Source organism: Tangfeifania diversioriginum (genome assembly GCF_900141875.1).
GTDB classification, from domain to species: Bacteria; Bacteroidota; Bacteroidia; order Bacteroidales; family Prolixibacteraceae; genus Tangfeifania; species Tangfeifania diversioriginum.
The window spans coordinates 1-94,958 of record NZ_FQZE01000020.1 but is presented as its reverse complement, the minus strand read 5'-3'; the positions used below and the strand labels follow the sequence as shown (position 1 = coordinate 94,958).

At 42.1% G+C, this 94,958-nt stretch carries 82 protein-coding genes and 1 tRNA gene; 50 read left to right on the top strand and 33 right to left on the bottom strand.

The window, feature by feature from the left end; translation table 11 throughout:
* Window positions 1–510 precede the first annotated feature (510 nt).
* On the top strand, window positions 511–762 hold the full coding sequence (locus BUC07_RS21655; RefSeq protein WP_073170249.1) for a KilA-N domain-containing protein: 252 nt from the start codon (window positions 511–513) through the stop codon (window positions 760–762).
* A 340-nt stretch (window positions 763–1,102) separates the two neighbouring features.
* Here BUC07_RS21655 and BUC07_RS13260 read toward each other — a convergent pair whose 3' ends face one another.
* The 12 genes from BUC07_RS13260 to BUC07_RS13195 form a co-directional block, all read right to left on the bottom strand.
* Window positions 1,103–2,116: a helix-turn-helix domain-containing protein gene (locus tag BUC07_RS13260; RefSeq protein ID WP_073170247.1), complete on the bottom strand. Its 1,014-nt coding sequence runs from the start codon at window positions 2,114–2,116 to the stop codon at window positions 1,103–1,105.
* A 264-nt stretch (window positions 2,117–2,380) separates the two neighbouring features.
* A complete protein-coding gene (locus BUC07_RS13255) occupies window positions 2,381–5,995 on the bottom strand; it encodes an HsdR family type I site-specific deoxyribonuclease (RefSeq protein ID WP_083578252.1) in 3,615 nt (1,204 codons plus the stop codon).
* A 3-nt stretch (window positions 5,996–5,998) separates the two neighbouring features.
* Entirely contained in the window at window positions 5,999–7,102 is a 1,104-nt protein-coding gene (locus BUC07_RS13240) for a HigA family addiction module antitoxin (RefSeq protein WP_073170245.1), read from the bottom strand.
* Between the two features lie 18 nt (window positions 7,103–7,120).
* Window positions 7,121–7,453 (bottom strand): type II toxin-antitoxin system RelE/ParE family toxin, encoded by a 333-nt coding sequence (locus BUC07_RS13235; RefSeq protein ID WP_073170243.1) that lies wholly within the window; start codon window positions 7,451–7,453, stop codon window positions 7,121–7,123.
* 273 nt (window positions 7,454–7,726) lie between these two features.
* The gene (locus tag BUC07_RS13230) at window positions 7,727–8,239 is read right to left on the bottom strand and encodes a hypothetical protein (RefSeq protein ID WP_073170240.1); all 513 of its coding nucleotides are present in this window, start codon (window positions 8,237–8,239) and stop codon (window positions 7,727–7,729) included.
* Window positions 8,223–8,945, bottom strand: coding sequence for a DUF3800 domain-containing protein (locus tag BUC07_RS13225; RefSeq protein ID WP_073170264.1), 723 nt, complete (start codon window positions 8,943–8,945; stop codon window positions 8,223–8,225). Before BUC07_RS13225 ends, BUC07_RS13230 begins: the two co-directional genes overlap by 17 nt.
* Window positions 8,946–8,951: 6 nt before the next feature.
* Complete coding sequence (locus BUC07_RS13220; RefSeq protein ID WP_073170238.1) at window positions 8,952–10,124, bottom strand: restriction endonuclease subunit S; 1,173 nt, start codon at window positions 10,122–10,124, stop codon at window positions 8,952–8,954.
* Window positions 10,117–11,664 carry a type I restriction-modification system subunit M gene (locus BUC07_RS13215; protein ID WP_073170236.1) on the bottom strand — a complete coding sequence of 516 codons (1,548 nt, stop codon included), beginning with the start codon at window positions 11,662–11,664 and terminating at the stop codon, window positions 10,117–10,119. The genes BUC07_RS13220 and BUC07_RS13215 overlap by 8 nt, the downstream gene beginning before the upstream one ends.
* A gap of 1,156 nt (window positions 11,665–12,820) precedes the next feature.
* Window positions 12,821–13,063, bottom strand: a complete 243-nt coding sequence (locus BUC07_RS13210; RefSeq protein WP_139279583.1) for a hypothetical protein — start codon at window positions 13,061–13,063, stop codon at window positions 12,821–12,823.
* Window positions 13,064–13,116: 53 nt separating this feature from the next.
* Window positions 13,117–13,320, bottom strand: a complete 204-nt coding sequence (locus BUC07_RS13205; protein WP_073170232.1) for a helix-turn-helix domain-containing protein — start codon at window positions 13,318–13,320, stop codon at window positions 13,117–13,119.
* Window positions 13,321–13,461: 141 nt separating this feature from the next.
* The gene (locus BUC07_RS13200; RefSeq protein ID WP_073170230.1) at window positions 13,462–14,733 is read right to left on the bottom strand and encodes a site-specific integrase; all 1,272 of its coding nucleotides are present in this window, start codon (window positions 14,731–14,733) and stop codon (window positions 13,462–13,464) included.
* 254 nt (window positions 14,734–14,987) lie between these two features.
* Window positions 14,988–15,061, bottom strand: a tRNA-Asn gene (locus BUC07_RS13195).
* A 392-nt stretch (window positions 15,062–15,453) separates the two neighbouring features.
* Between BUC07_RS13195 and BUC07_RS13190 the strand changes: the two genes are divergently transcribed.
* The 3 genes from BUC07_RS13190 to BUC07_RS13180 are packed head-to-tail and all read left to right on the top strand — an operon-like array spanning window position 15,454 to window position 17,624.
* A complete protein-coding gene (locus tag BUC07_RS13190; RefSeq protein ID WP_175552533.1) occupies window positions 15,454–16,332 on the top strand; it encodes an FISUMP domain-containing protein in 879 nt (292 codons plus the stop codon).
* 19 nt (window positions 16,333–16,351) lie between these two features.
* On the top strand, window positions 16,352–16,696 hold the full coding sequence (locus tag BUC07_RS13185) for a hypothetical protein (RefSeq protein ID WP_139279581.1): 345 nt from the start codon (window positions 16,352–16,354) through the stop codon (window positions 16,694–16,696).
* Entirely contained in the window at window positions 16,689–17,624 is a 936-nt protein-coding gene (locus BUC07_RS13180; RefSeq protein WP_139279580.1) for a hypothetical protein, read from the top strand. The genes BUC07_RS13185 and BUC07_RS13180 overlap by 8 nt, the downstream gene beginning before the upstream one ends.
* Window positions 17,625–17,632: 8 nt before the next feature.
* Here BUC07_RS13180 and ccsA read toward each other — a convergent pair whose 3' ends face one another.
* The 11 genes from ccsA to hemN form a co-directional block, all read right to left on the bottom strand.
* Complete coding sequence (gene ccsA, locus BUC07_RS13175) at window positions 17,633–20,707, bottom strand: cytochrome c biogenesis protein CcsA (protein WP_073170221.1); 3,075 nt, start codon at window positions 20,705–20,707, stop codon at window positions 17,633–17,635.
* 229 nt (window positions 20,708–20,936) lie between these two features.
* On the bottom strand, window positions 20,937–21,548 hold the full coding sequence (locus BUC07_RS13170; RefSeq protein ID WP_073170219.1) for a cytochrome b/b6 domain-containing protein: 612 nt from the start codon (window positions 21,546–21,548) through the stop codon (window positions 20,937–20,939).
* A gap of 6 nt (window positions 21,549–21,554) precedes the next feature.
* A complete protein-coding gene (locus BUC07_RS13165; RefSeq protein ID WP_073170217.1) occupies window positions 21,555–22,544 on the bottom strand; it encodes a cytochrome c3 family protein in 990 nt (329 codons plus the stop codon).
* Window positions 22,545–22,626: 82 nt separating this feature from the next.
* Window positions 22,627–23,055, bottom strand: coding sequence for a c-type cytochrome (locus BUC07_RS13160; RefSeq protein WP_073170215.1), 429 nt, complete (start codon window positions 23,053–23,055; stop codon window positions 22,627–22,629).
* Window positions 23,056–23,079: 24 nt separating this feature from the next.
* A complete protein-coding gene (locus tag BUC07_RS13155; RefSeq protein ID WP_139279579.1) occupies window positions 23,080–23,988 on the bottom strand; it encodes a DUF5777 family beta-barrel protein in 909 nt (302 codons plus the stop codon).
* A 22-nt stretch (window positions 23,989–24,010) separates the two neighbouring features.
* Window positions 24,011–24,397 carry a c-type cytochrome gene (locus BUC07_RS13150; RefSeq protein ID WP_073170210.1) on the bottom strand — a complete coding sequence of 129 codons (387 nt, stop codon included), beginning with the start codon at window positions 24,395–24,397 and terminating at the stop codon, window positions 24,011–24,013.
* 67 nt (window positions 24,398–24,464) lie between these two features.
* The gene (locus tag BUC07_RS13145; RefSeq protein ID WP_139279578.1) at window positions 24,465–25,520 is read right to left on the bottom strand and encodes a hypothetical protein; all 1,056 of its coding nucleotides are present in this window, start codon (window positions 25,518–25,520) and stop codon (window positions 24,465–24,467) included.
* Between the two features lie 174 nt (window positions 25,521–25,694).
* Entirely contained in the window at window positions 25,695–26,456 is a 762-nt protein-coding gene (locus tag BUC07_RS13140; RefSeq protein ID WP_073170206.1) for a Crp/Fnr family transcriptional regulator, read from the bottom strand.
* 141 nt (window positions 26,457–26,597) lie between these two features.
* Window positions 26,598–27,623: a ferrochelatase gene (hemH, locus tag BUC07_RS13135; protein ID WP_073170204.1), complete on the bottom strand. Its 1,026-nt coding sequence runs from the start codon at window positions 27,621–27,623 to the stop codon at window positions 26,598–26,600.
* Window positions 27,613–28,980 (bottom strand): protoporphyrinogen oxidase, encoded by a 1,368-nt coding sequence (gene hemG, locus BUC07_RS13130; RefSeq protein ID WP_073170202.1) that lies wholly within the window; start codon window positions 28,978–28,980, stop codon window positions 27,613–27,615. The genes hemH and hemG overlap by 11 nt, the downstream gene beginning before the upstream one ends.
* A 3-nt stretch (window positions 28,981–28,983) precedes the next feature.
* Window positions 28,984–30,363 (bottom strand): oxygen-independent coproporphyrinogen III oxidase, encoded by a 1,380-nt coding sequence (gene hemN, locus BUC07_RS13125; RefSeq protein WP_217652699.1) that lies wholly within the window; start codon window positions 30,361–30,363, stop codon window positions 28,984–28,986.
* Window positions 30,364–30,763: 400 nt separating this feature from the next.
* Between hemN and BUC07_RS13120 the strand changes: the two genes are divergently transcribed.
* The 26 genes from BUC07_RS13120 (at window position 30,764) to BUC07_RS12995 (ending at window position 66,996) form a co-directional block, all read left to right on the top strand.
* Window positions 30,764–33,778, top strand: coding sequence for a type I restriction endonuclease subunit R (locus BUC07_RS13120; protein ID WP_073170200.1), 3,015 nt, complete (start codon window positions 30,764–30,766; stop codon window positions 33,776–33,778).
* Window positions 33,779–33,898: 120 nt separating this feature from the next.
* Window positions 33,899–34,285 carry a GxxExxY protein gene (locus BUC07_RS13115; protein ID WP_073170198.1) on the top strand — a complete coding sequence of 129 codons (387 nt, stop codon included), beginning with the start codon at window positions 33,899–33,901 and terminating at the stop codon, window positions 34,283–34,285.
* Window positions 34,286–34,418: 133 nt separating this feature from the next.
* Window positions 34,419–35,246, top strand: coding sequence for a KilA-N domain-containing protein (locus BUC07_RS13110; RefSeq protein ID WP_073170197.1), 828 nt, complete (start codon window positions 34,419–34,421; stop codon window positions 35,244–35,246).
* The gene (locus tag BUC07_RS13105; protein ID WP_245792708.1) at window positions 35,212–35,871 is read left to right on the top strand and encodes an ORF6N domain-containing protein; all 660 of its coding nucleotides are present in this window, start codon (window positions 35,212–35,214) and stop codon (window positions 35,869–35,871) included. Before BUC07_RS13110 ends, BUC07_RS13105 begins: the two co-directional genes overlap by 35 nt.
* 94 nt (window positions 35,872–35,965) lie before the next feature.
* Window positions 35,966–37,174 (top strand): restriction endonuclease subunit S, encoded by a 1,209-nt coding sequence (locus BUC07_RS13100; protein ID WP_083578253.1) that lies wholly within the window; start codon window positions 35,966–35,968, stop codon window positions 37,172–37,174.
* Between the two features lie 23 nt (window positions 37,175–37,197).
* Window positions 37,198–37,638, top strand: a complete 441-nt coding sequence (locus BUC07_RS13095; RefSeq protein ID WP_073170190.1) for a GxxExxY protein — start codon at window positions 37,198–37,200, stop codon at window positions 37,636–37,638.
* On the top strand, window positions 37,635–39,263 hold the full coding sequence (locus BUC07_RS13090; protein ID WP_073170188.1) for a type I restriction-modification system subunit M: 1,629 nt from the start codon (window positions 37,635–37,637) through the stop codon (window positions 39,261–39,263). Before BUC07_RS13095 ends, BUC07_RS13090 begins: the two co-directional genes overlap by 4 nt.
* Window positions 39,264–39,463: 200 nt before the next feature.
* Window positions 39,464–40,882 carry a leucyl aminopeptidase family protein gene (locus BUC07_RS13085; RefSeq protein WP_073170186.1) on the top strand — a complete coding sequence of 473 codons (1,419 nt, stop codon included), beginning with the start codon at window positions 39,464–39,466 and terminating at the stop codon, window positions 40,880–40,882.
* A gap of 59 nt (window positions 40,883–40,941) precedes the next feature.
* On the top strand, window positions 40,942–42,039 hold the full coding sequence (gene pdxA / locus BUC07_RS13080; RefSeq protein WP_073170184.1) for a 4-hydroxythreonine-4-phosphate dehydrogenase PdxA: 1,098 nt from the start codon (window positions 40,942–40,944) through the stop codon (window positions 42,037–42,039).
* Window positions 42,040–42,051: 12 nt separating this feature from the next.
* Window positions 42,052–42,633 (top strand): Holliday junction branch migration protein RuvA, encoded by a 582-nt coding sequence (gene ruvA, locus BUC07_RS13075; RefSeq protein ID WP_073170182.1) that lies wholly within the window; start codon window positions 42,052–42,054, stop codon window positions 42,631–42,633.
* Window positions 42,634–42,640: 7 nt separating this feature from the next.
* Entirely contained in the window at window positions 42,641–50,167 is a 7,527-nt protein-coding gene (gene sov, locus BUC07_RS13070; protein WP_083578250.1) for a T9SS outer membrane translocon Sov/SprA, read from the top strand.
* Between the two features lie 44 nt (window positions 50,168–50,211).
* A complete protein-coding gene (locus BUC07_RS13065; protein WP_073170180.1) occupies window positions 50,212–50,649 on the top strand; it encodes a PaaI family thioesterase in 438 nt (145 codons plus the stop codon).
* A complete protein-coding gene (locus tag BUC07_RS13060) occupies window positions 50,639–51,775 on the top strand; it encodes a chorismate-binding protein (protein WP_073170178.1) in 1,137 nt (378 codons plus the stop codon). Before BUC07_RS13065 ends, BUC07_RS13060 begins: the two co-directional genes overlap by 11 nt.
* Window positions 51,772–53,454 carry a 2-succinyl-5-enolpyruvyl-6-hydroxy-3-cyclohexene-1-carboxylic-acid synthase gene (gene menD / locus BUC07_RS13055; protein ID WP_073170176.1) on the top strand — a complete coding sequence of 561 codons (1,683 nt, stop codon included), beginning with the start codon at window positions 51,772–51,774 and terminating at the stop codon, window positions 53,452–53,454. Before BUC07_RS13060 ends, menD begins: the two co-directional genes overlap by 4 nt.
* A 426-nt stretch (window positions 53,455–53,880) precedes the next feature.
* A complete protein-coding gene (locus tag BUC07_RS13050; RefSeq protein WP_073170174.1) occupies window positions 53,881–54,075 on the top strand; it encodes a hypothetical protein in 195 nt (64 codons plus the stop codon).
* An 82-nt stretch (window positions 54,076–54,157) separates the two neighbouring features.
* Entirely contained in the window at window positions 54,158–54,283 is a 126-nt protein-coding gene (locus BUC07_RS21650; RefSeq protein WP_394333213.1) for a DUF433 domain-containing protein, read from the top strand.
* A gap of 160 nt (window positions 54,284–54,443) precedes the next feature.
* Window positions 54,444–55,268 carry a 1,4-dihydroxy-2-naphthoyl-CoA synthase gene (gene menB / locus BUC07_RS13040; RefSeq protein ID WP_073170173.1) on the top strand — a complete coding sequence of 275 codons (825 nt, stop codon included), beginning with the start codon at window positions 54,444–54,446 and terminating at the stop codon, window positions 55,266–55,268.
* Window positions 55,269–55,486: 218 nt separating this feature from the next.
* A complete protein-coding gene (gene menA, locus BUC07_RS13035; protein WP_073170171.1) occupies window positions 55,487–56,398 on the top strand; it encodes a 1,4-dihydroxy-2-naphthoate octaprenyltransferase in 912 nt (303 codons plus the stop codon).
* Window positions 56,395–57,435: an o-succinylbenzoate synthase gene (locus tag BUC07_RS13030; RefSeq protein ID WP_073170168.1), complete on the top strand. Its 1,041-nt coding sequence runs from the start codon at window positions 56,395–56,397 to the stop codon at window positions 57,433–57,435. The genes menA and BUC07_RS13030 overlap by 4 nt, the downstream gene beginning before the upstream one ends.
* Before the next feature lie 2 nt (window positions 57,436–57,437).
* Entirely contained in the window at window positions 57,438–58,493 is a 1,056-nt protein-coding gene (locus BUC07_RS13025) for an AMP-binding protein (RefSeq protein ID WP_073170166.1), read from the top strand.
* 734 nt (window positions 58,494–59,227) lie between these two features.
* Complete coding sequence (locus tag BUC07_RS13020) at window positions 59,228–60,997, top strand: hypothetical protein (protein WP_139279577.1); 1,770 nt, start codon at window positions 59,228–59,230, stop codon at window positions 60,995–60,997.
* Window positions 60,998–61,021: 24 nt separating this feature from the next.
* Entirely contained in the window at window positions 61,022–61,477 is a 456-nt protein-coding gene (locus BUC07_RS13015; RefSeq protein WP_073170162.1) for a hypothetical protein, read from the top strand.
* 392 nt (window positions 61,478–61,869) lie between these two features.
* Window positions 61,870–62,979, top strand: a complete 1,110-nt coding sequence (locus BUC07_RS13010) for a DUF4848 domain-containing protein (protein WP_073170160.1) — start codon at window positions 61,870–61,872, stop codon at window positions 62,977–62,979.
* Window positions 62,980–63,039: 60 nt separating this feature from the next.
* Window positions 63,040–63,903 (top strand): DUF4249 domain-containing protein, encoded by an 864-nt coding sequence (locus BUC07_RS13005; protein WP_073170158.1) that lies wholly within the window; start codon window positions 63,040–63,042, stop codon window positions 63,901–63,903.
* A 7-nt stretch (window positions 63,904–63,910) separates the two neighbouring features.
* On the top strand, window positions 63,911–66,226 hold the full coding sequence (locus BUC07_RS13000) for a TonB-dependent receptor (RefSeq protein WP_073170156.1): 2,316 nt from the start codon (window positions 63,911–63,913) through the stop codon (window positions 66,224–66,226).
* A 188-nt stretch (window positions 66,227–66,414) separates the two neighbouring features.
* Window positions 66,415–66,996, top strand: coding sequence for an outer membrane beta-barrel protein (locus BUC07_RS12995; protein ID WP_083578248.1), 582 nt, complete (start codon window positions 66,415–66,417; stop codon window positions 66,994–66,996).
* 14 nt (window positions 66,997–67,010) lie between these two features.
* On the opposite strand, the gene BUC07_RS12990 is transcribed toward BUC07_RS12995, so the two are convergent.
* Entirely contained in the window at window positions 67,011–68,213 is a 1,203-nt protein-coding gene (locus tag BUC07_RS12990; protein ID WP_073170152.1) for a hypothetical protein, read from the bottom strand.
* Between the two features lie 278 nt (window positions 68,214–68,491).
* On the opposite strand from BUC07_RS12990, the gene BUC07_RS12985 reads away from it, so the two are divergent.
* The 12 genes from BUC07_RS12985 (at window position 68,492) to BUC07_RS12930 (ending at window position 78,667) form a co-directional block, all read left to right on the top strand.
* A complete protein-coding gene (locus BUC07_RS12985) occupies window positions 68,492–68,818 on the top strand; it encodes a nucleotidyltransferase family protein (RefSeq protein WP_073170150.1) in 327 nt (108 codons plus the stop codon).
* Entirely contained in the window at window positions 68,787–69,116 is a 330-nt protein-coding gene (locus BUC07_RS12980; protein ID WP_073170148.1) for a HepT-like ribonuclease domain-containing protein, read from the top strand. Before BUC07_RS12985 ends, BUC07_RS12980 begins: the two co-directional genes overlap by 32 nt.
* A 272-nt stretch (window positions 69,117–69,388) precedes the next feature.
* Window positions 69,389–70,798: an anthranilate synthase component I family protein gene (locus BUC07_RS12975; protein ID WP_073170146.1), complete on the top strand. Its 1,410-nt coding sequence runs from the start codon at window positions 69,389–69,391 to the stop codon at window positions 70,796–70,798.
* Window positions 70,799–70,912: 114 nt separating this feature from the next.
* On the top strand, window positions 70,913–71,518 hold the full coding sequence (locus BUC07_RS12970; RefSeq protein ID WP_073170259.1) for an anthranilate synthase component II: 606 nt from the start codon (window positions 70,913–70,915) through the stop codon (window positions 71,516–71,518).
* Window positions 71,519–71,637: 119 nt separating this feature from the next.
* Window positions 71,638–72,624, top strand: a complete 987-nt coding sequence (trpD, locus tag BUC07_RS12965) for an anthranilate phosphoribosyltransferase (protein WP_073170144.1) — start codon at window positions 71,638–71,640, stop codon at window positions 72,622–72,624.
* A 160-nt stretch (window positions 72,625–72,784) separates the two neighbouring features.
* Window positions 72,785–73,603, top strand: a complete 819-nt coding sequence (gene trpC, locus BUC07_RS12960; protein WP_073170142.1) for an indole-3-glycerol phosphate synthase TrpC — start codon at window positions 72,785–72,787, stop codon at window positions 73,601–73,603.
* A gap of 255 nt (window positions 73,604–73,858) precedes the next feature.
* Window positions 73,859–74,161 carry a GIY-YIG nuclease family protein gene (locus BUC07_RS12955; RefSeq protein ID WP_073170140.1) on the top strand — a complete coding sequence of 101 codons (303 nt, stop codon included), beginning with the start codon at window positions 73,859–73,861 and terminating at the stop codon, window positions 74,159–74,161.
* A gap of 293 nt (window positions 74,162–74,454) precedes the next feature.
* On the top strand, window positions 74,455–75,048 hold the full coding sequence (locus tag BUC07_RS12950) for a phosphoribosylanthranilate isomerase (RefSeq protein WP_217652698.1): 594 nt from the start codon (window positions 74,455–74,457) through the stop codon (window positions 75,046–75,048).
* Between the two features lie 58 nt (window positions 75,049–75,106).
* Window positions 75,107–76,300, top strand: coding sequence for a tryptophan synthase subunit beta (gene trpB / locus BUC07_RS12945; protein ID WP_449451353.1), 1,194 nt, complete (start codon window positions 75,107–75,109; stop codon window positions 76,298–76,300).
* Between the two features lie 103 nt (window positions 76,301–76,403).
* Window positions 76,404–77,207, top strand: a complete 804-nt coding sequence (trpA, locus tag BUC07_RS12940; RefSeq protein WP_073170253.1) for a tryptophan synthase subunit alpha — start codon at window positions 76,404–76,406, stop codon at window positions 77,205–77,207.
* A gap of 191 nt (window positions 77,208–77,398) precedes the next feature.
* Window positions 77,399–77,590, top strand: coding sequence for a hypothetical protein (locus BUC07_RS12935; RefSeq protein WP_073170138.1), 192 nt, complete (start codon window positions 77,399–77,401; stop codon window positions 77,588–77,590).
* 228 nt (window positions 77,591–77,818) lie between these two features.
* Window positions 77,819–78,667, top strand: a complete 849-nt coding sequence (locus BUC07_RS12930) for a damage-control phosphatase ARMT1 family protein (RefSeq protein WP_073170136.1) — start codon at window positions 77,819–77,821, stop codon at window positions 78,665–78,667.
* A gap of 5 nt (window positions 78,668–78,672) precedes the next feature.
* Here BUC07_RS12930 and BUC07_RS12925 read toward each other — a convergent pair whose 3' ends face one another.
* The 5 genes from BUC07_RS12925 to BUC07_RS12905 all read right to left on the bottom strand — a co-directional run bounded on the left by BUC07_RS12925 (window position 78,673) and on the right by BUC07_RS12905 (window position 86,067).
* Complete coding sequence (locus BUC07_RS12925; protein WP_073170135.1) at window positions 78,673–79,014, bottom strand: HepT-like ribonuclease domain-containing protein; 342 nt, start codon at window positions 79,012–79,014, stop codon at window positions 78,673–78,675.
* Window positions 78,983–79,306: a type VII toxin-antitoxin system MntA family adenylyltransferase antitoxin gene (gene mntA, locus BUC07_RS12920; protein ID WP_073170133.1), complete on the bottom strand. Its 324-nt coding sequence runs from the start codon at window positions 79,304–79,306 to the stop codon at window positions 78,983–78,985. Before mntA ends, BUC07_RS12925 begins: the two co-directional genes overlap by 32 nt.
* Window positions 79,307–79,355: 49 nt before the next feature.
* A complete protein-coding gene (gene porX / locus BUC07_RS12915; RefSeq protein WP_073170131.1) occupies window positions 79,356–80,912 on the bottom strand; it encodes a T9SS response regulator signal transducer PorX in 1,557 nt (518 codons plus the stop codon).
* Between the two features lie 175 nt (window positions 80,913–81,087).
* Window positions 81,088–84,786, bottom strand: a complete 3,699-nt coding sequence (gene porW, locus BUC07_RS12910; RefSeq protein WP_139279576.1) for a type IX secretion system periplasmic lipoprotein PorW/SprE — start codon at window positions 84,784–84,786, stop codon at window positions 81,088–81,090.
* Window positions 84,787–84,951: 165 nt separating this feature from the next.
* Window positions 84,952–86,067 carry an Mrp/NBP35 family ATP-binding protein gene (locus tag BUC07_RS12905; RefSeq protein WP_073170127.1) on the bottom strand — a complete coding sequence of 372 codons (1,116 nt, stop codon included), beginning with the start codon at window positions 86,065–86,067 and terminating at the stop codon, window positions 84,952–84,954.
* Window positions 86,068–86,255: 188 nt separating this feature from the next.
* On the opposite strand from BUC07_RS12905, the gene BUC07_RS12900 reads away from it, so the two are divergent.
* The 6 genes from BUC07_RS12900 (at window position 86,256) to BUC07_RS12875 (ending at window position 90,662) form a co-directional block, all read left to right on the top strand.
* On the top strand, window positions 86,256–87,029 hold the full coding sequence (locus tag BUC07_RS12900; RefSeq protein ID WP_073170125.1) for a CPBP family intramembrane glutamic endopeptidase: 774 nt from the start codon (window positions 86,256–86,258) through the stop codon (window positions 87,027–87,029).
* Window positions 87,013–87,693: a hypothetical protein gene (locus BUC07_RS12895; RefSeq protein ID WP_073170123.1), complete on the top strand. Its 681-nt coding sequence runs from the start codon at window positions 87,013–87,015 to the stop codon at window positions 87,691–87,693. Before BUC07_RS12900 ends, BUC07_RS12895 begins: the two co-directional genes overlap by 17 nt.
* 321 nt (window positions 87,694–88,014) lie before the next feature.
* Window positions 88,015–88,614, top strand: coding sequence for a CPBP family intramembrane glutamic endopeptidase (locus BUC07_RS12890; protein ID WP_175552532.1), 600 nt, complete (start codon window positions 88,015–88,017; stop codon window positions 88,612–88,614).
* A gap of 270 nt (window positions 88,615–88,884) precedes the next feature.
* Window positions 88,885–89,295 (top strand): SRPBCC family protein, encoded by a 411-nt coding sequence (locus BUC07_RS12885; protein WP_073170118.1) that lies wholly within the window; start codon window positions 88,885–88,887, stop codon window positions 89,293–89,295.
* A 75-nt stretch (window positions 89,296–89,370) separates the two neighbouring features.
* A complete protein-coding gene (locus BUC07_RS12880; protein WP_073170116.1) occupies window positions 89,371–89,817 on the top strand; it encodes a VOC family protein in 447 nt (148 codons plus the stop codon).
* Window positions 89,814–90,662: a VOC family protein gene (locus BUC07_RS12875; protein ID WP_073170114.1), complete on the top strand. Its 849-nt coding sequence runs from the start codon at window positions 89,814–89,816 to the stop codon at window positions 90,660–90,662. The genes BUC07_RS12880 and BUC07_RS12875 overlap by 4 nt, the downstream gene beginning before the upstream one ends.
* A gap of 16 nt (window positions 90,663–90,678) precedes the next feature.
* Here the strand turns inward: BUC07_RS12875 and BUC07_RS12870 are convergent, their stop codons facing one another.
* The 4 genes from BUC07_RS12870 to BUC07_RS12855 form a co-directional block, all read right to left on the bottom strand.
* Complete coding sequence (locus tag BUC07_RS12870; protein WP_073170251.1) at window positions 90,679–91,008, bottom strand: MGMT family protein; 330 nt, start codon at window positions 91,006–91,008, stop codon at window positions 90,679–90,681.
* Between the two features lie 144 nt (window positions 91,009–91,152).
* A complete protein-coding gene (gene trmB / locus BUC07_RS12865) occupies window positions 91,153–91,899 on the bottom strand; it encodes a tRNA (guanosine(46)-N7)-methyltransferase TrmB (RefSeq protein ID WP_073170112.1) in 747 nt (248 codons plus the stop codon).
* A 50-nt stretch (window positions 91,900–91,949) separates the two neighbouring features.
* Window positions 91,950–92,423, bottom strand: a complete 474-nt coding sequence (locus BUC07_RS12860; protein WP_073170110.1) for a gliding motility lipoprotein GldH — start codon at window positions 92,421–92,423, stop codon at window positions 91,950–91,952.
* A gap of 16 nt (window positions 92,424–92,439) precedes the next feature.
* On the bottom strand, window positions 92,440–93,585 hold the full coding sequence (locus tag BUC07_RS12855; RefSeq protein WP_073170108.1) for a PSP1 domain-containing protein: 1,146 nt from the start codon (window positions 93,583–93,585) through the stop codon (window positions 92,440–92,442).
* Window positions 93,586–94,149: 564 nt separating this feature from the next.
* Between BUC07_RS12855 and BUC07_RS12850 the strand changes: the two genes are divergently transcribed.
* Window positions 94,150–94,359 (top strand): hypothetical protein, encoded by a 210-nt coding sequence (locus BUC07_RS12850; RefSeq protein ID WP_073170106.1) that lies wholly within the window; start codon window positions 94,150–94,152, stop codon window positions 94,357–94,359.
* Window positions 94,310–94,612, top strand: a complete 303-nt coding sequence (locus BUC07_RS12845) for a hypothetical protein (RefSeq protein ID WP_139279575.1) — start codon at window positions 94,310–94,312, stop codon at window positions 94,610–94,612. The genes BUC07_RS12850 and BUC07_RS12845 overlap by 50 nt, the downstream gene beginning before the upstream one ends.
* The last annotated feature ends 346 nt before the right edge of the window (window positions 94,613–94,958 follow it).

Below are 94,958 nucleotides of genomic sequence, written 5' to 3'. Positions count from 1 at the left end.
GGTCTTTACAGGTTTAGAATGAAATGACAGGGTTTCAGTCTACGGAAGTAGTAAACAACTCAAAGGAATACAATTTCAAAAATATCCGGCCTCGAATACGTATATATATCAGACCCCCGGGGGTATTTCCCCATTCTGAAAAAAATTTTTGCCGGGTATAGTGTGGTAGTGCGCGGAGAACACACGTAATTTTCAGGAATATCAGGACGCACAAAACAAAAATGTAGAGAAGTCAGGGTAAGTTATCCGGTTTTACGTAGAAAAGTCGGGGCATTTTTTGCTTGCTTGTCAAAAAGTGAGGGTGATTTTTCAGAAAAGATGTATTAAAGTGAGGGTAAGTTAAATCGAAAACAGCAAATACAATATCACCACTTTTAAAACGTAACATTCTGCCCGGCATGCAAATAATTTTAACTACGGAGGGAATGAGATTCCTTTTCATGTCGACGAGAGTGGTGAAGTATTTATGAATGCTACAGTGATGGCTAAACCTTTTTCTGAAAAAAAAATGTGCATAACTTTTTACGTGGTAAAGAGTTATTAGCCTATATTAACGCTTTACACGAGTCTAAATTGATTCCTCAAATTCGAGGAATCAGAGAATCACCTCTTATTCATATAATTAAAGGAAATGTAGAAGATACGGGTACTTGGATGCAGAAAAACATTGCTTTACGTTTTGCCCAGTGGTTAAACCCGAAATTCAGTGTATGGTGTAACCAACGTATCGACGAAATCCTTACCCAAGGGTACTCCGCTTAAACACCGGAAGCAACCGATTATATCGAGGACAATGTTGGGTATGAAGTGAAGGCGATTAGCATTTAATCGTTCCGAAAAAAGGTAGTCCGGACGCAGTTCAGATATTAGCTCAGCGAGCCTGTATTAGCCTTGACCGTACCTCCATGTAAAATATCTTTGCCGGGATTTACTTAGGCGTGCTGTATTATAATGTCAAAAGTTTTCTAAATACCCCTTAATAGAAGAAGGTGCAAAAATGTAAAAGTATTTAATTGATATGGTTGGTCACGTTCTATTGATGAGGAAAAAAATTAATCTAAATGGATGAGATGAATTCCAGTTGAGATTCTCGTATTAAAAGCTATCTATCCCAATCATGGTGGAGATCTTGAAGCAAAAACCCCCATATATCAGAAATATTCACTACTTCTTCTGGTGTGCCCAACCATTCTGCATACGCTTGTATGTCTTCCATAAGTTCATCGTAGGAATTGAAGCTAAGCAACTCATTCACCATTGAAACATCCTTTTTGGAGAAACTCATGTCTGAAATATCAAACCCCCAATAGATATTCCACTCCATAGTGTAAATGAATATACATTGAACTTCGGGTATCTGCTCCTTTATAAAATTATCTTCGATTACTCCAAGTACAGGAAATTTTTTCCCATATTCATAGATGTCCAAAATGTCTGAACCATTCAGAGGAATACTGGGCTTAACACCAGAAGGAACAGAATCCCCCAATGGGGGATTTAAGCGAACCGATAGGTGAGCTTGTGGGGGCGTTGTATTTTCATCTGGTTGCTTCACGTGGTGTGTTACATAGTCTGTTTGTGTATTCCCGGGAACGCATGAGTTAGTTTCGGACATACAGGCACCTGTATCTTCGGGCATGCATTTAGATGTATGTTCGGGCATACATATTTTTTTATCATCCGCAGGATTATCGGAAATGTTCGAAGTGAAATCCTCCTCTTTATCCGGGAAATCATCAACATCACCCTGTTCATCATTTTTATTATCATTAAATATCAATTTATGTGGTACACAGTACATCTGAACCTTCAGGGATTTTGTGGCTGGAGAGTTTTTAGTTTTTATGAACCCAAGCTCTTTTAGAGTTTTGTATGCCTTAACAACGGCATCTCTATTTACGTTTAAAATCTTTGCGAGAGTGGAATGACTTGGCCAACACACACCTTTCTTGTTAGCATATGTAAGTAGTAAAATATAAACCATGCGCGCAGTTACATTTCTTTCCGGGATTCGGAGGCTCAGCTCATGTAAGGTAGCTCGATTAATAATTGCAAATTCTGCATCATTTTTATCAATTTTTCCTTTATACAGATGATTTTTCTTAGTTGTTTTCATTGCAAAAACTATAGGGTAATAGGTTTATGAATCAATCGGAGCGCAAAAATAAAAAGACTATTATATTTCAGAAGGAAAAACATGCTTTTAAAATCAAATATGTGATAGAATAGCTATAAAAGGTAGAACCTACAATGAACGAAGCTTTGCGGAATGGGTTGCCGTTCGGGGGTCAAGCAGCCAAGAGGAAGATTGAGGGCTCGCAGGCATCTGCAGGATTTTGAAGTTTAATTTGCTGACGATTGATGAGGAAAACCATATAAATCACTTCTCTGTCAACTCCCTCGCTATCATCTCTGCCTGCTTCAGCACCGTCTCTGTGGCCAGTTTTTGCATGTCGGGTGGGTAACCATACTGGCGGAGGGTGCGTTTAATGATGACCTTCAGCTTGGCTCTGACACTTTCTTTGATTGTCCAGTCGATGGAGGCGTTTTTCTGCACCCGTTCGAAGAGGATGACAGCCAGTTCCCGGAGTTTGTCCTGCTTCATCAGGAGGCGTGCGCTTTCGTTGTTCGACACTGCAGAATAGAAAGCATATTCATAGTCTGACAGCCCCATCTCTTGGGCCTCGCTGTCCATCTTCACGATTTCCTTACTCAAGTCAATAAGTTCGTCGATAACCTCGGCAGCGGTAAGGATTTTGTTCTGGTACCGTTTTATGGAATACTCCAACATCTCCATCAGTGATTTACTTTTCACCAGGTTCTTCTTCGACCGGGCTTTTATCTCATCGTTCAGCAGCTTCTTCAAAACTTCCATGGCTACATTTTTATGCACCATGTCTTTCAATTCCAGCAGGAACTCCTCCGAGAGAATGGAGATATCCGGCTTCTTAATCCCGGCAGCATCGAATACATCGATTACCTTCTCCGATACCAGCGCCTGGTCTATTACCTGCCTTATGGTTGTTTCTATCTCTTCATCCGATCTTCCGGCCCCGGTAGCGTCAAACTTCACCAGACGGGCTTTAACAGCCTGGAAAAATGAAACCTCGTCTTTCACGTCCATCGCCTGTTCGTGCGGCACAGCAATCGCAAATGCCTTTGAAAGGGCGGTAACTTCGTTAATGAACCGTTTCCGTCCATCCTCAAGCCCCAGAATATGTTCTTCGGCCTCCAGGATCATCGAAAGCTTTCTCGATGTATCGGCTTCGAAATAATCTTCATAAGGAAATCCATGGAACATTCCGCCCACCACTTCAATTTTTTCCAGCATAAGTTCCACTGCCTGTTCCTGCGCGATGGTGGGATCGCCTTTTCCACCGGCATCAGAATAGAAGGACAGGGCTTTTTTCAGGTCGGAAGCAATACCGAGGTAATCTACCACCAACCCACCTGGTTTGTCTTTATACACCCGGTTTACCCGGGCGATGGCCTGCATGAGGTTGTGCCCCCGCATCGGTTTGTCGATGTACATGGTGTGCATGCTGGGTGCATCGAACCCGGTGAGCCACATATCCCGGACAATGACCAGTTTCAATTCATCTTCCGGATCTTTCATCCGGTCGGCCAGCATTTTTCGCTGTGCTTTGGTGGTATGGTGTTTCGCCATGCGTTCGCCATCCGATGAGGCAGCCGTCATAATCACCTTGATAGCTCCCTTTCCCAGATCATCGGAATGCCAGTCGGGGCGAAGCTCAGTAATGGCGTTGTATAAATCTACCGCAATCCTGCGCGACATGGATACAATCATACCTTTCCCTTCAAAAACTTCCTGGCGCATTCCGAAGTGCTCCACGATGTCTTTCGCCACAATCTTAATCCGGTTTTCACTGCCGATTAACGCTTCCAGTTTCGTCCACTTCATTTTGGCTTTCTGGGTGATGGTCAAATCTTCACCGTCGAGTTCATCATCCAGTTCTTCTACCAGCTTTTTTCCTTCTTCACTCAGGTTCACCTTAGCGAGGCGGCTTTCATAATAGATGCGCACAGTAGCTCCGTCATCCACAGCCTGGGCAATGTCGTACACATCCACGTAATTCCCGAAAACTGCCGGGGTGTTTATGTCGGTATTTTCAATAGGAGTGCCGGTAAAGCCTAAATAGGTGGCATTGGGTAAAGCGTCCCGCATATACTTGGCGAAACCGTAAACAATTTTTTTGCCGATAACTGTTCCGCCGCCGTCTTTATCATCAACTGTTTTGGCCTTAAAACCATACTGTGTCCGGTGTGCTTCATCTGCAATTACCACAATGTTTTCCCGATCCGACAATGTTTCATAAACATTGCCTACGTCGGGCTGGAATTTTTGAATGGTGGTAAAAATCACACCGCCCGAAGCTACTTTCAGCTTCTCTTTTAAATCTCCCCGGTTTTGTACCTGTTTGGGTTTCTGGCGGAGAAGCTGGGTCGATGCTGCAAATGTATCGAACAGCTGGTCATCGAGGTCGTTACGGTCGGTTATAACCAATATCGTTGGGTTATCCATTGCAAGTACCAGCTTGCCTGTAAAAAACACCATGGAAAGCGATTTACCGCTTCCCTGCGTGTGCCAGACCACACCGCCTTTCCGGTCGCCTTTGGGCTGCGATTTTACACCGGGCACACCATAGCTTTCCGGGGATTCAAGTGCTACATTATCGGGTGTTTTGTTTTCAAATGAAAAATTAGAAGCCCGTAAAGTGGACTCTACAGCCCTGTTCACCGCATAGTATTGGTGGTAGGCAGCCATTTTCTTTACGGTGCTGATGGTGGTAATTCCGGTTTTCAGGTCTTCCCCGACGCTGCCGGTACGGGATTTCGTAAACTCAACCTTTTTTGACTTCTCAAACACGATGAAATGCCGGATGAGGTCAAGCAGGGTTTCCTTGTTCAGCATTCCGTTGATAAGCGTTTCCAACTGACTGATGTAACCATGGTGCCATGTGGCAGTATCAGATTTTGAATTTGCCCTGATTTCAGTTTCACCATTTGGAAAGAAAGGTTTATTTCTCCCCGCTTCAATCTCTCTTTTTATCCATTTTCTGCCAAAACCAGTTTTTAACTCTTTTTCTCTTGCAACTGCTTCTTCTCTGCCTGGAAAAATTTCATAATGTACGATGCGAATGGGTTTATGGATTTTTGTCCATTTAGCTCCCTGGCCGCTAATATGTTGACCCCATCTTTTTATTAAATCCGATGTTTGTCCTATATAGTAGCTGTCATTTTCACATTCTAAAACATATACATAATATTTATTGTAACGAAAAGTATCACCATCAGCAGAACGTCTGCCTGTGCGTTGCACGCAGACAGGCCACGCCATAAAACGGCTCCAGCCGGATGAAATGGTTCCGGCTTTGGCTTCCAGCCCGTCGGAGATAACCACAAATCCGTTATAGGTAAACAGGCCTGGAATGGTAGCTATATATGTTTCTATCTGTTTAAAAGCTGATTTCATGGTGGCGTTATCCCCAGCAGCGTTTTTCAATTCCATTACTACTAATGGAAGTCCGTTAACAAACAGGATAACGTCCGGGCGTTTGTTTACGTCATTTTCAATGATGGTGTACTGGTTAGCCACAAGAAAATCGTTGTTCTCCGGCGTGTCGAAATCAATAAGCCATACCAAATCGCCACGCTGGTGACCATCTTTCTGGTAAGATACTTTCACACCTTCTGTAAGCATCCTGTGGAAAGCTTCATTGCCCACCAGCAGTTCGGGCGAATGAACGCGCTGCAACTCTTTTAAGGCCTCTTCCTGCGCTTCCGGCGGTACGTTGGGGTTGATTCTCCTGACGGCACCTTTTAACCGCTCTGTAAGCAATACTTCTTCGTAGCTTTGGCGTTCAGGATGAATACCATCGGGAGCGATGTCCGGTGCATGGACGTATTCGAATCCCTGCTGTTGCAAAAGTTCAATGGTGAAATCTTCGATGGTATTTTCGGTTAGTTTAGACACAGTTTAAATGGTTACGTTATCAAAAAAAACTTTTTCTTTTAAGCTGTTTAACTGTACGTTCTTATATAACTGGTTGTATTCTCTCTGAACCTGTGCAACGATAATGCCCGGATGTTTTTTGAATTTTTGCGCCAATTGAAGAACTAACTTTTTATCAAAGGAAGTATGCGAAAAAAGTTCATTTCGTTCTTTTTCAGATAAAAGCATTCTGGCGGCAAAAGCATCGGCTTCATCTTCTTTTGTTTTATCAGGCTGAATGCTTTCCAGTCCATCGATAAAAACTTCTTTTTTACCGTGGTATAAAATATGAGCAAGCTCGTGATACAATGTAAACCAAAATGCATTGTAATCCTTGTGCCTGTCAGTTACCTGAATTAGAGGAATGGTGTTGTTTTTAATCCACCTTGAAGCTCCGTAAATCGGTGCTTTAGCTATACACGGAGTATAAACCAAAGCTGCGCCGCATGAAGAAAAAACTTCCTGAAGCTCGTCTAACCAGTTTGAAGAATGGTTGTATGCAATAGTCTGAATTTGGCTTAAGCTACCTCTCAGAGCCTTCTTATCAAAAGGGGCTGTATTAATATCTCTTGCTTGTAATTCACCTAAGCGCAACCATACCGAAATGGCTTCCGGCTCTGCTGTATATTTAAGTTCTATTTTAAAAGCTAAAGAGCTGCCAACGTATATATCAGCCCATTGCCTGGGAGAAGCAACCCTGAAAAATTTTAACAGGCTATCGGCTATTTCAGCTTTATTGCGCGTATTAGGAACAATACCAATCTTTTTCATGATTGAAAGGGGAAATTTTTCCGTCCACGCTTTGCATTGCTCCAGGTGCTCCATTTTTTCAATTTCCAAAAGCTCATCCTGATATTGACGTTCAAGATTAAGCCAGAAGCTTGCAGGGACTCCTAAAACATATTCCAGTTTGGTAGCTGTTTCCTTGGTGATAGCAGCTTTTCCTTTAATTAACTCATTTAATTTTGTAACAGACCTGCCTAAGCGTTCAGCTAATTCGGCCTGAGACATTCCAATATGGTCAATGTGTTCCTGAATAGTATCACCCGGACACGTAAGCAAGGATTTTTTTAATTCTATATTATTCATGGTGGATTTTTTTAAATTTTAATGTGGGTCTTCAACAGCTTCAATGCTTATTATGGTTATTGCTTTTAAATCAACACCACCGTCTTCCAAAGCAGGAATGGGGTCTTGATTGATTTGAAACAGAATTCTCCAGTTTTCCTGGATGTCAACAGACCAAATTCCCTTTCTGTCCCCGTGGTACTGGTGAAGCCTCAATGCCGGTAATTGCGAAATAGCCCATAAATTTTCTGCACTTTCAAGTTGATTTCTGCGTTGTTTTATCTTCTTTGCCAAAGAACCATAGGTTTTCGCCAAACCTTTATCAGTAGTAAAAGACTTTTCCAGTTTATTCGTTTTATAAGACAACTTCATTGCAAATATACAATTTTTATTTACCTCCGGGGTTAATTATTTTTTAAATTATCATTTTCCCTTTGTAGCAAACCATAACAATACCTTTCATAAATTCGGATAATGTTCGGGGCGTTAACATATTCGAATCCCTTCTTTTGTAAAAGTTTAATAGTAACTTCTTCGATGGTATTTTCAGAAATCCGTATCATTTAAAAATAATTTGTTATTTCAACTATGTTGTGTATATTTACACCATCTCATTAACCATGTGTTAAAGGAGTTACGAAATCGTCAGGTTCTTCCTGGCGATTTCTGCGTTTTAAGCCATGCCTCGTATTCCTTTAGCTTTTTTCGTTTTTCATGCTTATACTCCGCTACGAAGGCTGTCCAAAGCAACTTGTAATTTTTACGGACATCAATTATCACAAAGTAATCCGGTTCATCTTCCAAGTCGAGCCAAATACATAAGCGGTTTCCTCTTTTCCTTTTTTGAGGCCAGATTTTTAATTTCCAGCTATCACAATTTTCAATCACTGGCCGGGCCCATGGAATCCGTTCGCAACGACGTAAATCAGGTTCCCGGTTTTGTTCATCCTTTCCTTTATGGGTCATGTGATAAAAGGTATAAGCACGTTCCTTAAAAACCGGATGCCACTTCATGCGTAAAACTTCACCCCTGAATTTTGTTTTGTGCCTTATAAAATCATTATCAAATACTTCATAAACCGCATCTATAAATTGTTCATAATTGCCATTGAAATGTTCCAGTAGAATCATTTCCGGCAATTCAATATAATCTGCCATTGTTACTCTCTTTTGCTTTCCAGATAAACACATTCATTTTTTCTTCACGATACAAGGTCGATTTTAATAAGCTATAACCTGAACGGTATCTTATCCTATCAATCAGGTGTAATTTGGCTTCATTTCCCTTTAAGCCGCGATGAAGATACGACAAGGCACCACAAAGCAAGTCTGTAATTTGCAGTAATTCAATTTCATGTGAGTGTACCTGCTGGATTTTTCGAATTATCTGGTTTTGATAATCGTAGTGGTTGTTCCGTAGTACATTTTGCAGTTCCAATACTTTTTCCTGTCCTTTTGTATCCTTTATATCGATATAAATATTGTAACCGTTGTGGGGAGCCAGAATCACTTTTAACAAGTCTAAGTACATCTTATAGTAAAACGTATTGTGGTCCTGGTTAAAAAATCTGTGATTTAACAACGTCTTGTCAGGTACTACCAACCCCCTGAAATGCAGGTCATCATCATCGAAAAAATAATTAATGAGTTCCAGGTAGAAATCGTTACGCGCTTTTGAAACCTTGTTCCATTTGATCTCAAAATCAGGTTTAAACCCGTACTTGACTTTAATTTCACGGATACGCTCAAAAACCTCGTATTTAACATCTTTCAGGCACCACACAGCGCCAAGTACCATGGCTTTACTTTGGTCGTTTTCAAGGTGGCAACTTTCATCGCAGTATATATTGTATTCCGTTCTCATACGCATTTAAGTATTTACTTTAACCTCACCATTCATTAATTTTGGCAACAATCCATCCCGAAGTTTTTTAAGACCTTCGATTTGAATGGAATTGTTATAAATCTTTTCATCTAAAGGCTTCGCTATTCCCTGATATTCTGAGATATAATTGTCCGGTGGAATAAGTACCTCCAGTCTCTGAAAGTCTTTCTTGCTAATGGAGCCAAAAACCGTCCCCTCATTATTGTAAGCCTTGATTTCATCCATCAACGACTTCATTTTATAATAAGTATAGGTGTAAAAACTGCTATCTTTTTTATATATGAAGGCGGCGACACCTCTTCCAATGCAACAGTTTTCACTGGCCATGTTTTGCTCACCTACGGGCGCTCGAACACTAATTAATGTGTCATGCTTCTTTGCTATACGTTTCGGCTCGGTTGTAAAGACCCGATTAGCAGGGAACCTGAATCCAAAATCTTTATTGCCTTGATACATGGGAGAGCCGTCTCCATTTTCGTTATATGAACTACCGGGAGGTGACTGTCCCATGGTTATATCAAATTCTTCTTCTAAAGTGCCAGTTTCCCACTCCTCACTCGCATCCTCCACAAACCACTTTCTAAAGAGCGTTTCCGCCATTTGCTCCAGGGTTTGGTTTTGGCGGTGCAACAGATCGATTTTGTCGTCTAAGCTACTGAAGACTTCGGCAATGGCTTTTTGTTCGGGGAGAGGGGGGATTTTAAATTTCAAATTCATTAAATCTGTTCCAGTAATCCCTGATACTGCAACTTGACGTAATATTGTTCCGAGTAAATATTTACCATAATATGAGTTAAAGAAGTAAAAAATGTATTCAGGCAAAGCCTTTTTTATATCAGGTCTCGCTCTAATAATTGATGATTCAAATGTAGTGTCTTCCTTTATTTCTTTTATCAGCGTACATTTACCTGCACCCTCAGCTGTGAGTGACCTACGGGCGAATATCAAGTCACCTTCTCGAAGCAATACTTTTTTTCTTTCTTTATCGCTAATTTCTACTCTTTCCATGCTTATGTCGGTAAGACGCGGATGAGCAAACAGTTCTCCCATGTTCACAATCTTAGCTCCCCTGCCATGAAATTCCTTCTTTTTATAAATTCCGTTTCGAACTGGCTCAGCTAATAGGTCCCCAAATTTAATCTCTCTCCAGTCACTCATCAATCTTCACTTTTTGCAGGTTTGCCAGTATGCGTTCATTCAGGTCTGCTTCTTCTTTGAGCTGCTCTTCAAACTCAGCTTTCAGCTTAGTAAAACGCTCTGTGAAGTCGAAATCGTCCTCTTCTTCTGCCAGTCCCACATAACGACCGGGAGTTAGGACATAATCCAGTTCACGCACACGTTCAACAGGTGTGGAGTTGCAGAAGCCTTTCACGTCTTCGTAATCGCCGTCAGGATTGCGCCAGTTGTGATAGGTAGCTGTAATCTGCTGAATATCTTCCTGAGAAAGCACTTTTGTTCTGCGGTTAATCAGGTGGCCAAGGTTCCGGGCATCGATGAAAAGGATTTCCCCTGTGCGGTTTCGGAATTTGCCGTTGGAGCGGTTGCGGCTCATAAACCATAGCGAAGCTGGAATCTGAGTGTTCAGGAACAGCTTAGCCGGGAGATTGACAATACAATCCACCAGGTCCTGTTCCACCAGTTCTTTTCGTATGTCGCCTTCACCAGATGTTTTGGAGGTGAGCGCCCCCTTAGCCAGTACAAAACCTGCCTGTCCGCTTGGTGCGAGGTGGTACAGGAAATGTTGTATCCATGCGTAATTAGCGTTACCAACGGGAGGAGTGCCGAACTTCCAGCGACCGTCTTTCCGCAGCAGGTCGCCGCTCCAGTCGCTCACGTTAAACGGAGGATTGGCTATAATGTAATCGGCTTTTAAATCCTTGTGTGCGTCGTTCAGGAACGAGCCTTCGTTGTTCCACTTCACCTGTGAACTGTCGATTCCACGGATGGCCAGGTTCATTTTACACAGCCGCCAGGTGGTCTGGTTACTTTCCTGTCCGTAAATGGAAATGTCATTCGTTTTTCCCCGGTGGTCTTCCACAAACTTCTCCGACTGCACAAACATTCCTCCGGAACCACAGCATGGGTCAAATACACGTCCTTTGTAAGGCTCCAGCATTTCCACGAGCAGCTCAACAACACTTCTCGGTGTGTAGAACTGTCCACCTTTGCGTCCTTCTGCCAGTGCAAATTCGCCAAGGAAATACTCGAATACATGTCCCAGCACATCGGCGCTGCGTTCTTTTGTCGCCCGCATCGGAATATTGCCTATCATATCAATGAGTTCGCCCAGAGCTTTCGGGTCGAGGTTCTGGCGTGCATATACTTTGGGGAGAACACCTTTCAGGGAAGGATTCTCTTTTTCTATGGCATCCATCGCTTCATCGATAGTTTTACCAATGGTAGGTTGTTTCGCCATCGACTGGAGGTAGCTCCACCGGGCTTTCTCCGGTACGAAAAATACGTTCTCTGCTTTATATTCATCCCGGTCCTCCGGATCAGCTCCTTCAAAGTCACCTTCTCCTGCTTTCAGGGTCTCATAAAGGTCGTTAAATGCATCGGAGATGTATTGAAGGAAGATAAGCCCCAATACTACGTGTTTGTACTCAGCAGCATCAATGTTCTTCCTGAGCTTATCTGCCGACTTCCAGAGGCTCTGCTCCAGTGAGTCATTATTGCCGTTTCCGTTCTTTTTTGCCATATATTTTACTTAATAGAATGCATGTAAGAATTTGACTTGGTCCGTGGTAAGCTGAAAGCGTTCTGATCGTTGGTCTAAGTCATTAAAAAATCTGGTTTTATTTCAGACACTAAAACTATGAAACATTCAGTTTAATTGCAATATTATAAACCCCGATCATTAATAAACACTAAAAAGAATGTTAGAAACTAAAATTTCTTACGTAGCGGATCGGAAAATAATAAAAGGGTTACCATCTTACGGCTGAGCCCGGCTGCAATGAATGGAGCTTGCGGAATGGGTTGCGGTCCGGGGTCAAGCAACGCGAGCCGTCTGCGAGTGGAGCGAGGGTGGTGCAAGAGGCAGATTGAAGTATGAAATCGGCTTGCAGCACATGTGTGAAGTGAAACGGAACACACGAAACCGCCTACCTGCCGGAGGCAAATAAACAACTCCGGTTGAAGCCCGAAGCGACCAGCAGGCGAGCCCATCACGGGCTGCGGTTGGATTTTAAGCGCTTGCACCAAGGAACCGGCTGCATGGGCTTAAAATGCAGAGAAAGCAGCCATGAGGAAGATTGAGGAGCCGCAAAAGACATGACAACCTGCCGAAGGCATCCGCAGGATTTTGAATGCGTTTTATGCCTTTAAAGTCCGCTCTTATAAAACGCTTTCAAAAGGTTGGCGGGTCTGTTGCCGACGATTGATGACGAATACCATATTTCCTGGTTCTTACTTAGACTCTGACATTCATCTTTCTTGGAATAAATACTGCAGAATTATCCCTACATCGCAAAAAACATTTTCGCCTCATGACCAGTGTCTTATGAGGATATACAAGAATGTGATTATATAATCAGAATTTATATACACAGGTTTCTGTCATTTATAACAAGATTGGATTATACTTGCAAAGATGTTTTCCGGGAGTAAAAGTGCTAATATTTATATCCTCTTATGCACCTCAGAAATAAAGGCGGGGGGGATACTTTTCCATCAGTGAAAATATTTTTTACATGGATAGTGTGCAAGCATGCCCATCACACATAAATTTTTGAAAAACGTCATGGGGCCTCAAAATAAAATCAGTCCTCTTTGTGTTTCAAACTACAGTATAAAAAAGGGCCGGTAAAAATTACCAGCCCCGTTCCCATAATGTCCCCAATTTTAGAGTTCCCTCAATTGCTGCAGGTTGTTAAGTCCATCTGCTTCGCCTGAACTGCATTTCTCATCAAGAAGTTATTGCGGTTCTCTTTCGTGTACCAGATTTTCCCTCCAACCTGCACATAGTCAATCAGCCCATCGGCACGCCAGGAAGCCAGGGTTCGCTGTGAAACTTTCCAGTTCAGCATCATATCGCTGTTATCCCACAGGTCATCTCCTGCTGAGCGCGCTTTAAGTACTTCAATCTTTGACTCCATCTGCTCAACCTTTTCTGTTAGCTCTTTAACCCTAAAATCAAAATCTGTTTCCATCATACCGCCACATTTTGATTTTTGTTTTCAAACAACGTCTCGAGAATCTCATCTTCCCTGTAAAACCAGGTGGCGCCCAACTTGTAAGCCGGGATGGTACCTTTAATTCGCATCGTTTGGAGGGTGCTATCCGAAATCCCCAGCATCTCCCTCACATCTTTACTCCTTAACCAGTTGAAGTTGTTGTTTTTTAATGTTTCCATTTTTTCTAACTCTATTTTCGTTATTAAAAATATTTACTGTTAAAAATATGTGTTGTTAGAAATGACTTTAATTTAAGATAATAAAATTTATTGAGTCACCAAAATTTTCCTGAAATGGAGTTAATCACTGATTGCACACAATCACAGGGCAATTTTATTATTACCGCTCTTCTCGTTCCCGTTCTCACCTTTTTTCTTATTGCTTTCCAAAACCTTAGAGAGGTCCTCCATCTCCTTAGACACCTTATTGTCAATTACCTTACTGTAAATCTGGGTGGTCTTCAGTGAAGTATGACCAAGCATTTTTGAAACAGACTCGATGGGTACACCATTGGTTAAAGTCACGGTAGTGGCAAAAGTATGCCTTCCGAGATGCATGGTAATGTGTTTACTGATACCACAAATCTCTGCAATTTCAGAAAGATAGGAGTTCAACTTCTGATTACTTCTCACCGGAAGTATTTTATTTTCCGCACTGCACTCCGGATCGTTTTCATATTTATCAATAAGAGCCTGAGCCATCGGAAGCAGTGGGATCCTTGCCTGAACATCCGTCTTCTTACGTTCGTACACAATCCAGGTCTTTCCATCGATTCCTTTCGACAAATTATCACGCGTTAACGTTTTTAAATCAGAATACGACAAGCCCGTGTAACATACGAAAAGAAATACATCTTTAACCTGCTCCAACCGTTTAATCCGAAACGTGTGCGTTTCAATGCTGTGCAACTCATCGGCAGTGAGGTAATCCCTGGAAACGTTCTTATAAGCTGTCTTATGGCTAAAAAACGGATCACGATCGATATACCCCATCTCCATCGCAAAATGGATCACTTTCTTCACTTGTTTCAGATGTTTCATAATGGTATTGTGATGAATACCGTATTCCGTTTTAAGAAAAATTTCAAAACGCCTGATAAAGGTGAGATCCAGTTTTGTAAGGGCCATGTCTTTACAGGCATACTGTTGTTCCAGAAAAAGTTTCAACCTGGAAAGCGTAGTTTTATACTGGTCGATAGTGCTTCGTGAGTATTTGCTGCCTTCCTCCTGTTCAACCAGCTGATTATTCATTTCGAACACCGACAATAGTGTGTGGTTCTTGATATACTTACCGGTTTGCATATCGCGCAAAATTGCAGAGGATATCTCCTCTTCATTATCCAGCAACTTGTTAAAGTTCTTTTTCACCTGGTTCTCTAGACTGTCCAGGTAATCGTTTAAAGCTCTTGCCGCTTCTGAGCGCCCAATTGCCCTTTGTAACTTCGCATCCCACTTCTTAGGGGCTATCTTCCTGTTTACAGACAACTCAGCACGTTCTCCATTAACAGAAATTCTCAAATAAATAGGTGCAAATCCTCTTTTATCAGACTGCGCTTTCCTTAAAACAAACAAAACATTCAAAGTGTACTTCATAAAATTAATTTTAATTGTTAATAATAAATTACCACATTTTCATGGTTTAACGAAGTGCAAATTGATGCAATAAGATGCAATCTGTCAGCATTTTAAGGAACCTCTGGTGAGTAATTCGGAATATTCAAAAAATACTCCCGAATTACTCACCTTGATATCGGGAATTACCGTAAATTTCAGGGTAGCCCCAAAACAAAAAACGCCTGAAATTCATTGATTTCAAGCGTTTTCGTAAATTTTACTTTGTATTTCAGCTCCCCAGGTAGGACTTGAACCTACGACCTACGGATTAACAGTCCGCCGCTCTAACCAACTGAGCTACTAGGGAATTTCAATATTTTTATTCCTTTTAATATTTCAGGTTGCATTACCAGTCTGCGGCGGAGCCGCTCTCCGCCCGGATGACTCCGGTCGGACGGGTAACCAACTGAGCTACTAGGGAATAATTTATAGCTTCTGAACGATTGCTTTTCTAAAGCGATGCAAAAGTAACAGCTTTTCGGGAAAGAAAAAATTTTTTGCAAAAAATTCACACGTACATCTTTGGGCTTTTCTGTTTCAGAGGCAAAAACCCCAAATATTTGAATAGTTTATAAGTAAAAAAAAGGATCATAACATTTTATTTCAAAAATCAATTTTATATTTTTGAGATACCATAACAGCATGGATTTAAACGATATAGATAATAAAAATATGAACAAAAGTTATAATATATTGATTATGAGCAAAACGATGCAGGTTTTTGCTGCAATTTTGTTTCTTTTTTCATTTACAAAATGCCAGGAAGATGACCCCCCGCCGCCACCTATCAAATTATCAGGCACTGTCGCAAATGTGAGTGTGTTTGGCGGATCTGACGGTGCCATTGACCTTAATATATCAGGAGGTCAACCTGATTATTCTTTTTTATGGTCGAATAACGACACTACTGAGGACCTTGAAAATTTGCAGGCAGGAATTTATTCTGTTATTGTAACCGATAAAGCCGATCAGACAGCAAAAGACACTTTTGAAGTGCAGCAGCCAAAAGATGGAGTTATGGATGCAGACGGGAATATATACAGCACTGTAAAAATTGGAGAACAAACATGGATGGGGGAAAACCTTCGTGTTACACATGCTCCTGATGGTTCAGAAATTACAAGCTATTCGTATTATGAAGATTCAGACTCCATAAAAAAATACGGGCGGCTTTACAACTGGGATGCCGCCATGAATGGCTCCAAAACAAAAGGAGCGCAGGGCATTTGTCCCAATGGTTGGCATATTCCAACAGACAATGATTTCAAAAAACTTGAAATGCATTTGGGCATGACACAATCTGAAGCCGATATGATAAACACATGGCGTGGAGCACCCGTTGGAACTTTGCTGAAAACCGGCGGTGATTCCGGGTATGAAGCCCAATTATCGGGAAGACGTTCATCAAGCGGTACTTTCAGCCTGGCAAGAAGAATGGAGTACATGTGGACTTCTACGCCACATGGCACCAGCATGGCCTGGCGCCGCTGTCTCGATTTGTATTCAACCGAGGTTGGCCGGTGGAATACTTTTCCAAAATCCTACTGCTTTTCGATACGGTGTATAAAAGATGATTAAAAATAAAAAGCCAGAAATAATGAAAAGAATACTAGTAAGCACTTTGACACTTCTCGCCTTTCTCTTTTTAGGATACAGCTGTGCTGAAGAAGAAGTTGAGACACCTGATGATTTGGTTTTTCACTCACTTGTTGCCGAAAAAGATACCATTGCACCGGGGGAAAGCACAACCATTAAAGCCTCAGCAACAGGAAGTAGCCTGGAGTTTTTCTGGGACGCCACACTGGGTGACATCATCGGTTCGGGGTCAGAAATAACTTATGTTGCATCGCCTTGTGCAGTTGGCACCAACGAAATTTCCTGCAAAGTTACCAACGGAAACCAGTGGGAGACAAAATCAATAGAAATTACTGTTTATGAATAAATTAAATTTATTTTTAATCTTATTAATAACGTTTTCCCCTGTGTTGACACATGCCCAGTGCCTTTCCTCTGTAAATCCTGTGGGCGGCACCAACAATCTGCTTGTGCTCGAAAAAAATTCACTGCGTATCATCTCATTTTACAAATATGGGCAAGGCAACCAATATTACGAGGGAAATTCGGTTTCCGATTTCGAATTAATTGAAAAAGCTTTCTACAATTATCTTTCGGCCTCAGTGGGTTACGGATTAACATGGAAAACATCGGTTGAACTGGAAACCGGCTATTTTTTCAACAAAACCCAGGACTATAACCTCGCCCCCGGTTACCGGCTTTCGGGACATGGCTTGTCCAATTTTATTCTGTCAGTAAAACACAGCCTTTATTCCAATCCGTTTAAACGAATTTACATTACCGGATCGGCAGGCACAAAAATCCCGTCATCGCAAAAACTTCAGTGGGATAACAATGTGAAACTGCCGGTTGAGGTTCAGCCCACTATCGGGGCATTTGGTGCAGTATTTACTTCATCGTTTGTAAAGGAAAATTCCGAAACCAGCATGCGCTATTTTCTAACAAATCGCACTGAGCTGAATGGCTCCAACAAAGAAGGCTACCGGCCGGGAACTTCTGTTTACACTTCATTTTACATATCAAGACACCTAAGAGCGCCGTGGCTCAAAGACAACTGGACAGCCATTGTGCAAATCCGAAACGAAATACGCTCCCCGGATAAAATCAGCGGAAAAACCAAAGAATCATCGGGCAGTACCTTGTTTTTTGTTGCCCCTCAGTTAAATTATGTTTTAAAAGACAACTGGTATCTCTCAGCAATGGTTGACCTTCATGTTTATCAAAATTTTAAGGGCACACAGCTTGGGGCCAGTCCGGGAATTACATTTATTATTTCCAGAACATTGCGCTTATAAAATCAGGACTACTTCAACTTTTGCTGTTTTCGTTTGGTTTCAGAAAAATAGGCTGCTGTTACCAGTACCAAAACCAAAAATACGGCAATATAAACTCCATTGGGGATCGGTGCGGGTTCTCCCTGTGCATACGAATGTAAACCCGACAGGTAGTAATTCACCCCAAAATAGGTCATCAGCACCGATCCGAACCCAAGCAGCGAGGCAGCACTAATCGCATAATTTCCTTTTAACCCAGGAATTTTATACATGTGGACGATAAACGCATAAACCAAAATAGTTACCATGGCCCAGGTTTCTTTGGGATCCCAGCCCCAGTATCTTCCCCACGACTCGTTGGCCCACACACCGCCAAGAAAAGAACCAATGGTAAGTGTGAACAACCCGAGAATCAGAGAAATATTTATAATGTAAACCAATTCTTTAATTGTAAAACTAATCCGGGTTAAATTTCCGGGAGTGCGGAAAACCATGAGGATTAAGTTGAGCAGCCCCAGCAAAGCGGCAATTCCCAGAAACCCGTAACTGGCCATAATTACTGCCACATGCACAATTAACCAGTACGATTTTAGTACCGGAACCAGGTTTGTAATTTCCGGGCTCATCCAGCTAAAGCTGGCCACAAGCAAAGTTAAACCGGCAAGCAGCGTAGTCAGCGATAATGTGATTTCTGAACGTCTTACAAAAATAAGCCCGGCGAGCAAAGTCGCCCAGCTCACAAATACCATCGATTCGTACCCGTTACTCCAGGGAGCATGCCCCGAAATATACCACCTGACAGCCAGACCGGCAGTGTGCACCAGAAACAAAAGGACGATAAGCAAAAAACCGCCCCGCCTCAATTTGTTCAATTTTACTTTTGGATTGAATATGGTGATCAGCTGTATAAAAAGCAGCACCAATCCCAATGTCATGAATATTTTTGAGAGTTTTCCAAAAACATCCAGCTTATGGTAAAGTACTTCGAGCTTTATTTTGGTTTTTGAAGGGATAATTTCAGCACCTTGCTGTTGCTGATAGCTTTTTAATTGGGCCAAAAGCTGGTTGGCCGCCGGCCAGTTGCGATTACCAACCGCACTGAAATAATTGCTGACAATCTGCTCGGCAAAAACTTGATGTTCCCCGCCCAGGGTTTCAGCTTCGTTAACCGATACCCACTTTTTGTTTTCGTCGCCGGGAACGGGAAAAACAGTAAAAAAATGCCCGGTAAACACACTGTTCAGAATATTTACACGCTCGTCAACATTAATCACCTCTTTTTCGAGCTTGTTGCGTTTGGCCGAACTTTTTTCGTAAGCTGCATTTACCAGTGAACTTAACTTGTAGCCACCGCGCTCGCGCGAAGTAACAATATCGTTAAAAGCCGCATATTTCCCGTTTATGCCCAGAAAATTCCGGAGTTCGGGATTGGCCACTTTAATGAACCGAACGTTTCTCCATTTTTCGGGACTGGCTTGCATATCGAGAAAAACGGCAGAGGCCGACATTCCTTCCCACTTTTGCTTTTTGGCCACTTTTCGCATAATTTCAGAAGCCAGGGTTGCAGCAGGCTCAACACGTCCTTTGCGGCTTTGCAGCAAAAGTTCCTCAAATTCTTTCACATGCTGTTTGTCGGGCGGTTGCAGGTTAGGTGTTTGGGCGCTTACTGCTGAAAATGAAAATGCAAAAATTAAAACCGCAAAAAGTTTTCTGCGCTTTTCACGCATTTTTCCTGAACCCTTCACCAAACTCCGGAAGCGGCTGCTTCTGTTGAAAAGTGTCAATATCATCCCAATTGTCATAATTAAATATCCGAAGTAGGTCACGGAGGTTCCAAGCACATCATAATTTACCGATAAAATTGTGCCCCGCTCATCCTGATCGTACGACGACTGAAAAAAGCGATATCCTTCGTATTTCAAAATATTGTTCATGAAAATACGGTACGGCATTTCCACCTCGCCATCGCGCAGTACCACTTCGCTGGCATAAGACGAAGGGCTGTTTGAACCCGGATATCTTTCCAGCTGAAAATCTTCAAGATATAATGAAAAAGGCAGTTCAATATTTTTTGAGCCGTAGGAAGCTGAAACCGTAACCCCATTTATTCTGGCATTTACCGGGTTACTAACAACCCCTTTTTGCCCGAAAACTATCAGCTCTTTGGACTGGTCGCCAACCGTTACCAGCATCCGCAACGCATCGTTTGCTGCCCCACCCCGTTGCGAAGGATCATACTCCAGTTGGGTAACCGCTTTCATAAAAAACTGTTTTACAGCAAAATTGAGCTCTCCCATTGAGTACACCTTTTGGGTTTCTATCTGCGCGGATTCCCCGGGGGGAATTACAATTGGTTCGGTTCCCTGCATTCCAGTTACCCGCAGCGAATCGTTTGCCGAAATAAACAAGGTTCCGTCATTAATAAATAAACTGACATCGTTATTTTCAGCAGATTCAAAACCAAGCGAATAACCGTCCACCTGTTTTGAATTACCTTGTTTCAGGTTGAAATCGTTGCGTTGCATTCCGGGGTTTACGGTTAAAACCGAAACGATTGGTTCGCCGGAAGGATTGGGCACAACGGATTCTACAGCTGAAGGGACATATTGTAAATTTTCGAAATGAATTTCCTGGTTATCTAAATGTAATGTTTCTGAAAACCGGTTTGATGCATAGGGCGAAAACAACACTTCCGTTTCGTCGCTAACGGTTTGGTTTTCATCAGAAGCCGACACATTTATAAAAGATTCAGTCGATACAATTGTATTTGACGAATCGCCTTCGCGGATATGCATTGTTCCTTCGTAACCAATATAGCGCGTGAATGCAGCCCCCAAAATAATAAACAGGAAAGCAAAGTGAAACAGAAAGTTGGTCCATTTCTTTTTACTTACCAGGCCATTTATAATTATACTTCCAATGAGGTTTACACTAATTACGAGCAACAAAATTTCGAACCAGCGGGCATTATAAATTAAAATTTTGGCCGTGGTTGTGCCATAATCGTTTTCAATAAAAGTGGCGTAACCAATTGAAATGGCAAACACCACAAACAGAATCCCGGTAAAAAACATGGAAAATAGAAACGAAACAAACTTCTTCATAGATAAGCTTTCATAAAAATTACAACAATAACATGCAGGCGAAAATAAATGTTTTGCAGAAATAATATTGTAACATCTGCACATTAACCACACGAAAATCAGAAACTACTTTGGTTTTGCACCCACTTGGCGATTAATATTGGTTATGGTTGTTTGAATATAGTTGTCAAAAAGATTTTCAGCAAAAAACAGCTCACTGAAACAATCTGCCAACTTCCTTTTGGAATGGTTAACTGTGCCACCCTGTAACCATGCTTTTGTAATTGCTAACAGGAGATTTTCCGATTGATGCCACATACAAATGCACAAAAAGAAATATCATTATAAAGAAACCTACGATGCTATGAAAAATTGCTGTAAGCATAACACCGCTAACCTGGTAAACGTCTTCAATAATTGTTTCGGGAAACAAAAGTGCGAACCCGGTAATAATTACCAGCGGAACAAAAATGTACATAACCCCAATGTAGGAATATTTTTGCAGCGGGTTAAATTTTCTGGTCGCGGTAACAGGATAGGGTGAAGTTTCTCCTTTAAACATCCCCGAGACATAATATTTTATCTGTTGCTGCATTCTGTTTTTTAAGCCTTTTGTTTTTATCTGGTAGAATTTGCCATTTTCAGTTACAAGATTCCCCGCTAAAAACAGGACATAAAATATGGTGAGAACTACGCCGGAAATATTGTGCACGGCAACAGCGCTTTCAAATTTGAATAAAATGCTGGTGGAATAGTGCATACTCAAGCCGGTAACTATTAAAATGATAATGCAAAGTGCATTCATTCCGTGCCAAATTCTTAACCAAAGTGGATATAAATAAAGCTTTCCTTCAGCTGACATAACGATTTACTTTTTTAAAAACCTGAAAATTGCATGAGTAACAATCCCGGCAACGGTGAAAACAAAAATCAGTACAAATATTGTGTTTAGCAACGGAATACGCGAAGCACCGATAACATAGTACTGGTTGGAAAAAATATTATTCATACTCAAAAACTGAAATGAGCCCGAATACACCTCGCCTGAACTCACACTATCATTTTCGGCATTTCCCGACCGCAGCCTGAGATTCTGATATTTATATAACGATGCCTGCAGCATTGAGTTGGAAGAGTGACACTCTACACAGTTTTTGGTTGCTTTTTCTTTGGGAAGAATGTTGTGGGAAACCATCAGCGAATCTTGAACAACGGTGTGACATTCGATGCAGCGCACCCGGTTGAAATGCAGTTCCTGATTAGGCAACCAGTCGTGAATTTGTACCAACTGTGGTTTTTCTTTGTCGGATACCAACTGATATTTAATCATATTATCGTGACACGACAAACACATGTTGTTGCTGTATTCAACAATTTCTTTTACGCTACTGCTGGTGCGTGCTGTTGGGGTGTAATAGTGCTGGTCGTGACATTTTGAACAGGTAAACTGATCGCCAAGCAGTTCACGGTGAATACTTTTTTCAAATTCCTCTTCCACCCTGTCGAACTGATAAGATGCGTAAGTATCATCGCCGCCATGGCAATCGATACATGTCATTAACGGTTCGAGTTTAAGTTCTCCGTTGTGCGGATAAGTTTCATACTCGTACGAGTGGCAGTCGATACACTGAAAAGCGCCGTGAACCCCGTCAACAAACCTTACGGTATCTAAAATATAAAACGGGTTCATCAACCGTGTTTCGTCCATCCCTGTCCAGTCGTTATGAATGGTAAAACTTTGCGAGGTATGGCATTCAATGCACAGCTTGTTCTCCTCGGCAACCATCTGGCTTTTAACCGGCACGACCAAAAAAGAAAAAACAAAAAGTAGCAGAATTGCGCGGATTGAAGAAAGCATGTTGGTATATTAATTTAAAAGAGGGCATCTAAAAAGATCGAATTAAAATTAACCTTCTCAGACACCCTCTTGTATTATCAATTTACTTTTCTTTCAGTGATCTGATGTAGTTGATAACAGCCCAGCGATCTTCCTCAACCGGAATCTTTTTTTCGTAGTTGGGCATGTCGTCGCGGCCAATTATCGACTGATAATACAGTACTCCATCACTTTGTTCCTGTACTTCATCTGAAGCCAAATCACGGATTTTTACACTCATGCTGGCTGCTTTGGGGCCATCACCTTCTCCTTTTGAGCCGTGGCACGATTTGCAGTGCTTGGTGTAAAGCATTTTACCAACACGGTCAAGCGATTTGTCGCCTGTATAAGGATTTTCCATGTTTTGGTATTCTTCAGGAATATCCCACTCACCACCATATTCTTTGTCCTGCGGGAGTGTAAAAGCCACCAAAAACAATCCTGTTGCAAGGATTATTAAAGGATATGTCAAAAAACGAATTTCTCTTTTCATAATACTAATTTTTAAAATTCAACATTAAAAGTTCCAAAGCCGGGTAATGGTAAAGCCAATTGCCAAACCATTGTCTGTCCAGTCATTTTGGTTCCACATCATAATATCTTGAGGTATAATTCCGTCTGCTGTTCCCATATAAATTTGGAACGCGTGAGTACTTGTAGAGATTTCTACGCCAAAGGCAAGGTTTGGTTTTGGGTGATCAACCCATTCGCGCTGTTCCGAAATTGATTTTATTTTTAAAGGCACATCGTAGTTAAATATAAATGACGATTGCATGGAGAACCGGATGCGTCCGTTAAAATGCAAACCAATTTTATCATGGTCGTACACGCTTCCCACCATGTTGTAATGGGTAAAACTTGCGCCTGCCTGTAACGATAGCCAATGGGTAAATTTCCGGCCAACAATTAGTTGTGAGAAATAGGAAAAGCGATCGCTAAAAACAATATCGAACTCTTTTGTTCCTTCTCCCGAGTGCCATACTTTTCCTGTTCCAAAAGTATTTTCATTGCGCCCGTCAATTGCCAGCGACCCGTAAAGGGCAACGGCAAGTGGTATTGTATTCTCGCGGGTTTGTTCCAATATGGTCCATTTGGCATTCAGGTCGGTGTACATATTCTTTTTGGTCAATCCCAATCCAACCTGAAAATTATTAACCGGAACATAGTTTAAACCGAGCCGCACATTGGCACCCGGTGAATAAATTCCCCAAACATCGGAAAGGCCATTCTCCATGGTGCCAAACTTGTGCTGTATAACGTATTCCAAGGTTCCTTCAATAGGGATCTGGGTTGTTTGATTATCAATCAGGTAACCACTTTCAAAGGGAGCCCGTACCGGAATGTCTTCTTTTTCGTCATCCTGTGCAAACGCACCGGTTAATGTTAATCCTGGAAGAATTAATAACAGTAATATATATTTTTTCATTATTCCCATCTTAAAAGTGTAATTAGTTGTTTTCAGCTCCTTGTTTTAGCCAGACAAGAATTAACGCTGCATCAGCCTCAGAATACGTAGGGTGAGAGCCCGTACCGTCAGGGTGTGGCCTGGTATAAATCAGGCTTTCCTCCGGGGTGGAGGTGTTAATATAGCGTGAAGTATTCAAAGCCGAAAAGGCGTTTTCAGGAGTCAGATTCGGAATCTGCCCGCCGGTACCGTGACAGGCCGTACAATTATTACCGGTAAAAATTGGAATAATATCTTCTGAGAACGAGACCTGTTCCACGTCCGGGTCATTGGGATCGATAACCTCTTCGGGCACAATAAAGTCGTATTTGCAACTGGCATAAACCAGTGCGAAAAATACAACGGTAACAATTAACAATAACTTCTTCATACATTTAAAATTTTTGAAAAAAGACCCCTGAAAAGACAGAAGCCTTTTTTCTTACCCGTTCAACCTGTTATTCGTTTGCTTCCAATGCTTCAATAGTATTGGCCAGAAGTGCTTTTACATATTTTGGGTTGTGTGCACCCAGGCTGCGGTCTTCAACCAGTCCAATCCAGTTAAAATAAGCTTGTGCCTGCAGCATTGGATATTCCCCGGTAACCGGGTGGTAACCATTCTCTTCATCTCCTGCAACAACACCCAGTTCAAGTAATTTATCTCTTAGTTTATTCAATTCAGCCTCAACAAGTGCCTGTCCGTTTCCATAATTGAAGTCATCCATATCAGAACCGTGGCAATCGATACATGCATCGAGGTTGGCTTTCCAGGTGTGGCCGCCGCCATTTTCGTATTCGCCCATGTGGCAACCAATACAAGAAGCATCTTCGTTGTAATGATATGAACTTCCTTGTTCAGGATAATTGGCTGTACCGTCTATTTCAGCAAAACCAACACCCAAAACAATATTAGCCTGCGGCCCATGATGTGGCCCATAATGCGAACTTCCAATATTGAAAGTTTCTTCACCAGGGGTCTCTAAATTTGGCTCCGGGGTCCTTGTTTGATGGCAAGTAGCACAGAGGTTGTTATTGCCAATTAAATCCATAGTCGCTGAAGCATCAATATCTTCAAGGTAAACAGCACTTACCGGGTCATTCAACCGAAGTGCATAATCTTCTCCTTCGAATGTTTCATGGATACCATGACATGTATTACACTGCCAGGCTGAAGGATTGGTAATGTCTCCCATAACTTCACCAAATTCAGCATACTGCACAAATCCTTCGTGAGAGTGGCATTCCGCACACCCTTGCCTTGAACCGGCATATGCAACAGCCTTTTCGCCGGAAAAGTGTCCCGACATAGCAAACTCTGCGTTTATTGACTCAATATTATCGGATGCATGACAAACTAAACATGTTACGTTTCCATCTACTCCGTCACGTCCGTCGGCACCATCAGCACCATCTTCTCCGGGAGGGCCCATAGGTCCTTCTTTCACACACGATGCGGCTAAAAAAGCGCACAAACAAACACTCAAAATAAGTTTAAAATTAAATGTGTATTTCATAACAAAATCAGATTAGTAAAATTGATACTATTGTTCCTTTCATTCTTTGGGCATAAAAATACTTCTGATAGAGTGTTGAAATACACAACACACGGTGATATATCAAACACGAATTGTTGATATATTCAACGGTGAAAAATGATCTGAATCAATAAAGGGATTGATGTATGTCAATTAGCCGTTTCGGCTAATCGACCGGAGGCCATTTTCATCAATAATTTCGAAGGTGTTTCCTGAAACTTTAATGAGGCCGGAAGTTTTGAATTGCTGAAGTATTCGCACCAGGCTTTCCTTTGTCATGTTCGACATTTCTGACAAATCCTGGCGCGTAAGTGGTACCGAAAAAGTGTTGTTTTTGTAGATGTCATTTTTCAGATAAAGCAACGTATCGGCCACTCTTCCGGGCATGTATTTTTGGGTGAGGTTTACAAGTTTTGTTACCAGGCTGTTGTTTTGTTTTGTATGATGCCTGAGCAGCTCCACAGAAAAGCTGTTATTCTCTGAAAAAAGATTTGCAAGTTTCGATGAATCGAGCAGGCAAACAGTTACAGGTGTAATCGCCGAGATGGTAAATTTCTGAATATTCCCGTTGAACAAACCGCCACCGGTAACAAAATCCTGGTTACTAATGAGCCTGATGATGATACTTTTCCCGCGTACTCCTTCCACATAAACTTTTGCGAGGCCTTCACGCACACAAACCACGTACGTTGAGCTGGTATTTTGCTTGATAATGGTTTCGCCGGGTTTATAGTGGATTTGATGTTTCCCCTCTACCAGGTAATCCAGCTCGCCTTTGCTTAAGGCCTGTAAAATACTGGTGTTATCATCTCTAAAACAGTTCTTACAACAACAGTCGAAGGTTTTACTGCAGTCATCCGATTGCTTGTGACAATTGGAGCATTCAATATTTTGTGCAATTTTTGCAGATTCCATTGTTGCAAATATATCAATATTTATCTATGTAGCTATTTAAAAATTAATTGACCGCTAACTTAGAAAAAATATTCATCAAAAAAATAATATCCTTTTTTCTTTTATTTCCCTATAAGAAAACAAGAAATGGACACCCGATGTTCATTCATTTTCAGTTTTGTGTATTATGCTTTTCATGGCATCAATCCAGTGCGGTTCAGCATTTAAGCTCTCTACCAACTGCAATTTCTCACCTCCCTGTTCAAGGAAAATCTCCTTATACTCGTCGCCAATTTCAATAATGGTTTCGAGGCAGTCGGTGACAAACGCAGGGGCCAAAACCAGAATTTTCTTTTTGCCTTGTTTTAATTTTTCAAGCAGTAACTTATCTGTAAAAGGTTCCATCCAGTTTTTGTCGAGCCGCGACTGGAAGGACACCGAGTAATCTGACTTTTGAAGGCCCAGTTCCTTTGCCAGCATGCGCGATGTGGCATAACATGTTGCCCGGTAGCAATACTTCCCGTGTTCCGGAATCGATTCAGCACAGTTGCAATCCTGAACTTTAATTCCCGGATGGCATTTTTCAAGCTGGCGGTTTGGCAGGCCGTGGTAAGAAAAAACAACATGATCGTAGGCAGAAGTATCGTATTTTTTTGCCTGAGTTGCAAATGCTTTCAAAAACTTCGGGTGATCATAAAACTGATCGACAACCGACAAGTCAACATCTACCTTCTGTTTTTTCAGCTCCTTTTTTACTGCCACAATGGTAGTTTCGGTTGTTGACATGGCGTGGTGCGGGTACAATGGAAAAAGAATCAGTTTCTTAAACCCCTGCTGTTTTATCTGATTGATAATCCTTTTGTAATCGGGGTTTTGGTAGCGCATGGCCACAAAAACATCGTAATTATCACCAAGTTCTACCTGCAGTTTTTCTTTCATTTCAAAAGAATGATAAATAAGCGGCGATCCTTTTTTTGTCCAGAGCAGTTTATAAAGCCGGGTCGAATTTTTTACCCTGAACGGAATAATGATAAAATTCACCAGGAACTTGCGCAGCAGCCAGGGGAGGTCAATCACGCGTTTATCATTTAAAAATTCGGTGAGGTATTTATATACTGACCCAATGCGGGGTTCATCAGGACTGCCCACATTCATGAGCAAAACTGCAGTTTTATTTTTATTTGTCATACTTGTTTGTTAGCTGAGTTGCAATTGTTTTTCCCTGTTTAATGCGGTCGGCAATCCCAATTCCATCGCGAATATTTCCTGCCAGAATAAGCCCCGGATACTGCATTTCAAGTCGTTCAATGGTTCTCATCTTCTCATCCGATTCAAAACCGTATTGAGGAATAGCATGCCGGTAACGGAAAATCTTCAACAGTGCGGGATTGAATTCCGGCAGCTGAAACATTTCAGAAATTTCTTCTTTAACAATCTGAGTAATTTCATCGTCAGTCAATTCTGCCATTTCAGGTTTTCTCACTCCTCCAAGAAAAACTGATAATAACGCTCCCTGTTCCGGCGCTTTATTTTTCAGGAATGAAGAGAGAAACAACGCTCCGAGAATCCGGCGCTTTTCAACTGAAGGAACCAGCCCTCCAAAGGCATTCAGCGGAATTCCTTCCCACTTTTCAAATCCCAGCGACACCTGCGCAACTTTCGAATAATTCATTTGAAGAACAGGTGATAATTCTTCTTTTCCGATAAACGGCAGTAATTCACTCAGCGCATATCCGCCGATGGCCGAAACAACATGGGTAAACTTTTCCGGTTCGTTACCAATAGTATAATAACCATCATTTTTTTGCACAACCAAATCCGTACAATTCAGCCTGATGTTTTCAGGTCCAATGTTTTTAACCAGCGCATCAATTAAATTTCCCAGTCCGCCTTCCACAGAAAAAATTTCTCCGGTTGCTTTTTTGTCGCGCTCGTTTTTGGGTTGGCGGGCTTTTTTCATTGCCCCGCCAATAAAACTGCCGTAATCCTGCTCCAGGTTATACAATTTTGGGAAAGCGTATTTTGTTACCAGCTGATGTGGGTCGCCCGAATAAATTCCCAAAATAAACGGGTCGATGGCATAATCGAGAAAGCTTTTGCCCATGCGCCTTAAAACCAACCCGGCCAGTGATTCACTCGGGTTCTCGCCTTTTTTGCGGAAAGGTTCGGTAAGCAGGCGCAATTTGTCGGGCAAAGTAAAAAGCGGAGTTGTAATTCCTGTTTTCACGCCCGAAGGCAGTGGCCACCATTTGCCGTTTTTCCAAATCCAGCGTGATTTTGCTGTTTCATCTGCCGGCTCAAGAGTGCAATCGTCTTTCAATTCTTCCAAAAGTTCGGCAACTTCGGGGCGCGAGAGCATTCCGGTATTGGGTCCCGATTCGTAGGTAAATCCATTCTCATGGTGGGTTTGAATAACACCGCCGGGGCGATCGGATTTTTCAAAAATCTGAAATCCGATTCCGGCTTTTTTCAGGTAAAAGGCTGTTGTTAATCCAGTTAATCCTGCACCAATTACCGCTACATTCATATTGTTTTTACGTTCCATTTATTATAAAGCTTTTGAAAACCGTTTGTTCTCATTTGTTAAGTTCGGATCGAACTTAGAGGCAATGTTACGAATGAAAAACCGGCCGGCATCGGTTACTTTAAAAACTGAGCCCTGCTCCATTTGCAATAATCCATCAACAACAAAACTTTCCATTTGTTTTTCCTCGAAATGCAAAGCCTGTTTCACATCCGAAACTGAAATAGTAAAGAACCGGGCCGTTTCTTCAAACGACACAAATTCGTTACACATAATTTCAGTAATTACGTGGCGTACAATTTTTTCACCGGTGTTCAGTTTGTACCCTTTTTCAATATTGAATTGCCCTTTGTTAATCCGCTCAAGGTACACATCCGGAACCTTTCCGTTTTGGGCGTAAACTCCCTCCAGCTGGCTAATTCCGGTAGCGCCGAACGCATAAACCTGCCCCGTGGTTTCGCGGGTGCAATAGCCCTGAAAATTACGGTGCAGTTTCCGGTTTTTAAGCGCAACACTTAGTTCGTCATTGGCTTTGGCAAAATGGTCGAGGCCAATGGCAGTGTAACCATTTTCGGTAAGAATTTTATAACCTTCCAAAAACATTCTCAGTTTTTCATCGGCTTCGGGCAGTCCCCGTTTCTCAAGAATTTTTTGTGCTTTTTTAATCCATGGTACATGGGCGTACGAAAAAGTAACCAAACGGTCGGGCGAAATATCCACTGCCTTTTCAATTGTTTCCGAAAAACTTTTTATGTCCTGGAAGGGAAGCCCGTAAATAAAATCGAGGTTCACCCCGGTATTTTCGTGGCTGCGAATCCAGCCCACAATTTCTTTTACCGGGACTTTGGGTGCATCGCGGTTTACGTTGTCGAGCACCTCTTGTTTGAAATCCTGGATACCCAGGCTGAACCGGTTAAACCCGGCCTGTACCAGTTGTTCGGTGTATTTTTCATCGAGCATGGCCGGGTGGCATTCAATGGCGATTTCAGGTTTGTCGATAAACTCGAAATTTTCATGGATAGTATCCATAATATCCCGAATTGTTTCCACAGGCAGCGAGTTGGGTGTTCCGCCGCCCCAATGCACCTGCGACACTTTCCGCACTGGATCGAGCATTTTTTTCACCATTAAAATTTCTTTTTTAACGGCTTCCATGTAGGTGCACATTCTGTCTGTATCGCGGGTAAACTGCGTGTTGCAGCCACAAAAATGGCACATTTTGGTGCAAAAAGGAACATGCACATAAATGGAAATATTTTGCGGCCAGCCACTGTTAGAAGCTTCAATGGCTTCAACGTACTCCTTTTCTCCAAACTCGGAATGAAAATAATTGGCCGGAGGGTAACTGGTGTAACGCGGCACCGGGATGTTATATTTTTCAATTAACTTTTCAGATATCTTCATAACTTTCTGCTGTAACAAATTAAACGGCCTTTTTATCAATCCTATCTTCCCTTTTCAATGGTGTACCTTCAGAGCAAAAAACTGAAAATTTGTCTTGACAAAAGACGATTGTGAGAATAAACATACTTATTTCTAAGAACCTGCAAAAATAAAACAACCGTTTGTTAAAATAAAACAAACTGACATTTTTTAATCCCGGAATACTTTTCTCCTATGTGATTAGCTTAATTTAAAAAAATTGCACCGATAGAATTCTTGATTTTTTAATACTTTTAGGGTCACCAAAGAATATAAAGGTGCCTGGTACATTTTCGTAAACAGTTGTGAAACATACTGAAAAGCCAAAGCAAAAAACTTATGGTTTACCGCAATAAAAGCCTATAGATTTATTGAAAGAAAAATGACTAAAGAACATCAAATAGAAGAAAACCTGATTGAACAACTCAAGGAGCTGAAATATACGCATCGCCCTGATATTGTTGACAGGAAAACACTTGAACAAAATTTCAAAGTCAAATTTGAAGCACTAAACCGTGTCCGGCTTTCGGATAGCGAATTTTTACGTTTACGCGAAGAAATAATCAACCCTGATGTTTTTGTAGCGTCAAAAATGTTGCGTGAAAGGCAATATTTCCAAAGGGAAGATGGAACTCCTTTACATTACACCCTCGTTAACATTAAAGACTGGTGTAAAAATGAATATGAAGTGGTTAGTCAGCTGCGTATCAACACAGAAAACAGCAATCAGCGTTATGACATCATTTTGTTGATTAACGGCTTGCCGGTAGTTCAGATTGAGTTAAAAAAACTGGACATCTCACCACGTAAAGCCATGCAACAAATTGTGGATTACAAAAACGAACCCGGCAATGGCTATGGAAATACATTAATGTGTTTCATGCAATTGTTCATTGTCAGTAATCGAAGTAATACTTTCTATTTTTCAAACAACAAAAACCAGCATTTTCAATTCAATGCTGATGAACAGTTTTTGCCGATTTACAAACTGGCGGATGAAAAGAACAACAAAATCACCCACCTTGAACCATTCACCAAAAAATTCTTATCGAAATGCACTTTGGGTGAAATGATTAGCAAGTATATGGTGCTGGTAGAAAGCGAGCAAAAAATACTTGTGATGCGTCCCTACCAAATTTATGCGGTTAAGGCGATTGTAGATTGCATCCATCAAAACCGGGGAAATGGCTACATCTGGCACACTACCGGGAGTGGTAAAACATTGACATCTTTCAAAGCTTCTACCCTTCTGAAAGATAATCCTGACATTGAAAAATGTTTGTTTGTGGTTGACCGTAAAGACCTTGATCGTCAAACCCGTGAGGAATTCAATAAATTCCAGGAAGGCAGTGTAGAAGAAAACACCAATACTGAAACACTGGTGAGGCGTTTACTTTCTACCGATTATGCCGACAAAGTAATTGTTACTACTATTCAAAAATTGGGATTGGCTTTGGATGGTACGTACAAAAAGAATTTTAAAGAGCGGCTGGAGCCATTGAGTGTTAAACGGGTAGTTTTTATTTTTGACGAATGCCACCGCTCACAGTTTGGAGAAAACCATAAAGCAATTAAGGAGTTCTTTCCAAATGCTCAGCTGTTTGGTTTTACCGGAACACCCATTTTTGAAGAGAACGCTATCAATAAATTCAGGGAAGACCAGTTTGAAAAATATCAAACCACAGAATCTGTTTTTGAAAAGGAATTACATGCCTACACTATTACCCATGCCATAGACGATAAAAACGTACTAAAATTTCACATCGACTACTTCAAGGGCGAAGGCTCAGTGGATGCCAAACCGGGCGAAGCAATCGCAGAGCAAGCGGTAGCTGAGGCCATTATTAACAAGCATAATGCAGCCACAAACCAACGTAAATTCAATGCTTTGTTAGCCACCGCTTCTATTAACAATGCTATTGAATATTATCGGCTTTTCAAAGAAGTACAGAAGAAGAAATTAGCAGAAAATCCCGAATTTGAACCACTCAATATTGCATGTGTGTTTTCTCCTCCTGCCCAATTGATTGCAAAGAACGGCGACAGTTCCGATAGCTATCGGAATCAGAGAAATGCGGCAGACATTAAACAACTTCAGGAAGATTTACCTCAGGAACTGGAAGACAACAAACAAAATCCTGAAGAAAAGAAAGCGGCATTAATTGAGATTATTGCTGATTACAATAAACAATATGGCACCAATCATGATATAAATAACTTCGATATTTACTATCAGGATATTCAAAAACGTATCAAAGATCAGAAATACAGTAATAAGGATTATCCGCATAAAAATAAGATTGACCTTACCATTGTGGTAGATATGTTGCTTACGGGTTTTGACTCCAAATTTCTCAACACTTTGTATGTGGATAAAAACCTGAAATATCATGGTTTGATACAAGCGCTTTCGCGCACCAACCGGGTGTTGAATGACACGAAACCCTATGGAAATATTTTGGATTTCCGTTCACAACAGGATGCCGTAAACCAGGCTATTACTTTATTTTCAGGTGAGGACAGCAGTAAAGCCAAAGAAATCTGGATGGTTGACCCTGCTCCGGTGGTGATTGACCAATACCAAAAAGCGGTGGAAGAATTGGGCGATTTTATGCAGGAACACAACCTTGTAAACGAACCTCAGGAAGTGTATAACCTGCGTGGTGATGCCGCCAAAATTGCATTTGTAAAGAACTTTAAAGAAGTGCAGCGGCTTAAAACTCAACTCGACCAGTACACCGATCTGGATGAAGAGCAGCAGTCCACCATCGAATCCATTTTGCCAAAAGATACCTACCAGGAATTCAAAAGCTCCTATTTGGAAACCGCCAAAGAATTCAAGAAAAGGCAGGAAAAAGAGGGTGACGATGCACCGGAAGATATCCAGCAACTGGATTTTGAATTTGTGTTGTTTGCCTCTGCGGTAATTGATTACGATTACATTATGAACCTGATTGCCGACAGCACGCAGAAGAAACCGTCTAAGCAGAAAATGACCAAGGCACAGGTGATTAGCTTGCTAAAATCGAACTCAAACCTGATGGAAGAGGAGGAAGATTTAACGGACTATATCGACCAGGTGGATTGGAACAAAGGACAAACCGCAGAGGAGCTAAAACAAAACTTTGAAACCTTTAAAGTAGAAAAATACGACAAGGAATTATCCGCAATCGCTAATAAACACGGATTGCAGGCAACAGTATTAAAAAGTTTTGTGGAAAAAATAATGAACCGGATGATTTTTGACGGTGAAAAACTCACCGACCTCTTAGAACCTTTGGAGCTAAGCTGGAAAGAACGCCGGAAAAAGGAACTGGCATTAATGGAAGACCTGGTTCCACAATTAAAAAAACTAGCCCAGGGGCGTGAAATATCAGGATTAGCAGCTTATGAATAGTCTTGAACAGGATTTTTAAGATAATTAAGATATACAGGATGATATCTGAACAGGATGAAAAACATCTTGTCTATCCTGCCATCTCAAACATCCTGTTCAGACAATTAAAAGATAGACAAGATGACAACAGAAGAAATAAATAAACTTACTCATAGAATTATTGGATGCGCTATGGAAGTGCATAACCAAATGGGTAATGGGTTTCAAGAGGTTGTTTATCAGCGTGCTTTAAGTATTGAATTAAACCTGAATGGAATTGAGCATAAAAGAGAATTGGAAATGCCGTTAGAATACAAAGGTTACAATGTTGGAACTCGAAGAGTAGATTTTTTCGTGGAAGGAACAGTCATGGTAGAGATAAAAGCTATCGAAAAGTTGGAAGGTGTCCACAAAGCACAAGCAATCAATTATTGCGAAGCCTACAGCATTGCCGATGGATTACTTATCAACTTTGGAGCGGAAAGACTACAGTATCATCGTGTATTTAATAAAAAATTAAAGTCTTGAACAGAATTTTTATGATAAATAAGATATACAGGATAAATTCTAAACAGGATGAGAAAAAAGATGAGATACTCAGAAAAAAAAATCTTGTCTATCCTGCATATCTTATAAATCATGTTCAGACAATTAGCAGCTTATGAGTAAGAAAAACACAAAAATTGAAGTGAAGGGTCAGGAAATAACTGTTCTCAGTATGAAAGAACAGGATTTCATTTCCCTTACAGACATTGCGAAACACAAATCGGATGACCCCAGTGCGGTTATTGGAAATTGGATGCGAAACAGAAATACTATTGATTTCTTAGGAATATGGGAATCGCTATACAATCCGGATTTTAAACCCCTCGAATTCGAGGGGTATAGAAATCAGGCAGGGCTGAATGCTTTCACTCTTTCTGCAAAAAAATGGACAGAAACAACCAATGCCATCGGCTTTGTCGTTAAATCGGGAAGATATGGTGGAACCTTTGCACATAAAGATATAGCATTTAAATTCGCCAGTTGGATTTCTGTTGAGTTCGAACTTTATGTAGTAAAAGAATTCCAACGCTTAAAAGTGGCAGAAGCCAAAGAACTTGACTGGAATATTAAACGCCAGCTCACCAAAATAAACTACCGCATACACACCGATGCCATTAAAGAAAACCTGATTCCCGACAACCTTACCCCGCAACAAATCAGTTACGTTTATGCCAACGAGGCCGATGTGCTGAACATGGCGCTCTTTGGCAAAACCGCAAAACAATGGCGCGATGAAAACCCCGACAAAAAAGGGAATATCCGCGATTACGCCAATGTTTCGCAACTGGTATGCCTGGCGAACCTCGAAAACCTGAATGCAGTGATGATTGAAGAGAACTCCCCACAACCCGAACGCTTAAAAAAACTCAACCAAATTGCCATTCACCAAATGAAAATCCTTGTGTCGGATGGAAACATTGAAAAACTTAAGGCGCATGAGTAAAGAAGTATCCTTATCACATCAGTATATTGAAAGCCGAATTTTTAATATTCGGAATGCACAGGTAATGATTGATCGCGATTTAGCAGAAATGTATCAGGTTGAAGTAAAGCGCTTGAATGAACAAGTGAAAAGAAACAATGAGCGATTTCCAAGTTCTTTTAGATTTCAATTGAATGAAACCGAAAAAAAAGAACTGGTCGCAAATTGCGACCGGTTTGATTCACTAAAACACTCTTCAGTTAATCCATACGCATTTACCGAACAAGGAGTAGCCATGCTTTCTTCTGTTTTAAGAAGCGATATTGCAATTAAAGTAAGCATTCAAATAATCAATGCATTTGTGCGGATGCGAAAAATCATTAACGAAAACTTAGGCTTATTACAAAGGATGGAAGGGGTAGAAAAAAAACAAATTGAAACCGACCAAAAGTTTGAGCGCATATTTAAAGCGCTTGAAAGTAAAGCCTTTAACAAAAGCCACGACCGTTTTTTAATTATTGACGAATCGGAGGTTTATCATCTTGGGGCCTCTTTAAAAGATTTGGGTAAAAAATGGTTTGCTTTCTCAAAGCTGGACATAAACTCGGTGGAAAACATTTTAAAGGCAATAGAAAAAAAAGTCTGAACTATGATTCGGATGATTAAATGAAAAACTATGATTAAGGTAAAGGAATGAAATCACATCATCACACAAATCAAAGAAATCAATGTTCAGACAAATGAGTAAAGAGAATAAAATAATACCGGAATTGCGTTTCCCTGAGTTTGTGAAGGATGTGGAGTGGGTGAAGAAAAAACTCGGTGATATTGGTGAACCTTTGATGTGTAAAAGAATTTTTAAAGAACAAACTACTTCTAATCCAGAAAATGGTATTCCATTTTATAAAATTGGCACATTTGGTAAGCAAGCAGATTCCTATATCCCTGTTGACTTGTACAATGAATATAAAAACAAATACAACTTCCCTAATAATGGTGATATCCTAATTTCTGCGTCTGGCACAATTGGAAGATTAGTTATTTATGACGGAACTCCTGCATATTATCAGGATTCCAATATTGTTTGGCTTGGTCATAATGAAGAGCAGGTATCAAACGGCTTTTTATTCTATTGCTATTTAATGATAAATTGGCAAACTTCAGATGGTGGAGTAATCAAAAGGCTATATAACTCTGATTTGAAAAATATTAAAATCATTTTCCCCGAGAACAAATCAGAACAACAAAGAATAGCCTCCTGCCTTTCTTCTTTAGATGAGCTGATAGCCGCCCACAACGATAAGCTGCAAGCCCTCAAATACCACAAGAAAGGCCTGATGCAAAACCTTTTTCCACAAGAAGGACAGAAAGTTCCCAATTATCGTTTTCCGGAGTTTGAAAATTATGGGGAGTGGGTGGAATTTGAACTTGGAAAAATTGCAGAAAATTTAGATTCAAGAAGAGTTCCAATTACAAGTAATAAAAGAGAGAAAGGAGATGTCCCATACTATGGTGCGTCTGGTATAATTGATTATGTAAAAGATTACATTTTTGATGAAGAACTTTTACTCATTTCTGAAGATGGAGCAAATTTAATAGCACGAGTCTATCCAATTGCTTTTTCAATTTCTGGTAAAACATGGGTAAATAACCACGCTCATGTTTTGAAATTTAAAAATTGGTATACTCAAGTTCTTGTGGAAAAATATTTAAACTCAAAGAACATTGAGGATTTCTTAACTGGAATGGCTCAACCAAAACTCAATAGAGGGAAGTTGGATATTATTCCCATACAGCTCCCTAAGAAACCAGAGGAACAACAAAAAATCGCCTCCTGTCTTTCAGCTCTGGATGAGTTAATCACAGCACAGGCAGAAAAAATTGAGCAATTGCAACAGCATAAAAAAGGGTTGATGCAGGGCTTGTTTCCAAAAATGTCTGAACTATGATTTGAATGATTAAATGATTAACTATGATTAATAATGAGTATAAATATTCTGATTTAACAGCCAAAATTATTGGCTGTGCAATGAAGGTACATGCAGCCCTGGGCAATGGGTTTCAGGAAGTAATTTATCAACGGGCAATGGAAATAGAAATGTCATACGAAGGTATCAGTTTTAGCCGTGAACACGAAATGCCGATATATTACAAAAACCAGCAAATAGGTACAAGGCGGGTTGATTTTTTAGTAGAGGGCATTGTTTCATTAGAACTAAAAGCAATTATTAAAATGGAGGATGTACATCTTGCCCAGGCAATAAACTACCTCGAAGCTTATGATCTCGAAATTGGTCTTCTGATAAATTTTGGGGCGAAAAGTTTAGAATTTAAAAGAGTTCAGAACAAAAAGTTCAAACAACAAAATCAAGGCAATCCGGAAATCATGAAAAATCAAGGTTCAGACAAATGACACAAAAAGAACAGCAACAACTGGGTAAAACCCTTTGGAATATAGCAGACCAACTGCGTGGAGCAATGAATGCGGATGATTTTCGCGATTATATGCTTTCGTTTCTTTTTCTAAAATATTTATCGACCAATTACGAAGAATCTGCAAAAAAGGAATTGGGCAGAGATTACCCGAGCGACACGCCTCCGGATGAGATGTCGAAGCTCAGGGTAAAACCACCCTTAGAAAAATGGTATAAAGAAAACCCGGATGATGTGGTGGATTTTGAAAAGCAAATGCGCAGAAAAGTGCATTATGTGATTAAGCCGGAATTCTTGTGGAATAATATCACCGAGCTTGCCCGCACTCAGGATGGCGATTTGCTTAGAACACTGGAGAAAGGGTTTAAATACATCGAAAATGAATCCTTTGCCAACTCTTTCCAGGGCTTATTTTCGGAAATTAACCTGAATTCTGAAAAACTGGGAAAAACACCCACCGACCGCAACAAAAAACTTTGCACCATCATTCAAAAAATCGCAGAAGGTATCGCAGATTTTTCCACCGATACCGATACACTTGGTGATGCCTACGAATATCTGATTGGTCAGTTTGCCGCAGGTTCGGGTAAAAAAGCAGGTGAATTTTATACACCCCAGCAAATATCTACCATTCTTTCAGAAATCGTTACATTGGACAGTCAGGACCCAAGTACAGGAAAGAAAAACAAATTGGATAATGTATTGGATTTTGCCTGTGGTTCGGGTTCTTTATTGTTGAATGTAAGGAAACGCATCAAAGAAAATGACGGCAGTATCGGCAAAATTTATGGGCAGGAAAAGAACATTACTACCTACAACCTTGCCCGGATGAACATGCTTTTGCATGGAATGAAAGATGCCGAATTTGATATATTTCATGGAGATACACTGCTCAACCAATGGGAACTGCTCAACGAAATGAATCCGGCTAAGAAAATGGAGTTCGATGCAATAGTAGCCAATCCACCGTTCAGTTTACGTTGGGAACCCAACGATACTTTAGCAGAAGATTTTCGTTTCAAAAGTTATGGACTTGCACCCAAATCAGCTGCCGATTTTGCGTTCCTGTTACACGGTTTTCATTTTTTAAGTGAAGATGGTACAATGGCAATCATACTGCCTCACGGAGTTTTATTTCGTGGCGGTGCAGAAGAACGAATCCGCACCAAACTTTTAAAAGATAACAACATTGATACGGTTATCGGATTGCCGTCAAAATTATTCTATTCCACTGGAATACCGGTTTGCATACTTGTACTGAAGAAATGTAAAAAACAAGACGATGTTTTATTTATCAATGCCAGTGAGCAGTATGAAAACGGAAAACGTCAGAACAGCCTGGGCAAAAAACATATTAAAAACATTGTTGAGACCTATAAATACAGGGAAGAAACCGAACGCTTTTCAAGAAAAGTCTCAATGGACGAAATTGAAAAGAACGGTCACAATCTGAACATTTCGAGGTATGTAAGTACCGCGGAAGATGAAGTACAAATTGACCTGGATAAAGTTAATGCAAACCTGACTTCAATAAATGAAAGAATTAAAACCAATACGGACAAACACAATGAATTCCTGAAAGAGTTGGGGTTAAAAACAATTTGAAACTGATTTCGACAAATTGTCAAATTAATTTAGAAGAGGAATTTCAAACGATGAAAAGTACGCTCTCAATTTATTCCAACAAATAGAAAAGAATCAGGAAATAATAAATTGCTTAATTTCTGTTGCTAACCACGCACACCAACAAGCCAACACACCTGTAACAATTTAAATTCTGTTAAATTTGGCAAAAATTATATTGTATGTTACCAAAAATTTCAAAGATATCCCAACAGAAAGAAAACTGCTCAGCTGCTGTTATAATTGACAAACCGGGACAAATTTCATCTCCTTCGTTTTCAGAGCGTGAAAAAAAATACGCTGCCAAAAAATTAAAAGATAAAAACGAATGCACCGTTTTTAAGTTGCCGCATATTTTCTTTTTCCACCAAACAAAAAAAGAAGACGGAAACAGCCAGGCAGAAAGTGCCCGCAAAGCAGGCGCCGCTTTTTACGATATCCTCAAAAATGAAAACATAAAAACTGTTCAGCTTGCCCGTTTTAGTGAAAAAAACCTCACGCTTCCGTTTCTCGAAGGATTGCTTTTGGCTGGCTATTCTTTTTCAAAATACAAGAAGAAAAAAGAAGAACGTGTCCTGAAAGAAATTTTGGTGGCAGACGATGCCGTTTCAGCAGAACAAATCGACGAACTGAAAACCATTACCGAAGCCGCATTTCACGCCCGCAATTTGATTAACGAACCGCTCTCGTACCTCACCGCTGAACGTTTTTCGGAAGAAATTGCCAAGCTGGGAAAAGAGGCCGGTTTTCAGGTTGAAATTTTAAACCGGAAAAAAATCGAAGCGCTGCGAATGGGCGGCCTGCTGGCCGTGAACAAGGGAAGCATCGATCCGCCAACTTTCAACATTCTTGAATGGAAACCCCAAAATGCAAAAAACAAGCAACCGGTTATTTTGGTAGGAAAAGGTGTGGTGTACGACACCGGCGGACTGAGCCTCAAACCCACTGCAAAATCAATGGACTACATGAAAAGTGACATGGGCGGAGGCGCCGTTGTTGCTGCTACACTTTACGCTGTTGCAAAAAACAATCTGCCCGTTCATGTAATTGGTTTAATACCGGCCACCGACAACCGCCCCGACGGAAACGCTTACGTGCCGGGCGATGTAGTTACCATGTACGACGGCACCACCGTGGAAATTAAAAACACTGATGCCGAAGGCCGCCTCCTGCTGACCGATGCGCTGAGCTATGCCAAAAAATTCAACCCGAAACTGGTTATCGATGTGGCAACACTAACGGGTTCGGCCGAACTGATTACCGGACCCCATGCGCTACTCGCCATGGGCAACAGCCCCGAAAATCTAAAACGCTTACAACTTTCGGGCGAAGAAACGTTTGAAAGGGTTGTTGAGCTGCCGTTGTGGGAAGAATTTGCCAAGCCGCTCAAATCATCCATCGCCGATTTAAACAACCTGGGCGCCCGTGAAGGCCAGACTTCCATCGCCGGGAAATTTCTCGAACATTTCACCGGTTATCCATGGCTGCACTTAGACACCGCAGGCGTTGCCTATCTGCACGAAAAAATTGCCTACCGTCCCGAAGGCGGCAATGATTTTGGCACCCGCCTGCTCTGTCACTTTTTGAAAAAATTCAATTAAAAACGTAACTTTGTCGTTCTTTTAAAAGACTTAATTATAACACGATAGAATACAGCATAATGAGCAATACAATAAAAGTAGGAATTTCACAAGGCGATATTAACGGAATCAGTTACGAGGTAATAATGAAAACGCTGCTCGATTCGCGTATTTTGGAAATGTGCACCCCAATTATTTACGGGTCGCCAAAAGTAGCAGCCTATCACCGCAAGGCACTTAATATTAACAATCTAAGTTTAAACCATGTACGCACTCCTGCAGAAGCAGGGCCAAACAAAGCGCATGTGTTAAACTGCATCGACGACAATGTGCGGGTAGAACTGGGGAAATCAAGTCCAATTGCCGGCGAGGCCTCTTTTATGGCCCTCGACCGTGCCACCTCCGATTTAAAAGAAGGACTGATTGACGTTTTGGTAACCGCCCCAATCAACAAAGACAATATCCAGAGCGAAAATTTCAAGTTCCCGGGGCACACCGAATTTCTTGCCCAAAAATTTGGCACCAAAGAATACCTGATGCTAATGGTTAGCGAAACCATGAAAATTGGCCTGGTAACCACCCACCTGCCCATTTCCGAAGTAGCTGACCATATTACCAAAGAAGCGGTCCTCTCAAAAATCCGGATCATTTCCAGGGCATTACAACAAGATTTTGCCATCACCCGGCCACGCATTGCGGTTTTCGGGCTGAACCCGCATGCCGGTGACAACGGACTTCTGGGCAATGAAGAAAACGAGGTGATTTTACCGGCCATTATTCAGGCCAAAAAAGAAGGCATAATTGCACTTGGCCCTTATTCGGCCGATGGATTTTTTGGTGCTGAAGACTACAGAAAATTCGATGCCATTTTGGCCATGTACCACGATCAGGGCCTCATCCCCTTCAAGCTCTCTTCGTTTGAAAGAGGTGTGAACTACACTGCCGGACTGCCGTTTATTCGCACATCGCCGGCACATGGTACGGCTTATTCGCTTGCAGGAGAAGACAAAGCCTCACCCGACTCTTTCCGGCAGGCACTTTACCTGGCACTCGATATTCACAAAAACAGGAAAATGCACGAAGAAATCACAAAAAATCCTTTAAAGAAATACGATATCACATCGAACCAGGAAGACGAAGGTGTTGATATTGAAGCGGAAAACGATCAAAACTTTTAAACTCTTTGACCCATGTACGAATTTATCCGGGGAACAATAACGGCCCTGAATCCGGCAAGTGTAGTTGTAGAAACCGCAGGAGTTGGCTACTTCATCAATATTTCGTTAAATACTTACAGTAAAATAAACGGCCAAAAAGAGGCCAGCCTGTTCATCCACCAGGTAGTTCGCGAAGATGCCCATATTCTTTACGGGTTTGCCGAACAACGGGAGCGCGAAATTTTCCGAAACCTGATTTCGGTAAACGGAGTTGGTGCCAACACGGCCATTATGATGCTCTCGTCGCTAAACCCCGATGAATTATCGGCAGCAGTAACATCAGGAAATGCCGATGTTTTAAAAGCAGTGAAAGGGATTGGCGCCAAAACCGCACAGCGCATAATTATTGACCTGAAAGATAAATTCGGTAAAATTTCCGAAACCGGTCAAATTTTAATTTCAGCAGACAATACAAGCCAAAAAGAATCGTTATCTGCTTTAGTCATGCTGGGGTTTGCCAAAAAAGATGCAGAAAAGGTTGTATCAAAAATTATTCGGGAAGATCCGGATGCAACCGTGGAAAGTGTGATTAAAAGAGCGTTAAAAAGGTTATAAAAAAGGAATGAAATTCGCCCGTATCTTCAGGAAAATAGGCTTCATATACGTGCTCACCTCCCTGCTTGCAGCATCCGGAATTAGTAGTGCTGGCAATTCAGCAATTGGTGCTGCTCCGCTTATTTTGCAGCAGGATACCGTTGAAATTGATACCACGGGCACACTGCCCTTTCCGTTTAACGACCAGCCCGCTTTTGGACAACCTTCGCAAGACACCTCGAAAATATTCCTGAATAAACCCAGCAACATTAATTTTGAAATTGAATACGACCCCGAAACAGGAGAATACATATTTTATGAAAAAATTGGAAACCTGAACTACAGGCTTCCGCAATCAATGTCGCTTGACGAATACATCGACTACGACTTTGAAAAATCCATTAAAAACTACTGGAAACAACGCAGCCGGCAACATGAACTGGATGAACAGGGAGGCCTCATCCCAAAACTCACTATTGGCGGCGAAGCATTTAACCGCGTTTTTGGTGGAAATACAGTCAACATTCAACCGCAGGGATATGTGGAAGTGAGCTTCGGGTACCAGATGAATGCCACCGAAAACCCCGCCATTCCGGAGCGACTCAGAAAAGTGCCCACCTTCGATTTTGACGAGAAAATTCAGATGAACGTGATGGGCCAGATTGGTACCAAAATGAACATGCGGGTGAATTACAACACCGAGGCCACTTTTGATTACGAAAACAAAATGAACCTGGAATACACCGGCGACGAAGATGAAATTATTAAAAGTATCTCGGCCGGAAATGTTTCACTACCGCTCAGCGGAACCCTGATAACAGGCGCTTCCAACCTGTTTGGGGTAAAAGCCGAAATGCAATTTGGCCGCCTCTCGCTCACTACGCTTTTCTCTCAACATAAAGGAGAATCGAAAACTATTGAAACTGAGGGCGGAGCGCAAATCACCAACTTTGAAATTTCGGCAGCTGATTATGATGCCAACAGACACTTTTTCCTGTCGCAGTATTTTCGCGACAACTACGACAAATGGCTGCAAAACACGGCGGTCCCCACTTCGCCCATCAACATCAACAAAATTGAAATTTGGGTCACCAATAAATCAAATAATTTTTCTGAATCCCGAAATATCCTCGCGTTTCAGGACTTAGGCGAGCATGGCGAACATATTTACAACGAAATACCCGAATTTCAGGAAAATATCGGCCTTGCTTATCCTGAAAATATATTTCCGCTCAACGATGCCAACGGTTTGTACTACGAAATGACCACTACCTACAGCGACATCCGTAACACACAAGACATTACCTCAGTAATGGCACAGTTCAGCCCCGCATTTGTAGGTGGTCAGGATTTTGAAAAAATTGAACAGGCGCGCAAACTGAGCGAATCGGAATACACTGTAAACGAGCGATTAGGATATATTTCACTAAATACGGCACTTAACGCTGACGAAGTACTGGCGGTAGCTTTCAGCTATACTTCAAACGGCAAGAACTTTCAGGTGGGGGAGTTTTCCACCGATGGTGTTGACGCCCCTAAAACACTGGTGCTTAAATTGCTGAAAGGAACCAATTTGTCGCCCAATCTGCCTACCTGGGACCTGATGATGAAAAACATCTACAACCTCGACGCTTACCAGCTAACCTCCGAAGATTTTATTCTGAATATTGTGTACCAAAACGATTCAACAGGTACTAACATAAATTACCTACCCAAAGGAAGACTGCGCGGGCACATCCTGCTCGAAGTAATGAACCTCGACAAGCTAAACAAACAGATGGACCCTTACAAAGACGGGATGTTCGACTACATTGAGGGAATCACCGTGAACTCAAACCGAGGGCGGATAATTTTCCCGGTAGTAGAACCTTTTGGCAGCCATCTGGCCGATTCCATTCAGGACCCTGCACTGATTGAAGAATATACCTTCACCTCGCTATACGATTCAACAAGAGTGTTTGCCGAGCAGGATGCAGAGCACAACAAGTTCCGCATAACGGGTAGCTACAAAGGCGCCTCAGGCTCCGACATTCCGCTGGGTACGCTCAACCTCACACAAGGTTCGGTAAAAGTTACTGCAGGCGGACGCGAACTGGTGGAGAATGTTGATTATACAGTTGATTACACGCTGGGCCAGGTGAAAATTATTAACGAGGCGCTGCTTGAAGCAGGAACTCCCATTCAGGTTTCTACCGAGAGTGAAGACCTCTTTACCATGCAGCGGAAAACCCTGCTTGGTGCACACGCCAATTACGCTTTTTCCGACAATTTTAACATTGGCGCCACCGCCCTCTATATGCAGGAACGCCCGCTCACCCAAAAAGTGGACTACGGTGAAGACCCCATTTCAAACCTGATGGTGGGGGTAGATGGCCGCTGGTCAACCGAAAGCATGCTGCTGACCAAAGCCGTGGATGCGCTTCCGTTTTACAGCTCCAACACCCCATCGTCAATCGATGTGGAAGCCGAAGTTGCCCAGTTAATCCCGGGCCATTCAAGTGTTATTGAAAAGAGTGGAAATGCCTATATCGATGATTTTGAAGGCACAAAAACAACCATAAACCTGAAAGCGAGGCAAGCGTGGGTAATGGCAAGTACACCCCAATACCAGCCGGAAATGTTCCCCGAAGGAAACCTCACCAATTCGCCCGAATATGGATTTAACCGCGCTAACCTGGCCTGGTATATTATCGATCCTTTATTCCTGCGGAACAACAGCCTCACACCCGACCATATCAGAAACGACAAGGAGATGCAATCGAACCACCTGGTTCGCGAGGTGTTTGAAAAAGAAATTTTCCCGGCAAAAGAGTCACCTGTTGGCCAGCCGACGAATATTCCGGTTTTAGATTTGGCCTTTTATCCCAACGAACGCGGGCCTTATAACTACGACACGCAACCAACTGATTATTCGAGCGGAATAAACCAGGACGGAACATTGAAGGATCCGGAAACGCGCTGGGGCGGTATTATGCGCGAAATTCAAACCAGTGATTTCGAAAACTCCAACATCGAATTTATTGAATTCTGGGTGATGGATCCTTTTGTAAACGATACGGCAGGAACACATCAGGGCGGCGAACTCTACTTCAACCTGGGCGATATTTCGGAAGACATACTGAAAGACTCGCGAAAAGCTTTTGAGCAGGGCCTGCCAACTACGGAACTCGTAACCAATGTTGACTCAACTGCCTGGGGACGCGTTTCAACCCTGCAATCGCTTGTTAACGCATTCGATAACGACCCGGAATCGCGCAGATACCAGGATGTCGGATTTGACGGGTTGAGCAGCGAAGAAGAACAACTTTTTTTCGGGAATTACCTCGACCAGCTCAGGGATCTGGTTTATGACGATGTTTTTGAAGATTTTTTGAATGACCCGTCAGGCGACGATTTTCACTATTACCGCGGCTCAGATTACGATCAGCAGGAGCTGGGAATTCTGGAACGTTACAAGCGTTTTAACGGTTCTGAAAACAACTCGCGCACCACCGAAATGTCGCCGGAATCCTATCCAACTGCAGCTTCATCACTCCCTGATATTGAAGACATAAACGGCGACAACACATTAAATGAAAACGAACGCTACTACCAGTATAAAGTAAATATCCGCAAAGAAGACATGCAGCTGGGCGAAAACTTTATTACCGACATAAAAGAAAGTCGTGTGGAGCTGAAAAACGGCCAGGTAGGTGATGTAAAGTGGTACCAGTTTAAAATTCCGGTACGCGACCCCGACCAAGTAGTCGGCAATATCCGCGATTTTAAGTCCATTCGGTTTTTACGTATGTTCATGCGCGGATTCGAACAACCCGTGGTCTTACGCTTTGCAACGCTCGATTTGGTGCGGTCCGACTGGCGCAGGTACACCCGTGAAATCGGACAGGATCCTGATGCTTTTTCTCCCAATGCAGAATTCGATGTTTCGGCGGTTAACATTGAAGAAAACGGAAACAGGGAACCGGTGAACTACATTCTTCCACCGGGAATCGACCGGGTAATCGACCCTGCCAACCCGCAGCTTCGCCAGCTCAACGAGCAGTCGATGGTATTGAAAGTAACCGACCTCGAACAGGGCGATGCACGGGCCGCTTACAAATCATTGTACATGGATTTCAGAAGGTACAAACGCCTGAAACTGGAAGTACATGCCGAAGAAATGGAGGAGTACCCGTTAAATGACGATGAACTCCACTTTTTTATCCGGATTGGATCCGATTACAACTACAACTACTACGAGTACGAAGTGCCGCTAAAGCTTACTCCGCCCGGAAGGTATAACGATGATATTGAAAGCGACCGCTACACAGTCTGGCCCGATGCAAACAGGCTGGATATTCCTCTCGAATTGTTCACCAATGCAAAACTCGAACGAAACGCTGAAGTGAGAAGGGCGGGCTCCACTTTTGGAATGCAGGATATTTACGAAACCGTTCACCAGGGTTGGAACAAAAATAAAAACAGGGTTAAAATTAAAGGAAGCCCCAACCTCGGAAATGTGCAGGTGGTAATGATGGGTATCCGGAACAAAAAAGGCCAGATTAACACCGGCCCCAAAGCAGTGGAAGTTTGGGTAAACGAAATGCGCCTTTCTGATTTTGATGAAGATGGAGGATGGGCCGCCAACGCCCGGGTTACCACACGCCTGGCCGATTTGGGTAGTGTTACCGTGGCAGGCAGAACCCGTTCTGCCGGATTTGGTAGCATCAGCCAGAATGTCAACAACCGGCAACTGGATGATTTAAATGAAATTGATATTGCGTCATCAGTTGATTTGGGTAAATTCTTTCCCGAAAAAGCCGGAGTGCGCCTGCCCATGTACTACGGCTATTCACGTAGTGTAAGTAACCCAAAATACAACCCGCTGGAACCCGATATTGAACTCGACAAATCGCTGGAACATGCCGAAAACGACAACGTAAGGGATTCAATAAAAAATATGTCGCAGGATTTGGTAACCCGTAAAAGCTTGAATTTTACCAATGTGAAAATAGAACCGCAGCGCGAACAAACCAAAGTACGCCTCTGGGATCCGGAGAACTTTGCATTGTCATACTCTTACAATGAAATTTTCAGGAGAAACATCGATACTGAATACAACCTCGACAAAACCTACCGGGGGATGTTCTCCTATAACTACAGCAGCCGTCCGGAAATCGTTCAGCCATTTAACAATATTGGCCTGCTGCAGAAAGGACCGCTCAAATTGCTGGGTAATTTCAATTTTTATCCGTTGCCTACCCAAATCTCTTTCCGGACCGACCTCACGCGTCGCTACCACGAAATTAAATCGCGAAATGTTACCAACCCGGAATTTATTCTTCCGGCTACCTATGAGAAAGATTTTTTATGGAACCGCTTTTTCGATTTGCGCTACGATGTGACCCGCTCACTGAAAGTTGATTTTTCGTCCAGAAGCACCTCCCGCATCGATGAACCTGAAGGCAGGATCAACCGCGACATGGATAATTATGACATGATTAAGGATTCCATTATGACCAACTTATGGAATTTGGGAAGGCCAACACTTTATAACCACAATGTAAATGTCACCTACAGGTTGCCCATCAACCAGATTCAGTTTCTGAATTTCCTTTCATCATCGGTGCGCTACCAGGGAACTTACGACTGGCAGGCTGGACCTATGACTGCCGACACCATTAACCTGGGGAACCGCATTCAAAATTCGCGGAACATTCAGTTAACCGGAAATGCCAACCTGCAGAGCCTGTACAATAAAGTACCCTATTTCCAGGAACTGGACCGGAAATTCAGGAGAACCGGCAGGGGACGCTCCAGTTTAAACCGCCGCAGTGGCGGCAGCCGGACTCAATCCCGACAGCAACAACAACCCCAGCCTCAACAGGAACAGGAACAAACCTATTCAAGCAATGTAAAACTTGCAGAGGGCGAAACAGAAACGGTAACACATAACCTGAACACCAAAAAAATAAATGTAGTGGCCACCGGAGTCGATGGTGAGCTTATTCGCGGAAATACCAATATTGTTGATGCCAATACCATCGAATTCACGCCTCTTGCCAATGCCGACCAAGCGCAGATTAAAGTAACCGGTAAACCCGGTGACCAGACATTCTTAAAAGACGTGCTCGATTTAACCACCCGCATGCTGATTGGTGTACGGACCATTTCGGTAAACTACAGCATAAACGGCGGAACAGTACTGCCCGGTTATTTGCCCGAACCCACTGCTTTTGGTGCCGGAACTTACACCCCCGACCGCGATCTTTTCAACCGGCGGAGAAATAGCAGCTTTGCTCCCGGAACTCCCTTCCTGCTGGGATGGCAGGATTACGGTTTCGCACGGCGGGCCGCCGAAAACGGCTGGATAACCACCGACTCCACACTGAACATGCCGTACATGTTTACCAAAAACGAACGCTTCAGCATCAGGGCTACCGTTGAACCCCTGCCCGATCTCCGTATCGATGTTACTGCCGACCGCTCGTTCTCAAAAAATATCAGCGAATTTTACAACTACAACCCGGAAACAGGCGACTTTAGCGCGAACAGTTTTACTGAAAAAGGGAATTTCAGCATGTCAACTCTCACCTGGGGAACGGCCTTTTTTGCCATGGGTAAAGGAGAAGTGCACCAATCAGAAACATTTGAGAAATTTAAAGACTACCGGCAAATTATTGCCCGTCGCCTGGCATCGCAACGCGACCCCAATAATGGTTTCGGCTACGATCCTTCAGCTGTTGACCCGGAAACCGGATTCCCCGACGGCTACGGCCCCAACTCGGTGGAAGTTATGGTGCCGGCATTTTTGGCGGCCTACCAAAACAAAGATCCGCACGATGTATCGCTGGGACTTTTCCCGTCCATTAAATTTATCCGCCCCAACTGGCGTATCCGTTACGAGGGAATGGTTTCCCAGATTCCGGGCCTAAACAAAATTATGCGTTCGCTTAATTTCACCCATTCCTACCGCTCAAGCTACAATGTGGGGTCTTTCATCACCAACCTCAATTACGAAGAACAGGGAGACGGTTTCAGCTATATACGCGACATTGCCGACAACTTTATTGCTCCATACGATTTCAACTCGGTGAGTATTACTGAAACTTTCAGCCCGCTCATTAATATGGACATTATGTGGAACAATGATTTAACTACCCGTGCCGAAATAAAACGCTCCAGAAACCTTACGTTGTCATTTGCCAATAACCAGTTAACCGAAGTGCTCAGCAACGAATACACCATGGGAATTGGTTACCGGTTTACGCAGATGGATCTGATTATAAAAACCAAAAATTCGCAACAAGCCTATTCCAACGATTTGAATCTGCGGGCCGACCTCTCCTACCGGAAAAACAAAACCGTGCTGCGTAAAATTGTGGAAGACGACGACCAGATTACCGCCGGGCAAAGTGCGTTTACCATTAAAACCACTGCCGACTACATGCTCAGCGACCGTTTCCAGCTGCGGGTATTTTTCGATAAAGTCATGAATAATCCGTTTACTTCACTCTCGTTCCCCACATCGAATACAAATATTGGCGTGAGTTTCCGGTTTACTTTGGCGCAGTAAAAAGGAAATCGTAATTTTGGCTTCATTTTTTACAAAAATTCATTATGGATTTAACTTTGCTGAATTTTAATACCCCTCTCGATCTCATCAATAAAGCGATGCAAAAAAGCCTTATTGGTAACCTGGGAATTGAAGTAACAGAAATCGGCGACGGCCTGGTGGAAGGCTATTTCACCCTTTCTGAAAAAAACAGCCGCCCCGACGGGATGCTGCACGGTGGTGCCAACCTGGCCATGGCCGAAACGCTTGCTGGTTTGGGAAGTATGTTAATCATCGATTTAAACGAATTTGATGCGCTCGGCAGCCAGGTCTCCGGAAACCATACCGGCACACTGAAAACGGGCAAAGCACGCGCCACAGCAAAAATTATTCACCGCGGGAACAAGACTCACCTTTGGAATGTTGATATACAAAATGAGGAAGGCCGGCTAATTTCAACCGTCCGCGTTACGAACATGATTGTAAAGAAGAATGACAAATAGAAAAGATTTTGCGCTTTTTATCGATAACCTGCTCGCAAAAAACTGCCCGTTTGCACTTTGGTCGATGCCCGGTAGCCACACTCCCGAAATATTGGTGGCTCCGCAGGAAGGGCTCATCCACCCCGACCAGCTGGAAAAGCTGAACGGACAGGAAGGTTTTGTTTTCGCACCGTACAACATCAGCGAGAATGCGCCGCTCGTGCTTTTAAAACCAGGTATCCACAAAAAAGGAATCGACGAAATTCTTACTATTGATTGCGAAGCCCTTCAGCACGAAAAAGTGGAAGAAGTGCATCCTGAGCCGCCTTTCATTATTTCTAAAAAAGACTATTTAAAAGACATTGAAACCACCATCGGCAAAATAAAAGAGAGCAAGCTGGCCAAAGTTATTGTTTCACGGTTAATTCCTTTCCAGCGAAAATCGGAATCGATTGGCGAGGTGTATCTCCAGCTTTTGGAGCAAACACCCAATGCGTTTGTTTACCTGGTGAATCTGCCATCGGCAGCCACCGGCCAAACACAAGCTGGTTTGTGGATGGGTGCCACACCCGAGGTTTTACTGAAGTCGGACGACAAAATGCTGGAAACCGTTTCGCTGGCAGGCACGCAGTCGCGCCGCGACGACGGCGATTACAGCTGGCACACCAAGGAAATTGAGGAACAGGCGTTTGTGTCGCGCTACATTCTCGATGTATTTTACCGGTTCAATATTCACCCATACATCACCGAAGGCCCTGACACGCTGGAAAGCGGACAGGTGGCGCACCTCAGCACCATTTTCAGGTTTGCTGCCAAAAAACTGGATTGTAACCTCGGTGATTTTGTAGCTGAACTCCACCCCACTCCGGCAGTGTGTGGCTACCCAAAACCAAAAGCAGCACGGTTTATTTCAAAAATTGAAAAACACGACCGGAGGTATTATTCAGGTTATATCGGTCCGTGGCGGCTGAATGGGGATGTCGGATTATTTGTAAATTTGCGTTGTTTGGAAGTGAGGCCGGAACAATACATTTTATACTCGGGTGGCGGGATAACTTCGCGGTCGGTGCCGGAAGATGAATGGGAAGAGACCAATAAAAAAGCCACCACCCTGTTATCAGCCATCGAAGCAGTGCAAAACAGATGATTTCAACAAAAAAACATATTCAGCAACTGGCAGCCATTTTACTGGCCAAAGGAATTACCAATATTGTAATTTCGCCCGGTTCGCGCAGCGGCCCGTTGGTACACACGCTGGCAACAAATAAAAGTTTTAACTGCCGCAGCATTGTGGATGAACGAAGCGCCGGCTATTTTGCCATCGGTTTATCCGAGTCGGTTCAAAAACCAGTGGTGCTGGTTTGCAGTTCGGGAACTTCCACGCTCAATTACGCACCTGCCGTGGCGGAAGCTTTCTACCGCAACATTCCGCTAATGGTACTCACTGCCGACCGGCCGCCCTACTGGATCGATCAGCTGGAAAACCAAACCATCCGTCAAAACAATATTTACCGCGATTTCATCAAAAAAGAAATCACCCTGCCACTGAACGAAACAGAAAAAGATTTGTGGTTTGCCGGACGCGAAATCAACGAAACGCTGAATCGGGCAATTTCAGAAACCCCGGGACCAGTGCACATCAACATTCCGCTGGAAGAACCGCTCCACGATTTGCTGGATGAAGATTTGCCAAAAGTTAAAGTGATTGATTCTGTAAAGACACAATCTTTTTTAGCAGAAAAAGAACTGCAACATCTTTCTGAAGAATTTAACGGTTCTGAAAAAATACTAATCCTTGCCGGTCAGCAAAATCCAAATCCGAAGCTGGAAGAAATTCTGGCTGAAGTTTCGGAAAAATCAGGAGCTCTTGTTTTAAAAGAAAATCTGGCCAATCTGAATAATTCAGAATTTTGCGGAATTCCGGATTTGCTCATCACCTCGTTGCTTTCGGAAAGCAGCAGAGTTTTTCAGCCAGATTTAGTTATCACTTTCGGCGGTTCATTTGTCTCCAAACCGCTGAAACAATTTTTGCGGAAAAACAAACCGGATGCGCACTGGCATATTTCAAAAGCGAACCAGCACGCCGATACTTACCAGTCATTAACACGCGTGATTGATTCCACACCTGAAATTTTTTTCGAACAACTGCTGCCTCAACTAAAATCAAAAGAAAAAACATTTTTTGAAAATTGGAAAAACCAGGAAAAGACAGTGGCAAATTTGCGCGATAATTTTGTTGATGAAACCAAATTTTGCGATTTAAAAGTGTTCAACAAAATTCAAAAATTCATTCCTGAAAATTCAGTAGTTCATCTTGGAAACAGTTCCCCGGTTCGTTACGCACTTCTATTTGAAGCCGCCAAAAACACCCGGTATTTCAGCAACCGTGGTGTGAGCGGTATTGATGGTTCGCTGTCAACCGCTGTGGGATTTGCATCTGAATCGCAAAAAATCAACACCATAATTCTGGGCGACCTCTCTTTTTTTTATGATTCCAACGCACTCTTGAATAAATATATTGGAAATAATCTGCGCATCATTGTCATTCACAACGGGGGCGGAAACATTTTCAGCATGATAAAAGGGCCGGGTGAATCGCCGGCGTTCCGCGAACACTTTTTCACCGAAAATAAATTCAGCACCAAAGGAATGGCACAAACTTTCGGGCTCGATTATTTCAGAGCTGCCAACGAAACAGATTTGGAAAAGCAGTTGACTCATTTCTATTCTGAAAAACAGCAAAAAGCAGCGGTTACGGAAATTTTTACCGATGCTGAAGTAAACTCAAAAGCGTTTCGGGAGTTGTTTAAGAAAGTAAAGACTTAAACGCTAAAGCCAACAAACTAGTAAACATACCAATCCACCGGGCTAAAGCGCCGGTGAAAAAAAAGAAAAAGGGTTACACGCTGGTTTTAAAACCGATCTGTTAAATTTAAAGATCTGGATATTTTACACCGTGGCTTTAGCCCGGTGACCAAAGTTCATTGGAAGTGCAAACCGGCTTTAGCCATTAAAATGATTAACTGCCAATACCATCGAAAAAAGTGCAGTGTACCAGCTCCACCTCGCTTTCCAAAAGATCCCTTTCTGTAAAAACTGCGGTGGATAGAATGAAAGATTTGAACCACGCTGTTAAACGTAGAATTTGGAGTACCACCGGGGATTGCAAAAACAATCCGATTTTTTTCTTTTTTTAATTAAGTTTGTGAAACATTTCAGCTACAATTACTTTATAAAAGAAAAAGTAAAATTATGAGGCAACTTACATTAAATATCAAGGAAAGTAAATTTCAGGCTTTTTTGAATTTTATAAAAACGCTTGATTATGTGGAAATCCCTGAAGTAGAAAAAAAAGCATTGAGTGAATTTCAAGAAAGTCTCGACCAGGTAAAACTGATGCAGGAAGGCAAAATAGAAAAGCAACCGGTTGAAGACTTTTTACATTAATTTATCGTCATGAAGAAATGGGAAAATCATATTGAAGCCAATCCTGAAATTATGTATAGAAAACCGGTAATTAAAGGTACACATCCCGGTTGATATAATTCTCAAAAAAATGGCAAACGGACAAAATTTTCAGGAAATCAATAAAGATTATCCGGATATAAATAAAGAAGATTTTTATGCATGTTTAAACTATATTTCTCCTTCGTGAAATTTTGTGTCTTTGAGCCTTAGTGGCTGAAGAAATAATTTGCCACCAAGACACCAAGGCACAAAGAATCACAAAAAAATTTATTAAAAATAATAAGATCTCATTTAATTGAAATAAAAACACTTACAAGCAGTAATACTTGTTTAATCGGTAAAAAAAAATGAATACAAAACGCAACTGGGAAACCATTAAAGAATACGAAGACATTTTTTTCGATTATTTTGACGGAATCGGGAAAATTACCATTAACCGCGAGCGTTACCGGAATGCGTTCCGGCCCACTACCGTAAATGAAATGAGTGATGCACTGCACATTTGCCGCGAAGATCAGCGCATCAATGTGGTGGTGCTCACCGGCGCCGGCGACAAAGCGTTCTGCTCGGGTGGCGACCAAAACGTAAAAGGACAGGGTGGCTACATCGACGAAAAAGGCGTGCCACGCCTGAACATCCTCGAAGTGCAGCGCCAAATCCGCAGCATGCCCAAACCGGTAATTGCCATGGTTAACGGTTATGCCATTGGCGGTGGTCATGTGCTGCATGTGGTTTGCGACATCAGCATCGCCAGCGAGAATGCCATTTTCGGGCAAACCGGCCCCAAAGTGGGCAGTTTCGATGCCGGGCTCGGTTCATCATACCTGGCCAGCCATGTGGGACAAAAGAAAGCCCGCGAAATCTGGTTCATGTGCCGCCAGTACTCGGCTGCCGAAGCGCTGGAAATGGGACTGGTAAACAAAGTAGTTCCGCTCGATCAGCTTGAGGACGAAGTGGTGGCCTGGGCACAAAAAATGCAGGAACACAGTCCGCTGGCACTGCGTATGCTCAAACTGGGCCTCAACGCCGAACTCGACGGACAGGTAGGAATCCAGGAATTTGCCGGCAATGCCACACTGCTTTATTACCTCACGGAGGAAGCCCAGGAAGGAAAACATGCTTTTCTCGAAAAACGAAAGCCCGATTTTCAGAAATATCCGAAGTTTCCGTAAAATATATTTTGTATTCCCGCTGATTTCGCAGATAAACGCTGATTTCTGTAAGTTTCTGCGAGAATCAGCGTAATCTGCGGGAGATTTATTTTTTAAGCATTTACACCTATCATTATTTTATATTTATACTGTATGGCAAGTTACCAAAAAGTAAGTTACAGTTTGGTTAGCTACATTTGTGACAAAAATGTAACTTACAATTTTGTTAGTTAAACTTTATGGCAACAACAAAATCATGGATAAAAGCAGCCCGCCCGCGGACACTTCCGCTTGCCCTTTCAGGAATTATTATGGGGTGCGGACTGGCATGGTTCTACAGCGCCATCGATGCCACAGTGAGCGTACTGGCCATTGTAACGGCCACGCTCATCCAGGTTTTTTCAAACTTTGCCAACGATTACGGCGACAGCCAGCGCGGAACCGATAACGAATTCCGTCTGGGCCCCACCCGGACAGTACAAAGTGGCGAAATCACCCAAAAAGAGATGGAAACAGGAATGATCGTAATTGGCAGCCTCAGTTTTCTAACAGGCCTCTGGCTGGTTTATGCCGGAACCTGGCACCACTCAAAAGCAGCGTTTTTCGGATTTATCGGACTGGGAATTCTTTCGCTGATTGCCGCCTACTTTTATACCGCAGGAAAAAAATCCTACGGCTACATCGGGCTGGGCGATCTGTTTGTTTTCCTGTTTTTTGGATTGTTGCCGGTGCCGGGTGTGTTCTATTTGAATGCCGGATTTCTGCCGGATTCAATTTTTCTGCCGGCGCTGACCATCGGATTCTTCAGCACCGGCGTACTAAATCTCAACAACACCCGCGACATCGAAAATGATCGAAACTCCGGGAAAATGACCATCCCGGTACGGATTGGTGCCCGAAATGCCCGTTTTTACCACCTGGTAATAATTTTGGGCGGATGGATAGTTGCCCTCATTTTCACACTAAACCATTTCCATTCGTTGTGGCAATTCATCTACTGGATAACATTTCCAATTTTTATGTTTGATTTACATAAAATTTTTCGTATCCGGAATGAAAAAGCACTCGACCCGTTTTTAAAACGGCTGGCGCTTTCCACGCTGGGATTCACTTTGCTTTTTTGCATTGGTTTACTAATTTCGGTGAAATGAAAGCACGGTACAAAAAATACGAACTGCATTTTAAACGTCCGGCATCCACATCGCGCGGAACCTACAAAACCCGCACTGTCTGGTTTTTGATGCTGGAAAAAAACGGAAAAACCGGAATTGGTGAATGTGCCCCGCTGCCCGGCCTAAGTACTGAAACACCTGATGAAGTGGAATCGCTGCTGAATAAAATTTGTGCCAACCCCAAAAATTATGTTAATATTTTAGATGCCGCTCAAAATGTTTCCTCAGTCCGCTTTGCATTGGAAACTGCTTTGCAGGATTTAAAAACCGGAGGCCGCCAACTTCTTTTTCCTTCAGGTTTTACTGAAGGAAAAAAAGGTATTCTCATCAACGGGTTAATCTGGATGGGTGAACCTGAATTTATATTAAGCCAAATTCAAGAAAAATTAAAGGCAGGATTTCGCTGCATCAAACTGAAAATTGGCAGCCTCGATTTTAAAAAAGAACTGGAAATACTGAAAAGCATCCGGGAAAATTATGATAACACACAAATTACGTTGCGGGTAGATGCAAACGGCGCTTTTCACCCGGATGAAGCAATGGAAAAACTTCATAAGCTGGCACAATTTGACCTTCATTCCATCGAGCAACCCATTGCCGCCGGGCAGTGGAAAAAAATGGCTAAAATCTGTAAAAATTCCCCGGTGCCGGTGACGCTGGATGAAGAGTTGATTGGCATTCACGATAAAAATAAAAAAGAGAAGTTGCTCAATACCATCCGGCCACAATTTATCATTCTGAAACCCAGTCTGCATGGCGGTCTTTCAGGTTGTGAGGAGTGGATTGAACTGGCCAAAAATCGCTCAATTGGCTGGTGGGTCACTTCGTACCTGGAATCGGACATCGGGCTGAATGCCATTGCGCAGTGGACGTTTCAGCAAAATGCAAAAGGCCACCAGGGACTGGGTACCGGCCAGTTGTTTACCAACAACATTCCGTCGCCGTTAGAAATCCGGGGTGAAAAACTGTGGTTCAATCCCAACAAAATTTTCGAATTCCCAAAAACTATTTTATAGCCATGAATCTTTTTCCAAAATATATTATGTTGAATGAAATCCAGGTTTCGACTAATGATCTCATTAAATATAAAAAACCGGAAACCGATCGTGAAGTTGATTTCACCGATTTTCTAAAAGAGTGGTATTCTGAAAATAAATATATCGAAATAAAAACCTCGGGAAGCACCGGCACGCCCAAAACCATCAAGCTCCAAAAAGAATTTGTGGCCGAAAGCGCCCGGCGCACTTTGCAATTTTTCCAACTGAAGAAAAATGACCGCATTCTCCACTGCCTGCCCTTGCAATACATTGCCGGCAAACTGATGGTGGTCCGTGCACTGCTGGGCGAACTCGATCTTTATTTAACCGAACCTTCCACCGATTTCGCTTTTCTGAAAAACAAAAAATTCCGGTTTGCAGCAATGGTGCCCAACCAGGTGGCCAAAATTTTAAAAGCTGAAGCCGCACCGGGAGAATTGCTGAATAAAATTGAACAATTGTTGCTTGGCGGCTCGTCCATTCCGGCATCGCTTGAAAGGGCGTTGCAAAATATTTCCACTGCCTGTTGGTCCGGTTACGGGATGACCGAAACCGCTACCCACATTGCCTTGCGCAAGATCAACGGCTCCGGTGCCGACGGCTGGTACCATTGCCTGGAAAACATAAGCGTCAATTTATCTGCAAAAGGCTGCCTGCAAATTTCTATGCCCGGGCTGGAAAACCAACCGCTGCCAACCACCGACCTCGCCGAACTAAAAGATGAAAAAACCTTCCGGATTTTGGGCCGTGCCGACAATGTCATCATCTCCGGCGGCATAAAATTTTCGCCCGAGCAACTGGAGAAAAAGCTGGAACCGTTTATTTCCAAACCGTTCCTGATTTCCTCTTTACCCCATGAATCGCTGGGACACCAACTGATTTTGGTAGTGGAAGGAAAAGAAAACAAAGGAACTACCGAAAAATTAAAAGAAATTTGCAAGAAACAACTCGGCAGGTATGAGCAGCCCAAACAAATTCTGGTTAAAGATAAATTGCCCCGCTTGCCCAATGGAAAATTCAACCGGAGAGAAACCTAAACCAGATTAATCAGGAGCGAACGCGCTTAGCGGTTTTGAACCGCTTAGCGCATAAAAACCAATTCTGACATTGGCACTTTTGAAAGAAATCTGCTGAAAATAATTAGAAAGTCACATGCTGATGTCATTTCACGCGAAGCGATCACTTTGTGAGAATCCCGGTATTCCGGGTGAGAAATCTCTGAAATTGAAACAGATTTCTCCTTCCCGAGTCCTCGGGATCGAAATGACAGCAATAGTTAGTCTGTTATCGTCTCATTATGTCCAATAAAATTGGGTAAAAACTCGGAATGACAGGTTCCCGAAGATATTCGCACCCATATAAATTGCCTTCATTTTGAAAGAAATGAAAATTTTAGTTTACAGGTATTTATAAATTAAAGGCCAAAACTATGACAGGGCCAATCTTATTCCCAATTATCCCGTCGGTTTCGTTTACTTACAGGTGGTAAGAAATTCAGAAAGATGACAGAAGTTTTGCAAAATTCGTTTTTTTTTTACATTTGAACAGGTACGACACGGACACAATTTCCAGAGAGAGAGAATTTTTTAGGAGAGATTTTTTTCGGCAGAGGCTGAAAAAATAATAGTTGCATGGCAACACGATATACTATCAAGGGCAAAAAGCAACCCGGCCCTCCCCGATAGCTATCGGGGGAACCGGGTTGCAGGTCTTATTTTATAAACCGGAACGGGAAGTTAGCGCTTTCCGCTCCATAAAACTTTACAAAGAAATGAAAAAAATTATTGTTTTTACTATGGTAGCAGCGGCTTTAACCATTTTTAATGCTTGCCAGAAAGATGAAGAACTCTATGAAGAAAATCCCTATCTTGCCGAAGAACAAGTCTCACAGTACAATGAAGGACAAATGATTCTCGGGGAAAAGTTAAAAAATCCTTATTCAGTTGAAAATATGCAAAAAGCGTATAATAACTTACGAGCTGATAATAAGTTAAAATCTGCTGTAAATATTGAAACAACACATTTTTATGTAAGATTTCGACCTAAAAGTTTTCAGGAATTGAATATGTTAACAAGGGATACAACATTACACATTTACGATTATCCCCTCGATGTTGAAATAAAAAGGGGCGGTACCCATTACCACGATCCTTCTATCCCCCAAAATCAAATTACCTGGCAATATACTGTCGTACCTGTTGATTATACTTTTCCTAATATTCAATACCAAAAACTGGCTGATTTATTTCTGCAGGAAGAAACCGGTGAATTGGAAGAATTAAAAAGTGGTTCAATCGATTATTTTGACTGGTTAACACTTGAAACGGAAGCTTTGCGTATAACCGATAACTTAGATGAAAATAAAGTAAATGGAGTTGAACTGAAATCTACCAGCTGGAGGCCGGCAGGAACAATTAGAGTTTATGATGATATCATTGACAGTTATTCGACAACACAGAAAGTATTTGACCATTACGAATACTATAATTGCGAAACCGGTGAACCAATACATGATCCGTACGGTGAAGATCCTTTCTTGAAATCGCTTCAACCTCCTGATGATGAAATTTGTCAAAGAGCTGTTTACAGGTATGAAACCAATACAACGAACAGCCATTTTATACCATTGGAAGGTATTACCGTTCGTGCCCGCCGATGGTTTACAACTCATGAAGGAATGACAGATGCAAACGGTGATTTTACTTGCGACGGCACATTTGTACGCGATGCTAATTACAGTATCAAGTGGGAAAAAGGATATTATGATATCAGAAACGGTGACTTAGTTCAAGCTTATTTTAATGGACCCAAACAGACGGGCGAGTGGAACTTAGCTATTAATGCCGGTGGAGAATCTATAATGTACGCGACAATACACCGGGCTGCGTACAGGCATTTTTATGGAGATAATTTAGGTTTACCCCGGCCAATACTACCGTTTGGCAATAAGACCAAAATATGTTATATTGATCAAAACGGAGGAGGTGTTTTTTGGGGAGATTGGAGCGCGGGAGGCATATTGCCAGACATAAGGGTTTTCGGAAAATGGAATAACCAGTATAAAACAACAGAAAGAGTTTTTGGAACCACTACCCACGAATTGGGACATCAATTGCACTCCCTTTACATGGGAAATATTCAATATTGGCAGGTAAACAAGGTTATTTACGAAAGCTGGGCTGAAGCAGTGGAATGGGCATTAACCGAAAAAGAATATCGAGGTTATGGAAATAGTAATTATACCTATCAGAGGGGTAAACAAGATTGGCGAAGAAGTGATCCTGATTGGGAGTATTCTCCTGTTTTTATTGATTTGGTCGACGATTTTAACCAAAGAAATAGTGGGGTTTATTTTGACTTATATCATGTAGGAAGTATCAACTACCCCAACGATGAAATAACTGGTTACAGTCTTTCTTATATCGTTTATAATCTATTAGATGAGGTTTATGGATTAGGCAGTTTAACAGAATCTTTAAAAAACCATAAAATTACCGGAGTTACAGATGAGAATATTGATGTATTATTAGAGTTGTACTAATTTTTTAAACTAAAATTTAAGTATATGCTTGCCAAGTTAAAATTAATTGCGCCTTTACTTTTTTTAATTTCGTGTATAGTAGAAACATCCACGAATACAGTTTACGTGGTGAAAAATAAGACGATGCACGAAGTAACGTTAACGTTGTACGATGTCAATTATGGTGATTCTTTGCCCCAGGTTTCTGAATCAACAGTACATATTGCAGTTAACAATGTATTCTCGCAAATGTATGGTGATGATACTGGCTCCCAATTATATCGCTATCCTTTTGGAGAATCTACAGACTCGGTAATTATCATTTTTGATGGTTCCCGGAAATTGATTCACAGGAGAAATGAACTGAATTCATACAGGAATATATTGAACAGAGAAAACTACGTTGAAAGGGTGAGTGAAGACAATAATCTTACTACCTACACCTACACTTATATCTTAACCGAAGAGGATTACAATAGTGCTGTTCCGCTTGAGAAATAAAAAGTTTACTTGAAGAGGGAACCGTTCTTTTAAAGTGAGACGGTTCCTTTTTACCACACTGTTCAACCTAATCTAAAACCTTTCCAAATTGCTGTTTTTACTGGCTTTTTTTCAATATTGAGGGTTACCTTTCGTTTTAAAAAGGAATATATTTATAAACGACAATAAACCCGGGCCGCGCCCCGAACGATAAAAAATAAGCATGAACCAAAATTCACTTTCAGATAAAAACAAGATAAACTCAAGGGCAAAAAGCAACCCAGCCCTTTTATACCAATTTGGTCTCCGGACCGGGTTGCAGTACTTATTTTATAAACCGGATTGGGGAGTTACCACCTCCCCAGTCCATAAAACTTTACAAAAATGATTAAAAAATTGGATTTTTTGTAGTTATGGCAGCAGTTATTGCAGCTTTTGGCGGATGCCAGAAAGAGGAACTAACCGACCGTCAACTGACGGAAGAAGAAGAACAACCACAGGAAGTGGTTCAACCCGATGTGTATGTGGAAAACGGGTATTTGGCTTTTAAAAACATTGAAGCAGTGGATAGTACTATTCTTTTGCTCAACAAAATGACGGCTTCTGAAAAAGAGGCATGGGAAAACCAGTTGGGATTCAAATCGGCACGGGCTGAATTTGATGCGCTGTTTGAGGAATATGACAAGTTGCCTACGTATGAAGCATTTCTTGCCTTTAAAGAAAAATACAAGGATAAACTGAAATTCAACGAGAATGATCCTGATGATTATTCCATTGATTATCCGTATGCCACCGATTATTTTATTCCGGTTTTGAATAATAAGGGCCTTGTAAAAATTGGTGAAAGCCTGGTTAAATACACCAAAAGCGAGCATATAGTAATTAAAAACGGAAATATTAATGCTCTCAATAATTTAGAAGAGAATGTTGAAAAAGGCGATGTATTTGTTTACCCCAAACTTAGGCTAAAATCAACCTACAACGAGGACGATTTAATACATGATTTTCCTGAAGATCACCCATCAGGCTCTATTTATAAATGGCATAAAATTGAGGGTATAACCGGCAGAAGGCTCAACAACGAGTTAAGGATTGACAGATATCGATATTCTGAATATAACTACCAAACAAACCAATTAGACTGGGTTAGAGGATATAATGTTTATTTCAAACAAAGAGGCCAAAAGAATGGATGGCTGGGCTGGAAAGATTATAACACAACGTACATTTTTGATGATTTAGCTGTAAAAGTCGGGAACGAGCCAACATCGGAGTTTAACCCTTATAGCCCTGTGGTAAGCCCGGAAGTAAAACCACATGCTACAATTGGGTTATATTGGTATGTACACAGAATGCCGGATGCGGGATATGTTCCGCCGCTGCTTTCTATTCCCGATGTAAGTATTTCCATTTTAACTTCATTCAGGGGGTTTGGTGTTGATGAATTGTATAATGTTGATCATACAGAACATTCAGGTTTCCCTGGAACGAGTATTCCTTATAATCCGGTACCAGGCTATTAAAAATTATTTGAGATTTCGGACAGGAGTTTTCCTGTCCGAAATTTTTTAAAAAGATAATAAATGAGGAGAAACTATTTATTCATATTGATAATAATTTTGGGAGCAACACTTTTTTCTTCCTGCGAAAAAGATGTTACATTCGAATTTAATAAACCTGCCAAGCTTAGCCTGAACTGCATATTAAACCCCGACTCCACCATCACTGCCCGTTTAACTCTTTCAAAAAACATTGAAAACACCACTACATTTCAACCGGTGGACGATGCCATAATTGTACTGTATGAAAACGGCACGGAACTGGACACCTTAGCTCCTGTTGGCGAAGGAAATTATTATCTAAACTATTACCCTGAACCACTCAGTGAATATGAAATTACCGTCATGCACCCTGATTTTGAAACCCTTAATGCATCGACGACAGTGCCGCAAAAACCGAATGTTAGCCACCAGCCAGATACAATTGAATACACTGAACAGGGAAGATTTTTCTGGCTCGATGTTTATTATGAAATACACGACATTCCCGGCCCCAATTCTTACTGGTTGTACTGGAAACATACACTCCATGGGGTTACCTATGCCGGTGGCTCCGCATCAATGATACAAGCCCCTTTTATCGATGATTTTAACCGGCAAATAGACACTGAGGAAGAATATGGTATTTGGTATAATTACTATGTTAGAATATCAGATGTTGGATATGATGGGGAGATTCTTGCGTTTAATAAGTCCAGCAAAACAGGTAGTTTTTACAATGTTGTATCGGCTGACGAGCATTACGACAAATACATAAAATCGTCAGTAGAAGTGCGCTTAAACAGCGAGTATGATTTGCCCTTTAAAGAACCCGTGCAAATCTATTCCAACATTGAAAACGGTTACGGCATTTTTGGGTCGTGTGCCATAACCACTATAAAACTGTAACGAAGTGATGAAAAGAAATATATTGATTTTATTACTAATTATTCCTTTTTCCGTGTTCGCGCAGGAAAAATTTACCATTAGCGGTTATGTAGAAAGCCAATCGGACATGGAGCGGTTAGCAGGCGCTACAGTGGTTGCAGGCCCCGGCCTGGGCGTGGCAACCAACAGCTACGGTTTTTACAGTTTAACACTGCCGGCCGGCGCTTACAGGTTAAACTGCCGGTTTGTTGGTTATAAAACCCAAACGAAACAGATTGATTTAAAAAACGACACCATCCTAAACTTTCAGCTCGCCACCGGTATAGAACTGGAAGAGATTGAAGTGAAAGCAAACCGGACCGACGAGGCCGCTTCGCAATTATCTTCGTTAAGCTTTCTCAACCCGGGCATGGAAAAAATCGACCGGATGCCCGTAATTCTCGGTGAGCGCGATGTACTAAAAACCCTGCAATTTCAGCCGGGCATAAAATCGGCCCGCGAAAACAGCGCCGGCTTTAACGTGCGTGGCGGCAGCAACGACCAGAACCTGATATTGTTAGACGGCGTACCGGTTTACAATGTCAACCACCTTTTCGGTTTCTTCTCCGTGTTCAACAGCGATGCCATAAAAGATGTGTCGATGTATAAAGGGGGAATTCCGGCCCGTTACGGAGGCCGGCTCTCCTCGGTTTTGGATATCTCCATGAAAGAGGGAAACATGAAAGAACCGCACGGGATTTTTTCAATCAGCCCGGTTTCGGCAAGAATGACCTACGAAGCGCCCCTGAAAAAAGATACGGCAGCGTTTATTGTTTCGCTGCGAAGGACGCTGCTCGATATTCCCATGTTTTTATACCAGACAGCAATAGAACGCGATGGCAACTACGGCTACTATTTTTACGACTTCAATGCAAAAACAAACTGGATAATCAACCCCCGGAACCGGATTTATTTAAGTTTTTATTCGGGCAACGACAGTCAATATTATAACAATAACCGCGACGGCACCAACAGCAAATACCGTTATAGCTGGGGAAACATTACTTCGGTGTTTCGCTGGAACCACATTTTTTCGCAAAAACTGTTTTCAAACATTTCGGCCTATTACAGCCGGTACCAGCTTAACAACCACGGCAGCTCAGACTCGGGAGAACAGGAAATGGTGTTCCGGGCCACATCCGATATGCAGGATTTAGCTCTGAAAGCAGATTTCGACTGGTACGTGTCACCATCTTATACCATAAGATTTGGCGGCAAAGCATCGCGCATGCAGTTTGCGCCCAATATTGTGCAGATGAAAGGAATCGATACGGATATTCGTTTAAATGAGGAACAAAAAAACAATTCGACTCATTTTGAATATTTTGCGGAACATAACCTGAACACTGGAAAATTTAATGTGAACCTGGGAATGAGGGGCGCTACTTATATTACAGGAGAAAAAACCTACAACTATTTTGAGCCGAGGGCAGCATTAAAGTTTCGGTCGCACACCGGTTTTTCCGCCAATGCGTCCTACACGCAAATGACCCAGTTTATCCATTTGCTGACCAACTCGTCGCTGGGCATGCCAACCGACTTGTGGGTAGCGTCAACCGACGAGGTGAAACCGCAGGAAAGCGAGCAGGTATCGACAGGCATTGAACAGCGATTATCAAATTATGTGTTTGGTTTTGAAACCTATTACAAATGGCTGCGCGATGTTATCCGTTTTGAAGAAGGGGCTGTATTCCTGAGTTCGCAAGATACAAAATGGAACGAGAACATTTCGGTGGGCCGGGGCAGGGCATACGGTGCTGAGTTCATGGCCAAAAAAGTTCACGGAAAATTAACCGGAATGCTGTCCTATACGCTGTCATGGTCCGAAAGGCAATTCAACGAAGTGAACCAGGGTCGCTGGTTTCCGCACAAATACGACCGGCGGCATGATATTTCTTTGCTGGGCGAATACCGGCTTTTTAAAAATGAATATCGAGAAAAATCTATTTCATTCGGATTTACTTTACAGTCGGGCAACAACCTCAGCATGCCCGATGTGGAATACGAAGGAATGTATTTGCCGGGAGGCAGCGAAAATTCGCGCGGTGTACCCGACTGGCAGCAGGCAAAACAATCGTTCGATAATCCCAACAACCTGAAAATGCCCGTTTTTCACCACCTCGATTTGGGCTACAACACGAAAAGAAAAAAACAAAATGGAAAAACTTACACCTGGTCGTTCTCGGTTTACAACGTGTATAACCGCATGAATCCCTGGTACTATTACAAAAACCCCAGTGGCAAGGTAAAGCAGGTTTCCATCTTCCCGGTAATTCCGTCGGTGGGTTTCAAATATACGTTCTGAGGAAAGACTATGAGACACAAGATTGTTAGATACAAGATAATTAGGCACAGGATAAAAGACGATAGGAAACGGTTGTGGATAAGCATTTTCTTACGTCTTACGTCTTGATACTTGATACTTGGGGCTTGAATCTTGAGTCTTGATACTTGATACTAAAATCTTGATACTAATATTTTAAAATAAAAAACATGAAACGAGTACTACTATTTACATTGGCATTATTTGCAACAGGATTGTTGCACGGACAGGAGAAATTTGAAATTGGCCTGGTTGCCGGAGGCGGTTATTTCAATACGGGCGATTTGGAAAATGAGTTTGATTTTACCAACACCCTTTCTGCAAATGGCGGCGTTTACTTTTTGAAACCGGTTTTTAACAGGCAGTTTGTTGAAACCGGCTTGCTCTTTAATTACAGGAAAACGGAGATAGACGAAACGTTTTTGAGAGATGATATGTCTTTAATTGGTGTGTCTTTAAATTCACTGGAACTGCCCGTAAATTATGGTTTGAAATTGAACAATAACTGGATGATAAAAGCCGGCCTCTCGGGAGCCTGGTTACTGGATGAAAATATTGAGCAGGAAAAGTTCGAAATCAACGGACAATTAGGCGTGGGCTACGATTTGAACCGGATAAAAATTTTCCTGAACTACCAGCAGGGCATCAATAAAACTGACTTTATGCTAAGAGACGGTGACCGCGGATTGTTTATTAAACACCGGCGCTCACTTTTAAAGCTGGATGTTAATGTTCCAATATTCAGATTTTAAACGACTCCCGGATTTCACAGCACCGGCTTCATCTTCTTCATCCAGCCGGTCATGCGGTTTTGGGAATCGATGTTTCCGGGCCCGATTAAAAGCAATCCGCCGTCGGAGGTGCAGATAATCCGGGCTACCTGGTCTTTTACCGAAATAAATTTCAGCACCTTTTCACTTAGCAGGTTACCGTTTTTATCCACAAACAACAGCCACGGACCAACGGAGCCGGTAAACGAGGTTTCGCATTTCCCGCCTGCCATGATGTTCCCGTCCGGCAAAACGGCGAGGGCTGTCCCGCGTTCCGAGCCCTCGCGGTTGTAATTTTGTGTCCATAATATTTTCCCGCTGCTGTCCAGCTTACCGAGGAAATAGTCATAATCAAAAATTTGTTGTTCGACCGGCGCATCCGGGTTGTAGCACAATCCTGCCCAGCCTCCCACCAGCAGCGAATTATCAGGAGAACAGCAAATACACTGCGGGGTAACTGTTTTTTCGGAAGACGGCAGCAACGATTTCCAAAGCAGATCGCCATCAGAATTTATCCGGTAAACCTGGATGGTGGGTTTTTCTTCGGGAGGTTTTACCTGGCAGGAAAAAGCGATGCTTCCGTCATCTAATGTCCTGATCGCATAACCTGAAACCGGGAAATCTTCTGCAAAAGTAAACGAAGCATTAACTTCCCCTGATTCATCCAGCTTTTTCAAAACCACCTCCGGTTTGTCATTCGGACCATTAAACGTATTCAGCCACCATGCATTTCCTGCATCATCAATGGTAACAAAAGTCCGGGGCAGCGCAGAAGCTTGCTCAGCTTCAAAAATCCACCGGACGGAAAAGCCTGCATCCAGCGCAACCACCTGTGCGAATGATTCAGCCTCCGATGAAGATGAAACATTTGCAATCAGATACCCCGAATTTTTATTTTTTTCAATATTAAACGGGATGTCGTTCCCCGGATTCCCCAGAATTTTTGTTTGAATGGTGTCACCGTTTTCATTGCATCGCAGTATCCAAATATCGAATCCGCGCTCACCCGGCATTTCACGGGCACCCAACACTACAAATCCGCCGTCCGGCAATTTAACTGCATCAACAAAATAATTGGATGCGTTAATTTTCATTTGTCTCTCCCAGGCCAGCTCTGGTATTTGGGAGAATGCAATAAAAGACTCAAAAAAAATTACAACGAGGAGCAAAAGATACCGATGGTTAGCCGATTTTTTCATAGCGGTTGATTTTTAGATGTTCAATTGCCAACCATTATTACGATAAATACAGATGAATGTTCCGCAAAAAAAATTGTTGTTTTGTTTTATTTTTGAAAAAAAATTCATTCTTTTGAACTGAATTCGATACAAATGATTAAAAATATAAATACAATATGGCTGCCGTGGTGGGGTCTTCTTACTTAAAGTGAGGAGTTTATAGCCATATTGGTATTTTTTAAAAGATATTTCAACATGGACCTGCTCCTCAAAAGGGCAGGTTTTTTTGTTTATAAGAAATGACAGAAATAATAAAAAATAGCATTCGGAAAATTACATCGCTTTGCGAAAAATTAAAAGTTGAAAAATTATGGATTTTTGGTTCAGCCACTAACTCTTCTTTTTCCGCTGATAGCGATGTTGATTTTTTGGTTTCATTTGAAAACCTGAAACCGGAAGATTATGCTGAAAACTATTTTTTACTGGCTGAAAACCTGGAAGAAATTTTGGGTCGGGATGTTGATCTGGTTACGGTCAATTCATTATCAAATCCCTATTTTATTCAATCAGTTGAAGAAAGTAAAACGCTGATTTATGACAGACACAATCAGGAAATACTTATATGACATTTTGGAATCGGCAGAGTCGATTGAAAAGTACATTGAAAATATTGATTTCTTTCAATATCAGAAGAACAAAATGGTGAGGAGAGCTGTTGAAAGAGAATTCGAAATAATTGGGGAAGCAACAAAAGCGCTCCTAAAACTGAATGACAAAATTAAGCTCTCGAGTGAGAAAAGAATAATTGGAATGAGAAACAGGGTGATTCACGGGTATGATAAAATTGATGACGGAATTATTTGGGGAACCATTAAAAATCATCTTCCTGTGCTAAAAAAAGAGGTGAAAGAATTGTTAAAATGAAATTATTCAAAAATACAAACTGGTGGTGGCGCAGCAACTTTTTACAAATCCGTGAAGAGAAGTAACGTCATTGCCTGAAAAGCAAAAAACGGCTCATCGAATCACGGTGAGCCGTTTTTTTTAGCCCCTCCGGAGAGGGAGAGGAAAGAGAGAAGAAATGTATAAAATGACAGAAATAAATTATATAGCTTAATAAATGGCAGTTTCCCCAAGTCCCCCTTCGGGGGATTTAGGGGGTCAGAAAATGAAGCAATTACAATCAAAATAATAAAATGGAAAAACTAAATTTTAAACCTGTAGTTCGCAAAATCCTGGCCGACACGGTAACGCCGGTGAGCATTTACCTGCGGTTGCGAACACTTTATCCAAAAGCCATTCTGCTGGAAAGCTCGGATTACCACGGGCATGAGAATGCTTATTCCTTTGTGTGTTTCAATCCGGTGGCCTGTTTCACGGTGAATAACAGCAAGGTGAGCCGCGAACTTCCGGGGAAAGAAAAAGAAAAGTTCATGCTTTCAGAAAAACGAAAACTGCACGACGAGCTGGATGCCTTTTTTCAGCTTTTCAATGTTTTCCCTGATGAAATTGAACTGCCGGCCAACGGACTGTTCGGTTACATCAACTTCGATGCGGTACAGCATTTCGAGAACATTCAGTTTACTTCCGAAAAAAAGGAAGCCTACGAAATTCCGGAAGTAAAATACTGTTTCTACAAATACATCGTGGCCATCGACCATCACAAAAATCAGATTCACATGGTGGAAAACCTGAAGGAAGGCGAAGAATCGCAAATGGATTACATTCATCATTTGCTCATCAACCTGAACTTTTCCACCGTCAAATTTCAGCCTAAAAACAATGAAACTTCAAATATCAACGACGAAGAATACCGACAGATGGTGACCAAAGGAAAGGAACACTGTTACCGCGGCGATGTGTTCCAGATTGTGCTGAGTCGCCAGTTTTCGCAGGAGTTTGAAGGCGATGATTTTAATGTGTACCGCGCGCTGCGTTCCATTAATCCGTCGCCTTATTTGTTTTATTTCGATTATGGTTCGTACCGGATTTTTGGTTCCAGTCCGGAGGCGGAGTTACGTGTAAACAACAACAAAGCAACCATCCATCCCATCGCCGGAACATTTAAACGGACCGGTAACGATGACCGGGACCGCGAACTGGCAGAAAAACTCAGCAAAGATCCGAAAGAAAATGCGGAGCACGTGATGCTGGTGGATTTGGCACGAAACGATCTGAGCCGGAACGCCGAAAATGTGCAAGTAGAAACTTACCGCGAAGTGCAGTTTTATTCGCATGTGATCCACCTGGTTTCGCAGGTAACCGGCGATATTACCGACGACACTAACCTGATAAAAGTACTGGGCGAAACGTTCCCGGCAGGCACGCTTTCCGGGGCGCCCAAATACAAAGCGATGGAACTCATCGACCGGTACGAAAACCAGAACCGCGGCTACTACGGCGGCTGCATCGGCTACCTCGGCTTCGACCGCTCAGTAAATCATGCCATCATGATTCGTTCATTTCTGAGCAAAAACAACCGCCTGTTTTACCAGGCCGGCGCCGGAATTGTAGCCGATTCGAAAGAAGAAAACGAATTGCAGGAAGTAAACAACAAGCTGGCAGCATTGAAAAAAGCAATTGAGATGGCGAAAGAAATTAACTGATGTCATTTCCCGCGAAGTGATCCCATTCGGGAGACGACGCAGGAGGAGAAATCTGTTTCATTACAGCAGATTTCTCCTCGCATACTCGTCGAAATGACAACAAAAACAAAGAAAATGAAAATACTGGTTATAGACAATTACGACTCATTCACCTACAACCTGGTGCATGCCATCAAAAAGATTTCGGGGTTGCCGGTGGATGTGTTTCGCAACGATGAAATTGCATTGGAAGATATCGAAAAGTACGACAAAATTGTGCTTTCTCCGGGTCCGGGACTACCTGAAGAATCCGGGTTACTTTTGGATATTATTAAAGCATATGCACCGAAAAAAAGCATGCTGGGTGTTTGTTTGGGGCACCAGGCCATCGGGGAAGCTTTTGGCGGGAAACTGCGCAACATGAACCGTGTGATTCACGGAATGGCCACGCCGGTAAAACGAACTGCCAATCAATCCGTTCTTTTTAAAGATTTACCTGGTTCATTCGATGTGGGCCGTTACCACTCGTGGATTGTGGAAAAGGAAAACCTGCCCGATTGTTTTGACATCACCAGTTTCGACAAAGATGGAATGATTATGTCGATGAAACACAAAACATTCGATGTGGAAGGCGTCCAGTTTCATCCCGAATCGGTTTTAACACCACTGGGTGAAAAAATGATTACAAACTGGTTAAAAGCCCCTTCCTCTCCGATAATAAAACGGGATCCCAAAAGGTAAAAAAACAGGCCCTGGCTTTAACCTGGGCATTAATTAGTTTAAGTAGAAAATCAAGGTGCGTCCACATCAGCTCAGAAAAGAAGAAAGGTTGCACGCACCGCAAAAAATAGTTGATTGCAATGAAAAAGACACTTGAATATTTATTTGAAGGAAACACGCTCTCCCGCGCTGAGGCACGACAAAGTTTGCTGCAAGTGGGAAAAGGAATGCACAGCGAGGTGGAGTTCGCCTCGTTTCTCACAGTTTTTAAAATGCGGCCAATCACTTCGGATGAGCTGGCCGGGTTTCGCGATGCCATGGCCGAACTGTGCCTGGTGACCGACCTTTCGGATTACAACGCCATCGACGTGGTGGGAACCGGCGGCGACGGAAAAAACACGTTTAACATCTCCACACTGGCCTGTTTTATTATTGCCGGCGCCGGGGTAAATGTAGCCAAACACGGCAACTACGCGGTTTCGTCAACCAGCGGCTCGTCGAACCTGCTGGAACTGCTGGGGTACAAATTCAGCAACGATCCGGCCAAACTGAAAAACGATTTGGACAAAAGCAACTTCTGTTTTATGCACGCACCACTTTTCCACCCGGCTATGAAATACATTGCGCCGGTCCGCGGTGCCCTGAAAGTGCAGACCTTTTTCAATATTCTCGGGCCGATGATAAATCCTTCTTCGCCAAAATACCAGGTGCTGGGTGTAAACAATGCCGAAAATTTTGACCATTACAAAAATGTGTACGAAACACTCAACGTGAACTTTACTGTTATTAACAGCAACGACGGGTACGATGAGGTTTCACTGACCGATTCCACCCGTTTTGCTCAGAAGAAAACCGAGGGGTATCTTGCGCCCGCTGATTTTGGGTTTGAAAAAATTCATCCCGAAAGCATTTATGGCGGAGATTCCATTGAGGAGGCAGCCCGGATTTTTATGCATATTCTCGAAGGAAAAGGTTCAGCGGAACAAAACAACGTGGTGGTAGCCAACGCCGCCGTGGGCCTGCATTTGGTTTATCCTGAAAAAAGTTTGCCGGAATGTGTGGAAATGGCCGGAGAATCGCTGAAAAGCGAAAAAGCGTTACAAAAACTGAAGGCGGTGGTTGTCTAAAAAACAACACCGTCCTTTAGGGCGGTGAAAATTAAGAATATAAGATATAGAAGGAATTTCCGAAAAATGGTAAAATTTAAAATACCATTTTTCGGAAATTCCAGGTCGCAGATTAATTTAAACGCAACACCGCCCTGAAGGACGGTGCTAAACAAGAAACATGAACATTCTCGAAAAAATAGTGGAAACAAAAAAGGTGGAAGTTACCCGGCAGAAAAAAGTGATTCCGGTGGCACAGCTCAAAAAATATCCGGGCTACCAGCGGAAATGCAACTCGCTGAAAGCGGCTTTGCTGAAACACAATTCTACAGGAATTATTGCCGAATTTAAGCAGAAATCGCCTTCCAAAGGTGAAATCAACTTTGGGGTGAAAGTGGAAGAAGTGACTAAAGGATATGCAGATGCCGGCGCATCCGGATTGTCGGTTTTAACCGATTACGAGTATTTTGGCGGAACACTGGCCAACCTGGCCAAGGCACGCGAGGTAAATCCTGAAATTCCGATTCTTCGCAAGGATTTTATGATTGACACCTACCAGATTGTGGAAGCCAAAGCGTTTGGCGCCGATGTGATTCTGCTCATTGCCGCATGCCTGGAAAAAGAACTGGCGGAAACACTGGCCCAAAAAGCCAAAAGTCTGGGCATGGAAGTTTTGATGGAAGTGCACAATGCTGAAGAACTGACAAAGTTGAATGACTTTGTGGATATTGTCGGCGTGAACAACCGCAACCTGAAAACCTTTAAAGTGGATGTGGAAACGTCGGTGGAACTTGCTAAGTTCATTACCGAGCGGTTCGTTAAAATTTCGGAAAGCGGACTGGCCGATACTGAAACCATTCATTATTTAAGGAAGCACGGTTTTAAAGGATTTTTGATTGGTGAAACTTTTATGAAAACTGAAAATCCGGGGGAGGCATGCAGAAAGCTGATTGCAGAACTGTCATTTCGATCCCGAGTGCTCGGGAGAGAAATCTGCTGAAAAGATTAGATTTCTCCTCATTCTTCGTCGAAATGACAAACGTTGTTCACTGCTGTCATTCCGAGGAAGCGAAGCGACGAGGAATCTCTACAAATAGTTAGAGATTTCTCCTCGCAAACTCGTCTCCCGGAAGGGATCGCTTCGCGGGAAATGACAAATACTTTGATTAGCTGTCATTTCGAATCTGAGGCACGACTGAGAAACCTGTTTAAATAGCAGTACATTTTGTAATTTGATTAGAACATTAACAAAAATATGAGAGACCATAATTATTTCATTTACATTGTTACAAACAAGAACAAAACAGTTCTTTATCTTGGAGTTACAAATGATTTACAACGAAGAATTTATGAGCATGAACATGGATTAATGCCCGGTTTTTCAAAAAAATACAATTGTCATTTTCTGATTTATTACGAACATTTGCAAGACATAAATGAGGCTATTGAACGAGAAAAGGAAATAAAAAAATGGAGAAGAGAAAAGAAGGAGAAATTAATAAACAGATTCAATCCGGATTGGTGGTTTTTGAATAATGAAATCTATGAAGCTTTATAGTGACAGATTTCTCCTCGTGCCTCGTGCCAATGACATATTTTTATAAATAACTAATAATGAGAACAATTAGAAAACCATACGCTGATGTCATTTCGAATCCCGGTATTCCGGATGAGAAATCCCTGAATTTGAAACAGATTTCTCCTCGGATACTCGTCGAAATGACAGCAATAATTAGCCTGTCATCGTCTCATTATGCCCATAAAATTGGGTGAAAACTCAAAATGACAAGCACGGATGAAACTTTAAAAAAAAATTTGATGATTAAAAACTTGAAAATAAAAGTCTGCGGAATGAAATTCAACCAAAACCGCGAGGAAGTGGAAAAACTGCCGGTTGATTTCCTGGGATTCATTTTTTACCCGAAATCAAAACGGTTTGTGGGTGAAAATACCGAACCGGGGCTTTTCAATTCAGCCAAAACGAAAGTGGCCGTTTTTGTGGATGAAAACGCGTTTGAGATTTTAGGCCTTACCAAAAATCTTGGTTTTGAATTCGTGCAGCTGCATGGAAAAGAAAATCCGAAAACCTGCCTGCTTTTGAAAGACCAAGGGCTAAAAGTGATAAAAGCTTTCAACCTCAGTGAGAAATTCCAGTTTGAAAAACTGCGGGAATATGAAACGACAGTTGATTATTTTTTGTTCGACACAAAAACGGAATTGCCGGGTGGTTCCGGCAAAAAATTCAACTGGGAAATCCTTGAAAAATACCAGGGAACCGTTCCCTTCTTTTTAAGCGGAGGAATCGGACCGGAAGATGCGGAAGCAATTAAAAAACTGCAACACCCGCGGCTTTTCGGAATTGACCTGAACAGCGGTTTTGAAGATGAACCGGGGGTGAAAAATGTTGGAAAATTAAAAGAGTTTATTACCAGAATAACTATGTGACCTATGTGCCTACTGTGGTTAAGAGAGATACCACATAGGCACATAGAACACATAGAAAATGATGAAATACATGAAATACAACGTAAACGAAAAAGGATATTACGGTGAGTTTGGCGGGGCGTGGATTCCCGAAATGATGTATGCCAACATCGACGAACTGCGGCACCGGTATCTGGAGATTATCGAATCGCCGGAATTCAAAAAAGAGTTCGACCAGTTGTTGAAAGATTACGTGGGGCGGCCGTCTCCGCTCTATTTTGCCGGCCGGTTATCGGAACATTACGGTACAAAAGTTTACCTGAAACGCGAAGATTTGAATCACACAGGTTCGCACAAGCTGAACAACACGGTAGGGCAAATTCTGCTGGCAGAAAAACTGGGTAAAACCCGCATAATTGCCGAAACCGGCGCCGGTCAGCACGGAGTGGCCACCGCAACGGTTTGCGCACTCAAAGGAATAAAATGCGTAGTTTACATGGGCGACCTCGATGTGCAGCGGCAGGCTCCCAACGTGAAAAAAATGAAGATGCTGGGCGCCAAAGTAATTCCCGTTCACAGCGGCAACAAAACGCTGAAAGATGCCACCAACGAAGCCATGCGCGACTGGATTAACAATCCGGAAGATACACACTACATCATCGGTTCGGTGGTAGGGCCGCACCCGTTCCCCGACATGGTGGCCCGGTTTCAGTCGGTCATCAGCAAAGAGATGAAAAGCCAGCTCCTGGAAAAAACCGGCAGCGAATTTCCAACCCGGATTCTGGCATGTGTGGGTGGTGGAAGTAATGCCGCCGGGGCTTTTTACCATTATCTGGACGATGAACAGGTGGAACTGATTGGCGTGGAAGCCGCCGGGAAAGGAGTGGAAACCAAAGAAACTGCTGCCACATTGCTGGTGGGTTCACCGGGCGTGCTGCATGCCAGCCGCACCATGCTCATGCAAAACCGCGACGGGCAAATTACCGAACCGTACTCCATTTCTGCCGGGCTCGATTATCCCGGAATCGGACCGCTGCATGCGCACCTTTTTAAAACCGGACGGGCAAAATACATGGCGACAACCGATGAGGAAGTATTAAAGGCTGCCCTCTTACTCACCCAAAAAGAGGGAATCATTCCGGCGCTGGAATCGGCGCATGCTCTGGCTGCCCTCGAAAAAATAAAAATGAAACCGGACGACGTGAACGTAATCAATCTTTCGGGCAGCGGCAACAAGGATATGGAAACGTATTTAAATTATTTTGGGTATTAAACAGCACTGTCATCCCGACGAAGAATGAGGAGGGATCTCTTTCTTAATGGCAGATTTCTCCTCCCGCCAGCTGGCGGGTCGAAATGACAATAAAAATAATACAATGAAAAAAAACAGAATCAATCGGCTTTTCGAAACGAAAAAAGAGAATATATTTTCGGTTTATTTTACGGCCGGATTTCCCAACCTGGACGATACCGTTAAAATCATTCAGGAACTGGAAAAAAACGGGGTGGACCTCATTGAAATCGGCATTCCGTTTTCGGATCCCACTGCCGACGGGCCAACTATTCAGCACAGCAGCGAAATTGCGCTGAAAAACGGCATGTCACTTCATTTGCTTTTCGAGCAACTGAAAAACATTCGCGAATCGGTAAAAATTCCGCTTATTTTAATGGGCTATTTCAACCCTGTAATGCAATTTGGCCTGGAACAGTTTTGCAAAAAATGCAGCGAAACCGGAATTGACGGAATCATTTTGCCTGACCTGCCACTGGAAGAGTTCGAAGCACACTACAAGAAAAATTTCGCAAAAAACAATCTGCACAACATTCTACTCATTACACCGCAAACACCGGAAGCACGTATCCGGCAAATCGACAAGGCATCAAACGGATTTATTTACATGGTTTCATCGGCAGCGACCACTGGCGCCGGCAAAAAAGTGGAAGATTTTCAACAGGATTATTTTGAACGGATTCAGCAAATGAACCTGAAAAACCCGCGGCTGATTGGTTTCGGAATTTCCGACCACGACACCTTTGCCAATGCCTGCAAATATGCCGGCGGAGCGATTATTGGCAGTGCATTTGTGAAAGCGCTTCAGTCGGGAAATGAACTCCAAAATTCCATCCGCGATTTCACCAAAAAAATCACCGGAAACACAAAAACCACGGCAAAAAGTTAAAAACACATTGTCGATGTTATAAAACAGGTTTTCAAGGAGCTCAGGGTAATCGGCAATAATACAACGAGATAGAAAAAGACTATTTTGTATGCTATTGTTAATGATTGTTAAACCCTATTTTGCAACATACGGTTTATATAAAAATGGTGTTATATTAATAGTCGATTCATTAAAACTAAAAATGAAGAGCCATGTTAGAATACGCTAAGATTATTTTACCCAAAGTGAGCTTCAGTAAACAACTGTTCAGGAAAGAACTCACAAAATGCCTGCACTGGATTGAACCTGACGAAGTGCAGGAATTGCACGATTGGTGCTACGAGAATTTTAAAGATAAGTATCCCGATGTTTTGGCTGATGTTTTTGCCTGCATCGCGGCGTAAAAAACTACCGGCGGGATAATTTCCCGCCTTTTTTTTGCAATAACGAAAACTTCCGGAATTATCCTCTCCCCTATTATTTTCATCAATAAATTCTAATTCAAAATCTCATCTACACTTTTTTATCCCGATTTCGCAACAAATGTGATCACTATGTATTTTTTTGCATACATTTTAAAACGAACCAAAGTTCTTTAAAAAAAGAGATGAATTGTTATTAGTTTTGTATTTATGAACTACGAATGTTTGATTTGCCAGGTAAAATCGCTGCAACAGCGGCTTGAGAAATATGAAATTCCGGAAGAAGAAAGAGACCATGTGGTAAGTGAAATGCTGAGAAAAATTGCATTCACCGATCTGGGAAACAGCTATTCACCCGAAATTACGCGAAATCTTCTGGCTCGTCTAAGAGCGTACTCCACTGTTGAGGACCCGTACCTTAAAGAAAAACAGGAAGGCAACAACATGATGCTGGAGCGATACGATGAATTCCGCGAAAGGATACGCAATTCTGAAAATCCCCATGATACGGCATTGCGGCTGGCTATTGCCGGCAACATCATCGACTTTGGCCCCACCAATCATTTTGATGTGGAAGGGACCATTGAAAAAGTGCTGAACTCTCAATTTGCTATCGACCATTCGCGACAGCTTCAGGAAGAAATAAAGAAGGCAAAAACCATTTTGTACCTGGGCGACAATTGCGGCGAAATTGTCCTCGACAAACTTTTTCTTGAAACCATAGCTCACCCCAATGTTTGGTTTGCCGTGCGGGAAACACCTGTGCTAAACGATGCCACTGAAAAAGAAGCACGCGAGGTGGGGATCCATCACGTGGCAAATATTATTTCCAATGGCGACGATGCTCCTTCTACGCTGCTAAACCGGATAAGCCCGGAGTTTCAGGAAATTTACCAAAAGGCCGACCTCATCATTTCAAAAGGAATGGGAAATTACGAAGGATTGATGTTTGAAACCGACCCGCGACTTTTCTTTTTACTCATGGTGAAATGCCCGGTTATCGGCCGTAAAATAGGCGCAGAAAAAGGAGATTTTGTCGTGAAAAGAAGTCTGGTTTAATTGAATCAATTATCATTGATAATATCTTCAACTTCTGACTTTAAAAGAGGAATGTGTTTTATAATGATTGCCCAGACATTTTCGTCAGAAATACTGTCATAAGCATGAATTATCTGATTTCGCAATCCTACAATCCGCCTGGCATTTTCAATAGGAAAACCGGGTTCTTTTTTGAGAATTCGATTCACAGCTTCACCAATAATTTCCAAATCTCTTTCCACTGCCCTTTTTAAAATAGTATTGTTTTGGTATTGTGTAAAATCCAATGGAACATTGGCAAAATAACCATCTATCTCGTTGATTGCATTTCTAATATCATACAGCCATTTTAGAATCTTCTCGTCCATATAAGCATATTTTATCACGGTCAATTGAACGCTTGAGAATCGGATTTTTCACGGTCTGAATTTCCACTAAATCAACTTCTCTGGAGAGCAAAGTTTCCAGTTTTTCTTTAAAATCCATATAATTATCAAAATATTCCCGTGGGTCAACATTTTCAAACTGAACAAGAAAATCGATATCACTTGAAGGTGAAAAATTTCCTTTGGTAACCGAACCAAAAACATACAACTCGGCAACATTATACTTGCTGCAGAGTTTTTTAATTTCAGAAATATTTTTTCTAATCAGTTCCATTGTTCAAATTTATATAAAATAAATTCCTGAAAAAAGCCCCATAAAAACTCTATCCTTTCGGCACCAGTGTAACCAGCGGTATAATTATTTCCTCGAGCGAAATACCGCCATGCTGGAAGGTATCTTTGTAATAATTGGCGTAGTAATTATAATTGTTCGGATAGGCAAAAAAGTCGCTGCTATGCGCAAAAATATAGCTGGTACTCACATTGCGCGAGGGCAAAAATGCCAATTTCGGATCACGCACTTCAAACACTTGTTTTGACTTGTAATTCAGATTTCGGCCCAACTTGTAACGCAAATTGGTGTTGGTTTCGCGGTCGCCAATCACCTTCACCGGGTTATTCACCCTGATAGCGCCGTGGTCGGTAGTTACCACAATATGAATATTATTCTCGGCCAGGTTTTTTATAAGCTCAAGCAGCGATGAATGGTTAAACCAGCTCAATGTTAACGACCGGTAGGCCTTTTCGTTGTTGGCCAGCTCGCGTAACATCTCCATTTCGGTGCGGGCGTGCGAAATCATATCCACAAAATTGAAAACCATCACCGATAAATCGCTGTCGAGAATATTTCTGAAGCTATCCGAAGTTTGACGATCGCGCCGGATTCCCGACACTTTTTCAAAATACAACTTTTCATCCCTGCCGCTCCGTTTCAACTGGCGACGCAGAAGTTCTTCCTCGTGCCTGTTTTTATGCCCTTCATTATCATCGTCTTCCCACAATTCAGGATACACTTTTTCTATTTCCGAAGGCATTAATCCTGCAAACATGGCATTTCGCGCGTACATAGTGGCTGTGGGCAAAATACTGTAATAAAGTTCATCGGATTCCGTACGGAAATATTCGTTAAAAACCGAGCTGAGTGTCCGCCACTGATCGAAACGGAAATTATCGATTACCAGCACAAAAACTTTCTTGCCTTCATCGAGCAGCGGGAAAACGCGCTCTTTAAAAATATCGGGCGATAACAGCGGCCTTTCTCCAGGTTCGCGGTTCAGCCACTCCAGGTAATTTTCTTTTACAAACTTGAAAAAAGCTGTGTTGGCATCCTCCTTTTGCATGTTCAGCACCTCATCCATGGCGGCATCTTCTGACTCGCTCAGTTCAATTTCCCAGTGAACCAGCTTCCGGTACACATCAATCCACTCTTCCCAGGTGAGGCGTTCGTTAATTTTCATTCCCAGTTGCGAGAACTGCATTTGGTAAGCCGATGTGGTCTGCTGGGTTACCAGTCTTTTCTGGTCGATATTCTTTTTAAGCGTGAGCAAAATCTGTTTGGGATTAACAGGTTTGATGAGGTAATCATCAATTTTTGAACCAATGGCCTCATCCATAATATTTTCTTCCTCGCTTTTGGTAATCATTACCACCGGCACGTTTGGCGAAAGCGTTTTTATCTGGTTCAAGGTTTCGAGCCCCGACATTCCCGGCATGTTTTCATCCAGAAAAATAATATCGAAAAACTGTTGTTTCACCTTTTCAACCGCATCGTTGCCATTGTTGGCGGTTTCCACTTCGTAATCCTTTTCCCTTAAAAAAAGAATGTGCGGACGTAATACATCTATTTCATCATCAACCCAAAGTATAATTGGTTTTCTCATGCTTTCTGTTTTAAATTGTTTTCCAAAGTCGGCCCCGGTTTCCGGGAATGCCTTTGCCGGTAAAATTGTAAAAATGAATATTATTCAGAATTCATCACTGTTTATTCGGCTAACGGTAAAGTTACAAACAAAAAAAGTGCCTCCACAGGAGTTAACAAACTTTAACCTGCAAGCCCTACTCTCCAAGGTAAATTTGCTTGTAGAAATCCATGTAATCGGTAATGTTTTTTTCCTCCATGAAAATCCCGAAATTCTCTTCCGTGATAAGGAAATTACGGTAGCTGCCCTGACCCAGCGGAGTAAAAAGATCGCGGTTTTGCACAACAGTACGGAAATAGCGGGTAGCTGTTTCTTTGTCGGGGAAACCGCTTACCACAATATTTTCGCGGAATTCGTCGAGCGGCTGTTCTTCGATAACCAGGTTCAGCGAGTCGTCACTTAGCGAGTTGAACTGCTCAATTCCGCTAATAAATTCTGCTTTCTGAACTCCTTCAATCGGAATTACAAACACGAAGAGGTGTGGTTTCTCAATTTCCAGGTTATAGGGCCCGGTATATTCTTCCGGTTCTTCCTGAACCACCTGTTCTGTTTCAGTTGTTTCTGCTGCCTCAACAGGTTCGGTGGCCCGGGTCTCTGTAGCGCCCCGCTGCGACTGATCGCGGTTTACGTAATTATTACGGAAGAACCCGATGTAATCATCCACATTCTCTTCTTCCATCAACGTTTCAAGGTTTTCTTCGGTAATCAGGAAATTCCGGTAAGTTGTTCTACCAAGCGGTTCGAATAAATCGCGGTTCAACACTACGCTCCGGAAATAAGACATGGATTCGTTAAGCGATGGAATCCCCTGCACGATGAGCAGCTGGTAATCGCCTGATGTTTGCAACTCCTGTCCCAAATTCCAGCTTCTGAACTCGTTGCGATTAAACTCTGCAAAACCTCTCAGCGCCTGTCGCATCGACAAACCGAGATCTTTCACCGCCAGAACAAACAGTTGTGTGGTATCGATATCGGTGGTAAAAAGTCCTTCCTGTCCGGCACCGGTTTCAACCACTACAAATTCGCCCCGTTCACGCAGCATTTCCTCTTCTTCGCGGGCTTTGGCCATCATCTCTTCGGGTGAAAGTTCAGGTGCTTCGTCGCTGAAATCAGAACCAATATAGCGGCTGTAGTTTTTAACAAAAAATTTGAGGTAATCGGCAATTGATTGCTCCGATAAAATTTGCCTGTAATTGGTTGAAGAAATGGCAAAATTAACGTAGTCACCATCGCTGAGGGTTTGGAAAACCGGCGCATTGCGAATAATTGCCCGGTGATAAATCACCCCGTTTTCTTTATTTTCGAGGGCGCGAACAACCACGAGGCTCAGCTCCTCATTCAGGTTTTCGGTTTCAATATCAAAATCTTTCCGGGTATAATGGTCGATGTTGTAGTTGGCAATATCGAACCTGAGCCGGTTCATATCAATGTCAGCACTGCGCGGATATGCAATTACAAAGTAGTGCAGCAAGTCTTCCTCGTACGAAAATTTTCCGCCAAACTCGTCATCCTCCATTCTGTCTTCCATCAGTACTTCTTCATTCTGTATCTCCTCGTTGATGTAGCCCATGTCCACAAGTTTCTGGTAATCGGCAAGGGTACTGTCCTGAATCAGAGTAAGAATCTCGGTAGCCAGCGGTGTGGGTTCGGCTGCAGGGTATTGCTGAATATAGTTTTCAAGCAGACTTTCAAAATTATGAATGTCGGTTTGAGTTCCCTGCGCTATGGTGCCCATAAAATCAATTTTGGGAAGCACCACACTGTCGGGTTCCAGCTCTTTCATCGAGTTGGTGAGTGAAATCACATTGCGGTAATTGCCCGAGCGGTAGCTCTGAAATGTTTGTTCGTAAAGGCTGTTCAAACTGTCGGTACGAGCCTCCATTTCAACAAAAAAATTGGGATTGGTAAGGTACTGCGCATATTTACTGTCGGGGAACTGCGATATAATCAGGTTGCGGTAATAATTTGCCCGTTCGGTGTTGCCCATCAACTCATACAAATCGTATAAATCGAAATAGGAAGACAGCACGTAATCATTCTCGGGATAGCGCTCAATCAGCTCTTCGAAAGCTTCGGCCGATCGTTCGTAGTTTGAAAATTCCGATTTATAAATTTTCCCGGCATTATACAGTGCATCGATAATGCGCTGGTGCGAAATTTCCATAAGCGAATCAGTGAGCGGCAAGTCCTGGGTGTAAAATTCCTTTTTCAACGGATCATCCACCTTAATTTCCATTTGTGCCGAGTCAGCCTGTGCAAATTCATCCATTTCACCCTCAGTGAAAGTTCCCTTGTTGGAACGCCGCCAGTTATCTTCCAGTTGCCGCTGTCCCCATCGCTGACGAAAAGTAACCCGCCCGTACGAAACAGTTTGCGGATTGTAAAAATACCATCCGGCGCCCTGCTGCCCGCTTCCCATGCCCATTCGGTAGCGGTTTGAGCGGTAGTAGCCCTGGCTGCGCTGATCCTGCATGGCCAGGTTTTCGGCATTTCGCTGGCGTTCCTGTTCTTCGCGCATCAGCCGGGCAATCAGCGATTCGCGTTCCATCTCGGGCATTTGCGCAATTTGCTGCAGGCTGTCCTCCCGTTCCACGGTCATTAAATTATCAGTAAGATTGGTAAGACTGCGGTATTTTGACTGCAGCGAATTGTAATTGGGGTAGGTTTCGTCTATAATAATCATGGCACTATCGTAGTAGGCCTGTGCCTCGCGGTATTTTAAATCCTCAAAATACAAATCGGCAAGCGTAATGGCCGACTGTGCCCGCTGAAACTGATTGTTGAAACTGGTTGCCACCGAGCTCCGGTAACTGTCAATGGCCTCGTCGCGGTTACCCTCTGTTAGCTGAATGTTCCCGAGGGCATAGTAAATCTGATCGCGAAATTCAACGTTTTTCTTGTCGCGCAACATTTTACGCAACTCTTTTTTATTCTCTTCCAGATTCCCTTCTCCTGAGAACGTACCTGCGGCATTCACTTTTGCATTGAACGCCATTTTATAATCGGGGTTCATTTTGGTAACGGCTTCGTATGCCTCTGCTGCCAAAAGGGGCTTGCCAACTTCTTCGTACAACTGCGCTTCAATGTACTGGAGCCGAGCTTTATCTTTTCGCCAGAAAGTTTTTTCGAGGGCAATATCAATAAATTTAATGGCCTCATTGTATTCCTCCTGCTTCATGTAATAATCGGCAGTGGCAACGGCCAGTTCGCGCTCCAGCTTGCGCGGAAAATCAGGTTCTCCCTGAACCGTTTGTATCATCTCCGAAGCTTCGGCAAATCGTTCCAGTTCGGAATAACTTCGGATTAAAAAGATGTAGGCTTCATATTTTGCATCGCCATCGGGATATTTACGGAGAATGTAGGAAAGATTATCGATGGCCGCCATAAAATTGTGCTGATAATAATACGCCTTTCCCATAAGCAGGTAGCTGTCGTCAATCCAGGGGTTAAATTCCTCCTGGCTGGCAAACTCCTGGTACCTGCGGGTACGGCGGCGCCGGCGTTTAGGTTTGGCAGTTATGGAATGCAGTTCTATTAATTTCGATGCTTTAATCACCGCATTGTCCATATCCGACTTCACCAGGTTGGCCGCTGATGGATCACTGACCTTATAAATGGGAAGCAGACGCGTGTAATCATTCTCAATGCTTTCCTCAATTCGTTCCAGGCCATTTTCAAGGCTTTCGTTTCCGTTAAAGTAAACATTGTATTTTGAAGTTACCTTGTGAAATGTACGCGAAGCAAAGGTGTTCTTTTCAGTAGAACACCTCTGGAAAAGCGGCACTAACAAAAGTAGCAGCAGTACCCCGATGGTATGTGAAAAATAGCGCTTCAAACAGTAATTTTAACCAGCTTTAGGAATAAACTCATTTTCGGGTAGAATATTGTAAAACATCCTTCACTTTTATTCCCTTGCGGGGACACAAAAATAATAATTTTTGCAGTGCTGCAATTTCGGTCATCTACGGGATGGCTAAAAACTATTTTTTTCAGACATCTCCTATTTCCGGGTAATTTTCACCTTTTTGGTTGGTGCCCTTTCAATGTTGCGCAAATGCACCTGGTGAACAAGGCTTTTTGCCACATCGTCAAAGGCCATTCCGGTCACCGAATCGGGATGGGTTGCTGATGGATTGCCTTCGTCGCCCCCTTCGCGGATGCTTTGCACGATGGGTATTTGGCCCAGCAATTTCAATCCCAGTTTTTCGGCCAGTTTTTTGCCGCCGTCCTGCCCGAAAATGTAGTACTTGTTTTCAGGCAGTTCGGCCGGGGTAAACCAGGCCATATTTTCTACCAGCCCAAGCACCGGCACATCAATAGATTTACTCTGGAACATGCTGGCACCGCGCACCACATCGGCCAGTGCCACATCCTGCGGAGTGGTTACAATAATTGCCCCGGTTACCGGAACGGTTTGCACCAGTGTTAAATGAATATCGCTGGTTCCGGGTGGCAGGTCGATGAGCAGGTAGTCGAGCTCGCCCCAGTGGGCATCCATCATGAGCTGTTTCAGTGCATTGGATGCCATTGGCCCGCGCCAGATAACAGCGCTGTCGGTATCCACAAAAAAGCCAATGGAAAGAAATTTTACGCCGTATTTTTCAACCGGATGTATCATGTCGCGCCCGTCGATTTTCTCGCCTGTGGGACGGGCACCTTCCGCGCCAAACATTTTGGGGATGGATGGCCCGAAAATATCTGCATCAATCAACCCCACTTTAAATCCCTGTTGCGCCAGTGCCACCGCGGTATTAACAGCTACGGTAGATTTCCCCACGCCGCCTTTGCCCGATGCAACGGCTATGATGTTTTTCACGCCAGGCAGTACAGGACGCTCCATATCGTGCAAAAACTTTACGGTGATGTTGTCTTCAATCTCCACCTCATCGCCAAGGTATTTTTTCAGGGCATTTTCGCAGGCAATCACCAGCGGTTTAATGTTGGGGTCGTTGCTTTTCTGAAAAACCAGTGAAAAACTCACGCGTTTCCCGGCAATCCTGATTTCCTGCACCATATCGAGCGAAACAATGTCTTCTTCGCTGTCGGGGTATTTAATGGTGCGTAGTGCGTCGGTTACGTTTTTGGGGACAATTAATTTATTCGGTATATCTGACATAACAATCCTGTTTTTAAATGAATTGCAAAATTAAAAAATATCCGGGTGAAAGTGGTGCGTTGCAAGAATTTATTTAGAGTGATTCTAAATATTTTGGACTGGAAATTTCATAATTTTTAATACATTTATCTACAAAATATAAAAAGGAGATAATTGGATCAGAAGAGAAAACATGGATTACTGCATTTATGAAAGAAACATTTTTCCCAAATAAAATCATTCATATAATTGGTTTACTCTTTGCTTCATTATTGCTTACAATGCCTTTTTTCTTTTTTGTTGGTGCTAATTCGAATACAGGAAGCGAGTTGCATCAAACGATTTTTTTTGTATTGGTATGTTTTGTTTTTATTGGTATTACTTATTGGATTAACTACCGCAAAAAACAACGATTCAGCTGGAACTTCAAAATTATAAACAACCGGCTTCTTTATTTAATGTTGGTCTTACTTTTTGCCTTTTCTGTTGGAATTAATAAACCTGTCAATACTTTTATTGAGCAAATACTTCAAAACGAAACCGAAATTTCTAATCCATTTAACAGGCCATTTTTTGCTTTCGGGGCAGTACTAATTGCCCCGATTTTGGAAGAAATAATTTTCAGGGGTATCATATTAAGAGGACTGTTGACAAGATACTCGCCCAAATATGCAATAGTTTTTTCTGCCCTCATTTTCGGATTAATACACGGAAAACCACTACAGATATGGGGAGCTTTTATTATCGGGTTAATCTTTGGTTGGATTTATTATAAAACTCAAAGTATTGGAACAACAATTTTACTTCATGCCTTTTTAAACCTAACTGTTCTGCTTACCAATTACTTACTCTTTGAATACGCAATTTTAGATTCATTGACTTTACATATTTTTCTTTTGTCTATTTCAATCCCAGTAATTTATCTGGCTGCAAAACATCTTATTTCAAAACTAAACACAATAAAAAATGAAAAAACTAATTAACATTATTGCAGGACTAATAGCAGGAGTTGCTCCTTTTGTAATTGCAATAATTATTGGAGTATTAATTTACAACGAGCTGCAAAATCTGGCAGGGATTATTATTTGTGTAATTTTAGGACTGCTGGCGGTTTGGATTGGAATCCGGATTTTTCAAAAAGTTCAGCGCAATGGTTTTTTTGATTCTATGACAGTTGTATATACTTCACCTGATTTGGATAATATTGAACCGACCAGCGACAGTGAAACAAAAAAAAGAACCCCAAAAGAATTGGCGGAATTAAATCATAAAAATCAACATCTGTGTAAAGGAGGCACCCTAAGGATATTTGGAGACTGGCATAGCGAACCGAACCAAAACCCATTGAAAATAACCAGTATCGACTATGACGAACTAAAAAAACAGATGGTAATAGATTTTTCTCCAGATGCGACCATCGTAATCGATGAACCGGGGCCCGTTTTAGAATCTCCGTCAATATTGAAAATTTTGTCGGCCAAAAGAATTAAACTTGAATTCCGGCATAATAATTCAACATCAAAGAAAAGCTACTATAAAACCTACGTGTTAGCTAAAAACAAAATAAAAACAGAAACTAATATTGATTGGACAAAGCAAAAAAGTGATGCGACAATTGGGCAGGATGCACTCATACTATTCAATTAAAAAGAAAATGAACGGCCCTGCGAAATCTGCGACGACAACTTACAATTTTTCGCTTGCAAACCTATAAATCAACGTATTCAGAAAATGACTTTTAAGAACATACCTAAAATAAAAAATGAAAAGACCAGAAGTATAGTAAATGCTTTGTTTCTTATAACCTGCTGCTATTTAATACAGGTTGTTTTTACAATTTCAGCTCTTGTCTTTTCTCATTATGTTCTTAATGATGATTTTATAAATCTGTATGCTTTTATTTTTGTAGCCTATTTAATGGAAATACCTGTTATAATCTATTTCCTTAAAAAATGGAACCTAAATTTAATGCAGGAAATAAAACCAATCAGTTTCGGCGTTTCATTAATTCTGCTGCTAACCAGTTTGGTTATTTTCCTGTTTAACCCGGTTATTTCAGAACCTGTCGCTTATTTCGAAAATTTAATGATGGGGAAAATAATGGTATTTATTCCCCGAAAAATTGAAGTTGACTATCTTTTTATATTAACATTCTTCAGTTATGTAATTGTGGCTCCAATCATTGAAGAAATTGTTTACAGAGGCATTGTTTTCAACTATTTAAAAAGAACTTTCAATTTAATGCCGGCCATTATCATATCGAGCGTTCTGTTTGCACTTTTTCATTTTGATTTTTCAGGAGAAGGAGTAATTAAACTTATATCCGGATTTGCTTTTTGTATCGCATACCACAAAACTAAATCAATCGCTGCTCCAATCCTTTTCCACATTTTTATAAACTTAATAAGTCAATTGACTACAGAACAGGTTATTGAAGCAAGTGCAGTAAATATTTCCAGGTATATCCCACTGGTCATTTTTGGAATTTTTTTCACTTTCTTTCTTATAAAAGAGATGGTTAAGAAAGTTGAAACTCCGGAAAATACATTTGAGGATGAAAAGGAATAAAGTAAAAAACCATGCCCATAGGACGTGGTGACTTTGGGATAACCCTAAAAGGGATAAATTACTAATTGGAATCGTTCATATTCCCGGTTTTTGGGCAGCTTGCAGCCGTCAGGCTATCGGGCACCTGTTCAATTTGAACATGTATTACAAAAAAGGAGTGTCGTAATCCGCCCCCTAATTTGACGTATTTACATACACAAAATAATAAAATACCTTTTTATCTTTGAACTGGCAAAAGTAATTTACATTCAGACATCTAAAATTAAAGCTATGCAAACAATCACAGTAGAAGCAAGTATCGGAGTTCCCGTTGAAAAAGCGTGGAACTTGTGGAACAGCCCACAACACATTGTAAACTGGAATTTCGCAGTGGATGACTGGCATTGCCCCACCGCCGAAAATGATTTACGTGTGGGCGGAAAATTAAACGCGCGTATGGAGGCCAAAGACGGAAGTATCGGGTTCGATTTTGAAGGGATTTACGATGAAGTAAAACCCAACACACGGATTGCCTATACCCTCGGGGATGGCAGAAAAGTGTCGGTTAACTTCAAAAGTAACGGCGCTTCCACAACAATAACCGAAATTTTCGACGCAGAAAATGCCAACCCGGTTGAGATGCAACGCCAGGGCTGGCAAGCTATCCTCGATAATTTTAAAAAATATGCAGAGCACTTATAATGCCTGCCTCAAAGCGCTGAACAAACTGAAAGAAATTTGTGAAGTTTAATATTCAACCATTAAAAAACAATTATTATGGCAAGCGTTAGCACTTATTTGAATTTTACCCGCAACACCGAAGAAGCGTTCAATTTTTACAAATCGGTTTTTGGCACTGAGTTTATGGGCGACGGAATTATCCGTTTCAAAGATATCCCGCCCGGGGACGAAATGGGCCCTCTTCCGGAGGAGGACCAAAACCTGGTGATGCACGTCACACTCCCCATTCTCGACGGCCACTATTTAATGGGCACAGATGCCCCTGAATCGTTGGATTTTAAGCTAAATCCAGGAAACAATATGTATATCAACCTGATGCCCGACACCAGGGAAGAGACCAGTCGGTTGTTCAAAGCCCTATCCGAAGGTGGCGAGGTGGAAACCGAACTGCAGGACATGTTTTGGGGCGATTATTACGGAAGCTGCAAAGACAAATTCGGTGTACATTGGATGTTTAACTGTTCGGAAAAAAGTCCGTCATGAAACAACAGATTTATCCGTGTCTTTGGTTTAACCAACAGGCCAAAGAAGCAGCAGAATTTTACTGTGTTGTGTTCGGTGCCGAAATTACCGACGAAAACCACTTTGTCTCCACATTTGAGGCCGCCGGGCAAAAGTTTATGTGCCTCAACGGCGGGCCGGAGTTTACGCCCAACCCGTCCATCTCCTTTTATGTAACCTGCGAAAGTGAGACGGAAGTTGAAAATGCATGGGCTAAACTATCGGACGGAGGGAAGGCACTGATGCCACTCGACAAATATCCATGGAGCCCAAAATACGGTTGGATTCAGGACAAGTACGGCGTTAGCTGGCAACTGGCGTTTGGGAAAATGGAAGATGTGGGACAGAAATTCTCTCCCACGCTTATGTTTACGGGCGAAAAAGCCGGGAAAGCTAAAGAAGCCATCGGGTATTATACATCGATATTCAAAAACTCATCCGTTACCGGAATTATGAAATATGGAGCCGGGGAAGGCGATATAGAAGGCCATGTAAAACACGCCCAGTTCAGCATCGATGGTTATGTGATGATGACAATGGACAGTTCCCAGCCACATGGGTTCGGGTTCAACGAAGGCATTTCGCTGGTAGTGGAATGCGAAACACAAGAGGAGATCGATTATTACTGGAAAAAAATGTCGGCTGTGCCTGAAGCCGAACAATGCGGCTGGTTGAAAGACAAATACGGGATTTCGTGGCAAATCGTTCCGGCTATGTTGCAAAAACTCATAAATGATCCTGAAAAAGGGCAGGCTGTTGTTCAGGCCTTCATGCAAATGAAAAAGTTTGAAATTGACAAATTGCTGGCAGCGGCGGAGGGTAATTAAAAAACAAAAAGCTTAGTCAATCCTGTAACTCCTTCATCGGATCCCAGAAGTGGGTTTTAAAATCGATGATTTGATCGTTTATAACTTTCACACCTTCGTTTTCGAGCAGTTCCTGCATGGCATCGGGCGTGTCGAAATGGTGTTTCCCGGTGAGCAGCCCGTTGCGGTTGACCACCCGGTGGGCCGGCACATAATCAGCATGGCTGTGGGCAGCATTCATGGCCCACCCCACCATGCGCGCGGCACCTCCGGCACCCAAATATTTTGCAATGGCACCATAGGAAGTTACACGCCCGGGAGGAATCAACTTCACCACTTCGTAAACTTTTTCAAAAAAATCGCTCATGTTTTTGAAATACCAATTATCAATTCCCAAATTACAAATAAATTCCAAACCATAAACTTCAATCAAACCGCACCAATGTCTGGAATTTGCATTTTGGGTAGTTGAAATTTATTTGATTTTTGGTGTGCTTGCTGTCTGTTATTTTCACTCATTCATTTCCCTCGCACTTCTCCCAAAGCTCCGGTATTCATCTCTTTCTATTGCAATTTCAGGTTCTTCGAGTTCGGCGTCATTTAACTGAAAAGCCAGGTACTTTATATTAATCCCGCGGCTGAGCCACTGCTTTTCATAAAATGTTTTTATCTGCAGTGTTTCGTCCTGCATTTCCGACTCATAAAGGTTATCGGTTTCAGCCAGGATTTCAAAATTATTTTTATGTGCCAACTCACGGGTGTAGTTAAACTGAAAATTGCTGTCGGTTTTCAGATGGATAGTGCCGGATTTCTTCAGAAAACTTTTGTACTTATTAAAAAAGAAGGTGGAAGTGAGCCGCTTTCTGCTTTTCTTCATTTGCGGATCGGGAAAAGTGAGCCAGATTTCCTCCACCTCGCCGGGCCCGAAAAACTGATCGATAATTTCGATGTTGGTACGCAGGAACGCCACGTTTTTCAACTCTTTTTGCAAGGCAATTTTGGCACCTTTCCACAAACGTGCCCCTTTAATATCGACACCGATGAAATTTTTCTCCTGGAACCGCCCGCCCAGCTCCACGGTATATTCTCCTTTACCGCAGCCCAGCTCCAAAACAATAGGATTTTCATTTTTAAAAAATCGGATCGCCCATTCCCCTTTCAGATGAAAATCGTTATGCCCGACAGCATTATACGGAGCCTGAACAACATGTTCAAAGGTTTTCATCTCTTCAAACTTTGCCAGCTTATTTTTGCTCACAACTCAATACTATTTTTACTATTTTACTTAAAAATTACCTGTCTGGTGGTTTAATTTACTTTTTCAACGCTGAACCCCACATCGTGAATTCCGCGGAGTGTCTCTTCACGCATGCCATGCTGGATTTTCACAGTGTATTCGCCCGACACCGGGAAATAGACATTTCGCCGGAAAATAGCCTGACGCGTTTTCAGTTTTCCGATTCCGTCGCCAAGCCATTTTCCTGAAGGTTCGGCCAACACCATTTGAAACGTATCTTTCATCGTTTCGCCATCGGGCTGGATAATCTCCACGAAAAGCCAGAGGTTGCTGTAATTGTATGTTGTTTCGTTTCGCACATTTACCCGCAAATTGTGGTTTTGCAGCGTGTCGGTTACCGGAACGGTAAAAACAACCAGCGAATCTTTGTGCCACTGTGCATCAGGTATGGCGTTATATTTACCGAAAACCTGCGTCTGGTCGCACGAAATGCCCACCGCTGCTGCAATAACGAATACAAAAAAACGAATAAGAAATTTATACATGGTCGTTTAATCTTGTTTAACGTTTGCGGGGATTTCGGTTCTTGTTATGGTTTTTATTTTTGTTGTAATTGCGCCTTTTCTTTTTACGCAATTTCTTTTTTGGCCGGTTAAAACGATCGAGATCTTCTTCGCCTACCGTGTTGTGAAACATCTCGTCTTTTTGTTTCGACACTTCCAGTGTTTCAGAAATAAGCTTTTCAGGCTTTTTCCCGTTTCGGTTCATTTTTATAACCCGTTTTACTTTTTCAACCGGCAAGGCAATCAGGGACGAAGGAGTATCGCCTTTTTGACAGTACCAAAAGATTCTTTTAAAAATATCGGCTTTAATAAATTCAAAGGTGGCAAATTCCGTTTCGAGCGGAATATTGGTAGGCGGAAAATCTTTCTGTGCATCCATATAGGTATCCACTTCAAAGTTGAGGCAGCATTTCAGCTTGCCACACTGCCCGGCCAGTTTTTGCGGATTGAGCGAGATATCCTGATAGCGGGCGGCGTTAGTGGTTACCGATACAAAGTTACAAATCCAGGTGGCGCAGCAAAGTTCGCGTCCACAAGGCCCCACGCCGCCAATCCGGCCGGCTTCCTGGCGTGCGCCAATTTGCTTCATTTCAATCCGGATATGAAATCTTTCGGCCAGTATTCTTATGAGCTGCCTGAAATCGACCCGCCCGTCGGCGATGTAGTAAAAAATGGCTTTGGTGCGATCGCCCTGAAATTCCACATCGCCAATTTTCATATCCAGTTTTAAATCGGAAGCAATCTTCCGCGATTCAATCATGGTTTCGTATTCCAGCGAGATGGCTTCTTTCCATTTGTCGATATCCTGCGGTTTAGCCTGGCGGTACACTTTCCGCAGTTCGCCGTTAATGGTAGTCACCTTGTGTTTTTTCATCTGCTCGCTCACCAGCTCACCGGTAAGCGAAACAATGCCTATATCATGTCCGGGATTGGCTTCAACAGCCACTATATCGCCTGCTTCGAGTTTTAAATTATTTACATTCCTGTAAAAATCTTTGCGGGTATTTTTAAAGCGTACTTCAACAATACCATCGGTACTGCCGGTACTTACAACATCTTTCATCCAATCGGTAACTTGCAGTTTTGCACAGCTATCCTGATGTTTTTTGCATACTCCCCTTTCTATCAAATCCACGTTTGCCATAAAAATCAGTTCTGGGTAATGTGTTAATTTAAAAAAATATACAGCATAATAACAGCATTACATTTCACAAAAATAATGATTAATACCAATTTAAGGTTGAAAACGATTCTTTTTAAATTGATTATAAAATAGCAGAAATGGATTTTCTGAAATCTATATTGTTTCGATAATTGGTTTTTCAGCTTTTTGAATTTATTTGCCCGAAGGACTCCAAGGAAGAAATTTAATTTTTGTCATTTGGTGTCTTACGCAAAGACAATGTATTACAGGAACCTTCAATTAACAACACTTCGTTAAAAAATATTGGTAACTATTTGAAAAATGAGTGAAATAAGCCATCATGATATTTGATTAAACCCCTGGCAATCAATATATTTTAATGGATTTTACCACAAATCTGTTACAGAATGACTACCAGGGGATATAATAATTATAATTCGTTAATTATCAGAATATTAAACAAAATATCAGTTTTTAACAAATGCAGGAAAGACTTTTTCTGCGAAGTCGTTATCCTTTTGCTTTCCATTAAAGGGCGTGTCAACTTTTTACAGCTTGGCCGCTATGGAAATTTCAAAGAACAAAGATACCGACAACAATTTGAAAAAACCTTTTCCCTGGCTCGATTTTAACAAAGAACTTGCCCTTTCGCATGGTGGCAGCCGGTTTGTAATCGCATTTGACCCGAGCTACATCAATAAATCAGGGAAGAAAAACACCAGGTGTGGACTGGTACTGGTCTGGTTGTGCAGGACAGGCAAAATGGGGCCTTGAAATTGGCGGCCTTGCAGCCATCGATTTGGACAACCACCCCGCATTCCTCCTTGAAGCTGTTCAAATACTGATAGAAGACAAGCAACGGGCCAGCCTGACCGATTGGTATGTAAACGTTATAAAAGAACGAAAAGAAAAAATAAAAGGGTCTTTTGGGAGAGAAAGGTTCCCTTCACAGCAATTTAAAGATCTGATTACCAATCATCATCAGAATCCTCAAAGTTATTATTTATCACTTGCTCTAATTCTGTAAAAACATTTTTAGAAAAAATTTCTGACTGATTTTTTATATCACTCCATACGGTATTATGATATTTTTTGCTCATCCCTGAATTTGTATATTCTTTCGCAGTTGTGATAATATCTAATTCACATGCATCGGGATTATCCGGAATTACAGTATGATTGAAATTTGAAAGTACAACTTTAAATCTATAATTTTTGATACAATACTTCGTTAAAAATGTGGATAACTATTTGAAAATGAGCAAAATAAGTATTTAAAATATTTGATTAAACCCCTGATAATCAGTATCTTAATGGATTTTACCACAAATCTGTTATAGAATGACTACCAGGGGATATAATAATTATAATTC

Excerpts from the sequence above, each read along its gene's own strand:
- BUC07_RS13260 (WP_073170247.1), bottom strand. The coding sequence starts at position 2,116 with ATGAAAACAACTAAGAAAAATCATCTGTATAAAGGAAAAATTGATAAA.
- BUC07_RS13240 (WP_073170245.1), bottom strand. The coding sequence starts at position 7,102 with ATGAATAATATAGAATTAAAAAAATCCTTGCTTACGTGTCCGGGTGAT.
- BUC07_RS13235 (WP_073170243.1), bottom strand. The coding sequence starts at position 7,453 with ATGAAGTTGTCTTATAAAACGAATAAACTGGAAAAGTCTTTTACTACT.
- BUC07_RS13230 (WP_073170240.1), bottom strand. The coding sequence starts at position 8,239 with ATGGCAGATTATATTGAATTGCCGGAAATGATTCTACTGGAACATTTC.
- BUC07_RS13225 (WP_073170264.1), bottom strand. The coding sequence starts at position 8,945 with ATGAGAACGGAATACAATATATACTGCGATGAAAGTTGCCACCTTGAA.
- BUC07_RS13220 (WP_073170238.1), bottom strand. The coding sequence starts at position 10,124 with ATGAGTGACTGGAGAGAGATTAAATTTGGGGACCTATTAGCTGAGCCA.
- BUC07_RS13215 (WP_073170236.1), bottom strand. The coding sequence starts at position 11,664 with ATGGCAAAAAAGAACGGAAACGGCAATAATGACTCACTGGAGCAGAGC.
- BUC07_RS13210 (WP_139279583.1), bottom strand. The coding sequence starts at position 13,063 with ATGGAGTCAAAGATTGAAGTACTTAAAGCGCGCTCAGCAGGAGATGAC.
- BUC07_RS13205 (WP_073170232.1), bottom strand. The coding sequence starts at position 13,320 with ATGGAAACATTAAAAAACAACAACTTCAACTGGTTAAGGAGTAAAGAT.
- BUC07_RS13200 (WP_073170230.1), bottom strand. The coding sequence starts at position 14,733 with ATGAAGTACACTTTGAATGTTTTGTTTGTTTTAAGGAAAGCGCAGTCT.
- BUC07_RS13190 (WP_175552533.1), top strand. The coding sequence starts at position 15,454 with ATGAGCAAAACGATGCAGGTTTTTGCTGCAATTTTGTTTCTTTTTTCA.
- BUC07_RS13185 (WP_139279581.1), top strand. The coding sequence starts at position 16,352 with ATGAAAAGAATACTAGTAAGCACTTTGACACTTCTCGCCTTTCTCTTT.
- BUC07_RS13180 (WP_139279580.1), top strand. The coding sequence starts at position 16,689 with ATGAATAAATTAAATTTATTTTTAATCTTATTAATAACGTTTTCCCCT.
- ccsA (WP_073170221.1), bottom strand. The coding sequence starts at position 20,707 with ATGAAGAAGTTTGTTTCGTTTCTATTTTCCATGTTTTTTACCGGGATT.
- BUC07_RS13170 (WP_073170219.1), bottom strand. The coding sequence starts at position 21,548 with ATGTCAGCTGAAGGAAAGCTTTATTTATATCCACTTTGGTTAAGAATT.
- BUC07_RS13165 (WP_073170217.1), bottom strand. The coding sequence starts at position 22,544 with ATGCTTTCTTCAATCCGCGCAATTCTGCTACTTTTTGTTTTTTCTTTT.
- BUC07_RS13160 (WP_073170215.1), bottom strand. The coding sequence starts at position 23,055 with ATGAAAAGAGAAATTCGTTTTTTGACATATCCTTTAATAATCCTTGCA.
- BUC07_RS13155 (WP_139279579.1), bottom strand. The coding sequence starts at position 23,988 with ATGAAAAAATATATATTACTGTTATTAATTCTTCCAGGATTAACATTA.
- BUC07_RS13150 (WP_073170210.1), bottom strand. The coding sequence starts at position 24,397 with ATGAAGAAGTTATTGTTAATTGTTACCGTTGTATTTTTCGCACTGGTT.
- BUC07_RS13145 (WP_139279578.1), bottom strand. The coding sequence starts at position 25,520 with ATGAAATACACATTTAATTTTAAACTTATTTTGAGTGTTTGTTTGTGC.
- BUC07_RS13140 (WP_073170206.1), bottom strand. The coding sequence starts at position 26,456 with ATGGAATCTGCAAAAATTGCACAAAATATTGAATGCTCCAATTGTCAC.
- hemH (WP_073170204.1), bottom strand. The coding sequence starts at position 27,623 with ATGACAAATAAAAATAAAACTGCAGTTTTGCTCATGAATGTGGGCAGT.
- hemG (WP_073170202.1), bottom strand. The coding sequence starts at position 28,980 with ATGGAACGTAAAAACAATATGAATGTAGCGGTAATTGGTGCAGGATTA.
- hemN (WP_217652699.1), bottom strand. The coding sequence starts at position 30,363 with ATGAAGATATCTGAAAAGTTAATTGAAAAATATAACATCCCGGTGCCG.
- BUC07_RS13120 (WP_073170200.1), top strand. The coding sequence starts at position 30,764 with ATGACTAAAGAACATCAAATAGAAGAAAACCTGATTGAACAACTCAAG.
- BUC07_RS13115 (WP_073170198.1), top strand. The coding sequence starts at position 33,899 with ATGACAACAGAAGAAATAAATAAACTTACTCATAGAATTATTGGATGC.
- BUC07_RS13110 (WP_073170197.1), top strand. The coding sequence starts at position 34,419 with ATGAGTAAGAAAAACACAAAAATTGAAGTGAAGGGTCAGGAAATAACT.
- BUC07_RS13105 (WP_245792708.1), top strand. The coding sequence starts at position 35,212 with ATGGAAACATTGAAAAACTTAAGGCGCATGAGTAAAGAAGTATCCTTA.
- BUC07_RS13100 (WP_083578253.1), top strand. The coding sequence starts at position 35,966 with ATGAGTAAAGAGAATAAAATAATACCGGAATTGCGTTTCCCTGAGTTT.
- BUC07_RS13095 (WP_073170190.1), top strand. The coding sequence starts at position 37,198 with ATGATTAATAATGAGTATAAATATTCTGATTTAACAGCCAAAATTATT.
- BUC07_RS13090 (WP_073170188.1), top strand. The coding sequence starts at position 37,635 with ATGACACAAAAAGAACAGCAACAACTGGGTAAAACCCTTTGGAATATA.
- BUC07_RS13085 (WP_073170186.1), top strand. The coding sequence starts at position 39,464 with ATGTTACCAAAAATTTCAAAGATATCCCAACAGAAAGAAAACTGCTCA.
- pdxA (WP_073170184.1), top strand. The coding sequence starts at position 40,942 with ATGAGCAATACAATAAAAGTAGGAATTTCACAAGGCGATATTAACGGA.
- ruvA (WP_073170182.1), top strand. The coding sequence starts at position 42,052 with ATGTACGAATTTATCCGGGGAACAATAACGGCCCTGAATCCGGCAAGT.
- sov (WP_083578250.1), top strand. The coding sequence starts at position 42,641 with ATGAAATTCGCCCGTATCTTCAGGAAAATAGGCTTCATATACGTGCTC.
- BUC07_RS13065 (WP_073170180.1), top strand. The coding sequence starts at position 50,212 with ATGGATTTAACTTTGCTGAATTTTAATACCCCTCTCGATCTCATCAAT.
- BUC07_RS13060 (WP_073170178.1), top strand. The coding sequence starts at position 50,639 with ATGACAAATAGAAAAGATTTTGCGCTTTTTATCGATAACCTGCTCGCA.
- menD (WP_073170176.1), top strand. The coding sequence starts at position 51,772 with ATGATTTCAACAAAAAAACATATTCAGCAACTGGCAGCCATTTTACTG.
- BUC07_RS13050 (WP_073170174.1), top strand. The coding sequence starts at position 53,881 with ATGAGGCAACTTACATTAAATATCAAGGAAAGTAAATTTCAGGCTTTT.
- menB (WP_073170173.1), top strand. The coding sequence starts at position 54,444 with ATGAATACAAAACGCAACTGGGAAACCATTAAAGAATACGAAGACATT.
- menA (WP_073170171.1), top strand. The coding sequence starts at position 55,487 with ATGGCAACAACAAAATCATGGATAAAAGCAGCCCGCCCGCGGACACTT.
- BUC07_RS13030 (WP_073170168.1), top strand. The coding sequence starts at position 56,395 with ATGAAAGCACGGTACAAAAAATACGAACTGCATTTTAAACGTCCGGCA.
- BUC07_RS13025 (WP_073170166.1), top strand. The coding sequence starts at position 57,438 with ATGAATCTTTTTCCAAAATATATTATGTTGAATGAAATCCAGGTTTCG.
- BUC07_RS13020 (WP_139279577.1), top strand. The coding sequence starts at position 59,228 with ATGAAAAAAATTATTGTTTTTACTATGGTAGCAGCGGCTTTAACCATT.
- BUC07_RS13015 (WP_073170162.1), top strand. The coding sequence starts at position 61,022 with ATGCTTGCCAAGTTAAAATTAATTGCGCCTTTACTTTTTTTAATTTCG.
- BUC07_RS13010 (WP_073170160.1), top strand. The coding sequence starts at position 61,870 with ATGGCAGCAGTTATTGCAGCTTTTGGCGGATGCCAGAAAGAGGAACTA.
- BUC07_RS13005 (WP_073170158.1), top strand. The coding sequence starts at position 63,040 with ATGAGGAGAAACTATTTATTCATATTGATAATAATTTTGGGAGCAACA.
- BUC07_RS13000 (WP_073170156.1), top strand. The coding sequence starts at position 63,911 with ATGAAAAGAAATATATTGATTTTATTACTAATTATTCCTTTTTCCGTG.
- BUC07_RS12995 (WP_083578248.1), top strand. The coding sequence starts at position 66,415 with ATGAAACGAGTACTACTATTTACATTGGCATTATTTGCAACAGGATTG.
- BUC07_RS12990 (WP_073170152.1), bottom strand. The coding sequence starts at position 68,213 with ATGAAAAAATCGGCTAACCATCGGTATCTTTTGCTCCTCGTTGTAATT.
- BUC07_RS12985 (WP_073170150.1), top strand. The coding sequence starts at position 68,492 with ATGACAGAAATAATAAAAAATAGCATTCGGAAAATTACATCGCTTTGC.
- BUC07_RS12980 (WP_073170148.1), top strand. The coding sequence starts at position 68,787 with ATGACAGACACAATCAGGAAATACTTATATGACATTTTGGAATCGGCA.
- BUC07_RS12975 (WP_073170146.1), top strand. The coding sequence starts at position 69,389 with ATGGAAAAACTAAATTTTAAACCTGTAGTTCGCAAAATCCTGGCCGAC.
- BUC07_RS12970 (WP_073170259.1), top strand. The coding sequence starts at position 70,913 with ATGAAAATACTGGTTATAGACAATTACGACTCATTCACCTACAACCTG.
- trpD (WP_073170144.1), top strand. The coding sequence starts at position 71,638 with ATGAAAAAGACACTTGAATATTTATTTGAAGGAAACACGCTCTCCCGC.
- trpC (WP_073170142.1), top strand. The coding sequence starts at position 72,785 with ATGAACATTCTCGAAAAAATAGTGGAAACAAAAAAGGTGGAAGTTACC.
- BUC07_RS12955 (WP_073170140.1), top strand. The coding sequence starts at position 73,859 with ATGAGAGACCATAATTATTTCATTTACATTGTTACAAACAAGAACAAA.
- BUC07_RS12950 (WP_217652698.1), top strand. The coding sequence starts at position 74,455 with ATGAAATTCAACCAAAACCGCGAGGAAGTGGAAAAACTGCCGGTTGAT.
- trpB (WP_449451353.1), top strand. The coding sequence starts at position 75,107 with ATGATGAAATACATGAAATACAACGTAAACGAAAAAGGATATTACGGT.
- trpA (WP_073170253.1), top strand. The coding sequence starts at position 76,404 with ATGAAAAAAAACAGAATCAATCGGCTTTTCGAAACGAAAAAAGAGAAT.
- BUC07_RS12935 (WP_073170138.1), top strand. The coding sequence starts at position 77,399 with ATGTTAGAATACGCTAAGATTATTTTACCCAAAGTGAGCTTCAGTAAA.
- BUC07_RS12930 (WP_073170136.1), top strand. The coding sequence starts at position 77,819 with ATGAACTACGAATGTTTGATTTGCCAGGTAAAATCGCTGCAACAGCGG.
- BUC07_RS12925 (WP_073170135.1), bottom strand. The coding sequence starts at position 79,014 with ATGGACGAGAAGATTCTAAAATGGCTGTATGATATTAGAAATGCAATC.
- mntA (WP_073170133.1), bottom strand. The coding sequence starts at position 79,306 with ATGGAACTGATTAGAAAAAATATTTCTGAAATTAAAAAACTCTGCAGC.
- porX (WP_073170131.1), bottom strand. The coding sequence starts at position 80,912 with ATGAGAAAACCAATTATACTTTGGGTTGATGATGAAATAGATGTATTA.
- BUC07_RS12905 (WP_073170127.1), bottom strand. The coding sequence starts at position 86,067 with ATGTCAGATATACCGAATAAATTAATTGTCCCCAAAAACGTAACCGAC.
- BUC07_RS12900 (WP_073170125.1), top strand. The coding sequence starts at position 86,256 with ATGAAAGAAACATTTTTCCCAAATAAAATCATTCATATAATTGGTTTA.
- BUC07_RS12895 (WP_073170123.1), top strand. The coding sequence starts at position 87,013 with ATGAAAAAACTAATTAACATTATTGCAGGACTAATAGCAGGAGTTGCT.
- BUC07_RS12890 (WP_175552532.1), top strand. The coding sequence starts at position 88,015 with ATGCAGGAAATAAAACCAATCAGTTTCGGCGTTTCATTAATTCTGCTG.
- BUC07_RS12885 (WP_073170118.1), top strand. The coding sequence starts at position 88,885 with ATGCAAACAATCACAGTAGAAGCAAGTATCGGAGTTCCCGTTGAAAAA.
- BUC07_RS12880 (WP_073170116.1), top strand. The coding sequence starts at position 89,371 with ATGGCAAGCGTTAGCACTTATTTGAATTTTACCCGCAACACCGAAGAA.
- BUC07_RS12875 (WP_073170114.1), top strand. The coding sequence starts at position 89,814 with ATGAAACAACAGATTTATCCGTGTCTTTGGTTTAACCAACAGGCCAAA.
- BUC07_RS12870 (WP_073170251.1), bottom strand. The coding sequence starts at position 91,008 with ATGAGCGATTTTTTTGAAAAAGTTTACGAAGTGGTGAAGTTGATTCCT.
- BUC07_RS12860 (WP_073170110.1), bottom strand. The coding sequence starts at position 92,423 with ATGTATAAATTTCTTATTCGTTTTTTTGTATTCGTTATTGCAGCAGCG.
- BUC07_RS12855 (WP_073170108.1), bottom strand. The coding sequence starts at position 93,585 with ATGGCAAACGTGGATTTGATAGAAAGGGGAGTATGCAAAAAACATCAG.
- BUC07_RS12850 (WP_073170106.1), top strand. The coding sequence starts at position 94,150 with ATGGAAATTTCAAAGAACAAAGATACCGACAACAATTTGAAAAAACCT.